This is a genomic window from Streptomyces albireticuli, assembly GCF_002192455.1.
Taxonomy (GTDB): Bacteria; Actinomycetota; Actinomycetes; order Streptomycetales; family Streptomycetaceae; genus Streptomyces; species Streptomyces albireticuli_B.
In genome coordinates this window covers 6757426-6871559 of record NZ_CP021744.1, presented here as the reverse complement: position 1 = coordinate 6871559, position 114134 = coordinate 6757426, and the positions used below count along the sequence as shown (strand labels likewise).

94 protein-coding genes, 3 pseudogenes and 1 riboswitch (2 of these 98 only partly in view) are annotated in these 114134 nt (G+C 74.4%); of the genes and pseudogenes, 57 read left to right on the top strand and 40 right to left on the bottom strand.

What is annotated here, in order from left to right:
- From SMD11_RS29735 to SMD11_RS29730, 3 genes are all read left to right on the top strand, one after another.
- Positions 1–632, top strand: the final stretch of a protein-coding gene (locus SMD11_RS29735; protein ID WP_087929382.1) for a sensor histidine kinase. It extends 1426 nt beyond the left edge of the window; the window shows 632 of its 2058 coding nt (coding positions 1427–2058); its start codon lies off the left edge, out of view; the stop codon is at positions 630–632.
- Positions 633–734: 102 nt separating this feature from the next.
- A complete protein-coding gene (locus tag SMD11_RS35575) occupies positions 735–887 on the top strand; it encodes a hypothetical protein (protein ID WP_159395380.1) in 153 nt (50 codons plus the stop codon).
- A gap of 211 nt (positions 888–1098) precedes the next feature.
- Entirely contained in the window at positions 1099–2520 is a 1422-nt protein-coding gene (locus SMD11_RS29730; protein WP_087929381.1) for a Gfo/Idh/MocA family protein, read from the top strand.
- A 144-nt stretch (positions 2521–2664) separates the two neighbouring features.
- On the opposite strand, the gene SMD11_RS29725 is transcribed toward SMD11_RS29730, so the two are convergent.
- Positions 2665–3459 (bottom strand): SDR family NAD(P)-dependent oxidoreductase, encoded by a 795-nt coding sequence (locus SMD11_RS29725; RefSeq protein ID WP_087929380.1) that lies wholly within the window; start codon positions 3457–3459, stop codon positions 2665–2667.
- 310 nt (positions 3460–3769) lie between these two features.
- On the opposite strand from SMD11_RS29725, the gene SMD11_RS29720 reads away from it, so the two are divergent.
- Both SMD11_RS29720 and SMD11_RS29715 read left to right on the top strand, forming a co-directional pair.
- Positions 3770–4303 (top strand): hypothetical protein, encoded by a 534-nt coding sequence (locus tag SMD11_RS29720; RefSeq protein WP_087929379.1) that lies wholly within the window; start codon positions 3770–3772, stop codon positions 4301–4303.
- Positions 4288–5436 (top strand): MAB_1171c family putative transporter, encoded by a 1149-nt coding sequence (locus tag SMD11_RS29715; protein WP_087929378.1) that lies wholly within the window; start codon positions 4288–4290, stop codon positions 5434–5436. The genes SMD11_RS29720 and SMD11_RS29715 overlap by 16 nt, the downstream gene beginning before the upstream one ends.
- 27 nt (positions 5437–5463) lie before the next feature.
- Here the strand turns inward: SMD11_RS29715 and SMD11_RS29710 are convergent, their stop codons facing one another.
- Both SMD11_RS29710 and SMD11_RS29705 read right to left on the bottom strand, forming a co-directional pair.
- On the bottom strand, positions 5464–6981 hold the full coding sequence (locus tag SMD11_RS29710) for an MFS transporter (RefSeq protein ID WP_087930805.1): 1518 nt from the start codon (positions 6979–6981) through the stop codon (positions 5464–5466).
- A gap of 5 nt (positions 6982–6986) precedes the next feature.
- A complete protein-coding gene (locus SMD11_RS29705) occupies positions 6987–14816 on the bottom strand; it encodes a type I polyketide synthase (protein WP_087929377.1) in 7830 nt (2609 codons plus the stop codon).
- 264 nt (positions 14817–15080) lie between these two features.
- Here SMD11_RS29705 and SMD11_RS29700 point away from each other — a divergent pair, with 264 nt between their 5' ends.
- From SMD11_RS29700 to SMD11_RS29670, 7 genes are all read left to right on the top strand, one after another.
- The gene (locus SMD11_RS29700) at positions 15081–15842 is read left to right on the top strand and encodes a thioesterase II family protein (protein WP_087929376.1); all 762 of its coding nucleotides are present in this window, start codon (positions 15081–15083) and stop codon (positions 15840–15842) included.
- A 99-nt stretch (positions 15843–15941) separates the two neighbouring features.
- Positions 15942–16388 (top strand): CBS domain-containing protein, encoded by a 447-nt coding sequence (locus SMD11_RS29695; RefSeq protein ID WP_087929375.1) that lies wholly within the window; start codon positions 15942–15944, stop codon positions 16386–16388.
- Between the two features lie 278 nt (positions 16389–16666).
- On the top strand, positions 16667–17968 hold the full coding sequence (locus SMD11_RS29690; RefSeq protein ID WP_087929374.1) for an ABC transporter substrate-binding protein: 1302 nt from the start codon (positions 16667–16669) through the stop codon (positions 17966–17968).
- 197 nt (positions 17969–18165) lie between these two features.
- Positions 18166–18447 (top strand): hypothetical protein, encoded by a 282-nt coding sequence (locus SMD11_RS29685; RefSeq protein ID WP_087929373.1) that lies wholly within the window; start codon positions 18166–18168, stop codon positions 18445–18447.
- 206 nt (positions 18448–18653) lie between these two features.
- Positions 18654–20060, top strand: coding sequence for a glutamine synthetase family protein (locus SMD11_RS29680; protein ID WP_234366218.1), 1407 nt, complete (start codon positions 18654–18656; stop codon positions 20058–20060).
- A gap of 50 nt (positions 20061–20110) precedes the next feature.
- Entirely contained in the window at positions 20111–21238 is a 1128-nt protein-coding gene (locus SMD11_RS29675) for an amidohydrolase family protein (protein ID WP_087929372.1), read from the top strand.
- A 66-nt stretch (positions 21239–21304) separates the two neighbouring features.
- A complete protein-coding gene (locus SMD11_RS29670; RefSeq protein WP_087929371.1) occupies positions 21305–21733 on the top strand; it encodes a RidA family protein in 429 nt (142 codons plus the stop codon).
- Between the two features lie 12 nt (positions 21734–21745).
- Here the strand turns inward: SMD11_RS29670 and SMD11_RS29665 are convergent, their stop codons facing one another.
- From SMD11_RS29665 to SMD11_RS29655, 3 genes are all read right to left on the bottom strand, one after another.
- Entirely contained in the window at positions 21746–23158 is a 1413-nt protein-coding gene (locus tag SMD11_RS29665) for a hypothetical protein (RefSeq protein ID WP_159395379.1), read from the bottom strand.
- A 213-nt stretch (positions 23159–23371) separates the two neighbouring features.
- Positions 23372–24388, bottom strand: coding sequence for a methyltransferase (locus SMD11_RS29660; protein WP_087929369.1), 1017 nt, complete (start codon positions 24386–24388; stop codon positions 23372–23374).
- 211 nt (positions 24389–24599) lie between these two features.
- Positions 24600–25613 carry a trypsin-like serine peptidase gene (locus SMD11_RS29655; protein WP_087929368.1) on the bottom strand — a complete coding sequence of 338 codons (1014 nt, stop codon included), beginning with the start codon at positions 25611–25613 and terminating at the stop codon, positions 24600–24602.
- 520 nt (positions 25614–26133) lie between these two features.
- On the opposite strand from SMD11_RS29655, the gene SMD11_RS29650 reads away from it, so the two are divergent.
- Entirely contained in the window at positions 26134–27312 is a 1179-nt protein-coding gene (locus SMD11_RS29650) for a glycoside hydrolase family 6 protein (RefSeq protein WP_234366217.1), read from the top strand.
- A gap of 226 nt (positions 27313–27538) precedes the next feature.
- Here SMD11_RS29650 and SMD11_RS29645 read toward each other — a convergent pair whose 3' ends face one another.
- Complete coding sequence (locus SMD11_RS29645) at positions 27539–29446, bottom strand: glycosyltransferase family 2 protein (RefSeq protein WP_418952492.1); 1908 nt, start codon at positions 29444–29446, stop codon at positions 27539–27541.
- A gap of 369 nt (positions 29447–29815) precedes the next feature.
- Here SMD11_RS29645 and SMD11_RS29640 point away from each other — a divergent pair, with 369 nt between their 5' ends.
- The 6 genes from SMD11_RS29640 to SMD11_RS29615 all read left to right on the top strand — a co-directional run bounded on the left by SMD11_RS29640 (position 29816) and on the right by SMD11_RS29615 (position 35935).
- Complete coding sequence (locus SMD11_RS29640; protein WP_087929365.1) at positions 29816–30646, top strand: ATP nucleotide 3'-pyrophosphokinase; 831 nt, start codon at positions 29816–29818, stop codon at positions 30644–30646.
- A 211-nt stretch (positions 30647–30857) separates the two neighbouring features.
- Positions 30858–31190 carry a putative quinol monooxygenase gene (locus SMD11_RS29635; RefSeq protein WP_087929364.1) on the top strand — a complete coding sequence of 111 codons (333 nt, stop codon included), beginning with the start codon at positions 30858–30860 and terminating at the stop codon, positions 31188–31190.
- Positions 31191–31293: 103 nt separating this feature from the next.
- A complete protein-coding gene (locus SMD11_RS29630) occupies positions 31294–32004 on the top strand; it encodes a L,D-transpeptidase (RefSeq protein ID WP_087929363.1) in 711 nt (236 codons plus the stop codon).
- Positions 32005–32271: 267 nt separating this feature from the next.
- A complete protein-coding gene (locus tag SMD11_RS29625; protein ID WP_087929362.1) occupies positions 32272–32772 on the top strand; it encodes a hypothetical protein in 501 nt (166 codons plus the stop codon).
- Complete coding sequence (locus SMD11_RS29620) at positions 32769–34775, top strand: GMC family oxidoreductase (protein ID WP_087929361.1); 2007 nt, start codon at positions 32769–32771, stop codon at positions 34773–34775. Before SMD11_RS29625 ends, SMD11_RS29620 begins: the two co-directional genes overlap by 4 nt.
- Complete coding sequence (locus tag SMD11_RS29615; RefSeq protein ID WP_087929360.1) at positions 34772–35935, top strand: ferritin-like domain-containing protein; 1164 nt, start codon at positions 34772–34774, stop codon at positions 35933–35935. The genes SMD11_RS29620 and SMD11_RS29615 overlap by 4 nt, the downstream gene beginning before the upstream one ends.
- A gap of 62 nt (positions 35936–35997) precedes the next feature.
- On the opposite strand, the gene SMD11_RS29610 is transcribed toward SMD11_RS29615, so the two are convergent.
- The 5 genes from SMD11_RS29610 to SMD11_RS29590 all read right to left on the bottom strand — a co-directional run bounded on the left by SMD11_RS29610 (position 35998) and on the right by SMD11_RS29590 (position 40546).
- Positions 35998–37692 (bottom strand): FAD-dependent oxidoreductase, encoded by a 1695-nt coding sequence (locus tag SMD11_RS29610; RefSeq protein ID WP_087929359.1) that lies wholly within the window; start codon positions 37690–37692, stop codon positions 35998–36000.
- 99 nt (positions 37693–37791) lie between these two features.
- The gene (locus SMD11_RS29605; RefSeq protein ID WP_234366216.1) at positions 37792–38457 is read right to left on the bottom strand and encodes an SMI1/KNR4 family protein; all 666 of its coding nucleotides are present in this window, start codon (positions 38455–38457) and stop codon (positions 37792–37794) included.
- Positions 38458–38583: 126 nt separating this feature from the next.
- Entirely contained in the window at positions 38584–39006 is a 423-nt protein-coding gene (locus tag SMD11_RS29600; RefSeq protein ID WP_087929357.1) for a hypothetical protein, read from the bottom strand.
- A gap of 244 nt (positions 39007–39250) precedes the next feature.
- Positions 39251–39745, bottom strand: coding sequence for a hypothetical protein (locus SMD11_RS29595; protein WP_159395378.1), 495 nt, complete (start codon positions 39743–39745; stop codon positions 39251–39253).
- Positions 39746–39964: 219 nt separating this feature from the next.
- Positions 39965–40546, bottom strand: coding sequence for a nuclear transport factor 2 family protein (locus tag SMD11_RS29590; protein WP_087929355.1), 582 nt, complete (start codon positions 40544–40546; stop codon positions 39965–39967).
- A gap of 160 nt (positions 40547–40706) precedes the next feature.
- On the opposite strand from SMD11_RS29590, the gene SMD11_RS29585 reads away from it, so the two are divergent.
- A complete protein-coding gene (locus SMD11_RS29585) occupies positions 40707–41618 on the top strand; it encodes an aminoglycoside phosphotransferase family protein (RefSeq protein ID WP_087929354.1) in 912 nt (303 codons plus the stop codon).
- Between the two features lie 22 nt (positions 41619–41640).
- Here SMD11_RS29585 and SMD11_RS29580 read toward each other — a convergent pair whose 3' ends face one another.
- The gene (locus SMD11_RS29580; RefSeq protein WP_087929353.1) at positions 41641–42318 is read right to left on the bottom strand and encodes a hypothetical protein; all 678 of its coding nucleotides are present in this window, start codon (positions 42316–42318) and stop codon (positions 41641–41643) included.
- A 56-nt stretch (positions 42319–42374) separates the two neighbouring features.
- Between SMD11_RS29580 and SMD11_RS29575 the strand changes: the two genes are divergently transcribed.
- Entirely contained in the window at positions 42375–42929 is a 555-nt protein-coding gene (locus SMD11_RS29575) for a GNAT family N-acetyltransferase (protein ID WP_087929352.1), read from the top strand.
- A gap of 13 nt (positions 42930–42942) precedes the next feature.
- On the opposite strand, the gene SMD11_RS29570 is transcribed toward SMD11_RS29575, so the two are convergent.
- Positions 42943–43509, bottom strand: coding sequence for a GNAT family N-acetyltransferase (locus SMD11_RS29570; RefSeq protein ID WP_087929351.1), 567 nt, complete (start codon positions 43507–43509; stop codon positions 42943–42945).
- 395 nt (positions 43510–43904) lie between these two features.
- Between SMD11_RS29570 and SMD11_RS29565 the strand changes: the two genes are divergently transcribed.
- Positions 43905–44330: a carboxymuconolactone decarboxylase family protein gene (locus SMD11_RS29565; RefSeq protein WP_087929350.1), complete on the top strand. Its 426-nt coding sequence runs from the start codon at positions 43905–43907 to the stop codon at positions 44328–44330.
- A gap of 80 nt (positions 44331–44410) precedes the next feature.
- On the opposite strand, the gene SMD11_RS29560 is transcribed toward SMD11_RS29565, so the two are convergent.
- The gene (locus SMD11_RS29560; protein ID WP_087929349.1) at positions 44411–45343 is read right to left on the bottom strand and encodes an NAD(P)-dependent oxidoreductase; all 933 of its coding nucleotides are present in this window, start codon (positions 45341–45343) and stop codon (positions 44411–44413) included.
- A 72-nt stretch (positions 45344–45415) separates the two neighbouring features.
- On the opposite strand from SMD11_RS29560, the gene SMD11_RS29555 reads away from it, so the two are divergent.
- The 4 genes from SMD11_RS29555 to SMD11_RS29535 all read left to right on the top strand — a co-directional run bounded on the left by SMD11_RS29555 (position 45416) and on the right by SMD11_RS29535 (position 49270).
- Positions 45416–45805 carry a MerR family transcriptional regulator gene (locus SMD11_RS29555; protein WP_087930803.1) on the top strand — a complete coding sequence of 130 codons (390 nt, stop codon included), beginning with the start codon at positions 45416–45418 and terminating at the stop codon, positions 45803–45805.
- A gap of 107 nt (positions 45806–45912) precedes the next feature.
- Positions 45913–46578 carry an HAD-IA family hydrolase gene (locus tag SMD11_RS29550; protein WP_324614782.1) on the top strand — a complete coding sequence of 222 codons (666 nt, stop codon included), beginning with the start codon at positions 45913–45915 and terminating at the stop codon, positions 46576–46578.
- A 279-nt stretch (positions 46579–46857) separates the two neighbouring features.
- A complete protein-coding gene (locus SMD11_RS29540; RefSeq protein WP_087929346.1) occupies positions 46858–48018 on the top strand; it encodes a hypothetical protein in 1161 nt (386 codons plus the stop codon).
- A 430-nt stretch (positions 48019–48448) separates the two neighbouring features.
- On the top strand, positions 48449–49270 hold the full coding sequence (locus tag SMD11_RS29535) for an AAA family ATPase (RefSeq protein ID WP_234366213.1): 822 nt from the start codon (positions 48449–48451) through the stop codon (positions 49268–49270).
- Positions 49271–49613: 343 nt separating this feature from the next.
- On the opposite strand, the gene SMD11_RS29530 is transcribed toward SMD11_RS29535, so the two are convergent.
- Positions 49614–50774: an NADH:flavin oxidoreductase gene (locus SMD11_RS29530; RefSeq protein ID WP_087929345.1), complete on the bottom strand. Its 1161-nt coding sequence runs from the start codon at positions 50772–50774 to the stop codon at positions 49614–49616.
- Positions 50775–50870: 96 nt separating this feature from the next.
- Positions 50871–52517, bottom strand: a complete 1647-nt coding sequence (locus SMD11_RS29525) for an MFS transporter (RefSeq protein ID WP_324614781.1) — start codon at positions 52515–52517, stop codon at positions 50871–50873.
- A gap of 133 nt (positions 52518–52650) precedes the next feature.
- Here SMD11_RS29525 and SMD11_RS29520 point away from each other — a divergent pair, with 133 nt between their 5' ends.
- Positions 52651–53394 (top strand): TetR/AcrR family transcriptional regulator, encoded by a 744-nt coding sequence (locus SMD11_RS29520; RefSeq protein ID WP_087929344.1) that lies wholly within the window; start codon positions 52651–52653, stop codon positions 53392–53394.
- A 48-nt stretch (positions 53395–53442) separates the two neighbouring features.
- Here SMD11_RS29520 and SMD11_RS29515 read toward each other — a convergent pair whose 3' ends face one another.
- Complete coding sequence (locus SMD11_RS29515; protein WP_234366212.1) at positions 53443–54111, bottom strand: hypothetical protein; 669 nt, start codon at positions 54109–54111, stop codon at positions 53443–53445.
- 320 nt (positions 54112–54431) lie between these two features.
- Between SMD11_RS29515 and SMD11_RS29510 the strand changes: the two genes are divergently transcribed.
- From SMD11_RS29510 to SMD11_RS29495, 4 genes are all read left to right on the top strand, one after another.
- On the top strand, positions 54432–54932 hold the full coding sequence (locus SMD11_RS29510) for a 2Fe-2S iron-sulfur cluster-binding protein (RefSeq protein ID WP_234366488.1): 501 nt from the start codon (positions 54432–54434) through the stop codon (positions 54930–54932).
- Positions 54929–55945, top strand: coding sequence for an FAD binding domain-containing protein (locus SMD11_RS29505; RefSeq protein ID WP_087929342.1), 1017 nt, complete (start codon positions 54929–54931; stop codon positions 55943–55945). The genes SMD11_RS29510 and SMD11_RS29505 overlap by 4 nt, the downstream gene beginning before the upstream one ends.
- Positions 55942–58074, top strand: a complete 2133-nt coding sequence (locus SMD11_RS29500) for a xanthine dehydrogenase family protein molybdopterin-binding subunit (protein WP_087929341.1) — start codon at positions 55942–55944, stop codon at positions 58072–58074. Before SMD11_RS29505 ends, SMD11_RS29500 begins: the two co-directional genes overlap by 4 nt.
- Positions 58075–58176: 102 nt before the next feature.
- Positions 58177–58698 carry a GNAT family N-acetyltransferase gene (locus SMD11_RS29495; RefSeq protein WP_087929340.1) on the top strand — a complete coding sequence of 174 codons (522 nt, stop codon included), beginning with the start codon at positions 58177–58179 and terminating at the stop codon, positions 58696–58698.
- A 24-nt stretch (positions 58699–58722) separates the two neighbouring features.
- On the opposite strand, the gene SMD11_RS29490 is transcribed toward SMD11_RS29495, so the two are convergent.
- Entirely contained in the window at positions 58723–60132 is a 1410-nt protein-coding gene (locus SMD11_RS29490) for a selenium-binding protein SBP56-related protein (RefSeq protein WP_087929339.1), read from the bottom strand.
- Positions 60133–60208: 76 nt separating this feature from the next.
- On the bottom strand, positions 60209–61378 hold the full coding sequence (locus SMD11_RS29485; protein ID WP_418952491.1) for a MalY/PatB family protein: 1170 nt from the start codon (positions 61376–61378) through the stop codon (positions 60209–60211).
- A gap of 124 nt (positions 61379–61502) precedes the next feature.
- Between SMD11_RS29485 and SMD11_RS29480 the strand changes: the two genes are divergently transcribed.
- Positions 61503–61907, top strand: coding sequence for a cupin domain-containing protein (locus SMD11_RS29480; RefSeq protein WP_159395377.1), 405 nt, complete (start codon positions 61503–61505; stop codon positions 61905–61907).
- Here the strand turns inward: SMD11_RS29480 and SMD11_RS29475 are convergent, their stop codons facing one another.
- Positions 61908–64289: a glycoside hydrolase family 65 protein gene (locus SMD11_RS29475; protein ID WP_087929336.1), complete on the bottom strand. Its 2382-nt coding sequence runs from the start codon at positions 64287–64289 to the stop codon at positions 61908–61910.
- On the bottom strand, positions 64286–65029 hold the full coding sequence (locus SMD11_RS29470) for an HAD family hydrolase (RefSeq protein WP_087929335.1): 744 nt from the start codon (positions 65027–65029) through the stop codon (positions 64286–64288). Before SMD11_RS29470 ends, SMD11_RS29475 begins: the two co-directional genes overlap by 4 nt.
- 133 nt (positions 65030–65162) lie before the next feature.
- Here SMD11_RS29470 and SMD11_RS29465 point away from each other — a divergent pair, with 133 nt between their 5' ends.
- Entirely contained in the window at positions 65163–65666 is a 504-nt protein-coding gene (locus SMD11_RS29465) for a hypothetical protein (RefSeq protein WP_087929334.1), read from the top strand.
- A gap of 145 nt (positions 65667–65811) precedes the next feature.
- Positions 65812–66123, top strand: a pseudogene (locus SMD11_RS37390) (hemerythrin domain-containing protein); the annotation flags it as partial.
- A 268-nt stretch (positions 66124–66391) separates the two neighbouring features.
- Here the strand turns inward: SMD11_RS37390 and SMD11_RS36615 are convergent.
- Positions 66392–66892 carry a hypothetical protein gene (locus tag SMD11_RS36615; protein ID WP_234366209.1) on the bottom strand — a complete coding sequence of 167 codons (501 nt, stop codon included), beginning with the start codon at positions 66890–66892 and terminating at the stop codon, positions 66392–66394.
- A 245-nt stretch (positions 66893–67137) separates the two neighbouring features.
- On the opposite strand from SMD11_RS36615, the gene SMD11_RS29455 reads away from it, so the two are divergent.
- Both SMD11_RS29455 and SMD11_RS29450 read left to right on the top strand, forming a co-directional pair.
- Complete coding sequence (locus SMD11_RS29455; protein WP_159395376.1) at positions 67138–67596, top strand: hypothetical protein; 459 nt, start codon at positions 67138–67140, stop codon at positions 67594–67596.
- Positions 67589–68953, top strand: coding sequence for an LCP family protein (locus SMD11_RS29450; protein WP_087929331.1), 1365 nt, complete (start codon positions 67589–67591; stop codon positions 68951–68953). Before SMD11_RS29455 ends, SMD11_RS29450 begins: the two co-directional genes overlap by 8 nt.
- Before the next feature lie 295 nt (positions 68954–69248).
- On the opposite strand, the gene SMD11_RS29445 is transcribed toward SMD11_RS29450, so the two are convergent.
- Positions 69249–69455 (bottom strand): cold-shock protein, encoded by a 207-nt coding sequence (locus tag SMD11_RS29445; protein ID WP_087929330.1) that lies wholly within the window; start codon positions 69453–69455, stop codon positions 69249–69251.
- Positions 69456–69639: 184 nt separating this feature from the next.
- On the opposite strand from SMD11_RS29445, the gene SMD11_RS29440 reads away from it, so the two are divergent.
- The gene (locus SMD11_RS29440) at positions 69640–69888 is read left to right on the top strand and encodes a DUF6372 family protein (RefSeq protein WP_087929329.1); all 249 of its coding nucleotides are present in this window, start codon (positions 69640–69642) and stop codon (positions 69886–69888) included.
- A 146-nt stretch (positions 69889–70034) separates the two neighbouring features.
- On the opposite strand, the gene SMD11_RS29435 is transcribed toward SMD11_RS29440, so the two are convergent.
- Positions 70035–70577 (bottom strand): hypothetical protein, encoded by a 543-nt coding sequence (locus SMD11_RS29435; RefSeq protein WP_087929328.1) that lies wholly within the window; start codon positions 70575–70577, stop codon positions 70035–70037.
- 360 nt (positions 70578–70937) lie between these two features.
- Here SMD11_RS29435 and SMD11_RS29430 point away from each other — a divergent pair, with 360 nt between their 5' ends.
- The 3 genes from SMD11_RS29430 to SMD11_RS29420 all read left to right on the top strand — a co-directional run bounded on the left by SMD11_RS29430 (position 70938) and on the right by SMD11_RS29420 (position 73793).
- Positions 70938–71837 (top strand): LysR family transcriptional regulator, encoded by a 900-nt coding sequence (locus tag SMD11_RS29430; protein WP_087929327.1) that lies wholly within the window; start codon positions 70938–70940, stop codon positions 71835–71837.
- 241 nt (positions 71838–72078) lie between these two features.
- Positions 72079–73164 (top strand): S-(hydroxymethyl)mycothiol dehydrogenase, encoded by a 1086-nt coding sequence (locus tag SMD11_RS29425; RefSeq protein ID WP_087929326.1) that lies wholly within the window; start codon positions 72079–72081, stop codon positions 73162–73164.
- Positions 73161–73793, top strand: a complete 633-nt coding sequence (locus tag SMD11_RS29420) for an MBL fold metallo-hydrolase (RefSeq protein WP_087929325.1) — start codon at positions 73161–73163, stop codon at positions 73791–73793. The genes SMD11_RS29425 and SMD11_RS29420 overlap by 4 nt, the downstream gene beginning before the upstream one ends.
- A 61-nt stretch (positions 73794–73854) precedes the next feature.
- Here the strand turns inward: SMD11_RS29420 and SMD11_RS29415 are convergent, their stop codons facing one another.
- A complete protein-coding gene (locus SMD11_RS29415; protein WP_087929324.1) occupies positions 73855–74607 on the bottom strand; it encodes an SDR family oxidoreductase in 753 nt (250 codons plus the stop codon).
- 186 nt (positions 74608–74793) lie between these two features.
- On the opposite strand from SMD11_RS29415, the gene SMD11_RS29410 reads away from it, so the two are divergent.
- A complete protein-coding gene (locus SMD11_RS29410; protein WP_199843976.1) occupies positions 74794–75630 on the top strand; it encodes a hypothetical protein in 837 nt (278 codons plus the stop codon).
- Between the two features lie 60 nt (positions 75631–75690).
- On the opposite strand, the gene SMD11_RS29405 is transcribed toward SMD11_RS29410, so the two are convergent.
- From SMD11_RS29405 to SMD11_RS29385, 5 genes are all read right to left on the bottom strand, one after another.
- Positions 75691–76125, bottom strand: coding sequence for a hypothetical protein (locus tag SMD11_RS29405; protein ID WP_087929323.1), 435 nt, complete (start codon positions 76123–76125; stop codon positions 75691–75693).
- A gap of 236 nt (positions 76126–76361) precedes the next feature.
- Positions 76362–78215 carry an asparagine synthase (glutamine-hydrolyzing) gene (asnB, locus tag SMD11_RS29400; RefSeq protein ID WP_087929322.1) on the bottom strand — a complete coding sequence of 618 codons (1854 nt, stop codon included), beginning with the start codon at positions 78213–78215 and terminating at the stop codon, positions 76362–76364.
- Positions 78216–78330: 115 nt separating this feature from the next.
- Entirely contained in the window at positions 78331–79815 is a 1485-nt protein-coding gene (locus SMD11_RS29395) for an MFS transporter (protein ID WP_087929321.1), read from the bottom strand.
- A gap of 148 nt (positions 79816–79963) precedes the next feature.
- Complete coding sequence (locus SMD11_RS29390) at positions 79964–80356, bottom strand: hotdog fold thioesterase (protein WP_234366487.1); 393 nt, start codon at positions 80354–80356, stop codon at positions 79964–79966.
- 62 nt (positions 80357–80418) lie between these two features.
- Positions 80419–82161, bottom strand: coding sequence for a class I adenylate-forming enzyme family protein (locus SMD11_RS29385; protein WP_234366208.1), 1743 nt, complete (start codon positions 82159–82161; stop codon positions 80419–80421).
- A 472-nt stretch (positions 82162–82633) separates the two neighbouring features.
- Here SMD11_RS29385 and SMD11_RS29380 point away from each other — a divergent pair, with 472 nt between their 5' ends.
- The 5 genes from SMD11_RS29380 to fabG all read left to right on the top strand — a co-directional run bounded on the left by SMD11_RS29380 (position 82634) and on the right by fabG (position 87742).
- Positions 82634–84469 (top strand): AMP-binding protein, encoded by a 1836-nt coding sequence (locus tag SMD11_RS29380; RefSeq protein ID WP_234366207.1) that lies wholly within the window; start codon positions 82634–82636, stop codon positions 84467–84469.
- Complete coding sequence (locus SMD11_RS29375) at positions 84466–85599, top strand: beta-ketoacyl synthase N-terminal-like domain-containing protein (protein WP_087929318.1); 1134 nt, start codon at positions 84466–84468, stop codon at positions 85597–85599. The genes SMD11_RS29380 and SMD11_RS29375 overlap by 4 nt, the downstream gene beginning before the upstream one ends.
- Positions 85596–86630 carry a beta-ketoacyl synthase N-terminal-like domain-containing protein gene (locus tag SMD11_RS29370; protein ID WP_087929317.1) on the top strand — a complete coding sequence of 345 codons (1035 nt, stop codon included), beginning with the start codon at positions 85596–85598 and terminating at the stop codon, positions 86628–86630. The genes SMD11_RS29375 and SMD11_RS29370 overlap by 4 nt, the downstream gene beginning before the upstream one ends.
- A gap of 81 nt (positions 86631–86711) precedes the next feature.
- Entirely contained in the window at positions 86712–86984 is a 273-nt protein-coding gene (locus SMD11_RS29365) for an acyl carrier protein (protein ID WP_087929316.1), read from the top strand.
- Positions 86981–87742 carry a 3-oxoacyl-ACP reductase FabG gene (fabG, locus tag SMD11_RS29360; protein WP_087929315.1) on the top strand — a complete coding sequence of 254 codons (762 nt, stop codon included), beginning with the start codon at positions 86981–86983 and terminating at the stop codon, positions 87740–87742. Before SMD11_RS29365 ends, fabG begins: the two co-directional genes overlap by 4 nt.
- 62 nt (positions 87743–87804) lie before the next feature.
- Here fabG and SMD11_RS29355 read toward each other — a convergent pair whose 3' ends face one another.
- From SMD11_RS29355 to SMD11_RS29345, 3 genes are all read right to left on the bottom strand, one after another.
- Complete coding sequence (locus SMD11_RS29355; protein ID WP_087929314.1) at positions 87805–88959, bottom strand: aromatic ring-hydroxylating oxygenase subunit alpha; 1155 nt, start codon at positions 88957–88959, stop codon at positions 87805–87807.
- 18 nt (positions 88960–88977) lie between these two features.
- Positions 88978–89730, bottom strand: a complete 753-nt coding sequence (locus SMD11_RS29350) for a VC0807 family protein (RefSeq protein WP_234366206.1) — start codon at positions 89728–89730, stop codon at positions 88978–88980.
- Positions 89731–89843: 113 nt separating this feature from the next.
- On the bottom strand, positions 89844–90815 hold the full coding sequence (locus SMD11_RS29345; RefSeq protein ID WP_159395375.1) for a hypothetical protein: 972 nt from the start codon (positions 90813–90815) through the stop codon (positions 89844–89846).
- 353 nt (positions 90816–91168) lie between these two features.
- Here SMD11_RS29345 and SMD11_RS29340 point away from each other — a divergent pair, with 353 nt between their 5' ends.
- The gene (locus tag SMD11_RS29340; protein ID WP_087929312.1) at positions 91169–93220 is read left to right on the top strand and encodes a hypothetical protein; all 2052 of its coding nucleotides are present in this window, start codon (positions 91169–91171) and stop codon (positions 93218–93220) included.
- Positions 93221–93443: 223 nt separating this feature from the next.
- Here the strand turns inward: SMD11_RS29340 and SMD11_RS29335 are convergent, their stop codons facing one another.
- Positions 93444–94577, bottom strand: coding sequence for a uroporphyrinogen-III synthase (locus SMD11_RS29335; RefSeq protein ID WP_087929311.1), 1134 nt, complete (start codon positions 94575–94577; stop codon positions 93444–93446).
- 192 nt (positions 94578–94769) lie between these two features.
- On the opposite strand from SMD11_RS29335, the gene SMD11_RS29330 reads away from it, so the two are divergent.
- The 5 genes and pseudogenes from SMD11_RS29330 to SMD11_RS29315 all read left to right on the top strand — a co-directional run bounded on the left by SMD11_RS29330 (position 94770) and on the right by SMD11_RS29315 (position 102430).
- On the top strand, positions 94770–96866 hold the full coding sequence (locus SMD11_RS29330) for a molybdopterin oxidoreductase family protein (protein WP_199843975.1): 2097 nt from the start codon (positions 94770–94772) through the stop codon (positions 96864–96866).
- Between the two features lie 50 nt (positions 96867–96916).
- Positions 96917–98112: pseudogene (locus tag SMD11_RS37385) on the top strand (NAD(P)/FAD-dependent oxidoreductase).
- Positions 98109–100700: a nitrite reductase large subunit NirB gene (nirB, locus tag SMD11_RS29320; RefSeq protein WP_087929310.1), complete on the top strand. Its 2592-nt coding sequence runs from the start codon at positions 98109–98111 to the stop codon at positions 100698–100700. The pseudogene SMD11_RS37385 and the gene nirB overlap by 4 nt, the downstream one beginning before the upstream one ends.
- Positions 100697–101023: pseudogene (gene nirD / locus SMD11_RS36610) on the top strand (nitrite reductase small subunit NirD); the annotation flags it as partial. The gene nirB and the pseudogene nirD, both read left to right, overlap by 4 nt.
- Before the next feature lie 66 nt (positions 101024–101089).
- Positions 101090–102430 carry a nitrate/nitrite transporter gene (locus SMD11_RS29315; protein ID WP_234366486.1) on the top strand — a complete coding sequence of 447 codons (1341 nt, stop codon included), beginning with the start codon at positions 101090–101092 and terminating at the stop codon, positions 102428–102430.
- Positions 102431–102457: 27 nt separating this feature from the next.
- Here SMD11_RS29315 and SMD11_RS29310 read toward each other — a convergent pair whose 3' ends face one another.
- Positions 102458–103456, bottom strand: coding sequence for a hypothetical protein (locus SMD11_RS29310; RefSeq protein ID WP_087929309.1), 999 nt, complete (start codon positions 103454–103456; stop codon positions 102458–102460).
- Positions 103457–103958: 502 nt separating this feature from the next.
- Between SMD11_RS29310 and SMD11_RS29305 the strand changes: the two genes are divergently transcribed.
- Positions 103959–105029, top strand: coding sequence for a S1 family peptidase (locus tag SMD11_RS29305; protein WP_418952490.1), 1071 nt, complete (start codon positions 103959–103961; stop codon positions 105027–105029).
- Positions 105030–105128: 99 nt separating this feature from the next.
- Here the strand turns inward: SMD11_RS29305 and SMD11_RS29300 are convergent, their stop codons facing one another.
- A complete protein-coding gene (locus SMD11_RS29300; protein ID WP_087929307.1) occupies positions 105129–105602 on the bottom strand; it encodes a C40 family peptidase in 474 nt (157 codons plus the stop codon).
- 3 nt (positions 105603–105605) lie between these two features.
- Positions 105606–105784: riboswitch (cyclic di-AMP (ydaO/yuaA leader) on the bottom strand.
- Between the two features lie 332 nt (positions 105785–106116).
- On the opposite strand from SMD11_RS29300, the gene SMD11_RS29295 reads away from it, so the two are divergent.
- Positions 106117–107199, top strand: coding sequence for a carboxylate-amine ligase (locus tag SMD11_RS29295; RefSeq protein WP_087929306.1), 1083 nt, complete (start codon positions 106117–106119; stop codon positions 107197–107199).
- Between the two features lie 31 nt (positions 107200–107230).
- Here the strand turns inward: SMD11_RS29295 and SMD11_RS29290 are convergent, their stop codons facing one another.
- On the bottom strand, positions 107231–108472 hold the full coding sequence (locus SMD11_RS29290) for a sodium:proton exchanger (RefSeq protein WP_087929305.1): 1242 nt from the start codon (positions 108470–108472) through the stop codon (positions 107231–107233).
- A 373-nt stretch (positions 108473–108845) separates the two neighbouring features.
- On the opposite strand from SMD11_RS29290, the gene SMD11_RS29285 reads away from it, so the two are divergent.
- Positions 108846–109670 (top strand): helix-turn-helix domain-containing protein, encoded by an 825-nt coding sequence (locus SMD11_RS29285; protein WP_087929304.1) that lies wholly within the window; start codon positions 108846–108848, stop codon positions 109668–109670.
- A 37-nt stretch (positions 109671–109707) separates the two neighbouring features.
- Here SMD11_RS29285 and SMD11_RS29280 read toward each other — a convergent pair whose 3' ends face one another.
- Positions 109708–111222, bottom strand: a complete 1515-nt coding sequence (locus SMD11_RS29280) for an MFS transporter (protein ID WP_234366205.1) — start codon at positions 111220–111222, stop codon at positions 109708–109710.
- Between the two features lie 186 nt (positions 111223–111408).
- Here SMD11_RS29280 and SMD11_RS29275 point away from each other — a divergent pair, with 186 nt between their 5' ends.
- A complete protein-coding gene (locus SMD11_RS29275; protein WP_087929302.1) occupies positions 111409–112968 on the top strand; it encodes an FAD/NAD(P)-binding protein in 1560 nt (519 codons plus the stop codon).
- A gap of 31 nt (positions 112969–112999) precedes the next feature.
- Here the strand turns inward: SMD11_RS29275 and SMD11_RS29270 are convergent, their stop codons facing one another.
- On the bottom strand, positions 113000–113647 hold the full coding sequence (locus tag SMD11_RS29270) for a response regulator transcription factor (RefSeq protein ID WP_087929301.1): 648 nt from the start codon (positions 113645–113647) through the stop codon (positions 113000–113002).
- 234 nt (positions 113648–113881) lie between these two features.
- On the opposite strand from SMD11_RS29270, the gene SMD11_RS29265 reads away from it, so the two are divergent.
- On the top strand, positions 113882–114134 hold the 5' portion of the coding sequence (locus SMD11_RS29265) for a universal stress protein (protein ID WP_087929300.1). Its footprint extends 206 nt past the window's final position; 253 of the gene's 459 nt are visible here — the first part of the coding sequence; the start codon lies at positions 113882–113884; its stop codon lies beyond the right edge, outside the window.

Sequence of the window (114134 nt, the reverse complement as noted above, 5' to 3'; positions counted from 1 at the left end):
TCCTCGCCCGGGAGGAGGAGCGCCGCAGGCTGCGCCACGACCTCCACGACGGCCTCGGCCCCGCCCTGTCCGGGCTGCGCCTCCAGGTCGACGCGGTCCGCGCGGCCGTACCGCCGGGCGCGCCCGCCGCGCGGCCCCTGCGGACCGTCTCCGAGGGCATCGGCCAGGCCATCACGGAGCTGCGGCACATCACCGACGGGCTCGCCCCCGCCGCCCTCGCCGGGGGCGATCTCACCCAGGCCCTCCAGCACCTCGCGTCGCTGCTCGGCACCCGGGACCTGCGCATCGCCGTCGACCTCAGCCCCTGCCCGCTGCCGCCGCTGCCCGCGGCCATGGAGGTCGCCGTCTACCGCATCACCGCCGAGGCGCTGAACAACGCCGTCCGCCACTCCCACGCGGGTCACGCCCGCGCGCGCGTGGCGGTGACGTCCGACGAGGTCACGGTGAGCGTCACCGACGACGGCGGCGGCTTCCCCGCCCATGAGCACGGGCCGGGGCTCGGGCTCCGGTCCATGGCCGACCGCTCCGAGGAGCTCGGCGGCCGGTTCGCCCTCACCAGCACCACCGACGGCACCACCGTCGAGGCGTCCTTCCCCACCTGCTCGCCGCCGCCCGCGCCGCCGCGCCGCTGATCCCGGGGAAACGGGAGGCGGAGGGGACCGGGGACCCATGCGCCCGGGACACGGGCGGCGGGAGGCTTGGGGCCATGGACCACGAACGGAAGGAGCCCCCAGATGTCCCGCATACGTGAGCGTCTGACCGCGACGGCCGCGAGCGCCAAGGCCGTGGCCGCCTCGGCCAGGGCGGCGCTCCGGCGCGACCGCGCCGAGGCCCGCAGGTGCCCCCCGAAGTGCGTGCTGCCACCGCCCTCACGGGACCGCCGGTAGGCCGCCCTCCGAACCGGACGTCCGCGCCCCCTCCTCCAGGGGCGCGGACGTTCCCGTGTCCGCACGCCCGCACGCGCGGCACCCGGGGTTTCGCGTCCGCCCGAACCCGGAAGTCTTCTCCCTGCCTCTTGCGTTCCGTGTGCCCCACCCGTAAAGGTCCTTGCCGAGGTTCACGCACGCGTAGCTCACCATCAGCTCCCTTGGAGGATTGATGCACGAGTCAGCTCCGCAGGACCAGCGTGAGGATTCCGGGATCAGCCGCCGCTCCGTACTGAGGACGGCGGGGGTCGCCGGAGCCGGGCTGGGGCTGGGGCTCGGCGGGCCGGCGGCGGCGAGCGCCGCGACCGGTGGCGCGGCACGGCCGGAGGAGGCGGCCGCCTGGCCGGCGCGGCAGGGCAGGACCATGATCGGTGTGCCGTTCGAGCGGCGGGACACGCTCCGGGTCGGGATCGTCGGCCTGGGCAACCGGGGCGACTACATGACCGAGCTCTTCCTCTCCCTCCCCGGCGTCCGGATCGTCGCGCTGTGCGACACGGTCCGGGAGAAGGCGGCGAAGAACGCCGCCAAGGTCAAGGCCGCGGGACAGCCCGCGCCCGCGCTCTACACCAACGGCGAGGACGACTACGAGCAGTTGTGCGGGCGCGGCGACGTGGACCTCGTCTATGTCGCGACGCCCTGGGAGTGGCACTTCCCGATGGCCGAGGCGGCGCTGACGAACGGCAAGCACGTCGGCGTCGAGTGCCCGGTCGCCATGGAACTGGACCAGCTGTGGCGGCTGGTGGACCTCTCCGAGCGCCACCGGCGGCACTGCGTCCAGCTGGAGAACTGCTGTTACGGCAAGAACGAGATGCGGGTGCTGCGCATGGCCCACGAGGGCCTGTTCGGGGACCTGCTGCACGCGGCGGGGGCCTACATCCACGACCTGCGCGGCCTGATGTTCTCCCCCACCTACTACACGGGCCCGTGGCGGCGGCTCTGGCACACCCGGCTCAAGGGGGACCTCTACCCCAACCACGGCTTCGGCCCGGCCGCCAACTACCTGGACGTCAACCGCGGTGACCGCGCCGTACGGATCACCACCTTCGGCTCCCCCTCCCTCGGGCTGGCCGCGTACCGCGCGGAGCACATGCCGGCGGGCGACCCGAGCTGGAAGGAGACGTACGTCGAGAGCGACATGTCGATCAGTCTGGTCCAGACGGCGAAGGGCCGGGTGATCCGGCTGGAGCACGCGGTGTCCAACCCCCACCCCTACAGCAGGGTGAACATCCTGGGCGGCACGAAGGGCGTCTTCGAGGACTATCCGGCCCGGATCTATCTGGAGCCGGACATGTCGAACGACGAGTGGGGCGACTTCCAGAAGTACGCGAAGTGGGACCACTGGCTGTGGAAGGAGCACGCGAACCCGCCCGGCGGGCACGGCGGGATGGACTACATCATGCTGTTCCGGCTGGTGCAGTGCATGCGGCTGGGCCTGGTGCCCGACTTCGACGTGTACGACGCGGCCACCTGGACCGCGCCGGTCCCGCTGAGCACCGCCTCCATCAAGGCGAAGGGGGTGCCGCAGGAGATCCCGGACTTCACCCGCGGGCTGTGGCGGAAGGCGCGGCCGGGGATGGACTCGGTGCGGCCGTAAGGGATCCCGGCAAGGGCCGCCGGGCGCCGTTCCCCAGAAGCGGAATGATTCGCTCCAGGGGAACGGCGATTCCCGGCACGGCCGATCGGCTCAGGCGGTGCCGGATCCCGGCCGGACCGGCGACGGGCCTCTGCGAACGCGGGCTCAGACGGTCGTGTACCCGCCGTCCACCGGCAGCGTCACCCCCGTCACGAAGGACGACCGGTCACTGCACAGCCACGCCGCGGCCTCCGCTATCTCCTCCGGCTCGGCCGTACGCCCCTGCGGCGTCGCCCGGTGCAGCTCCTTCTCCAGGTGCGGGTTCCGCTCGAACCACCCCTCGATGATCTCGCTGCGCGTCGTCCCCGGCGCCACGGCGTTGACCCGGACGCCCTTCGACGCGTACTCGGCGGCGGCGGCCTTGGTCAGGCCCAGCACGGCGTGCTTCGACGCCACGTAGGGCGCGGCGGCCGGGATCGCCTGGAAGCCCCCGACGCTGCTGTTGTTGACGATGGATCCCCCGCCGTTCTCCAGCATGGCGGCGAGTTCGTACCGCATCAGGTTCCATACGCCGCGCACGTTCGTGTCCATGATCGCGTCATAGGCGGAGTCCTCCATCAGGTGCAGCGGCGACTGGTCCCAGCCGATGCCCGCGTTGTTGAAGGCGGCGTCCAGGCGGCCGAAACGGTCCACCGCGAAGTCGACCGCGCGCCGGGCGTCGTCACCGCGCGACACGTCCGTCACCACGTACTCCGCCTCGCCGCCTGCCTCGCGCAGCTCGGTGACGAGCGCGGCCAGCCGCTCCTCCCGGCGCGCGGCCAGGACCACACGGGCGCCCTCCCGCGCGAAGACCCTCGCCGACGCGGCGCCGATGCCGCTCGACGCCCCCGACACCAGCACCGTCCTCCCCGCGAGCAGACCCGCGCCCGAACCCGTCCCCGCACCCACGCCCGCGCCCATGCCGGCACCCACACGTGACATAGAAAACCCTCCCAATCACAGACAGAACACGAATCCTCGCACCCACTCGCCCACCACCGTCACCAACCCCTCATAGGGGGTGATAGGCCTTCAGGAGCGGTGGTCGCGCGGGGTGTCGGGCACCCTAGCCGGACCAGGCGGAACGATCTACGATCACATCCGGCTCAGGACTGTGTACGAGGGGGCACGCGATGCTGCCGGTCGACGTATCCGGGGTGGTCCGATGACCGCGCGCGGCTTCCTTGTGAGGTGCCCGCCGGTATCCGCGCCCCGTGCGGGGACGACCGAGATGCGCTGGCGGAACCTGCGCCGCCGGTGCCGGAAGGTCATCGGCTCGATCCCCGTGCCGGATCCTTTCTCCGCCCCCGCCCTCTGCGCCCGCCTCGCGGAGCGCCGCGACCGGCCGTTACGGCTGCTCGCGCTGCCCACGCCGACCGTCCCCGGTACTCCGTCGGGGCTGCTGCTGTCGGTGGAGCGGGAGGACTTCATCCTCTACGACGCGCGGACCAGCCCCCTGCATCAGGAGCACATCATCGTCCACGAAATCGGACATCTGGTCTGCGGCCACCGCTCGGTGGCCGAGGACGTCCAGCTGGAGCGGCACCTCGACCTCGCCGACCCCCGGTCGGTCCGGACCGTCCTGCCCCGCATCCGCTACGGCGACGAACAGGAGCGGGAGGCCGAGATGATCGCGACCCTGATCCTGGAGGCCGCCGGGCGGGTGCCGGGGCCGACGCCGCTGTCGGGGATGCTCGGCGGCCTGGAGTCCGCTATGGGACTGCGGCAGGCCCGGACGGCGGGGAGACCATGTTCACGTGGCTAGAGGACGTGGGGATCGCCGCGCTGTGGACGGCGGCCGTCGTCCGCGCGCCCCAGGGGATACGCCACCGCGAGCAACGGCCGCTGTGGTTCGCGGTGGTGATGATCGCGCTCGCGATGTCGCTGCACCTGGAACCGGTCACCGCCGCCCTGGGACGGATCGTGCCGGGACCGCACTGGGTCGACCTGACCAAGCACCTGTTCAGCATCGTCGACGCCGCGGCGGTGCTGTGGTTCATCTTCGGGGCGGCGGGCCGGCGGCGGCACGGGGGCGTGGTCTTCGGCGCGGCCGCGGCGGTGATGGTGGCCCTCGTCCTGCTGGACCTCGGCGCGCCCGCCCACTCCCGCAACCGGATCGCCCCGTCGCCCGACGTCCCCGGCGTGCCGGACACCTACTGGTGGGTCTTCTTCGCCTTCCACCTCGCCGCCGACACGACCTGCGGGTTCGTGTGCTGGAGCTACGGCAGGACGGGGACACCGCGGCTGCTGCGCTACGGACTGCGGCTGTTCGGGACGGGCATACTCCTGGCGTCGCTGCTCTGGGTGCTCAAGCTCTTCTATCTGCACACCCGTTCCTCGGTGTTCGCCCCGCTGTTCTCCCCGGTGACGGGCGTGGAGGCGGCGTTCATGGCGGTCGGCGTCGCCCTGCCGGCGGCGGCGCGCCTGCGGGCCCACCTCGCCGACCGCAGGTCGTACCACGGCCTGGACCCGCTCTGGCAGGACCTGACGGCGGCGACGCCCGACGTCGTCCTCCGGCCGGGCCACCGGCTGGGCGCGGTGGCCGTGCCGCTGCAACTGCTGCTGTACCGGCGGGTGATCGAGATCCGGGACGCGATGATCGTGCTCCGCAACTACGTCCCGCCCGCCACGCTCGGCGTCGTACGCCGCCACGTCCGCGACCGGGCGGTGCCCGAGCCGCTCGTCGAGGCGCATGTGACGGCCTGCTGGCTGATGGCCGCGATCCACGCCCGGCGCTCGGGCGAGGAACCCCGGGCCCAGACGGCGGACCTGGCGGGCGCCGGGGCGGACGACCTGGCGGAGGAGATCAACGGACTGCTGCGGGTGGCGGCGGCGTACCGCTCACCGACGGCACGGGCGTACCGGGATTCGCTGGTGGAGCGGCGGGCCGTGTCGTAGCCGCCCCGGCGAGGCGGTGGCCGTCCCTCAGTCCGCGCCGTCCGCGACGGCCGGCGCCCCCGCCGGGAGCCAGTACCAGGCCGCCGTGGTCGCGACCAGGGTGACCACCGCGGCGGTCACCGCCGTCGTCGCCACGGCTGCCACGAACGCCTCGCGGGCGACGGCCGGCAGGCCTCCTCCCCCTCGCGCGGACGCCGCCGCGACGGGCAACGGCACCGCGCCGCCGGCCCCCTCCCCCAGCCGCGACGTGTAGACCGTGGACAGCACCGACCCCTGCACCGCGACGCCCAGCGCCGCGCCCAGCTGACGCGTGGCGTCGTTGACGGCCGAGCCGAGGCCGGCCCGCTCGCGGGGGACCGCGCCCATGACCGCCTCGGTGGCCGCGCAGGCGACCAGGCCCGCGCCGAGGCCCGCCACGATCTCGAAGACGACGACCCGGCCGTAGCCCGATCCGGCGCGGGTGCCGGCCTGGACGGCGAAAGCACACGTGACGAGGGTGAGGCCGAGGACCACGGGGAGGCGTTCGCCGAACCGGGCGAGGAGCGGCAGCGCGGCGCCCGCTCCCACGGCCAGGGCGGCGGGCAGGGGCAGCACGCGCACCCCCGCCTGCCAGGGCGAGCAGCCCTGCACCCCTTGCAGATAGAGGGTCAGGACGAACAGCGCGCCGAACAGGGCCAGGGACATCAGGGCCAGGCACGCCGCGCCCGTGCTCACCCGGGCGTCCCGCAGCAGGGACAGCGGGAGCATGGGGTGCCGGCTCCGCCGCTCCCACCCGACGAAGCAGGTCAGCAGGACGGCCGCGGCGCCGTAACCGGTCAGGACCACCGGGTCGGTCCACCCCCGGGAGGGGCTCTCGATGACCGACCAGATGAGGGCGAGGAACCCGGCCGCGGACAGGACGAGTCCGGCGGCGTCCGTGCGCGCCGCGCCGGGGGCCGTACGGGATTCGGGGACGAGGACGGGCGCGAGGGCGATGATGACGGCCGTCAGCGGAACATTGACCCAGAAGCCGGCGCGCCAGGAGAACTCCTCGACCAGGAAGCCCCCGACGACCGGGCCGGTCAGGCCGCCGACGGCGCCGGCCGCGGCCCAGGCGGCGATGGCCCGGCGCCGGGACGCGGCGGCGGGGTGGAGGTTGCTGATGAGCGAGAGCGTCGCGGGCATCAGCAGGGCGGCGCCGAGGCCCATGCCGCAGCGGGCGGCGACGAGTTGGCCGGCGCTCCCGGCGAGGGCGCCGAGGGCGGAGACGGCTCCGCAGACGGCGAGGCCGGCGACGAAGGACCGCCGCCGGCCGATCCGGTCGGTCACGCCCCCGGCCGCGAGGACGGCCGCGCCGAGGGTGAGGGCGTAGCCGTCGACGATCCACTGGATCTGGGCGAGGTCGGCGCCCAGGTCGCGCTGGAGGGCGGGGACGGCGACGTTGAGCACGGTCACGTCCATGCCGAGGACGAAGAATCCCAGGCAGAGGACGGCGGTGGCCGCGCGTGGCCACCGGTGTCCGCCGCCGGGCGGGGCGTCGCGGGGCGCCGGGCGCTCTGGGTCCATGGAGGTCACGGACCGCCGGTGCGCGCGTCGAGCAGGGTCAGGACGCGGCCGGCGAGATCGTCGATGCTGTCGGCGTTGACGACGTCCATGGCGGGGACCTCGCAGCCGAGTTCGCGCTGGAGGGCGACGACCAGCTCGGTGGCCATGAGGGAGTCGAGGCCGAGCGCGTCCAGCCGCCTGTCCCGGTCGACCTTCTCGGGGGCGCGGTGGGTGACGCGGGCGACGAGCCGGACGAGGAGGCCGGCGAGCTCGGCGCGGCCGGGGGGCGGTCCGCCTTCGGCGCGGGACGGGTGGGCGCCGGGGCCCAGGTCGGCGGCGTCCTCGGGTGGCAGCACGGCGGCGAACCGGGGCGCCCGGAGCGTGGGCAGCAGCGTCGCCATGCGGGCGAAGTCGAAGTGCCCCACCTGTACGACCGCCGCATCGCCGGTACCGCCGGCGCCGGGGCGCGTCATGAGCTCTTCGAGTGCCGTGAGGACGTGGTCGGTGCGCATCGGGGCGAGGCCCATGCGCTCCAGGGCCTGGCCGATCTCCTCCCCGGCCCCGGATCCGACCTCGCCGAGCAGCCCCCACCCGACCGCCAGACCCGGCAGACCGGCCGCCCGGCGGGCCCGGACGAGCGCTTCCATGGAGAGGTTGGCGGCGGCGTACGCGGCCTGGGCGCGATGGCCCACGGAGGCGGAGATGGAGGAGTGCGTGACGAAGAAGTCGAGCTCGGTGCCCCGGGTGAGGGCGTCCAGGACGGCGGCGCCGCGGAGCTTCGGTGCGAGGACCGCCTCGATGTCCTCGTCGCTCGCCTCCACGAGCAGCGCGTCCGCCAGGGCCATGGCGGAATGGAGGACTCCGCGCAGGGGCCTGCCGGTTCCGGCGATCGCGTCGAGGACGGCGCTCAGCTCCCCGGGCTCGGCCGCGTCGGCCGCGTGGGCGGTGGCCGTGACGCCCTTGCGGGCCAAGGCGGCGATCAGCTCCGGGGCGCCCGGGGTTGCGGGGCCGCGGCGCGACACGAGGGCCAGATGGCGGGCACCCCGGTCGGCGAGGAGGTGCGCGGTGCTCGCGCCGAGGCCGGTGAGGCCCCCGGTGATCAGGTAGGTGGCGGCGGGATCGCAGACGAGGCGGGCGGGGGGCGGGGTCAGGCGCGGGGCGGTCTCGAAGCCGACGACCACCTTGCCGACGTGGTGGGAGCGGCGCAGCAGGGCGAAGGCGTCCCCGACCCGGTCGGTGGGGAGGACCTGGTGCGGCAGCGGACGGTAGACGCCTTGGTGGACGCGGCGGGTGAGCTCCGCGAAGTGCGTGGCCGACAGCTTCGGCTGACGGGTGTGCATCCGGTGGGCGTCGACGGCGTGGAAGGAGAGGTTGTCGCGGAACGCCCGCAGCGGGATCCGGCCGCCCGTGTGGATGTCCCGCTTGCCCAGTTCGACGAAGCGGCCGCCGGGCCGCAGCACGTCGAGGCCGCGCGTGAGGGCCTCGCCCGCGAGGGAGTTGAGGACGACGTCGACACCGGCACCCCCGGTCAGCTCCATGATCCGGTCCGCGAAGGCGAGCGTGCGGGAGTCCAGGACGTGGTCGGCGCCCAGCAGGGCCAGCAGATCGCGCTTGGCGGGGCCGCCGGCGGTGGCGACGACCCGGGCGCCGACGTGGCGCGCGTACTGGAGGGCCGCGAGGCCCACCCCGCCGGCGGCGCCGTGGACGAGGACGGTCTCCCCTTCGGCGAGCCGGGCCAGGTGTTCCAGGGCGTGCTGGACGGTGAAGAAGGCGACGGGCAGGGTCGCGGCCTCGGCGAAGTCCAGATGGGCGGGGATCCGGCCGGTGGCCGGCTCGGGGACGACGACGTGCGAGGCCAGCGCCCCGGGCGCGTAGGCGAAGACCCGCTCCCCCACGGTGCGGGACGTGCCCTCGCCGACGGCGGTGACGACGCCCGCGCACTCCAGGCCGAGGCTGTGCTCCCCGGGGACGGGGCTCTCCGCGCCGGGCGGCAGCGAGCCGGCGGCCAGCATGACGTCGCGGTAGTTGAGACCGGCCGCTCGCACCTCGACGGTCACCTGCCCGGGTCCGGGGGCGGGCGGGGCGGCGGGCACCCAGTCCAGGGTGAACCCGCTTCCCGGGCGGCGCAGGCGCAGCCGGTAGGGGCGGTCACCGGCCGGGGCGGTGACGGCGGGGAGCTCCCGCAGCCGGGGGACGAACCGCCCGGCGGACGTGAGGACGGTCTCGTCGTCCTCCGTCGGGGCGAGCAGTTCGCGGACCAGCCTGCGGGCATCGTGCGCGGGCGTCGGGCCCGGCTCGTAGGAGAGCCGTCGGACGGTGAGCCGGGGCTGCTCGTTGGCGAGCGTACGGGCCACGGCCCAGGGGACGGCGCCGTGCGGCCTCAGGGGCGCGCCGGGCTCCGGTGCCGGCAGGGCGCCCGAGGGATGGGTGAGCAGCCACAGCTCGGGGGCGGAGCCCCGGGGCAGCCCCGCGCAGGCCTGTGCGAGGGCGCGCAGCACGGCGGTGCGGGTGACGGCCCGCGTCAGGGCGGCCCGGCCGTCACCGGGGTCGTCGCCCCGGCCGTGAACGGGGCCGGGGGCGGGGTCGGGGTCGTCCTCGGTCGCCAGCAGGACGACGGCGGGCCGGTCCTCGTCGGAGCGGAGCCGGGACGTCCACACGGCGGGGTCGGTGGTGGCGCCCACGACGGTGACGGGGCTGCCGGCGGCGGCCGCGCGCAGGGCATCCGCCAGGGTACGGGCGAACGGGTCGGCCGGGCCGGGGTGTTCGGTGACGAGGATCCAGGACGTGGCGTGGCCCGGGGCGACGCGCTCGGCCGGTGCGCCGGGCGCGGACCGCCCGTCGAGGGCGGCCGGGGCGCCCGGGGCGTCGAGGCCTTCCGGGGTGTCCCGCGTTTGGGGGACGGCCGGGGTATCCAGGACGTCAGGGGCGCCCAAGGCTTCCGGGGCTTCCTGCTTTTCGGGGACGGCCGGGGTCTCCAGGGCATCCGGAACGGCCGGAGCGGTCAGATCCTTCAGGGCGACCGGAACTGCCGGCACCTCCCGCGCGGCCCGGCCGTCCGGAACAGCCGTTCCCGCCCCTCGTACGGCCGTGTCCGCGCCCGGTCCCCGCCGGGCCAGGAGGACGGAGTAGTCGCCGCCCGCCTGGTCCGCGCCGAGCTGTGCCGTCTCGTCGAAGCCGTGGGCGGTGAGCAGCTCCGGCCACCGGTCGTGTCCCAGGAGCGGTGAGTCCGGGCGCAGATCGAGGTCGCCGTCGTTCCAGAAGCTCCGCAGCAGGCCGAAGTACGGCATGAGCCGGTCGGGGTTGTGCGTCTCGACGGCCAGGAGCTGACCGCCGTCGTCGAGCAGGCCCGCGACCCGGGTGAGGGTCGCGCGGAGGTCCGTGGTGGCGTGCAGGACGTTTCCGGCGACGACGAGGTCGAACGCCCGGGCGGTGAAGCCCTGCCGCTGGAGGTCCCTGTCGAGGTCGAGGGTGCGGTAGGCGAGGTGGTCGTGGCCGGTGAAGCGGTGCCGGGCGCGCGGGAAGAACGCCTCGGAGACGTCGGTGAAGGTGTAGTGGGCGCGGTCGGCCGGCAGGACGTCGAGAAGGGCCGCGGTCAGGGCCCCGGTGCCGCCGCCGGCCTCCAGGACGCGTAAGGGGCGGCCGGCCGGCCAGTGCCGCACGGTCTCGCGGACGAGGGCGACGGCCAGGGCGTTGCAGTAGCGGGTGACGCCGGTGACGGAGAACAGGTTCTCCACCCAGTGGCGTTCGGCGTCGGCGAAGAGCAGGGCCATGGGGTCGGTCCGGCCGAGGAGCACCTCGGCCAGCCGGGTGCCGCACCGGCTGTGCAGGACCGTCTCCGTGGCGTAGCCCGGCGCGGCGCGGAACAAGTGGGACAGGACCTGGGCGGGGTCGGCGGGCCCGGTCGGTGCCCATGCCCCGTCGGCGGTGCGGCGGGCGAGGCCCGCGCGCTCGGCCTGGCCGAGGAGTGCGCGCAGCAGGCGCCGGTGGCCGGGGAGGGCTCCGGCGGCGACCAGGCTGTCGGGGGTGTACGCGGCGGCGTCCGGGGCGAGGGTGTGGGCGGCCCGGAGGGTGAAGTGGGCGCTCAGCTCCTCGCTGAGCCGGGCCGCGTGCGCGTACCGCCCGGCGTCCCAGGCGGGCAGGGGTGCCCGGACGGCCGCGCGGGCGAGCTCGCGGGGAGCGGGCAGGCGGGGTGCGGGCAGGCGGGGTGCGGGGAGGAGGTCCGGGCCGGGGTCCCGGGGTGCGGCGCGCAGGGTCATGGCGAGGCGCGCCGGAGCCGCCCGGCCGGTGTCGAAGCGGCGCAGGCGGCAGCCGTCGGCCTCGGCTACGACCCGGCCCCGGTCGTCGAGGAGGCGGACGTCCCAGCGGACTTCGTGCCGGGTGGCCTCGCGCTCCCGTACGTGCGCCCAGCCTTCGGCAGGGGCCTCGTCCCATACGCGCAGGGCCTCGATCGCCACGGGCAGGTACGGCGTGCCGGCGGCGCTGTCACCGGCACGGGCGAGCAGCGGGAGTCCGGCCTGGAGGAGGCCGTCGAGGACGGCGGGGTGGAGGAGGTGGCCCCCGGTGCCGTCCCCGGGCCCGGTGCGGCCTGTTTCGTCCGTGTCCGACGTGGCGGGCCGCCCCGCCGGAGCGGGCAGGGCGTAGCGGGCCAGGACCTCGCCGTCCCCGGTGTGCAGGTGGGTGAGGACGGTGAAGGCGGGCCCGTAGGCGAGGCCGGCGCGGGCCGCCGCCGCGTAGCAGTCGGGGCCCGCCCAGGTCTCCGTGAGGCGGGCGCGCAGGGCTTGGACGTCCTCGGCGCCGGGGCGTTCGCGCAGCAGGCGGCGCACGGCCCCGCGGGCGTGCGGGCGCCAGGGTCCGGTGCCGTCGCGGCTGGAGAGGCGTACGGTGCCGTCGGCCGGGTCGAGGGCGGTCTGGAGGCGGACGTCCATGGCGGGGTCGTCGAAGGGCAGGACGAGCGCGCGCTCGACGGCCAGGTCCTCCAGTTGGACGGGGGCGTTGTGGTGGAGGGCCCCCGCGGCGAGGGCCGTCTCGGCGAAGGCCGCGGCGGGCAGGACGACGGCTCCGCCGACGACGTGGTCGGCGAGCCAGCCGTGCCGGGACGGGTCGAGGCGGAGCTGCCACAAGGGGTCGGTGTGGCCTGTGCGTTCGCCGAGGAGCGGGTGGTGGTGCAGGCCGTCGCCGCAGCCGCGCCGGAACCACCGCGGGGAGCCGTGCCAGTGGCGTTCGCGCTGCCACGGGTAGGCGGGCAGGTCCCGCACCCGGCCCGGGACCGGGAGAAGGGGGCCGGTGTCCGTACGGGCGCCCGCCGTCAGCAGTGCGGCGACGGTCTGTTCGAGGGCGCCGGGGCCGTCCGCGTCCCGGGCGAGGGTGGGCACCACGGCGGCGGGCGCGTCCGGGCGCGCGGTGGCGAGGGTGCGGCGCAGGTAGGAGGCGAGGACGGGGTGGGGGCCGATCTCGACGAAGGCGTCACAGCCCGCTTCCGCCAGCGCCAGGACGGCGTCCGGCAGCAGCACGGGCCGCCGGACGTTGCGCCACCAGTAGTCCGCCGTCAGCTCCTCCCCCTTGTGGAGGGTGCCGGTGACGGTGGACGCGAAGGGCAGCCGGCCGGGCTCGGGGCACAGGCCGGCGAGGGCGGCGCGCAGGTCGTCCTCCACGGGGTCCATGCGGGAGGTGTGGAAGGCGTGGTCGAGCTCCAGCACCCGGAAGAAGGTCCCGCGCCCGGCCAGGGTGTGGGCGAGGTCGTCGAGGGCGTCCTCGTCCCCGGCGATCGTGACGTCCGCCGGGCTGTTGACGGCGGCCAGCTCCAGCAGTCCCTCGTAACGGACCAGTTCGTCACGCGCCCGGTCGGGGGCGAGCCCCACGGCCGCCATCCGGCCCGAGCCGGCCGTACGGGCCTGGGCGCTGCTGCGGTGGGCGACGACCCGCGCCGCGGCGGCGAGGCCGAGGGCGCCGCAGGCGTGGGCGGCGGCGATCTCGCCGACGCTGTGGCCCGCCACCGCCTCCGGGTGTACGCCGAGTGCGGCGAGGGCGGCGGTCAGGGCCGTCTGGACGGTGAACAGCAGGGGCTGGGCGACCTGGGTGAGCGCCTGGCGCGCCGGGTCGGGCGTCCCGGCGGCCAGTTCGTCGCGCACGGACCAGCCGAGCAGGGGCGTCAGGGCGGCGTCGGCCTCCTCGACGGCTTCCCGGAAGGCGGGTGAGGAGGCGAGCAGGCGGCGTCCCATGCCGGTCCACTGGGCGCCGTTGCCGCTGTAGACGAACGCGATGTCGCCGCGGGCGAGGGCGGGGGCGGGCGGGGTGCCGGCGCGGGCGCGGAGCCGGGCGGCGGCGGTGGGCGCGTCGGGGGCCAGGACGGCGAGGCGGTAGGGGTGGGTGCCACGGCGGGTGAGGGTGGTGTGGGCGGTGTCGTAGAAGTCCCACGCATCCCCGGGGCCGGTCCCGTTCGGGGGGTCGAGCCGGTCGGCCAGGGCCGTGGCCGCCCGGGTGAGGGCGGCGGGGGTGCGGGCGGACACGAGGACCGGGCGCGGCCCGGCCGGCGGGGCGGGCCGTGCGGCGGGCTGGGGAGCGGGCGCGAGGACGGCGTGGGCGTTGGCGCCGCCGAAGCCGAAGGAGTTGACGCCGGCCAGTCCGCCGGAGGCCGTGGCCAGGGGGGTGGCGGCGAGTACCGGGGTCAGCCGGAGGCGGGTGAAGTCGATGGCGGGGCTGGCCGGGTGGCCGTGGAGGGACGCGGGGACGACCCGGTGGCGCAGGACGAGGAGGGCCTTGAGGAGGCCGGCGAGGCCGGAGGCGGACTCCAGGTGGCCGAGGTTGGTCTTGACCGAGCCGATCGGCAGCGGCTGCCCGGGGGACCGCCGCCCCGCCAGCGCCGCGGAGACGGCCTCGCACTCCAGCGGATCGCCCACGGGCGTCCCGGTGCCGTGGGCCTCCATGTAGAGCAGCTCGCGGGGGTCGAGACCGGCCCGGTCGTAGACCTGGCGCAGCAGCGCGGCCTGGGCCCGGGCGCTGGGCTGGGCGAGGCCGGGGGTGCGGCCGTCGCTGTTGGTGCCGGTGGCGGTGATCACGGCGTGGACGCGGTCGCCGTCGGCGAGGGCACGGGCGAGCGGTCTGAGGACGAGGACGACGCCGCCCTCGGCCCGCACGAAGCCGTCGGCGGCCGCGGAGAAGGCGCGGCAGCGGCCGGTGGGCGAGAGCATGGACGCCTTGGCGAAGCCGATGAACTCATGGGGTCCGACGAGGATGTTGACGCCGGCGGCGAGCGCCGCCTCGCCGCCCGCTTCCAGGTGGGCGCACGCCTGGTGGAGGGCGACCAGGCTGGAGGAGCAGGCGGTGTCCACGGCCACGCCGGGGCCGCGCAGGTCGAGGGCGTGGGCCAGCCGGCCCGCGGTGTTGCCGCTCGCGATGCCGGTCATGGTGTGCCGGTTGACGGTCTCCAGCCGGCTGAACTGGAGGTTCCCGTAGGAGTTGTTGGACACCCCGACGAATACGCCCGTGTCGGTGCCGGCCAGGGCGGCGGGGTCGAGGCCGGCGTCGTCGACGGCCTCCACCGCCAGCTCCAGCAGCAGCCGCTGCTGCGGGTCCATGCGGGCGGCTTCGCGCGGGGAGAGGGAGAAGTACTCGGCGTCGAAGGCGGCGATGTCGTCGAGCACACCGGCCGCCGTGGTGTAGGTCCGGCCGGGCCGGCGCGGGTCGGCGTCGGTGAAGGCGTCGGGGTCGAAGCGCTCCGCGGGCATGCGCGTGACCAGGTCCCGGCCCTGGAGGAGCGCGGACCACAGGGCGTCCAGGCTGTCGAGGCCGCCGGGGAGGCGGCAGCCGATGCCCGTGATCGCGATCTCGCGTCTGCTCCCGACCGCCGAACGGCCCATGCACGCCCCCCGCGTTGTCACCGACTGACACGAGAAGCCTTCCCTGCCCGCCGCGAGAAATCGGCGCCCCTCGTCGGTAGCCACGAAAGAGTGACAGCCGCTCGGGTAAGGCCGATTGTCCGCTCATACGACGCGAAAGGATTCCTCGGACAGCGGGAGGAGTTCCCGGTAATCAGCCGCCCGCCGGGGGTTCGGGAGGCGAGGACAAGGAAGAACGAGGAAGGACGGGACGGCGGCCGGTCCCGTGGTGAGGAGGGCGGGGTCATGAGAGCGCTGGGCGACGGCCTGCTGTGGGACCTTTCCCCGGAGGGTGCGGGCGCGGGTGCCGATCTGGCGGTGCTCCTGCTGCCGGGTCTGGGCGGCGGCGCCCGCGACTTCGCGCTGTGGCCGCGTCACCTCGCGCCCCCGATCCGGGTGCTGGCCGCGCGGTACCCGGGCCGTGACCCGGCCTCGCCCGCCGCCGGAGCAGCTGCGAGCCGCGACCTGCTCGGCACGGCGCTCGCGGAGCGGCTCGCCCACCACGTCCAGGAACCGCTCGTGGTCTTCGGGCACAGCCTGGGGGCCGCGGTCGGCTACGAGACCGCCTGGCAGCTCGCCCGGCGCCGCCGCCCGGCCCTCGCCCTCCACGTCTCCGCCGCGCTTCCGCCTCCCGACTACGCGAGCCTCGACCTGGGTGCCCGGGCCATGGACGACGCCGCTCTCGCCGGCCTGGCCCGCGCGCTGGCCGTCCCCCTCCCCCGCGAGGACCGCCCCGGGGACCGGCGGGCCGCCCTCCGCGCGCTGCGCCACGACCTCGCCCTCGTCGACGCGTACGACTACGGGCCCTCGCCCCGCCCGCTGGACTACCCCGTCACGGTATGGAGCGCGCGCGACGACGCCATCATCCCGGCGGCCGCCGCCGGGCGCTGGCAGGCCATGGCGCGCCACCCCCTCACCCACCGCGCCCTCCCCGTGGAGCACCACCACCTCAGCCATCCGGCCGCCGTCACGGCGATCACCGAGGCGCTCCGCGGCCTCCTGGCCTGACCGGGACACCCGGCCCCGGGGCGCGCGTGGCGGGGCTGCTCCATCCGTGTTGCGATGGAAGGAGGACCGGGAGCCCATGCACGGAAGACTGGAGCGATCATGGCTACGCGGAAGAAGCTCATGGCCCGCGACATCATGTCCACCAAGGGCGTGCAGTGCGTCGGCGAGCACGAGTCGCTGCTCGACGCGTCGCGGATGATGCGCGACCTCAAGGTCGGCTGCCTGCCCATCTGCGGGGACGACCAGCGCCTCAAAGGCGTCGTCACCGACCGCGACATCGTCGTACAGTGCGTGGCGGAGGGCCGCGACGCGTCCGGGGTGCAGGCGGGCGAGCTGGCCGGCGCGCTGCACTGGGTGGACGCCGAGGCCGACGCGAACGAGGCCCTGGAGACCATGGAACGGCACCAGATCAAGCGCCTGCCGGTGATCGACGTCCGGAACGGGCACCGCTTGTGCGGCATGATCACGGAAGCGGACCTCGCGAAGAACCTCACCGACGAGCAGATCGCCGAGTTCGCGTCCCGGGTGTACGCGACCGCCGGCTGAACCGGCGGACCCCTTCTCGGGCGGACGGGCGTCCTGGGCCGCGGCGGCCCGGGGCGCCCGCGTCCGTCCCCGCGCCTCCTCCAGGCCGCCGCCGACGGCCGGTCGGGCCGTCGCGCCGGTGGAATCGGCCCGCCGGAGCGGCCCTCGGTGACCACGCGTCCCACGGCTCCCGGCGCCCGTCACTCGTACGAGCAAGGTCTCGCCCGGCGCCCGCGCGACGGCCTCCGCATGGTGGACCCTGACCGCAAAAAGGTTACGGCACCGGGAGGTTGACGCCCATGGGTGGACCGCGCGACAAGGACGGACTGTGCGTCGGGGCGGGTGGACCGCACGGCGGGAAGGAACTGTGCATCGGGGCGGTGGTGCCGCTCACCGGGCGGCTCGGCAGCCTGGGACACCCCCTCGCCTTCGCCCTGGAACACCTCGCTCCACGCCTGACCCGACTCACCCACGACGGCCGCCGGTACCCCCTGCGGCTCGCCGTGCGCGACAGCCGCTCCGAGCCCGGCCGGGCCCGCCGGGCGGTCGCCGAACTCGTCGCGCGGGAGGGGGCCCGCATCGTGGTGACCATGGCCGGCACCCAGGTGCTGCCGGCCGTGGCCGACGCCTGCCAGGACCTCGAAGTGCCCTGCCTGTCCACCACCTTCCCCTGGCAGGCCTACGTCCTCACCCAGGGCGGCGGCCGGGGCCGGGCGCCGGGCTGGACGTACCACTTCGCGTGGGGGCTGGACGACATCGCGGACGTCTTCGCCGACATGTGGGAGCACGCCGGGGCCGCGCGGACGGTCGGCTGCCTGTGGAACGACGGGCGGCAGGGGCGGCTCCTGCGCCACCCCCGGCACGGCTTCGCGCCCGCCGCGACCGCCCGCGGCCACACGCTGGTCGACCCCGGCGGCTACGCCGAGCCGGGCGGCGGCTTCGCGGAGCACGTCCGGCGGTTCAAGGACGCGGGGACGGACGTCGTCACCAGCGCCGCGACCGGCGCCGATCTCACCCTCTTCCTCCGCCGGGCGCACGCCGCGGGGCTGCGGCCCCGGCTGGTGACCTGTTCCCGCTGGCTCGCCTACCCACCCGATACGCGCCGGGCGGCCCCGGCACCCCGCGCCGTGCCCCCGGAACCTCCCTCGGGCCACCCGGCACCCTCGGTCCCTCCAGTCCCTCCGGCTCCCTCCGATCAAGTGGCCACACTCGTCTACTGGACGCCCCGCCACCCCTACCGCTCCTCCCTGGACGGCAGCACCGCCGCCCAGCTCGCCGACGCCTACCGGTCGGCGACCGGCCGCCCCTGGCTCCAGCCGCTCGGCCTGGCCCACGCCCTGCTGGAGGTCGCCGCGCACGCCCTGGGCACCGCGGCGGACCCCACCGACCGGCGCGCGGTGGCCGAGGCCCTCGGCCGCACCAAGCTCTCCACCGTCGCCGGGGACCTGGACTTCACCACCGGCCCCGCCCCCGGCATCGCCCTGCTGCCGCTCGCCGGCGGCCAGTGGCAGCCCACCGGGGACGGCCACCGGCTCGCGGTGGTGAGCAACAACCGCCTCCCGCAGGTCCCCCTCGACGGCGACCTCGTCCTCGCCGACTGAACAGATGACCTCTCGTCAGTTCAGGTCGCTGGAAGGCGATATGGCCAACCAAACCGTCCGTACCCCCCGTACCGCACGCACCGGGACGAATGGGGCTACCCGTCCGGCACCCCGCTCACACCTCGCATCACCGGTGCGGGGGAGAGTTTCCCCGATCACCCCCCTGCCGCCCGGGAAGTGCCCCGAGAGTTGACCGCATGAGCTTGACCACCGCAGGGAAAACCCCCGGGCCCGTCCGGTTCTACCTGGCTTGCGACCACCGCGGCTGCGATGCCCGGACCACCTTCGACCTCGTGATCCCCGACCCAGGTCCCTCCCGCGACGACGATCTGTGGGGCTATCTCCTCCACCACGCCCACACCGCCACTCCCCACATCAAGGAGCTCGGCTGGGCCTACATCCACGGCGACGGCTACTGGTGCCCCGACTGCTGCACCACGGCACACCACCAACCCCACCCGCTCCCCGGACACACCTGACGGCACCCCGCCCCGCCCGCCGCCCGGCCGCGCCCGCGCCCCGTACGCCCCGGCTTCCCCGCCGGCCGTACGGATCCCTGATCAGGAAGGTGATCAGGAAGCCGGGAATGCGGGAAGGGTGAGAGAGCAGGAGTGACGGCCGCCGGGCGGACGGTGCCGGACAGCACCGTCCGCCCGGCCGGGAACGCGGGCACCGAGGAGCAGTCGTGCACGGACCGGACCGGGTGGACAGCCAGGACCAGGGCGAGGAGCAGCGCCGGGAGAGGGAGCGGGCGGGCTCGGCGGCCCGCCAGGAAGCGGCGCGCCTGACCGCGCGGAACATCCACGGCGTCGCCCTCACCTGGGTCGACAATTCCGGGATCACCCGCGTCAAGACCATCCCCACCGCCCGGCTGCCGCACACCGCGCGCTGGGGCGCCGGGGCCTCGCCGGTCCTCGACGTCTTCCTCTCCGACGACTCCGCCGTCACCAGCCCCCATCTCGGCGGCCCCGACGGCGATCTGCGGATCTTCCCCGACCTCTCCCTGCTCACGCCGCTCGCGGCGCAGCCCGGCTGGGCCTGGGCCCCCACGGACCGCTACGAACAGGACGGCACCCCCTACGTCGCGTGCCAGCGCCAGTTCGCCCGGCGCATGACCGCCCGCGCGGCCCGCCACGGCCTGCACCTGCGGATGGGCGTCGAGACCGAATGGACCGTCACCACCCGTACGGGCACGGCCGCCGGCGCCGAGGAGCCCTTCGCGGGGCCCGGCCCCGCCTACGGCATGACGCGGCTGGTGGAGCTCTCGGACTACCTCGACGACATCCTCCAGGCACTGGCCGCGCAGGACGTCGAGGTGCTCCAGCTCCACCCCGAGTACGCGCCCGGCCAGTTCGAGGTCTCCACCGCCCCCACCGACCCCGTCACGGCCGCCGACCACGCCGTCCTCGTCCGCGAGACCGTCCGCGCCGTCTCCGCCCGGCACGCGCTGACGGCCTCCTTCGCGCCCGTCACCCGGGCGGGCGCCGTCGGCAACGGCGCCCATCTGCACCTGAGCCTGTGGCGGGACGGCGTGAACCTGTGCCGGGGCGGCGAGGGCCCCCAGGCGATGACCCTCGTGTGCGAGGCCTTCCTCGCCGGGGTCCTGCGGGAACTGCCCGCGCTGCTCGCCCTGGGCGCGCCCCTGCCCGCCAGCTATCTGCGGCTCACCCCTTCGCGGTGGGCCGGCGCCTACCACTGCTGGGGCGTGGAGAACCGCGAGGCGGCCCTGCGGTTCATCCCCGGCCCGCCGCACGACCCCGACGCGGCCAACGCCGAGATCAAGTGCTTCGACCCGGCCGCCAACCCCTATCTGGTCGTCGGGGCCGTCATCGCCGCCGGTCTCGCCGGGCTCGACGACGGCCTCACCCTCCCGGCCCCGGTCGCCGGGAACCCCGTCACCACCGGCTCCGCGCCGCGCCTGCCCGCCTCCCTGCCCGAGGCGCTCGGCCACTTCACCCGCTCCGCCCTCCTGCGCGACGCGCTCGGCGATCCCCTCTTCGAGGCGCTCCTCGCCGTCCGCCGGGGCGAGCACGCACTGGCCGAGGGCAAGGATCCGCAGGCCCTCGCGGACGCCCTGCGCGGCCGCTACTGAGGCGCACCACCGGGAACGGGGAACCGGCACGACGCGAAAGGACGGCACCGATGGATCCGGTCGAAGCACCCGCCCGCCTGGTGGACCACCACTGCCACGGGGTCGCGCGACACGCCCTCACGGAGGCGCGGTTCACCTCCTACCTCACCGAGTCCGACGCTCCCGCGGCCCCCGGCACCACCTTCTTCGACACCCAGCTGGGCTTCGCGCTGCGCCGCTGGTGCCCGCCCGCGCTCGGGCTCCCCGCCCACTGCCCGCCCGCCGAGTACCTGGCCCGGCGCACCGAGCTGGGCACGGACGAGACCACCCGGCGGCTGCTCCGCGCCACCGGCATCACGGACCTCCTCGTCGACACGGGCCTGGCCGGCGGGCTGACCACACCGGCCCGGCTCGCCACCGTCTCCGGGGCCCGCGCCCACGAGATCGTACGGCTGGAGACCGTCGCGGAGGCCGCCGCCGACGCGGCCGGGAGCACCCAGGACCTCGTCACCCGGCTGACCGACGGCGTCCACGAGGCGGCGCGCCGCGCCGTCGCCTTCAAGTCGGTCATCGCCTACCGGCACGGCCTGGACTTCGCGCCCGGGCCGCCCGCCGTCCCCGAGGTCCGCCAGGCCGCGGGCCGCTGGCTCGCCGGCAGACGGCCGGGCGACCGGCTGACCGATCCGGTGCTCCTGCGCCACCTGCTCTGGACCGCCGTCGCCACGGGCCGCCCGCTCCAGTTCCACACCGGGTTCGGCGACCCCGACCTACGGCTGCACCGCTGCGACCCTCTGCTCCTCACCGACTTCCTGCGTGCCGTGCGCCCCACGGGCTGCCCGGTGATCCTGCTGCACACCTACCCCTACCACCGCAACGCCGCCTACCTCAGCCATGCCTACGCGCACGTCCACACCGACATCGGCCTCGCCGTCCCGCACATCGGGGCGCGGGCCGGCGCCGTCCTGGCCGAGACCCTCGAACTGGCGCCGTTCGGAAAGCTGCTGTTCTCCACCGACGCCTACGGCCTGCCCGAGCTGTACCTCACGGCGACCCGTCTTTTCGGCCACGCCCTCGGCCGTCTGCTGTCGGGCTGGGTGAGCGACGGCGCCTGGACGGCCGGGGACGCCCGGCGCGTGGCGGACCTGATCGCCGAGGGCAACGCACGCCGTGTCTACGGCCTCGGACCGGCCGAGGCGTAGCGGCCGGCCGCAGGTGGGAGGCGGTTCCCCCTGGTGCCGGGAGCGGTGGCGGACGAGGATGGCGCCATGTCCTCATCCATGTCATCAGCCCCGCATCTCACGCACATCCCGGCTCCCCAGGGGGTCGCCCCGGCCACCGGGTACACCCATGTCGTCGGCGGAAGCGGCCGCTTCATGGCCGTTTCCGGCCAGGTCGCCCTCGACGAGAACGGTGCCCTCGTCGGCGCCGGCGACCCGGCCGCGCAGGCCCGGCAGGTCTTCGAGAACCTTCGGCGGTGCCTCGCCGCGGCCGGGGCGACCTTCGACGACGTCGTCAAACTCACCTACTTCCTCACCGACATCGCCGACCTGCCCGTCGTCCGCACCGCCCGTGACGAGTTCCTGGGCGGGCGCCCGCTGCCGGCGAGCTCGGCGGTGCAGGTGGCCGCCCTGTTCCGCCCCGAACTCGTGCTGGAGGTCGAGGCGTTCGCGGTCGTCCGCGACCCGGCGGAGTAGGGGCCGGGCCGGTCAGCGGGCGGCGGCGGGCGGCGCGTCACCCAGGGCCCGCAGGCGGGCGCGGACGTCCTCGGCGGCGTCCCGGCCACCGGGGACCTGCTCCCAGAGCGCGAGCAGGTCGGTGGCCAGGCCGGGCGCCTGCCCGCCGCTGTGCTGCCAGCAGTAGTGCGCCCGCTTCACGGCGGCGAGCACCTCACCGTCCGCCGGGCCGCTGCGCGCCAGGCGGGCCCGCGCGGCGGACATCCACAGCCCCGCGGCCCGGCCGTGGTCGCCCGCGAGCCGGGCGAGGTCGGCGCGGACCTCGGTCCACAATCCGGCCTCGGGGCTGTCCGGGCCGTACAGGCGCAGGGTCTGCTGCTCCCAGGCCGCGGCCATCGCCGCGGCCTCGTTGTGCCGGCCGGCGTGGGCCGCGGCCAGGATCCCGGGCAGCAGGTCGTCCCGGGCCGGCACGGAGGCCGGCTGCCCGCCCACCGGCGCGGCGGTGGGCACGGGGTTCGCCGCGGGGGCCCGTACGTGCTCGGCGGCCCGTCCGGAGTCGGGTGTGTGCACGGGCTCCGCGTCGCGTACGGGCTCGGGGGCCCGCACCCTGCCCGTGTCCCACACCGGTTCCTGGGCCCGCGCGGGCTCCCTGACCCGCGCCGGCCCGGGACCGCGCGCCGGCTCCGGGGCGGGTTCCCGTGCCGGTACGGGCGCGGGCACCGGTGCCGGTACGGGCGCGGGCGCGGCCACCGGGGCCGGCCTGGCGGCCGGGTTGGCCAGCAAGGGGCCCACGGGGCCGTACTGGAGGGTCAGCGTCCCGTCGCCCGGCGCCGCCACGTCGAGCGCCTGCCGGTGCACCGCCGCCACGTCGAGCACGGGTCCCCCGGCGGGGTCCCCGGCACGCAGGGCGTCGAGGAACGCGGAGGTGTACGGGCCGGCTTCGCGGAAGGGTGTGGCCGGGGCGGGCGTCACGACGCCGAACAGGGGCACCCCGTCGGCCAGCTGACCACCGCTCGCCGCGGCGGTCACCTCCGGCCACGCCGCGGCGTCCGCCTCCACGTCCAGCAGCACCACCAGGGGCCCCTGATGGGCACCGAGCGTCCGGGTGAGCCACGCCCAGGGCAGGCCCGTGTAGCGGACCGAGCCCGGAGTGCTGCCGGACAGCCCCAGGTGCAGCTCCTTGGCCCGGCGCGAGGGCACCATCAGCCGGCCGGTCACCCAGACCAGCAGGGGGCCGGGACTCGCGGCGGCGTGCTGGAGGTAGGCGAGCACGCTCTGCGGGCCGGCGACGCCGGGCAGCTGCACCACGTCGACGGACGGGGCCGCGAGGAAGCGGCGGGGATCCGCGCCGGCCAGGGCGTGCGCCGTGGGGTTCGGCACCGCTCCCCGGGACCGGTCGGGTGTGCCGTCCAACAGCAGCACGCAACCCCGAACAGGCTCACTCACAGCGCACATCCTTCCGGCCGGTGCCACAACCCATCCCCGGGAACTGTAGAGGCCACGGCCTCGGTCCGGGCCCAGACCTCGTGTCTTCCCCCTTTCCCCCCGCGGCCATACCAGCAGATATGTACGCACGGCCGGGTCTCCCCCGAATCGCCCGCTTCACCGCGCCATATGTCGTACGGGCGAGGGGGCCCGGTGTCGCGGTCCGGCGTCGCGTCAGACCGCCGTGGCCACCACGACCGAGAGCGACGAGTCCGTCGGGCGGATGCCGGCCAGTTCCAGCCTGGACTCGGCGAACAGCCGCCGGAAGTCCTCCTCGCCGCGCTCGCGGCCGTTGAGCGAGGCCATCATGAGGAGGTCGAGGACCTTGGCGTAGGAGGGTTCGTTGCCGGGTGCGACGACGGTGTCGACGACCAGGAGCCTGCCGCCTTCCTTCATGGCGGCGCGGCAGCCGCGCAGGATGGTCAGGCACTCCGCGTCGGTCCAGTCGTGCAGGATGCGCTTCAGCAGGTAGATGTCGGCACCGGCCGGCACGGAGGAGAAGAAGTCGCCGGGTTCGGTGCGCCAGCGCCCGGCCAGCTCCGGTATGCCGAGGCTGTGGTCGCGCAGGACGTCCGCGCGGTCGTAGAGGATGCCGGAGAGGCCGGGGTTGTCCAGGAGGACGCGGCGCAGCAGGCCGCCGCGGCCGCCGCCGACGTCGACGACCGTGCCGGTCCCGGGGAAGTCGTAGGCGGCGCAGGTGGCCGCGTCGTCGCCGTCGGACACGCTGGCCATGCCCGTGTGGAAGGACTCGGCCGCCTCGGGGCTGCGGGCGAGGTGGTCGAAGTAGGGGGCTCCGTAGAGGTCCTCGAAGGTGGTGCGCCCCGCGCGCACGGTGTCCTCCAGGCGCCCGGCAGGCGTCCAGAAGAGCTCGTCCGTGAGCATGATGACGCCTCGTCTCATCGAGGAGGGGACGTCGGAGCGCAGGAGGTCGGCCGCGGGGGTCAGGTGGAAGGCGCCTTCGGCGTCCTCGCGGAAGATCTGGCGGGTGGCCAGGAGGCGGAGGACACGGCGCAGGTAGGGGCCGCTGACGCCGAGCGGGCCGGCGAGCTGTTCGGGGGTGCGCGGCCCCTCGGCGAGGTGGTCGGCGACGCCGATGCGGGCCGCCGTGCGCAGCGCGGCGGAGTGGAGGTAGGCCAGGGCGTGCTCGCTGAGCTGTGCGACGAGGGAGCTGTCAGGCCGCGGGGTGTCCATTCAGGTGCCTCCTGTTGCCCGTGTGTTCGCTGTCGATGTCAACCTTGACGCGAAGGGCCGTAATGCCGCCAGAGTGTGTCGACCCGTCAGGTGACATCGCGACCGGGCGGCGGAAGGGCTTCAGGGACCTCAAGGGACCGTGGGAGGACGTGATCGACCGGCCGGCCCGGGTCGGTCCCGGGCGTCCGGCCGGTCGCTTTCGCGCGGGGGCTCAGACCTTCTGCGCCGCCGACTGCTCGTAGAGGCTCTTGACCTCGTTGCCGAAGAACGGGCCGAACATCCGGTTCGGCAGGAAGGTGTAGCCGAAGCTGTTCACCGAGGCCTGGAGGCCGGAGCCGGTGGCCTCGTCGAACGAGGCGAACCACGGGCCGCCGCTCGAACCGCCGGTCATGTTGCAGGCCATGCCGTGGTCCTTGCTGAAGAGGAAGTCCTTGGCGGTCTTCCCGCTGCAATAGATGAGCCGCTTGCCGTCGTACGGCGCGGCGGCGGGGAAGCCGAAGGCGTACATCTCCTGGTTGTAGGCGCCGTTGAACTGGAGGCCCTGGGCGCCGACGACGTCGGCGAGCCGCTTGCCGTCGAGCGGGGCGACGACGGCGGTGCCGACGTCGTAGTTGATGTCCTCACTGGCCACCCACTGGGGTGTGGAGGCCGTCTTGGCGGCGCTCCACGTCCCGTACGGGGCCTGCCCGTCCTGGTAGGCGGGGACGAAGGTCCAGTTGGTGTGCCAGGCGCCCTGGTACTTGACGCAGTGCCCGGCGGTGATCACGGTGCTGCCGTTCCGGCTGGTGACGGCGTCACCGGAGCAGGAGGCGGTGCGGTCCCCCAGGGTGAAGAACACCCTGCCGGAGGTCTTGACGACGGCACCGCCGCCGGTCCACGCCCCGCCCGGCTGGGGGTTCGCCTTGGTGTCCGGCCCCGGCGCCGCGGCCGGGGCGGTGGGCGCGACCGTGGAGACGAGGGACAGGGGGCCCGGGGGCCGGGGCGCCGTGCGGGCACCCGGCGCGGCGGCCGGGGGGTCGAGCGGCGTGGCGGAGCGCATCCGTTCCGGTGTCCAGAAGTCACGGACCTTCTGGTGGTCGGCGGCCGAGGCCGCGGCGGTGTGGACGACGGCCGGGGCGGCCCGGCCGGCCGGGGCGGCGATGGCGGTGATCGGCTGGATCCCTGCGGCGAGCGTGGCGCCGGCGGCCAGGAGGATGCCGGCGGCGGTACGGCGGGGACGTCTCACGCGTACTCCTTCTGCCCAGGCCGCGCGGGAGTCGCGCGGCGATGTGGGGGGCCGGACCGCGGTGGGCGCGGTCCGGGCAGACGAGCGGTGCGGACACGAGCGGCTGCGAGCGGATTCGAGGGTGCGTGAGGGAGGGTCCCACGGGACGGATGAATTGTCAGGAGCGCATCAAAAGCATGGCTGGATGGCGTCCTCCGCGGGCGGGGTGTTCGCGGAGGACGCGGCGTCGGGTCCGCACGCGTCGGATCCGTACGCACGAGATCCGTACGCACGGGATCCGTACGCAAGGGATCCGTACGCACGGGGTCCGCACCCCTCTCGTCCGCACGCGTCCCGATCGGTGGGTGCGCGGTCGGCGCGTTCGACCTCGCCGAGGGAGTCGGCGCGGGCGGGCCGACGGCGGCGGCCACCGTTTCCCGATCGGCGTAGCACAACAGGTTCTGACGGTCCGACACCTGACACCCTGAAAGCAACAGGGCCGGAGCCCGAGCGAACTCCGGGGCGAGGACAGGAGGATCACGTGAGGAAGAGACCCGGTATCCGACGGACCGCCACGGGACGGGCCCGCACGGCACTTGGACGCGGGGCCGTCCCGCTGGTGTGCGCCGGGGTGGTGTGCCTGCCCGGCCCGGCCGCCGGGGCCCTCACCTCCCCGGACGACGACCACGACGCCACGACCCCGTTCTGGGTGGAGCCGACGGGGCCCGCCGTCTGGCAGGAGCGGATCTGGCAGGAGCGGGGGCGGGAGGAGGACGCCGCCGCGCTCCAGCGCATCTCCGACCGGTCGACGGCCGTGTGGCTCACCGACCGCGACCCGAAGGCACAGGCCGAGCAGATCACCCGCAGGGCGGAGCGCGCGGGCCGCATCCCCGTCCTCGTCGCCTACAACATCCCGCAGCGCGACTGCGGGCAGTACTCCTCCGGCGGCGCCCCCGACGCGGCGCACTACCGCCGGTGGATCTCCCGCGCGGCCGCGGGCATCGGCTCGCGCCAGGCCTGGGTGGTCCTCGAACCCGACGCGCTCGCCCAGTGGGCCTCCGGCTGCGTTCCCGAGGCCGCGGCCAAGCAGCGGCTGGCGCTGCTGGCCGAGGCCGTGCGGATCTTCAAGGAACGACCGGGTACCGCGGTCTACCTCGACGCGGGCAACCCCGGCTGGATCCCGGACCGGAAGCGCCTCGCCGACGCGCTGAACAGGGCGGGCGTCGCGCGGGCCGACGGGTTCGCGCTCAACGTCTCCAACTTCCACACCAACTCCGTCACCAGCGCCTACGGTGACGAGCTGTCCGCGCTGCTGGGCGGCGCCCATTACGTCGTCGACACCAGCCGGAACGGGAACGGTCCGCTGCTGAGCGGCGGCGCGCCGCCGGACGCGGCGAAGCCGGCCGAGCCGGGGGACGGGCCGCCCGCCGCCCCGGCCGGCCTGAACGGACCGGCGGCCGGTGACGACGACGGGAAGGGACCGGGCCCGAGCGACGGGGAACCCTGGTGCAACCCTCCCGGGCGCGCGCTGGGCACACCGCCCACGACGGCGACGGGGAACCCGCTCATCGACGCGTTCCTCTGGATCAAACGGCCAGGAGAGTCCGACGGCACGTGCCGGGGCGCCCCACCGGCCGGCCGCTGGTGGGCCGACTACGCGCTTCGGCTGGCCAACACGACACCGTCGGCGAAGCCTGTGCCTGGGCCGGCGGCGAAATAGCTCTGGGCGGGGTGGGATTTTCCCCGCCCCGCCCCTTCCCGAACCGGGGCTCCGCCCCGGACCCCGGTCCTCAAACTCCCCCAGCTACCGCTGGGAGGTGCCCCAGCGGTAGCTGGGGGAGTTTGAGGACACCGCGCGTCAGCGCGGAAAGGGGGCCCGGGGGCGGAGCCCCCGGTTACGGGAAGGGGCGGGTAGGGGAAAAAGCCCCGCGCAGCGGCACCCCTCCCTACGCCCCTTCGCCCGCCGACACCGCCGCCAACTCCCCCACAGACACCGGAACTCCCACCCCCGCACCGGCCTCCACCCGTTCAGACCCCCGCCGCCGCATCATCCCCGCCCACCAAACCCCCACCGGCCCCACCGCCGTCACCAACGCCAGCACCGCCCACACCCGCATCGCCGGATACGCATGCCCCCACACCACCGACGCCACCAAACACAACCCGAACACACCCGCCCACCCCAAATGCGTCCGAAAAGTCCCCACACAATCCGGCGACGCCGAATCCCCCTTCGGCGTCACCACAAAACCCGACCGCCGCCGCAACAACGCCTGCCCCAACGCCCGCGCATACAACGGCGCCGACACCGCCGACATCACCATCCCCGCCACCCCCGACGAACCCACCGGCTCATGCGGACTCACATTATGACGACGATTCACCACATACAACGCCACCTGCAACGCCGCCGCATCCCCATACAACATCAACCACACCTCCGACGGCACACTCACCCCCGCCGCACCACACCCCAAAAACAACACACACGACATCCCACCCAACACCCACGTCAAACCCGCAATCGGATAAAACGCCACCAACAACAAATAATTCCACAACCTCCCCGGCGACAACGACCACACCACCCGACCAAACTGACACAACAACGTCTCAAACGTCCCCCGCGACCACCGCAACTGCTGCGAAAAGAAATCCGTCCACGACGACGGCCCCTCCCCCACCGCCAACACATCCGGCGTATACACCGACCGCCACCGCCCACCCGTCACCGGATTCCGCCGCCGATGCACCTCCAACCCCGTCGCCATATCCTCCGTAATCGAATCAAAAAACCCACCGATCTGCCGCAACACCCCCACCCGCACACAATTCGACGTCCCCACAAACATCGGCGCACCGTACCGATTCCCCGCCCGCTGCACCAACGCATGAAACAAAAACTGCTGACTCTCCGCCCCCTTCGTCACCCGCGACACATAATTCCCATACACCTGCGGCCCCACCACAAACGCCACATCCGGATCCCGAAAATACCCCAGCATCCGCTCCAAAAAATTCGGCAACGGCACATGATCCGTATCCACACACGCCAAAAAATCATAACCATCACCATGCGCATCCAACCACGCATTGTAATTACCATGCTTCGTCCGCGCCCGAAAACGACCCGACGGACGATTCCACCGCGCCACCCCCTTCCGCGAAAAATGCCGCACCCCCAACCGCGCACACAACGCCCGCGCCCCCGGATCATCACCCTCATCCAGCAACCACACATCCACCACCCCCTCATACCGCACCCCCACCGCCCCCTCCAACGTCGCCGCCACCATCCCCAACGGCTCCTTCCCCGGCACAAAACTCGTACAAAAAGCCACCCGACCCCCCGGCTGCGCCACCACCGGCACCGGATCACACGCCACCCACGACGCATGCGCCACCGACACCACATTCACCACCCGAAAAACCTCAACCAACCCCACCGACACCAACATCAACCCATCCACACACCCCCACCACCCACCCCGCACCACCCAATGCACCGGCCACAACAACCACACCAACAAACCCACCGACACCAACGGCGCCAACCCCACCAACAACCCCACACGCAGCACGGCAAGGCGGCCGAGCTTCCCTTCGGGGCCGCCTCCGTGCACCCCCTGACGCCCCCTCAGGCGCCGGTAGCTCACCCGGTACTCACCCTCCGGCGGCTCCTCCACCGGCCCCGTCAGACGACTGAACCGCTCGTAGTCGTAGCCACCGGAAGCCTTCGCCGCATCGGCGTCCCCGGCTCCGCCGGAGACCGACGCCTCGGCCGCCGGACCCGGCACACCGGCCGCACCCGAGACCCGGCACTCCGACACCCGCGCACCGCCCACCACAGCCACCACCCGCTCCCCCACACCCACACTGGACATAACGTCAGATCAGTCAGAAAAACCTAACAATCCACCCATGAGTTGCCGGACCCTCACACTCGATGCGTCCGCTCAACCACCCGCACAGCCCATACGGCGATACGAAAGGCATATGGATCGGCCGAGTGGCCCCACTCCACACCCCCGCCGCCCCTCGCACGGGGAAACCGGAGGCAGGCACACCGGATCGGATGAACCACGGGTCGGCGCGTCGACCCGGAACGACGTGGGCAAGTCAAAACAACCGGCCCCATCGGCGTTTCAGTGCCCGGTCCACACGCCCACCTGCGATATCTCTCGCCGTACACGGCAACCTCGAGAGAAGGTCGAAGGGCAGGGATGATCACCAACCGCACCGCCACCCCCCTCGCAGCAGCCGTCGCACTGGCCGTCCTCGGCGTCGGCCCGGTGCCCGGCGCGGCGGCCGAGGGCGCCGACGACCCGGTGCTCGACGCCACGGACGCCAAGAAGGTCGACGAATTCCTCGAGCGGGCCAAGGAGACCGAGCAGGCCGTCAGCCCCGAGCTGAAGGCCGTCGCCCTGATCAGCCGCGCCACCCTGGTCGGCTTCGACGACCGGCTGAGTTCCGCCGGCTCGGTCAGGCGCAAGGTGGCCGCGCTGATGAAGCGGACGCCCGGGCAGACCGTGGAAGCGGCCCTGGCCAAGATCGAGGACTCGGTCCACTACACCTTGCAGTGGCCGGACGGCAGGTACACCGACGGCGTCAAAGCCGCCTCCGCCGCGCTCGTGGGCTGGGACAACGACAGTGTCCGCTGGTCCAACACCTGGGGCCGCAAGAACAGCCGCAAGGCGATCGACTCTGCATGGCGCGACCGGCGCTCCGGGCACACCTTCGCGGTCCGGTTCCACACACCGTCCAGCAGGTGGGCCCAGGAGGCGGCGCGCAAGCTCCAGGGGGAGCGGCGCCGGCCCGGCACCCAGCCGGACCGTGTCAAGGAGCTGCGCCGGCAGCAGGAGGCGATCTTCACCTCGGTGCCCGTCCCCGAGGGCGCGGAACGGCTGGCCGCACCCGCGTCACCCCCGCCGGCAGCCACGCCCGCGCCCGCGGCCCCTCCGGCGCCCGAGCCGGCACCCGTACCCGCGCCGGTGCCCGTCCCCGCACCCACGCCGTCCGAGCCCGCCGCGGGGCCGGCGCCCGGCTCCGCCTGACCGCGGAAGCGGTCCGGGGTGGCGGGGCCCGGAAGCGCTCCAGGAACGCGCCGGTTTTCCGGCAGGGCCGGAATCGGACCGTCCGCGTTTCACCCGGGTGCTCCGCCCCCGGCCACCGTAGGAACCGCCCCGGGCGCACCGCCCACCACGACCGGCGCCGTGCACACGGTCCTGCCGTACCCCAGACCACACCCGAGACCAGGAGACATCGATGATCTTCATTGTCGTCAAGATGACCGTCCGCCCCGAGCACACCAAGGAATGGCTCACGCTCGTCGGCGACTTCACCCGGGCCACGCGCGAGGAGCCGGGCAACCTCTTCTTCGAGTGGTCGACCAGCGTCGACAACCCGAACCAGTTCGTGCTGGTGGAGGGCTTCGCCTCCCGCGAGGCGGGCGACGCCCACGTCAACTCGGCCCACTTCAAGAAGGCCATGGACACGATGGCCGACGCCATCGCGACCACGCCGCAGATCATCAGCACCGAGGCGCCGGGCAGCGGCTGGTCCGCCATGGCCGAGCTCACCCCGCGCCACACGTCGTAGGCCGGACCGGTCGCCGTCCTCGCCCGGGCCCCGCGGTCCGGCCGAGGGCGGCACCGGCACGTGCGGCTGCAACCCTCGGGCGGTCACCGTAGTCCTACTTACTATGACCATACGAGCGAAGAAGAGAACGACCTCGTCGGCGGTACGCCGACTGTCCGTACTCCTCGGCGCGGTGGGGCTCGCGGCCCCGCTCACCGTAGCGATCGGCGGCACCGCGCAGGCCGCCCCCGCCTGCACGACGAAGGCCGGCCCGCATCAGAGAGACGTGGAGAAGTTCCTGGGCCTGCGGGTGGACGGCCGGCAGTCCACGGCGGACTGCCGGGCGATCCAGAACTACCAGACCAAGCGCGGCATCCGCCCGAACATCGGCTACGCGGGCCCGGTCACCTGGGGCGTCATGCAGGAGGAGCTCACCGCGCGCGACCCCAACGCGGCGGGCAGGTGCCCGGTGAACAAAGGCCGCATCGCCTGTGTCGACCTCACCCGCCAGATCAGCTGGATCCAGGACGGCAAATCCCTGAAGTTCGGTCCGGTGCCGGTCCGTACGGGACGCGACGGCCACGAGACCCGGACCGGCGCGAAGAGGGTCTACTGGCGTTCGATCAACCACTGGTCGACGCTCTACGACGTCCGCATGCCGTACGCCCAGTTCTTCGACGGCGGACAGGCCTTCCATTCCATCGAGGGCAGCGTCCGGTCCCAGCCCGGATCGCACGGCTGCGTCAATATGCGCCCCGGCGACGCCAAGGCGTACTGGTCCCTGCTCCGCAACGGCGACGACGTCTTCGTCTACGGCCGGAAACCCGGCACCTGAACCGCTTCCAGGGCGGGGAGCCGCCCCGGCGACCCGCCCCGGAAACCGGAGGAATTACCTCCCCCATGGATAATCGATTCTGCGAACACTCTTACGAGTGAAGCGAGTTCATTCCCCCTTCTCCGGCCCCGGAAGTCTCCGATAGAAAAGGCGCCTGGTCCCACAGACGGGTGGTCACGGATGGCGCCGCACGGAACAGCACCTCTCTCCTCGCACCCCACTCCCCCTTCGCCCTCTTCTTCCTCTTCTCTCCCCTCTCCCTCGGCGGTGGACGGATTCGTCGACGTCTCCGTCGGGCTGACCGGCTTCGACTCCTTCGACCTGCACGCCACGGGAGTGGCGGCGCTGTACCTGGAGACGGCGCTCGACCAGGTCGGCACCGAGGCGTTCGAGCGCTTCCTCGACGAGCTCGACGCGGCGGGCGGCGATCCCGGCCGGCTCGAAGGCGAGACCTCGCGCGACATCGCCCGCGCGATCACCCACCTCTGGTATCTGGGCGTCTGGCCGCAGCTCGCCAGGTCCGTCCACACGGCCCTCGGCCGGGAGAAGGCCAACGTCCCGTTCACCGTCTCGCCCGAGGCCTACACCGAGGGCCTGGTGTGGCGGACCTTCCACGGCCACCCGGCCGGTGCCAAGGCTCCGGGCTTCGGCACCTGGTCCGATCCACCGCCCGGCGCCCCGCCGGTCCCCCGCGTCACCGCAGCGGGGCGGCCCGTGGGGAAGCCGGAGGAAGACCGCGAGGAGGAGTTCCAGGGGGACATCTCATGAGCGCCTCCCCACGCGCCGACGGACAGCCCGCCGGCGGCGGGCGTGGCACCCCGCCCCACCACCGGCGGCGGTACGACGTGATCGTGGTCGGCGCCGGACTCTCCGGCACGCTGGTCGCCAAGCGGCTGGGCGACCAGGGCTGGCGCGTGCTCGTCCTGGAAGCCGGCACCGGCACCCTCGACACCTGGCCCGGCCATCTCGACGCCATGAACACCTACTACGCGGCCGCCGCCAAGGTGCCCAATTCCCCCTACCGCCCCAATGCCGCGGCGCCTTCCCCCGATGTCCTCGACCTCGCGGGCCTCCCGGACGGCGGATTCCGCGCGAGCGGCTACTTCGTGCAGAACGGAGCCCTTCCCTACGGCTCCGACTATCTCCGCGCCAACGGCGGCACGGTCATGCACTGGCTCGGCCTGACACCCCGTATGCATCCCGAGGACTTCGCCGTCCGCCGGACATTCGGATACGGCCGCGACTGGCCCCTCGGCTACGCCGACCTGGAGAGTCACTACCGCGCGGCCGAGCGGCAACTGGGCGTCGCGGGGGACGCCCAGGAACAGTCCGAGGCCATCGGCCTGCCCTTCCCGGAGGGCTACGTCTATCCGATGCACAGGATCCCGCGCAGCTATCTCGACGACGTCGTCGCCGCGAAGATCGACGGCGTCCCCGTCCAGGAGTCGGCGGACTCCCCCGGCACCACCCTGCGGGTCGTCACCACCCCGCACGCCCGCAACAGCGTCCCCGACGCGCGGTACGACGGCGGGCGCGGCTACCGCCCGGCCGGAGCGGCGGGCCTGCCCAACTACGGTGAGCGCTGCGTCGGCAACGCCTCCTGCGTCCCCATCTGTCCCGTGCAGGCCAAATACAACCCCCTCAAGACCCAGGCCACCTGGGACAGCCGGGTCACGCTCGTCACCCGGGCCGTCGTCAGCCGGGTCCTGGCCGACGGGAACGGCCGCGCCATCGGCGTCGAGTACCAGGCCTACGACGACCCCGCCGCCCCCGTGCACACCACGCACACCGCCGAGGCCGACATCGTCGTCCTCGCCGCCCACGCGATCGAGAACGCCAAGCTGCTCCTGGTGTCAGGGCTCGCCGGGCACAGCGGCCAGGTGGGGCGCAATCTCATGGACCACCCGGTGCTGCTGACCTGGGGGCTGATGAAGCACCCGGTGGGCCCCTTCCGCGGACCCGCCTCGACGTCGGGGGTGGAGAGCTTCCGCACCGGGCCCGCCCGGAAGCGGCGCGCCCCGTTCCGTATCGAGATCGCCAACTGGGGCTGGGGCTGGCCCGCGGCCTCCCCAGGGAGCGATGTCGCCCGGCTGCTCGGCATCACGGGAGACTCCGGACAGCCGCGCGGGCGAGGCGTGTTCGGCGAGGAGCTGCGCCGCAGGCTGGGGGGCGGCATCGGCCGCCAGTTCAGCTTGCAGTTCGAGCTGGAGCAGGAGGCGGAGGGCCGGAACCGGGTCACGATCGACCCCCGTCACCGCGACCGGCTCGGCAACCCCCGGCCGGTCATCACCTACGACCTCTCCGACCGGGTGAAGCGCGGCATGGCCGCGGCCAAGGCCGTCTCCGACCGCGTCTTCGGCCTGCTGGAGGCCGAGGACCGCACGGTGTACGGACCCGGGCCCTTCTCCCCCGGCCACTTCCGCTTCGAAGGACAGGACTTCGCCTTCAACGGCGCCGGCCACGGGGCGGGAACACACCTCATGGGCGACTCCCGGGACTCCTCCGTGGTCGACCACTGGCAGCGCTGCTGGGACCACCCCAACCTCTACGCCGTCGGATGCGGCAGCATGCCCTCGGTCGGCACCTCCAACCCCTCGCTGACCATGGCCGCGCTCGCCCTGCGCAGCAGTGAGCGGATCCACCGCGATCTGACCGAGCTGCACCGGCCGGTGACCGTCCGGACCGGCGGCGGGGACCGCACCGCCGCGTCCCGCGTCCCGGGCCCCGCGCCGTCCCCGCACAGCCACCCGCAGCAGGAGGTACGACCGTGACGACCGCCCGGGTACCGGCCACCGCGCCGTCGCCGTCCGGCCTCTCCACGGAGCTGGCGGTCGTCGTGGAGCCGCCGTTCCACGTGCCGCGCAACCCCGAGGAGCTGCGCCTGTTCCTCCAGGCCGCGCTGACCCTGGAGCACCTCACCATCCCGCCCTACCTCACGGCGATGTACACCTTGCGCCCCGGCACCAACCGCCCCGCCTTCTACGCCATCCGGGCCGTGGTGCTGGAAGAGATGCTCCATATGACGCTCGTCGCCAATCTGCTGAACGCGGTCGGCGGCACCCCCTTGGTCGCCCACTCCCGGTTCGTCACCGGCTACCCCGCCCGGCTGCCCTACAGCCGGGACAAGATCCCCATCGCCCTGCGGCACTTCGGCACCGAGGCACTCCGCACCTTCCTCCACATCGAGCGCCCGGAGTACGTCGCCGAGCCGCCCGGTCACCCCTCCGTGGCGGACGACGAGGGCTGGACGTCCATCGGGCAGTTCTACGCCACCATCCGGGCGGGGCTGGTCCGGCTGACGGAGAAGCTGGGTGAGAAGGCGCTCTTCACCGGCGACCCGAGGAGGCAGATCGGCCCGGAGCACTTCTACAACTCGGGCGGCGAGGTGTTCAGGGTCTCGGACCTGTCCTCGGCGCTCACCGCCTTCAGGGTCGTCACCGAGCAGGGCGAAGGGGTCAGCCGGACCATCTACAACACGGACGACCTGCTCTTCGGGGAGGCCCGGGAGCCCGCCCACTACTTCCGGTTCGACGAGCTCCTCCAGGAGCGGCGCTACGGCCCGCACGACACCCCGGCCTCCGGCCCGACCGGCCCCGCGCTCGACATCGACCGGGCCGCCGTCCACCCCATCGACCCCGAGGCCAAGGCCGCGCACTATCCGCCGGGCGGCGCCGTGCGGCGGGCCGCCGACCGTTTCAACGAGGTGTACGCCCGCCTGCTGTGCGTCCTGGAGGACGCCTTCACCAAGGACCCGGCCGTCCTGCGGGCCGCCGTCCCCACGATGCTGGAGCTGCGCGACCTCGCCGAGCGGCTCTACCGCAATCCGCACCCCGACCCGGTGAAGCGGGCCCAGGGGCTGCACGCGAGTGCGACGTACGAGATCACGGACGAGTTGTTCGCCCGTGTCCGCGGGGGGCTGGGGGCGGGGTAAGGCGGTCTCTTCCCCAGCCCCGCCCCTTCCCGATACCGGGGCTCCGCCCCGGACCCCGGTCCTCAGACGCCGGACGGGCTGAAAAGGGGCCGGGGCAGCCCTATCGACTGGGAGTGCCGGAAGACGTTCCGGGGGTCGTACGCGGCCTTGACCTTCTGGAGGCGCGGATAGTTGTCCTTGTAGTAGAGCGTGTACCAGGGCACCCCCGACGTGTTGTACCGCGGGTCGGTGATGTCGCTGTCCGGATAGTTGATGTAGCAGCCGTCCGTGGCCGGACCCGGTACGGGGTAGCCGCCCGTCGCGGAGAAGACGTCGGTGTACGCCTCGCGGGTCCAGGCCAGGTTCGGGGCGTCGTCGCCCTCATCGGACCAGAAGCTCTGGAAGAGGGCCTTGAAGACGGAGTCGCGCTGGGCGGCGGCGGTGTCGGCCGGCCGGACGGTGTTGATCCGGCCGCCGTAGGACAGCAGCACCACCATGGAGTCGGGGTTCCGCCGGTCGGTGCGGGTCAGGTGCCGGTACAGCGCCACGGTCTGCGCCTCGTCGAAACCCTTGCGCATATAGGCCGACTTATGGGCGGCGCGGAGCGTCGGATTGGTGAGGGTGGGGTTGTTGGTGCCGAGGAGTTTCACGGAGGTGAGCCATGGGAGCCTTCTCGGGGTGAAGAAGGCGGGCAGCGGGCCCTGTTCGCCCACCGGCCGGGTCAGCGGCAGGGGCTCCACGCCGAGGCCGGAGGTGATCGCCCCGACGTGGTCGTCGAGGAGCTGCCGGGCGCCGGGCACGGAGGCGTCCATCTGGGTGAGCATGCCCACGCTGTCGTGGGAACGGTGGTTGAGCATCAGGAAGCTGCACAGCGAGGCGTAGGGCGAGCCGGGGTCGCTGTGCCGCTCGTGCCAGCCGCCGAAGTTCTTGACGAGGGTGGTGAAACCGGCCTTGTCGAGCTTGTTCCACGGCAGCGAGAGCGCGCTCACATAGACCTCGCCGGGCGGCCGCATCAGCTGGCGCGCGGGGTCGTCCCCGGTGGCGCCCGGCGTGCGGAACCAGTAGCGGGTGATCACGCCGAAGTTGCCCCCGCCGCCTCCGGTGTGCGCCCACCAGAGGTCGCGGTGGGGGTCGTCCGGTTCCCGGGTGGCGATCACGGGGCGGACGGTGCCGTCCGCGCCCACCACGACGACCTCGACGGCGTAGAGGTGGTCGACGGTGAGGCCGTGGCGGCGGGAGAGCATCCCGTAGCCCCCGCCGCTGATGTGTCCGCCGACCCCGACCGAATAGCAGGAGCCGCCGGGCAGGCCCACGCCCCAGCCCCGGTGGAGGGATTCGTAGACGTGCAGGAGGGAGGCACCGGCCTCGACGGCGAAGGCCTTGCGCGAGGCGTCGTAGGAGACCTGGTCCATGGCGGACATGTCGAGGACGATCCGGACATCGGGGTGGAAGACGAAGTCCGCGTAGCAGTGGCCGCCGCCGCGCACGGACAGCCGCTTGCCGCCGCGCACGGCCTCCTGGACCACCTGGACGACCTGTTCGGTGGTGCGCGCGAGGCGTACGGATTCGGGCCGTGCGGTCCACCGGGTGTTGTTGCCGACGGTCAGGGCGGCGTAGCGCGGGTCGTCGGGAAGGACGGCGACGGCTGGGCCGGTGGGGCCCGCTCCGGCGGCGGGCGCGGCGACGGCGGTGGCCGCCGGGCCCGCTCCCAGGGCGGACGCGCCGGCGGCTCCGGCCGCCGCTGCCGTGCCGGTCAGGATGGTTCGTCTGTTCAGCATGCCCCTGGGCCTCTCTCCGACGCGCCGCTCCGGTCACTCGCCGCCGCCCGAGGATGCCTCCGGGGCGGGAGGGACGGCCATGCGCCGGGGCCCAGTCCGTCAGGTGCCGGGCCGTGGGGGCGCGGGGTCCGGTGCCGTGGTCCACGGGTCGATGCCCGCGTCCCAGATCCGCTGTTCCTCGCGGCAGTGGAGGAACTTGGGGGCGGTCTCGCCCCAGAGCCGGGTGCCGCTCAGCGGGCACTTGTCGAAGGCGGCGAGGAAGAGGCGGCGGAGGAATTCCGTCATGCCGCAGTCGTGCACCGTCACCCGCGCCGGGGTGTGCCGGCCGAGGACGGCGACGGGCCAGCGGTCCGGGTCGGGGTCCGAGGTGAGCCAGCACAGGAGGTCGGGGCCGGAGGTGACCCCCCAGGCGATGACCCGGTCCGGGGCCGGGGCGGGGCCGGGCGGGCGGGGCAGCGCCGTGAGGAGCTCTCTGGCGGTGCCGGTCTCGGCGCGCATGCCGCTGTCGGGGTCGGTCCAGTACGGGGACGGCAGGGGCTGGAGCACGTAGAGGAAGTCGCTGATGGTGCCTTCGCCGTACTCGGCCATGAAGGTGACGTAGTCGTGGGGGAACGCGGTGCCCCAGGTGCGCTCCGCGGCCGCCCAGTCGACGCTCTCCCCCGCGTTCGCGTGCGGTGGCATCAGGCGGCGGACGCCGGCGAACCCGGACGGCTCCGCCCCGCCCGCACGTCCCTCACGCCCCTCGCGCGCGGTCCCAGCACTCATGTCGTCCCCTCCCGCCGGTGCCGGCGGGAGGCCGGACGCCGTTCCCCTTCACCATGTCACACATGTCCGCCCGAAACCCCCCAAAGGGCGGTCAAGGGCGGCGGGTCCGGGCAAGGGCCGCGGGGGTCAGGGGCAGCTCGCGGACCGCCCCTCCGGGGCCCCTTCCTGGGCGGGCAGCGACGGGTCGTCACCCTCCGCGCCGCGCGGGCCGTCCGCGGGGTGGAGCACATGGCCGATCGAGTGCGGCTCGGCGTAGACACCGATCAGCCGGCAGACGGTGGCGGGGTCGGCGGTGACGGTCACGGGCGCCTGGTACAGCTCGTGGTCGCCGTTCTCCTCCCCGTCGTCCGGCTCGGAGAGGGTGGACCACATGTCCTCGGCGGCGCTGATGAGCTGGTCGAGTTCGTCGCGGACGGCGTTCCAGGCACCGTCGCGGACGGCCCGGTCGATGCGGGAGACGGTGCCGAGGACGCTGGCGTAGTCCTCGGCCAGCTGGTCTTCCTGGGGGGACGGTCGAAGAGTCAGGGCGACTGGCTCGGTGGTGTACACGGCGCCTCCACGCAAGGAGAAACGGTATGGGCTGGGGCCGATGCGGACGAACCCCCACCCGGGCATCGTCGCGCGCCGGGGCGCGGCGGCCGCTGTTCGCCGTCACCGGTCGGCCATATATCACTCGCACGGGCGAGCACCCGCTCTGATGACGGATGCGTGAGGGGTGACCGGAGGTGCCCCCGCGCGCCTCCCGGCCGTCGCCGGGAGGCTTGCCCGAGGGGCACCGGGCCCCGGCCGTGGGTCACATCCAGATGGTCGCCGTGGCCACGGTGAAGGCCCGCTTCGGGCGGTCGGGGTTGCCGTAGCGGACCTCCACGCGCGGGTGGGAGCGCATGAATCCGCTGTCGGCGATGACGACCCGGTGGGGGTCGCGGACGGTGCGCACCGCGATGTCCGTGTCGAGGAAGCTGCCGAACTCGCCGGTGGCGGGCGCGTAGACGAAGAACTGGCCGCCCCTGTAGTGCCGCGCGGCGGTCTCCTCGTCGAGGACGAGCGCCCAGAAGGCCACGGGGTGGCCCGCCGGGTACATCATCCGCCGCTCGGCCTTCAGGCCCTGGAGTTCGATCCCCAGGAAGGGGTTCTCCTCCCCGGGCTTCACCGCGGCCGAGGGGGCGGGCTCCGGCGCGGCGGTGCCCTGACCGGGGGTGGCGGCCTGCGCGCCCGTGATCAGCGCGGCGCCGAGGGTCGCGGTCGCGGCGGCCACGGTGAGGGTGCGGAAGAGAGTGCGAGCTGACACCTAGACTCCAATGTCGGGCGGTAGGAAGGTGGGGCGCTTGCGTGGGACGGCAGGCCGTGCGGGCATGCCGCGGCGGCCACGGGGATCCGCATGCGTGTTCCCGTCGCTACGTCCGGTGATCATCCAGCCCACCGCACTCCCCTGGCAACGGCGTCCCATGGGATCCGGCCAGTGCGGCGGGGCCGGGGTGGCCCCGCCGCCGCGTGGCGCGCGAACTCCCTACGCCTCGCCGCCACCGCCCTTGAGCCCCCGCATGGTCTCGGCCGCCTTCGGCGTGAGCACCAGCGGCCCCTCGCCCGTCGACCACGCCATCCGCACCTCCAGCCGCCGGAACCGCCACCCGTCGTCCGTGCGGACCACCTCACCGGTGAACGTGCCGCCGACGTCGAAGTGGCCACCGGCGGCCTCACCCCGGGCGCGCTGGGTCTCGTCGAGGTGGACGTGTGTCATGAGGGCGTTCCAGCGCACCGCCGCGCGGTCCCCGTCGAGGTCGATCATGTAGTTGGCGCCGATGTGCTGTGTGCGCCGGAACTTCACCATGGTCTCCTGCTGAGACTCGCCCAGCCCCGCGATGCCCACGTGGTCACCGACGGGTGTCGTGATCCGCACGTCCTCGGTGAACAGGCGCCGCGCCCACGCGTCGTCGAACCGGGCGCCGGTGGCGGGCACCGTGTCCAGGCTCATGAGGTAGCCGTCGATGAGTCCCGTGATGTCCGCCCGGTCGGAGAGGAGGCGGACCCGCGTCTCCAGTGCGGCGAAGTCGGCGGCGGAGACGGTGGCGGGGGTGGTGGAGACGGTCATGGCTGCCCTCCAGGAGATTCGGCGGCCCGTCGGCGGGGCCGGCCCTTCCTTCAAGGAAAACACTAGAACCTCTACATAACTTGAGGTAAAGCCGGGGCGTATCGCGTCACCAGGAAACGCGTTTGACGCCCGGAGGCCTTCGGAGGTCGGATGACGGCCCATGAGCACAGGACAGACGCGCCCCAGCCACCCGCCTCTCCGTGAAGAACTCGGTGAGGACCTCGTACGGCGGCTGATCGCCGGCCGGTTCCCGCGGTGGGCGGGGCTCCCGGTCGAGCGGTTCCCGTCCGGCGGCACGGTCAACGCCATGTACCGGCTGGGTGACGACATGGTCGTACGGCTGCCGCTGCGGGAGGGCGGGGCCGGGGACGTGGCACTGGAGCGGGAGTGGCTGTCCCGCCTCGCTCCCCTGCTGCCCACGGCCGTTCCCGAGGCGCTCGGGGCCGGCGAGCCGGCCGAGGGCTGTCCGTGGCCGTGGTCGGTGTACCGGTGGCTGCCGGGGGAGAACCCCGAGGCGGGGGCGTTGGAGGAGCCCGTGGCGCTGGCCGGGGACCTGGCCGGGTTCGTGGCGGCCATGCGGCGCGTCACCCTGCCGGGGGCGCCGCCGGCCCACCGCGGCGGGCCGCTCGGCTCGCTCGACGCGGAGACCCGGGCGGCGATCGAGCAGCTGCGCGGGATCCCGCGGGAGGGCGTCGACTGCGACGCGGCGGAGGCCGTCTGGGAGGACGCGCTGCGGACTCCGGACTGGGACGGGCCGCCGGTGTGGCTGCACGCCGACCTGATACCGGGCAACATCCTGGTGGAGGACGGAAGGCTGACCTCGGTCATCGACTTCGGCTGCATGGGCATGGGCGATCCGGCCTGCGACCTGTTCCCGGCGTGGAATCTGCTGCCCGCCGACGCGCGGGAGGTCTTCCGCGAGGCGCTCGGCGTGGACGACGCGACCTGGAAGCGCGGCCGGGGGCGGACGCTCTCGCAGGCGCTGATCGCGCTGCCGTACTACCGGGAGACGAACCCGGCGATGGCGGGCAACGCCAGGCATGTGATCCGGGAGGTGCTGGGAGAGAGCTGAGCATCCACCCGGACCCCGATGCTCAGGCTCCGGACACGACGCCCTGACGGCGACCGGGGTACGGGCCGGCCACCGCGCGGAGGAAGCGGTCGGCGTCGTCGCTGTCCGCGAGGTTGCCGAGGCTCAGCCAGGAGCCGTCGGTGAAACGCAGGCGGAATTCGGCGAATCCGCGCGGCTGGCCCGCTTCCGCTTCGATACGGACCTCGTCGGACCGGAATTCGGTCACCAGGCGGACGTCGCCCGCGCTGCGCGGGAGAACGCGCCGGCGCGGGGAGGCCGCGAAGCAGACGCGGTCGCGGGTCGCGAGGAAGAGCCGGGCGCGGTTCGGGGAGGTTCCGTACCAGCGCAGCAGCAGTTGGCCCGCCGTCAGGTCCCAGTCGCCGTCGAACACTCCGTTGTGCGGAGCGGGGGCGGTAGGCCGGTCGGGAGTCCGTGCGTCCGGCCGCGTGTCCCGGTCGAGATTGCCGTTCAGTTTCTGCGAGAGCAGGTCCATCAGCAAGTACGGCACGACGACCACGCAGAACAGCACGGCGCCGAGGTAGAACGTCCAGTGCCTGCCGGGCTTCAGCCGGCCCTTGCCCGCGGCGCGGTGAATCTCCTTCGGGGGCCGGGGAATGCCGCGTATTCCGCACCACACCAGGAGGGTGGGTTCTTCCCCCAGGATTTTCCTCGCCCGCCGGAGGACCTTGCGTTTCGCCATGGCAGGGATTCTATTTCGGTGGCGCGGCGGGCCGGTGACCGGAGAGACTCCCTCCCATGCGGGAACACATCGAGGCGTCCGCCGGGCTGTCGTTGCGCCCTTGGGCCGCCGGAGACGTCGCGGCCGTGACGGAGGCGTTCGCCGAGCCCCTCATGCGGTGGCAGCTGCCGTGGCCCGTCGAATCCGCCGCGGACGCGCGGCGCTGGCTGGCGGACCGGGCGGAGCGGTGGGCCACCGGTTCGGACTTCTCCTTCGCGGTCGTCGACCGCCGCGACACCGTGCTGGGCAGCGTCACGGTGGGCTCGGTCGACGTCCGGCACGGCGTCGGCTGGGTCTCCTACTGGACGACGGCCCCGGCCCGGGGCCGCGGGGTGGCGACCCACGGCTGCCGGGCGCTGGCGGACTGGGCGTTCGCGGACCTGGGGCTGTTCCGGCTGGAGCTCGGGCACCGCGTCGGCAACCGCGCCTCCTGCCGGGTCGCCGGAGCCGCCGGCTTCGCCGTCGAAGGGCTACAGCGCCAGAAGCTCCGCTACGACGGTGTCCGCTACGACGTCGAGACCCACGCCCGGCTGGCGTGCGACCCGGCTCCGCCGGGTGGGGCGTCCGGGTGAGCGGTGTGCCGCCTCAGCTCCCCAGGGCGGTGCACATCGCCGACGGCCCGGGGAAGTCCTCGGGAAGGGCGTCCATCAGCAGCATGTCGACGCGCTGGCCGAGCCAGAAGCCGGACTTCCGCAGGCGCCCGGCGGGCCGGAAGCCCGCGCTCGCGAACGCGGCGATCGCCGCCCGGTTGGGTTCGAGCACCTTCAGCCAGGCCGTGCGGAGCGCGCCCAGGTGGAACGCCCAGTCCAGGGTGAGCCGGGTGGCCTCCTCGGCGTAGCGCTTGCCCCGCTGCGCGGGCGCGAGGACGATCGTGAACTCGGCGGTCTGCGCGTCGGGGTCGAGGTGCAGCACGGTCAGGCCGACCGGCAGTTTGTCCTTCACCCGCACGATCTCGAACGGGGCGTGCCGCCGGCTCGCGCGCCGGCGTTCCCATTCGTCGGTGCGGTCCTCCTCCTGGCGGGGGAACTGATCGCCCCGGCCGAGGATGGTCGCCGGGTCGTTCTCCCACTTGTGGAACTCGGTCAGCGTGTCCTCGCGGGGCACCCCCAGGGCGAGCCGGTCGCCGGTCAGGAGGATGTGCGGGCTGCTCATGTGTGGCTTCCTTCCACGTCGCGGTGCGGCACGGGCGCCTGGCCAAGCTTGGTGCCGTGCGCGCGCGGGGCCGTGGCGTCCGCCGGACGATCACTCGCATGTGTGGTGATCGGACCAACCGCACTGCCCACGCGGCATGTTCGAGCCGCTTGGGAGGGATGCGTTCCGGTTGGTGGACGACCCCGGCCGGGCGGCGGGAGCGGCCGGGCGGCACCTCCGCCGAGCGGCTCGCGGGACACCCCCGGAAGACGCCCGGGGCCGGGGGCCGGAGCGGCGGGACACCGCGGCGGTGTCAGTGGAATTGACCCATCATCTCGGCCCGGGAATGCACCATACCCCGGACCTTTTCAGCTCCTAGAGTTTCTGTCATGACAGCGATCGAGATTCCCCAGCGCATGAACTTCACCACCGTTGCTCCCAAGGTCTTCAAGGCCGTTCTCGCCCTCGACGCCGCCGCGCGCGACGGCCTCGACCCGGTCCTTCTCGAACTGGTCCAGATCCGCGCCTCGCAGGTCAACCGTTGCGCGTACTGCATCGATTACCACACGGGTGACGCCCGTAAGGCGGGCGAGACCGAGGAGCGGATCTACCAGCTCAGCGCTTGGGAGGAGTCCAGCCTCTACACCGCGAAGGAGCGGGCGGCGCTCGCGCTGACCGAGGCGGTCACGCTGCTTCCCGCCGGCGTGCCGGACAGCGTCTACGACGAGGCCGCGCGGCACTTCGAGGAGAAGGAGCTGGCCCAGCTCATCGCGCTGATCTTCACGGTGAACGCCTGGAACCGGATGAACGTCACCACCCGCAAGGTCCCCGGCACCGAGTAGAGCCGGGGACGGGACCCCGTTCGGGGCGGTGACCGGAAATCCCCCGGCCGGTCACCGCCCTTCGTACGGACCCGGCGGATTCACCGGGGCGGCGCGGGCTTCTTGAGGAGTTCGACGAGGGCGAAGTAACTGTCGGCGCCGAAGCCCGCCCCGACGGCCCGTTCCGCGAGGGACTTCATCAGACCCGGGAGTTCCGTGTCGACGCCCCGTTCCGCGCTGGTGCGATGAATGTGGTCGAGGGCGGTCAGATTCATTTCCATGGTGGCCTGCTCACCCGGGTACCGGCCTTCGTCGAGTGCCGGGGCCTGGGCACCCAGCATCCCGGTCACGACGTCCGGCAGGAACCAGTCGGCCGCGATCCGGGAGAACTCCGTCGCGGTGACACCGGCGGTTCCCACGAGGGCGGCCGCGTGCAGGAAACCGTTGATCGTCGCGTACATCAGGCCGAGCAGCGCCGTGTTGTGGAGGACGGCGAGGCTCGGGTCGGCACCCAGATAGGTGGTGCCGCCCATGGCGGCGAGGGCCGGCCGGTGGGCGTCGAACACCTCCCGCGAACCGCTGTAGAGGAAGACCGCACCGGGGCGGCCCACCCCCGCCGTCGGCACCATGATCGCCCCGTCGAGGTAGCCGGCCCCGCGCGCGGCCGCCCAGGCGACCGCCTCGTGGGCCTGTTCCGGGGTGCCGGAGGCGAGATTGACCAGCGCCCGGCCGGCCAGGGCGTCCCCCGCCGGTTCGAGGATTCCGTAAAGGGCTTCGTAATCCTTCACACAGACGACCACGACGGAACTCGCCGAAACCGCCTCCGTGATGCCGGCGGCGCGCCGCGCGCCTCGGGCGACAAGGCCGTCGGCCTTTTCGGGTGAGCGATTCCAGACGGTCGTCGGGTGCCCCGTGCGCAGAAACGCCTCGGCGAGTGCGACACCCATGGGACCGAGGCCGACAACGGTAACCGGTGCGTAATCGTGCTCTGTTGAGAGATCGGCCGGGATACCGGCCGAGAGGTGATTCGTCATGCGGCTCAAGCTAGACTCTCACATCGATGTGAGAGTCAAGGTGACGGTCAACTCGACATGGCGGTCGGTGCTTTGCGAATCGGTGAACTGTCCCGGCGGACCGGGGTGAGCGAGCGGCTCCTGCGTTACTACGAGGAGCAGGGCCTGCTGACGCCCCGGCGACGGGCGAGCGGCTACCGCGAGTACGACGCGGATGACGTGGACACCGTCCGGGGCATCCGCACCCTGCTCTCGGCCGGCCTCGGCACCGCCACCATCGCCGAGCTCCTGCCCTGCATGGCCGACGTCGGCGAGCTGCCCGCGCCGGCCTGTCCGGACATGCTTCCCGAGCTGTACCGGGAGCGTGAGCGGATCAGCGACGCCGTCGCCGGCCTCCTGGCCGCGCGTGCGGTGCTGGACCGGGTCATCGCGGCCACGGCACCGGCCGTGGACGGGGCTCCGGAGGCCTGCCGGGTGTCCTGACCGGCCGCGCCCACCCCGCCGGACGGGCCTCCGCCCGGACCGGGAGCGCACGTGAGCCCCGCCACTCCCACCGCCGTTTCCCGCCGTTACGGCGCGACACTGTGGCCATGCCGACGATGACCACCACCCCGGCCCACCACGACGACCGGCCCTTCGACGCCGTTCTCTGCGACCTCGACGGTGTGATCCGCCGTTACGACACCTCCAGGGTCACGGAGCTGGAGCGCGCCGCGGGGCTCCCGGAAGGGGCCACCGCCGAGAGCGCGTCCGCCGCCGGTCACACCCTTCCGCCGCTGCTCGGGGAGAGCGCCAAGGAGCGGTGGGCGGAAGCGATAGCCCGCGACCTCTCGGCCCGCGTGCCACCGGAGCGGGCCCGCGCGCTGGGCGCGGCGTTCGCCGGGGCCGGCTCGTGGATCGACGAGTGTGTCGTGGACCAGCTGCGGCGCGTCCGGGCGTCCGTCCCCGTCGTGATCGTCAGCGACGCGGCACCGTGGCCGGACGACGACCTCGCCGCGCTCGGCCTGCCCGACCTCGCGGACCACGTGGTGAGCTGCGCCCGCCTCGGGGTCGCCAAGCCGGACCGCGGGATCTACGAGACGGCCGCGGCGCGGGCCGGGGTGTCCCCGGACCGCTGCCTGTTCGTGGACGACGTGCGGGAGAACGTGGACGCGGCCGTCGCCCTCGGCATGACGGGCGTCCACTACCGCGAGCCCGCGGACCTCCGCCGGGCGCTGGCGGTCCTCACCCCGCCGAAGCCGGGGCCCGGCCGCTGAGCCGGGCGTGGAGGACGCTGAGCCGGGCGTAGAGGGCCCGGGCGCTGAGCCGGGCGTGGAGGACGCTGAGCCGGGCGTAGAGGGCCCGGGCGCTGAGCCCTGTGTGGAGGACACCCCCGCTGAGCCGGGCGTGGAGGACCCGCCCCGCGAAAGGGTGATGTCCCTGCGCGAACGGCCGCACATCCCGTCGCTCCCCGCCCCGGGGTCGCGGGCGCTCGTTGGCCCGTCGTGACGATGTCCTTCCGCCCATGGCGCCGTCGCCGGTCCGCAGGCCCGCGCGTGCCGCCGGCCGTCGTCGTCTGCCTCGCGGCGGTCTGCGCGTTCCTGCCGCCCTCGCCACCCCGGCCGGAGCCGGCGTCGCCGCCCCGCGTCCTCGGTGTCCACCCCGACAGGAAGCTGGACGAGGCGTTCGCCCGGTACGCCGGACGCCCCGGTTCCGGCCCGGCCGGGGCGGGCCACTGGACGGGCGGCGACAGCACGTACTCCGTGCCGACCCCCGCCGGCGAGCTGTGGATCTTCTCCGACACCTTCCTCGGCACGCTCCGGCCGGACGGCTCCCGCTCCCCCGCCGAGGCGGACGGCGGCACGACGCCGTTCGTCAACAACAGCTTCGTGCTCTGGAACCGGCACGGCCCGCGCACCGTGACGGGGCGCGACCGCGCCGGGCGCCCCGCCTCCGTCGTCGCCGGGCCCGGCCGCGACGAGTGGTACTGGGCACGGGCCGGCGTCCCGGACGGCAAGGGCTTCTCCGTCGTCTACGCGCGCTACGCCCGCACCGGGCCGGGCCCGCTGGACGTGGCCTGGCGCGGCAACGCCCTCGCCCGGTTCGGGCCCGGCCTCCCCGGCCGGCCCCGCTCGCTCACGCCGCTGCCCTCCTCGGCGGGCATCGTCTGGGGCGCCTGGCTGGAGCGGCAGGGCGGGCGCACCTACGTCTACGGCACCGAGCGGCTCGCCTCGGGCGGCAACCGGCTGCACCTGGCCCGTGTCGAGGGCTCCGACCTCCGGCGGCCCTGGCGGTACCGGACCTCCGGCGGCGGCTGGTCGGCCCGCGAGGCGCGGTCCGCGCCGCTCTGCGGGCCGGGCGGGGCGGCGTTGCTCACCTCGGACGAGCTCAGCGTCGTCCGGCACGGGCACTGGTACGCGCTGGTGACGCAACGGGCGGACGTGCCGTTCAGCGCGGAGACGCGGCTCGCGTGGTCCCGCTCGCCGGCGGGGCCGTTCGGGGCGGCGCGGACGGTGTACACGGCGCCGGAGTCGGGTGCCGCCGGGACGTACCGGAACGGGAACGTCATCGCGTACAACCCGCATGAGCACGTGGAGTTGGGGCGGCGGGGGGAGCTGGTCGTGTCGTACAACGTGAACAGTCTGGAGCCGGGGGATGTGGTGCGGTGGGCCGGTATTTACCGGCCCAGGTTCTTTCGGGTGGTGCTCGGGGGGTAGTGGTGGTGCGGGGTGCCCTGCGGGCGGCTTTTTCCCCAGCCCCGCCCCTTCCCGCCGCATCCGATGTGCGACTCCGCCGCGTGCGGGGCTCCGCCCCGGACCCCGGTCCTCGAACTCCCCCGGCTACCGCCGGGAGGTGCCCCCGGACGGGCTGTTTTGTTGCCCGGAACCGGGCGGGAAGGTCGCCGACGGCACAGAGGAGCGGCTTCCGGCGCAGGGAAACCGACCTCGGACAGGGGCGAATCCAGCCCGTCCGGCGTTTGCGGGGGCCCGGGCAAAGCCACCCGCCTGCCACCGCCCGGCCGAGCCGTACATGGGTCAACCGAACGCCCCGCCCTCGCGTCTCCCACTCCGTCCCCGGCTCCGGCCCCGGCGGGGGCCCTCGACCGTGCGAGGCTGTGGGGCACGCAGGTTCGGACAAGGGGCGGTAGTGGGCGAGACGGGCAGGCCCGGCGCGAAGGACATGGCGGGGCAGGGCGCGGGAGCCGCGACGGCGGAACCGGCGGCCGACTCCGCGGGAGGCATACCGGCGGCCGCGGCGGCCGTCGTGGGCGAGGGCCCGCACGGGCCGTCCCTGCGCCCGCGCGGGCTGGTGGATCTGCGCGGCCGGGCGGAGGTCCCGGCCGGCCTGTCCCTCTCCTATCCGGCGGGCGCCGTGGTCGTCGTCTCCGGGCTGCCCGGCAGCGGCAAGAGCACCCTGCTGCGCCGCTGGTCCGAGGCGGCGCCCGCCGTCGACCCGCGCGACGTCCACGTCGCCTGCGAGGCCGTGATGCCGGCCCGGCTGCCGTACGCGGTGTACCGGCCCTGGGCGCGGCTGGAGCACTTCCGGTGGCTGCGCTCGGCGGTGCGCGGGGGCGGGCCGTTCCTGGTGCACGACTGCGGGAGCCGGGCGTGGATGCGGCGGTGGCTGGCCCGTACGGCCGGGCGGCAGGGGCGGGAGCTGCACCTGGTGCTGCTGGACGTCGGGGCCGCCGAGGCCCTGGCCGGCCAGAAGGCGCGTGGCCGGTGGGCGCCGGAGCGGGTCTTCGCCCGGCACCGGCGGGGCCTCGACCGGCTGTTGCGCGCGCTGACCGCGGAGGCCGGAAGGACCGGCGGGACGGCGGCGCGGGTGACCACGGTCCCGGAGGCGGCCTCGGTGGTGCTGCTGGACCGGACGTCGCGGGAGCGGGTGGCGGCGGTGGAGTTCGACGGGAAGCGGCTCCGCCGGGCGGCACCGTACGCGGCGTCGGGGGTGGCGTCGGACGCGGCCTGAGGCCACCGGCCCGGCCCTCCCCGGAGGGGCGGTGTGACGCGCCCCCGGCCTGGCCCTGCGGACCTCCCCGAAGGCGCGACGCAAGGCCGCCGGTTTCCGGCCCTGCCCTCCTTGGAGCGCGGTATGACACCTCCGGCCTGGTCCTGCGGTGCGGACCTCCCCCATGGCGCGACGCAAGACCGCCGGTCCGGCCCTGCCCTCCTTGGAGGCGTGATGTGACGCCCCCGCACCCCCCGAAGGCGCGTCACGAGGGCCCGTGCCTCAGGAGGCGCGACGCGGGCCACCCGCCCGGGGCCCGCTCTCCCCGGCGGGTGCGCGCGGGTCGTCCCTCGCCGAAAGCCCCTCAGTACAGGCTCCCCAGGACACCCGTGTCGAAGGCCCTGAGTTCGTCCGTGCGGCCGCTCAGGACCTTCGCGGCCCAGTCCGGGTCGCCCAGCAGGGCCCGGCCGACCGCGACGGCGTCGAACTCGTCCCGCTCCATCCGTTCCAGGAGGGCGTCGATGCCCGCGACGCCGCTCCGTTCGCCCTGGAACGCCCGGAGGAACTCGTTGTCGAGGCCGACCGAGCCGACGCTGATCGTGGCCTTGCCGGAGAGCTTCTTCGCCCAGCCCGCGAGGTTGAGGTCCGAACCGTCGAACTCCGGTTGCCAGTAGCGGCGCGTGGAGCAGTGGAAGGCGTCGGCGCCCGCCTCGGCCAGCGGGGTGAGGAGCGCTTCGAGCTCCCGCGGCGTCCCGGCGAGCCGCGCCCCGTAGTCACCCGTCTTCCACTGGGACATCCGGAAGACGATCGGGAAGTCCGGTGCCACGGCGCGCCGGCAGGCGGCCACGACCTCCGCGGCGAAGCGGGTGCGGGAGACGGGGTCGCCCCCGTAGGCGTCGTCGCGGCGGTTCGTACGGGCCCAGAGGAACTGGTCGACGAGGTAGCCGTGGGCCCCGTGGATCTCGATGCCGTCGAAGCCGCGCTCCTCGGCGGCCGCGGCCCCGGCGGCGAAGGCGGCGATCACGTCGTCGAGGTCCTCCGGCGTCATCGCCCGGCCGGGCTCCGACCCGTCCAGGGGGATGCCCGAGGGACCGATCCTGGGGGCGCCGGGCACCGGTCCGGCGCCGGCGGTGCGCGCCATTCCCACGTGCCACAGCTGCGGGACGATCTTTCCGCCCGCCCGGTGCACGGCGTCCGCGACCGCGCCCCATCCGGCGAGGGCGTCCGCGCCGTGGAAGCGGGGGACGCGGTCGCTGGTCCCCGCGGAGGCGTGGTCGACGTAGGTCCCCTCGGTGATGATCAGGCCCACCCCGCCCGCCGCCCGCCGGGCGTAGTACGCCGCCACGTCGGCGCCGGGCACACCGCCGGGCGAGAACTCGCGGGTCATGGGCGCCATCACGACGCGGTTGCGGGCGGTGAGGCTCCCTAGGGAGAAGGGGCGGACGAGCACGTCCGTGGCGCGCGCGGCCGATGTGGTGCGGTCGGTGCTGGAGTTGGTGCTGGTGTTGGCGCTGATGCCGGGCATCGGGTCATCGTCCTTCGGTCGACGGGTGGGGTGTGGTTCTCGTTCCCGGGGGTGGCGCTGCCGGGGTGGGCGTTCCCGGGGGGGCGGCGAGTGCGGTCACTCGGCGGCGCGGTTACGGGCAGGCCCACCGTCGGTGCCCTCCGTCCGGTCGCCCCCGCCCCGCCGCTCCCCCGTCCCCCTCGCCCGTACGGCCGCCGTGACGCCCAGCGCCACCGCCGACAGCAGCACCGCCCCGACGAGGACGCCGTGCAGGCCGCTGGTGACGGCCTCGCGCACGGTGTCCCGGACGGCGGCCGGCATGTCCCCGAGCAGGGCCGGGGTCAGCGTTCCCCCGGCGGTGAGCCGGTCCGCGGCGGGGGTGCCCAGCCGTTCGGCCAGGACGCCGTCCATGCGGTGCGCGTACACGGCACCGAGCACGGCGACCCCCAGCGAGCCGCCGAGCATACGCACGAGCGTGACGGTCCCCGTGGCGGCGCCCATGTCGCGGGGGGCCGCGCTGCTCATCGTGGTGAGGAGGGTGTTCTGCATGAGGAGACCGATGCCGACGCCGATGACGAGGGTGAGGGCCGAGGCGACGGCGACCGGGGTGTCCGTGCCGAGCAGGAGGAGCAGAAGTGCGCCGAGTGCCGTGCCGGTGCCGCCGAGGACGGCGGAGGCGCTGCCCCGCCGGCCCGCGGCCAGCTGCGCCGTGAGCATGCCGAGCATCAGCGGGAGCAGCAGCAGGCCGCTGGCGGTGGAGGAGGCCCCCTGGACGAACTGCATGTACTGCGGCAGGTAGTTCACCACGGCGAGCATGACGGCGCCGACGAGGAAGCTGAGGATCTGGGCGAGGGTGAAGGCGCGGCTGCGGAACAGCCGGGGCGGGATGACGGGTTCGGCCGCGCGCCGCTCCACGCGGACGAACCAGGCGAGGGCCAGGACGGCGGTCAGGCCGAGGGCGCCGGTCCAGGGCGACGTCCAGGCGTAGCGGGTGCCTCCCCAGCTGCCCAGCAGGGTGAGGGCGAGGATGCCGGTGGTCAGCAGGGCGGCGCCGAGGTAGTCGACGCGGCCGCCGGTCCGCTCGGTGCGCAGCCGGACGCCCTTGCCGACGGCCAGCAGCGCGAGCGCGCCGACGGGCACGTTCACGTAGAACGCCCAGCGCCAGCTGAGCGTGTCGGTCAGGAAGCCACCGAGCAGGGGCCCGCCGACGAAGGCGACCGGCAGCAGCACGCCGATCATCCCCTGGCTGCGGGCCCTGTCCCGCTCGGGCACCAGCACGCCGAGGACGGAGAGCGCGCCGACCATCAGGCCGCCGGCCCCCAGGCCCTGGAGGGCGCGGAAGGCGATGAGCTGGTTCATGTCCTGTGCCGTGCCGGAGAGGACGGAGCCGGCCAGGAAGAGGACGACCGAGGACATGTAGGCGCCCTTGCGGCCGTAGAGGTCGCCGAGCTTGCCCCAGATCGGGGTGGCGGCCGCGGCGGCGAGCAGGTAGGCCGTCACCACCCAGGAGAGGTGGCCGAGTCCGCCGAGGTCGCCGACGACCGTGGGCAGCGCGGTGCTGACGATCTGCCCGTCGAGCGTGGCGAGGAAGATGCCGAGCATGAGCCCGAGGACGCCCAGGCGGGGAGGGCCCTGGGGGCCGGGCCCGGGGGCTTCGTCACCGGCGGGCGCCCCACCGGCCGCCACCTCACCGGCCCGCGCCTGCCGGGCCGGCACCTTGACGGCTCGCGCTTCACCGGCTCGTACCGCACTGTCTCCCGGCATGGGAACCCCCTCGCTGTGTACAACGTATCGATGGAGATACAACGTACACATCGCCGCGTACAGCGTCCACTCTTGATACGCTGTACACACTTCGGGGACGTGCCCCGCCACCGCCGGAAGGAGAGCGGATCCCATGGCCGGTCAGCAGACGTCAGGGAAGGCCGGGTCGGCCGAGAAGGCCCAGCTCCCCCTCTGGGAGCGCCTCGCGCGCCCGGCACCCGCGCCCCGGTCGGCCCTGACCGCCGAGCGGATCGCCTCGGTCGCCGTCGGGATCGCCGACGCGGAGGGGCTCGACGCCGTCACCATGCGGCGGCTCGCCACCGAGCTGGGCGTCGCCCCCATGGCCGCGTACCGCTATGTGACGGGGAAGGACGAGCTCCTGGAGCTGATGGTCGACTTCGTCCACGGCGAGCTGCCGCCGCCCGACGAGGCCGCCGGCTGGCGCGAGGCCATGCGGACGCTCGCCACGCGGATCCGGGACCTGACCCTGGCCCACCCGTGGCTGGCCCGTACGTCGGGGCCCGTGCTGACCCCGAATCTGCTGGCCGTGCCGGAGCGCGCGCTGACCGCCCTCGACGGCCTGGGCCTGGACGCCGACTCGGCGATGGCCGTCTTCCACACCGTCATCGCCTACGTGCGCGGCTCCGTCGGCTCCGAGATCCGGCTGGCCCGGCTGCGGGAGGAGCGGGGCTGGTCCGACGGCGAGGAGACCAGGGAGGGGCTGGCGCCGCAGATGGGCTGGCTCCTGGGCACCGGCCGGTACCCCGCGTACCTGCGCTACGCCCGTGAGTCCACCCGCAAGGACGATCCCCTCTGGCAGTTCGAGACGGGGCTGGACTGCGTCCTCGACGGGATCGCCGCCCGGATGGGCATCTGACCCCGGCCGGCTTCGGCCCCCTGGCATCAGCCCCGCCTCGCCCCGGCCTCAGCCGCCCGCGCCGGGCGGCCTGTTGTCCGGCGCGCCGTCGCCGTGCGGGGGCAGGTCGCCGCGCCGGGGCATGTCGGGGCGTTCCCGCAGCGGCGGCAGGACGCGGTCCAGCTCCTCGTCGTCTGCGCGGTGGACGGACCGGACGGCCTCCCGCAGGATCGCGCGGTCCGCGTCGCCCGGCCGGGCGCTCACGGTGACCGTGCGGCCGTCGTCGGCCAGTTCGTACTCCTGCCCCTCACCCGACGTGCGGAACACCAGGTCGCCCTCGCGCTCGCACGTCTCCTTCGCGGCCCCGGCCGCGTCCGGGGTACGCGGGCAGTCCTGCCGCGGCCGGCGCTCGGCCCGGACCGTGAGCGGGCCGCCCTTGCCCGGGCCCGCCCCCACGGCGACGTACGAGCCGGAGAAACCGTCGTCCCCCGAGACGCCGACGGACTGCTCGGCGAGCGCGAAGCCCCGCACCTCGATCACGTACACCATGTCGGCCGTGGTGCCGATGGCCCGCGCGCGGGCCTCCAGCCCGGCCCGGTCGGCCCGGCCGGCCCGCTCGGACCGCCGGTCGGCCGCGGTGTGCGACCGCGCGGCGCTCCGTTCCGTGCCACAGGCCGTCAGGGTCAGGGGGAGCAGCAGCGCTCCCACGGCCAGGGCGGCCGACAAGGATCGATTCATACGAACATTCTGTCGATCCGGCGGTGCGGCGCGGGCGCCGCTCCCGCCGTACGGCCGGAAAGAGGCGGAGAAGCGCGGAAAGGCGCAGGTGACGGCCGGCACCCGGCGGTCCGGGGCCGAACGGGTGCCGTGCGCGCCCGTGGCGTTTGCGCGGGGCGGGAGGGGGGACCTCGTCACGGTGCCGATGGGACCCGAGTGAAAGGCGTGGCACCGTGGCAGCGCATTCCGCCCAGGACGGGCCCCCTCCCCCGAGGCCCGTCCCCTCGTCCTCCGCCGCCCCCGGCTCCCCGGCGGCCGCGGCCTCCTCGACGTCCTCGGCCGTGACGCTCCATGTCAACGGCACCGCCCACCGGCTGACCCTCGACAACCGCACCACCGTCCTCGACGCCCTGCGCGAGCACCTGGACCTGACGGGCACGAAGAAGGGGTGCGACCACGCCCAGTGCGGCGCGTGCACGGTGCTGGCCGACGGGAGGCGCGTGAACAGCTGCCTGCTGCCGGCGGTCGCCCAGGACGGCGTGGAGATCACCACCGTGGAGGGCCTGGCCGGCGGCGGCACACCGCACCCGCTCCAGCGGGCGTTCCTCGACCGCGACGGCTTCCAGTGCGGCTACTGCACGCCCGGCCAGCTCTGTTCGGCGGTCGGCGCGATCGCCGAGGCCGCCGCGGGCCAGCCGTCCCATGTCACGCCCCTGTCGGCGCCTCCCGGCGCGCCCGTGCCCCTCTCTCCCGACGAGATCCGCGAGCGGATGAGCGGCAACCTGTGCCGGTGCGGCGCGTACGTCAACATCGTCGCCGCGATCGAGGACGTGACGCGGTGAAGGAGTTCGCCTACACCCGACCCGCCGACGTCGGCGCGGCGATCGCCGCCCTGTCCGGCCGCCCGGACGGCGCGTTCCTCGGCGGCGGCACCAACCTCGTCGACCTGATGAAGCTGGGCGTCACCACGCCCGCCCTTCTCGTCGACATCAGCCGGCTGCCGCTCACGGAGATCGAGGAGCGGCCCGACGGAGGCCTGACGATCGGCGCGAACGTCCGCAACGGCGACCTGGCCGCCCACCCGGCCGTACGGACCCGCTATCCCGCCCTGTCGCAGGCCGTGCTGGCCGGCGCGTCCGGGCAGATCCGCAACGCGGCCACCACGGGCGGGAACCTCCTCCAGCGCACCCGCTGCCTCTACTTCCAGGACGTGGGCAAGCCGTGCAACAAGCGCCTCCCGGGCAGCGGCTGCCCGGCCCGGGACGGCGTGCACCGCGACCTGGCCGTGCTCGGCCACTCCCCGCACTGTGTGGCGACCCACCCCTCCGACATGGCCGTCGCCCTCGCGGCCCTGGACGCGGTCGTCCACCTGCGCGGCCCGGACGGCGAACGGGCGGTGCCGCTCACCGACTTCCACCGGCTGCCCGGCGAGGAGCCCCACCGCGACACGGTCATCGGCCCGGCCGAGCTCGTCACCGCCGTCGGCCTGCCGCCCGCGCCGGCCGGCCCGTCCGCCTACCGCAAGGCCCGCGACCGTGCCTCGTACGCCTTCGCGCTCGCCTCCGTCGCCGCCGCGCTGGAGGTGCGGGACGGCGTGGTGCGCGAGGCGCGCCTGGCCTTCGGCGGCCTGGCCCACAAGCCGTGGCGGGCCCGCGCGGCGGAGGACGTTCTGCGCGGCGCCCCCGCCGGCGAGGAGGCTTTCGCTCGGGCCGTCGACACCGAGCTGGCCGCGGCGGAACCGCTGCGCGACAACGGCTTCAAGGTGCCGCTCGCCCGTGCCCTCGCCGTGCGCGTCCTCGCCGGGCTCGCCGGCCTGCCGGAACAGGACGCGGCGACAGGAGGAACCGGCCGATGAGCCCTGCCAGCCCCGCCGGCACACCGGGCGGCGCCGACGGCGCCCCCGTCCGTCTGGAAGGCCTGCTGAAGGTCACCGGAGCCGCCCGCTACGCCGCCGAGCACACCCCGCCCGGCACCGTCTACGCCTGGCCCGTCCCGGCCCGCGTCGCCCGCGGCCGGGTCGTCGCGGTCGACGACGGCCCGGCGATGGCGGAGCCCGGGGCCCTCGCCGTGCTCACCCACGAGAACGCGCCGCGCCTGAAGGAGACCGACGACGCCACCCTCCTCGTCCTCCAGGACGACCGGGTGCCGCACCGCGGCTGGTACGTCGCCCTGACCGTCGCCCGCACCCTGGAGGCGGCCCGCGCGATGGCCGAGGCGGTGGTGGTCTCCTACGAACCCGAGGGCCACGACGCCGTCCTGACCCCGGACCACCCCGGTCTGTACATCCCCGAAGAGGTCAACGCGGGCTTCCCGGGCAGCCGCGAGCGCGGCGACTTCGACGCGGCGTACGCGGCCGCCGCCGTGCGCGTCGACGCCACGTACACCCTGAGGGCCCTGCACAACCACCCCATGGAGCCGCACGCCACGACCGCCCGCTGGGAGGACGGGCGGCTGTTCGCCCACGACTCCAGCCAGGGCGCCACGACCGTGCGGGAGACGCTGGCCGGGCTGTTCGGCATGGACAAGCGGCTGATCACCGTCGTCTCCGAGCACGTGGGCGGCGGCTTCGGCTCGAAGGGCACCCCGCGCCCGCAGGTGGTCCTGGCCGCGATGGCGGCCCGGCACACCGGGCTGCCCGTCAAGCTCGCGCTGCCCCGCGCGCAGCTCGCGGCCGTCGTCGGCCACCGGCCGCCGGTGCTCCAGCGGGTCCGGCTCGGCGCCGGCGAGGACGGGGTGATCCGGGCGCTCGCGCACGAGATCGTCACCCAGACCTCCACCGTCCGGGAGTTCGTGGAGCAGGCCGCCGTCCCCGCGCGCACCATGTATGTCTCGCCGCACAGCCGGACCGTGCACCGGGCCGTCGCGCTCGACGTGCCGAGCCCGTCGTGGATGCGGGCGCCGGGCGAGGCCTCGGGGATGTACGCGCTGGAGTGCGCGATGGACGAGCTGGCCTGTGCCGCCGGGCTGGACCCGGTCGAGCTGCGGATCCGCAACGACACCGCGACCGAGCCGGACAGCGGGAAGCCCTACAGCAGCCGGCACCTCGTGGAGTGCCTGCGCGAGGGCGCGCGGCGCTTCGGCTGGGACGCCCGGGACCCGCGCCCCCGGTCCCGGGCCGAGGGCCGGCTGCTGATCGGCACCGGGGTGGCCTCCGCCAGCTACCCGGTCTTCCTGGCGCCCTCGCGGGCGCAGGCGCGGGCGGAGCGGGCCGCGGACGGGGTCCGCTTCCTGGTGCGGACCGACGCCACGGACATCGGTACGGGCGCCCGTACCGTCCTCGCCCAGATCGCGGCGGAGGCGCTCGGCGTGCCCCTGGAGCGGGTCGGCGTCGAGATCGGCAGCACCGACCTGCCGGCCGCGCCGCTCGCCGGGGGCTCCGCCGGCACCGCGTCGTGGGGCTGGGCCGTGCACAAGGCCTGCCGCGCGCTGGGCGGGCTGCTCGCCGAGCACGGCGGCACGGTGCCGCCGGAGGGCCTCGCCACCACCGCCGACACCGCGGACGACGTCCCCGCCGAGCCGCGCCACGCGAAGGCGGCGTTCGGCGCGCACTTCGCGGAGGTGGCGGTCGACGCCGACACCGGGGAGACCAGGGTCCGCCGGCTGCTGGGCGTCTACGCCGCGGGCCGGATCCTCAACGCCCGCACCGCGCGGAGCCAGTTCATCGGCGGGATGGTGATGGGCCTGGGCATGGCGCTGCTGGAGGGCAGCACCCTGGACCCCCGGTTCGGCGACTTCGCCGAGCGCGACCTCGCCTCGTACCACGTGCCGGCCTGCGCGGACGTCCGGGACGTGGAGGCACACTGGATCACGGAGGAGGATCCGCACCTCAACCCGCTGGGCGGCAAGGGCATCGGGGAGATCGGCATCGTCGGGACCGCCGCGGCGATCGCCAGCGCGGTGCACCACGCGACGGGCGTCCGCGTCCGCGGCCTGCCGGTCACGCCGGACAAGCTGATCGGCGCGGCGGGCGGGCCCGGCCGGTGATCCGGTACGGCTGCCGGGTCCGCCGCGCGCACCCCCCGAAATAGCTGGAAATATGCTTGTAACACTCACTGGGTAAGGTCCCGCCGCCAGGAGGGATTACCCATGCGAGACAGCGGTGCGGGGATACGGACCCGCCCGGGGACGTCCGGCCATCTCGGCCGGCTCACCGAGATCTACAACCACTACGTGGCGCACACCCCGATCACGTTCGACATCGAGCCCGTCTCCGTCGAGGAGCGCGCGGAGTGGCTGGCGGACCACCCGGACGGGGGCCGGCACCGGCTCCTGGTCGCGGAGGACACGCCGACGGGCGAGGTGCTCGGCTATGCCTCCAGCAGCGCGCTGCGCCCGAAGCGGGCCTACGAGACCTCGGTGGAGACCAGTGTCTACCTCGCCCCCGAGCACACCGGGCGCGGTGTCGGCGGCCTGCTCTACGAGGCCCTGTTCGCGGCGCTCGCGGACGAGGACGTGCACCGGGCGTACGCGGGGGTGACGCAGCCGAACGAGGCGTCGATGCGGCTGCACGAGCGGTTCGGTTTCGGGGCGGCGGGCGTGCACCGGGAAGTGGGGCGGAAGTTCGGGCGGTTCTGGGACGTGGCGTGGCTGGAGAAGCCGCTGCGGTAGCCGCGCCGGGGACCCGCGGGCGGGCTACGAGCGGTGGCAGTACGAGTCCGAGGACGCGTCGCCGCCCTGGAGCCGGGTCTGGTGCACCCGCAGGCCCTCGAAGTCCGCTCCGTGCGGGAAGAAGTCCGGGTCGGCCGTGAGCCCGCCCCGGACCGGGTCGGCGTCGAGCTTGATCAGCCAGGGGTCGACGCCCTCCGGGTAGATCTGGTCGTCCCACGAGCCGTACAGCGAATTGGTCAGGTACACGCGGCGCCCGTCCCGGCTCACCTCGACCATCTGCGGGCCGCCGGTGAGCGGGGTGCGCGGCCGGCCGGGGTGCGGGGCGCGGTCGACGACCCCGCCCAGCCGGACCGAGGCCGTCCGGCGCGGCCGGAAGGGGTCGGTGACGTCGTACTGGAACAGCTCGCCGGTGCCCCACGCCGAGACGTAGAGCAGGCGGTCGTCCACCGACAGATTGATGTCGGTCACCAGCGGCGGGACCGCGCCGAACGGCCGGAGCGCCGGAGGCAGATCCTCCGCCTTGGCGGGCTCGGCCGGGATGGTGATCACCTTGCGCACCGCGAACGCACCGCTGTCCTCCCGGTACCACAGCCAGACGGACGCCGACAGGTCCGTCACGTCCACGACGACCCCGGCGAAGCCCCAGGCCGCCTCGGGGTCGTGCGCGGGCCGCAGCTCCAGCACCATCTGGTGGTGGTCACCGAGGTCCACCCGCTGGAGGTGGCGGCCGGTGTCCAGCTCCCAGAAGTGCAGGGCGTGGCCGTACGCGCGGCCCAGCAGCAGCTCCGGGTCGATCCCGTCCTCGATCATCGAGGGGGTGCCCCACTCGCTGGTGACCGCGGTGTTGTGGCGCAGGTGCCACCACACGTCGTAGGCCAGCCGCTGCGGGCCGCGGTCGGTCTCCCAGGCGCGCAGCACCTCCGTGCCGTCGTGGGAGAGCAGCGCCACGCCGCCGGGGCCGTCCCGGCCGTCCGCGCCGCCCAGGCAGGACAGGAAGACGCCGTCGGGGCCGCAGTGCAGGGTGTGCGGGCGCGAATAGCCCGCCCGCGCGGCCAGTTCGCCGGGCTCGACCGTGCGCACCAGGCGCGGCCGGGCCGGGTCGGGGTGGGTGTCGAAGACGTACAGCCGGGACGAGCGCAGTCCCGGTACGAGCAGATAGCGCCGCTCGGCGTGGTGGTGGCCCGCGTGCGCGAGCGCGCTGGAGCAGGCGTTCCAGCCGAAGTGGTGCAGCTCGTCGCCCAGGTGCGGGACGTCGGCGCGGCTCAGCACCCGCCCGTACGACGCCGAGCCGGGGTCCGTGTCGACGGTGAACAGGGCGTCGGGCCGGCGTGCGCTCCGGTCGAAGCCCACGAGGTAGGCGAGCCTCTCCGGCGGCGCCGCGATGGCCTCCGCCGGAGAGCGGTACAGCGTCGGGTCGTTCGCTCGGGAAGGCACGGCGCCGAGCCTGACACACCTGTCACCCTCTGCCAAGTGCGCCTGAGATCACGGTGGTTGGATCATTCCGGCAGGCTTATCCGAGCGCTTTCGCCATCCGGTGCACGGCCTCCGTGACGATCTCCGGCGACGTGCCGAAGTTCAGCCGCACGTGCCCCGCCCCGCCCGAGCCGAAGGGCAGCCCGCCGGTCAGCGCGACGCGGCCCCGCGCCAGGAACACCGCGGCCGGGTCGTCGCCGAGGCCCAGCGCCCGGCAGTCCAGCCACGCCAGGCACGTCGCCTCCGGCGGCGCGTACCGCACGCCGGGCAGGTGGTGCGCCAGCAGGTCGGCGAGCAGCCGGCGGTTCTCGTCCAGACCGCGCAGCACGCCGTCCAGCCAGTCGCCGCCGTGCCGCAGGGCCGCGGCGTGACCGACGACGCCCAGGTGGCTCGGGCCGTGACTCACGATGTAGGGGATCCGCTCCAGGTCCGCGGCGGCCTCCGGGCCCGCGACGGCCAACGCCGCCTTCACGCCCGCCAGGTGCCACCCCTTGGAGGCCGACATCACCGAGAAGGCGCTCCCGGTGCCGGGCACCGACAGATACGGCACGAACTCCGCGCCCGGCAGCACCAGCGGCGCGTGGATCTCGTCCGCCACGACCCGCAGGCCGTGGGCCGCCGCCAACTCGGCGACGGTGGCCAGCTCCTGGGCCGTGTGCACGGTGCCGGTGGGGTTGTGGGGGCTACAGAGCAGGTACGCGGCCCGCCGCCCGCCGGCTGTGGCCCGTGCGAAGGCCTCCTCCAGCGCGGCCGGGTCGATGCGGTGTCCGTCGTCCAGCGGGGCCTCCACCACCCGTCGGTCCATATGTTCCATGAATCCGTAGAACGGTGGATACACAGGGGAGTTCACGACGACGGTGTCCCCCGGACCGGTGATCAGACGCAGGACTTCCACGACGCCCTGCATCACGTCCGGCACGATCGCGGTATGCGCCGCCACCACGCCGTCCCAGCCCCACCGCTCCCGGGCGAACGCGTCGAGCGCCTCCGCGTACGCCGTCCCGGAGGCATACCCGGTGTCGCCCCGCGCGACCGCCTCCGTGAGGGCGCGCGCCACCGGTTCGGCGAGCGGCGCGTCCATCTCGGCAACCCACAGCGGCAGCACGTCCGGCGGATGGGTGCGCCACTTCGCGCTCGTACGCAGCCGCAGCTCGTCCAGGGAGAGCCGGCGCAGCGGTTCGGTCATGTCAACAGGCATAGGAACCATTGTGCTCGCCGGCGTCAACCGCAGAGGGGACCGCTCGGAGCATCCTCCGTGGGTCCCGTACCCAGAAGCCTGGAGTGAGCCCGGCGAACCCGGGCAGCACACCGGAACGAGAGGGAAACTCATCGTGTTCAGGGAGCAGCCGGTCAGCGAGACCATGGCCGAAGGCGGGATCGTCCTTCCCTTGCCTCCCGGAATGACCGACGCCGCGCACGTCGTGGTCCACCGGACCACGATGCCGCCCGGCGCGCGGACCGGATGGCACTACCACCCCGGCACCCTCGTCGGTGTCGTCACCGGTGGCACGCTCACCCACTACTGGGCGGACGGCCACATCAGCCGGCACCCCGCGGGGACGAGCTTCATCACCGGCGGGCCCGGCCACATACACGATGGCCGCAACGAAGGGGACGACCCCCTGGTCATGCTGCTCACCTACATCAACTCCGCGGACGCGCGCCTGGCGGTGGACGTCCCGCCCCTCTTCCCCGATCCCCTGTTCCCCGATCCGGTCCTGCACGTCGGCCGGTGATCACGCCGGGCCGTCCGGCTCCGGCCGGGTGGCGGCCCAGCCCCGGTGGGCCGGTCGCCGGCCCGCCGGCTGGGCCGGCTCCGGCGGCTCCTGGAGGCCCGGCACCTTCCGGCTCTCCGAGCGCCCCGGCGTCACCGTCAGCGGCTCGCAGAAGTGCTCGATCTCCAGCTCCGGCCCCTCGACCAGGGTGTACGTCGCCACCGAGTCGGTGATCTCCACCCGCAGCCTGCGCTGCCGCACCTGCACGGTGAACGCGACGCGGCGCAGCTGCTCGGGGAGCCGGGGGGCGAAGGAGACGACGCCGTCGCACTGCCGCATCCCGCCGAACCCCGAGACCAGGGCGATCCAGGTGCCCGCGAGGGAGGCGATGTGCACCCCGTCGCGGGTGTTGCTCTCCAGGTCGGAGAGGTCCATCATCGCGGCCTCGCCGAGGTAGTCGTACGCCAGCCGCAGATGGCCCACCTCGGCGGCCATCACGGCCTGGACACAGGCCGAGAGGGAGGAGTCCCGGACCGTCAGCGGCTCGTAGTAGGCGAAGTTGCGGGCCTTCTGCTCGTCGGTGAAGGCGTCGCCGCGCAGCACCATGGCCAGCACCAGGTCCGCCTGCTTGACCACCTGCTTGCGGTAGATGTCGAAGTAGGGGAAGTGCAGCAGCAGCGGGTAGCGGTCGGTGTCCGTGCCGGCGAAGTCCCAGTGCTGGTGCCCGGTGAAGCCGCGGGACTGCTCGTGGACGCCGAGCACCGGGTCGAAGGGCAGCGCCATCCGGGCGGCCGCGTCGCGCCACGCCGCGGTCTCCTCGTCGTCCACCCCGAACTCGGCCGCGAGGTCGGGGTGGCGCTCGGCGACGTCCGCCGCCGCCCGCAGGTTCCGCTGCGCCATCAGGTTGGTGTAGACGTTGTCGTCCGCGACCGCGCTGTACTCGTCGGGGCCCGTCACCCCGTCGATGTGGAACTCGCCCTGGTGGTCGTGGTGGCCCAGCGAGCGCCACAGCCTGGCGGTCTGGATCAGCAGCTCCATGCCCACCTCGCGCTCGAAGACCTCGTCGCCCGTGGCGGTCATGTAGCGCACCACGGCGTCCGCGATGTCCGCGTTGACATGGAACGCGGCCGTGCCGGCCGGCCAGTACGCCGAGCACTCGTCGCCGTTGAGGGTCCGCCAGGGGAACGCCGCCCCCTGGAGGCCGAGCAGCCGTGCCCGTTTGAGCGCGGCGGGCAGGGTCGCGTGCCGCCAGCGCAGCGGCTGCGCCGCCGCCAGCGGTGCCGTGCACGTCAGCACCTGGAGGACGAACGTCTCGCTGTCCCAGAAGCTGTGCCCGTCGTACCCCGGGCCGGTCAGCCCCTTGGCGGCGATCGCCCGGCACTCCGCCCGCGCGCCCGCCTGGAGCACGTGGAACAGCGCGAACCGCACGGCCTGCTGGATCTCCGCGTCGCCGTCGACCTCGACGTCGGCCCGGTCCCAGAACTCGTCGAGATAGGCCCGCTGCTCGGCGCAGAGCCCGTCCCAGCCGGTGCTCTTGGCGCCCGCCAGCGCCGCGTCGACCTGGTCGTGCATCGCGGACAGCGAGCGGACCCCCGACCAGCCGTAGGCGACCGTCTTCTCCAGCCGCAGCCGCTCGCCGGGGCGCAGCACCGTGGTCACCGTGAACCGGCTGAGGTTCTCGCTGCACTTGGAGTACGTCTTCGTCTCCTGCGGGCCGTCCACCCGGTGTTCCGCGGCCGCGGCCACCCGCAGCCCGCTGCGCTGGGTGCGGTGCACCAGGCGCAGCCGGCCCTCCTCGGCCGCGTGCTCCTCCGGGACCAGCGGGGACTCCAGCACCGCGGCCACCCGGGGGTCGCCGCCCGCCGCCGGCAGCTGCTCGTTGGCCACCAGCTCCGACTGGAGGACGATCCGCGTCTCGGAGTCGACCGCCTCCACCTCGTAGGCGATGGCCCCGACGGACCGCTGGGTGAAGGAGACCAGCCGGGTCGAGCGCACCCGCACCGTGCGGCCCGACGGCGACGTCCACTCGGCCTGGCGGGTCAGCAGCCCCGAGCGGAAGTCCAGTACCCGCTCGTGCGCCACCAGCCGGCCGTAGCGCAGGTCGAACGGCTCGTCGTCGACGAGCAGCCGGATCAGCTTGCCGTTGGTGACGTCGATGACGGTCTGGCCCGACTCCGGGTAGCCGTAGCCCGCCTCGGCGTACGGCAGGGGCCGCAGCTCGTACACCCCGTTGAGGTACGAGCCGGGCAGGCCGTGCGGCTCGCCCTCGTCGAGGTTGCCGCGCCAGCCGATGTGCCCGTTGGCGAGCGCGAAGACCGACTCGCTCTGCGGCAGCACGTCGAGGTTGAGCGCCGTCTCGCGCAGGCACCAGGGTTCGACCGCGTAGGCCGGATGGGTGATCACGGTGCGTCTCCCAGGAGTTCGTCGAGGTCCCCCACCACCAGGTCCGCGCCGTGCTCGCGCAGCGCCCCGGCCTGGCCCACCCGGTCCACGCCGACGACGAGGCCGAACGCCCCGGCGCGGCCGGCCTCCATGCCCGCCAGGGCGTCCTCGTAGACCGCGGCCTGCCGGGGCTCGACGCCGAGGTCGTGGGCCGCGGCGAGGAAGGTGTCGGGGTGGGGCTTGCCCGGCAGGCTCCGCTCGGCGGCGACCACGCCGTCGATCCGGACCTCGAAGAGGTCCTCGATGCCCGCCGCGACGAGGACGTCGCGGCAGTTGGCGCTGGAGGAGACCACGGCGCGGCGCAGCCCGGCGTCCCGCGCCGCCCGCACGTAGCGGACCGAGCCCTCGTACGGCTGCACGCCCAGCTCCTCGATCTTCTCCAGCACGATCGCGTTCTTCCGGGTGCCGAGGCCGTGCACGGTGTCCGCCTCCGGCGGGTCGTCCGGCCGGCCCTCGGGGAGGCTGATGCCCCGGGAGGCGAGGAAGGACCGCACGCCGTCGGCCCTGGGCATGCCGTCCACGTAGGCGTCGTAGTCCTCGACCTCGTCGAAGGGCCGGAAGCCCGCCCCGTCGCGCGACCGCAGGAAGGCGTCGAACATCTCCTTCCACGCCGCCGCGTGCACGGTCGCGGTGCGGGTCAGGACGCCGTCGAGGTCGAAGAGACAGGCACGGATGTCAGGGGGAAGCCCGAGGCTCGTCACCCGGCCATGATGCCCCGGGCCGGGCGCGGGCGCGCGCCTGCGGGCGCCGCTCCGGCCCGGGGCGGGCCGAGGCGGGCTACAGGCTCGGGTAGGGCGGTGCGGGGTGCGGCGAAGGGCCCCGTAAAGTGATCAAATGACCCACGCCGTTGATGCCGTCGATGCCGCAGCGATCGCCCTGGGCGAGCGCACCTGGATCCCGCACGACGAGGAACGCGCCCTCGGCCAAGCGTTCCTCGGCCACCGCGACGCGGTGGAGCCGCGCCTCCTGCCGGGCATGCCCCCGCACAGCGACCCGCAGGGGTGGGTGACCCAGCACGTGCTGTGGCTGGAGGACGTGTCGGCGCTGGCCGCGGGCGTCCGCGACCAGTGGTACGGCTATCTGCCCACGAGCCATATGACGGCGCTGGTCTCCGCCTACGCCGAACAGGCCGCCGCCGTGCTCCCGCTCGCCGACCACCTGCGCGAGCGGTGGCACGCCGAGCCGCCGGAGCTGCTCACCGAGGAGCAGGTCACCTGGTGGGAGGAGTGGCACCTGCCGCCCGCGCAGCGCCAGCAGCTCGACGCGGTGACGCACCGTCTGGTGGTCATCGGCTCGGTCGTGGTCGCGGCGGTCACCGGGGCCTGGCACAACGACTGAGCGGCCGGTCCGCACCGCGCGGAGGGTCACCCGGACGGCGCAGCGCGGGTGGCCCGGCCGCCGGGTGCCCGGCCGGAGCGGATCCCGGCCGGGCGTGGCAGCGTGGTTCCCGACGCAGTCACGCACGAGGCGAAGGGACGGTCCCATGACCCGCACGGACATCATCACCGAGCTGGAGACCGACCACCGGGTGATCGAGGCGCTGTTCACGTGGATCCACCGGACCCCCATCGAGGACACCGGGCGCGAACGCCTCCTCCAGGAGGCGGCCGGCGAGCTGGCGCGGCACGCGGCGGCCCAGGAGCGGTACCTCTACCCGGCCGTCCGCTCCTGTCTGCCCGGCGGTGACGCGTTCGTCGAGAAGGAGAACGCGGGGCAGGAGCGGCTGACGGCCATGCTGCGCGGGCTGGAGTCCTGCACGGTGCTCGAACCCGGCTTCGACGGCCGCGTCCGCGCGCTGGAGCGCGAGGTCTCCCAGCACATCCGGCACGAGGAGCACGACCTCTTCCCGACGCTGCGGCAGGGCTGCCCGCTGGAGACCCTCCAGCGCCTGGGGACGCAGGTGCGCGAGGACCGCGCCCGGGACCGCGCGGCGGCGGGGGGTTCGGCGGCGACGGTGCGGAGTGTGCTGGCGGGGGCGGGGCGGTGTGAGGGGCGGGGGCTCGGCGGGCGGGCCTTCACCCACGGGGCTTCGTGGCCGGGCTTCCGGGCACGGCCCTCGCGGGTCACCGGACGCGGAGGGTGCGGACGGGTGAGCCGCCGAGCCGGTCGGGGCGCGGGTCCCGGGCGGCGTCCAGGCCGTAGAGCACCCCGCGGAGCTGGAGGGTGCCCGAGCGCCGGGCGCGCACCCGCGCCTCGACCCGCGCGGCCGCCTCGGACGCCACCGGCGCACCGCAGGTCACGGTCTGCCAGGTGCCCCGGGCGCCGGTGCGCTGCTCGACGCAGGCGCGCAGATAGCGCGCCGCGTCGTCACCGGCGCGGCCGTCGCCGCTGACCCGTACGGTCTGGCCGGTCCGGACGGGGTGGGCGGGCGCGGCGATCCTCATCACCCCCTCGGTGTTCCTCACCCCTTCGGCCGTCGCGGGGGACGCGGTCAGGGCGAGCGCGGCGAGGCCGAGCGCCCCGGCGGCGGCCGCCCGCAGGGCCGTGACCAGTGGCGTCCGGAACAGAGGGGTCCGTGAGCGGCGCCTTACGCGGAGCTTCACGGTCCTTTTCGTGGAATTCATACTTTCCATGGCAACTCCACACCAATGAGCCGTCATTGGCACTGATTCGAGGAATGAGACGGTACGTTCCCCGGGTGCGTTGTCTCCTCGCGTGTCACTGTCCCGTAACGGCCGGGTGGTCCGGCGGCGGACCGGGCCGGGGGGCGTGGGCGGCGGGACGGCCCGCGATCACCTCCCCGACACTTGCTATATTGCGCAAATATGCAAGGCGAGCCGGGCTCGCACCCGACCGATGGGGAGCACGCATGGGTGGCAGGCCGACCGCGAAACCGCGGCGGAGAACGGGCGGACGGGGCCGGCGGGCCGTGGTGCCGCTGCTCGTCCCGGCGGCGCTGATCGCCTCGGGTGCCGCCGTGGACGCGGCCCGCGGCCCCGGGCTCGGCCGGCTCTTCACCGCGGCCGCCGCGACGGCCGCGGCCCTGGCCGCCCTGACGGCCCCGCGCGGCCGCGCCTGGTGCGCGGCGGCGCTGCCGCCCCTGGTGATAGCCGCCGTCGCCGCCGTCGCCCAGCTCCTGACGGACGCTTCCGTCCCGCACACCGGCGCGACGGCCATGACCGCCGGGGTCCGCTGGGCGATGGACACCTTCCCGGCGATCGCCGCCGCCGAGACCGCCGCCGCCGTGGTGCTCACACTGCGCGCCGTACGCCCCGGCCGGTCCGGACGCCCCGGCCGGCGACGGCGCGGGAGGGCCGCGCATGCCTGAGTACCCCCGGACCGCTCCCAGGAGGACCACGGGAGCGCCCGCGCCCCGGCGCACCTCGGTGCCCGCGCCCAGGAGGACGGGCGGCGCCCCGCGGCGGCCCGCACCGCGCCGCCGCGGGGCGCGGCGGGCCAGGGCCGCCGGCCTCGCCCGCCTGGCGGTGTGCCTCACCTCGGCGGCCGTGATGCTCACCAGCGGCGTCGGCTGGTTCGCCTACCACTGGCTGAACAACGGCCTCATCACCTCGCACGCGCTCGACGCGCTGCGCGACGGCGCGCCCCGGGGCCGCGACGGCGCGGTGAACGTCCTGCTGATCGGCCTGGACAGCCGGAGGGACATGAACGGCAACGCCCTCCCCAAGGAGTTCGTCGAGCGGGAACTGCACGCCGGGTCCAGCGAGATCGGCGGCTACAACACCAACACGCTGATCCTGATGCACATCCCGGCGGACGGCGGGAAGGTCACCGCCTTCTCCATCCCGCGCGACGACTACGTCGAGATCGCCGGCGGCCGTGGCGAGCACAAGATCAAGGAGGCGTACGGCCTGGCCAAGGCGGAGGCGGAGGAGAAGCTGATCGCCGAGGGCGTCCGGGGCGCGGACCTGGAGCACCGGGGCAGGGAGGCGGGCCGCGAGGCCACGCTGGCGACGGTCCAGAAGTTCCTCGGCGTGCCGATCGACCACTTCGCCGAGGTCAACCTCCTCGGCTTCTACGACATCGCCAAGGTCGTCCAGCCGGTCCAGGTGTGCCTGAAGAAGCCCGTGCGCGACCGCTACTCCGGCGCGGACTTCCCCGCCGGGGTGCAGGACCTCGACGCCCGGCAGGCCCTGTCGTTCGTCCGGCAGCGCCACGGCCTGGACGGCGGCGACCTCGACCGTACGCGCCGTCAGCAGGCCTTCCTGTCCTCCGTCACGCACAAGCTCAAGTCCCAGGGCGTATGGGGCGACGTCGGCAAGCTCCAGGGGCTCTTCGACGTCGTCAAGAAGGACGTCGTCATCGACGACCGCTGGAACATCCTGGACTTCGCCCGGCAGGCGCCCAACCTCACCGGGGGCAACGCGGAGTTCCACACCCTGCCGATCGAGGGGTTCGCGACGCGGAAGGGGGAGGCGGTGAACCTCGTCGACGCGGACCGGGTGCGGGCGCTGGTGGGGAAGATGATCGGGGCGGGGGCGACGCCGTCGGCGGGGGGCGGTGACGCGAAGCCGGGCGGTCCGGCGAGTGGTTCGCCGACCGGGTCGGCGGGCGGGTCGGCGGGCGGGTCGGGCGGTGGCGGTGCCGCGTCCAGGCATGCGCCGGTGCCGTCGGATGCGTTTCAGGGGCCGGCGGTGGAGATGGGTGGGGTGCCGTGCGTCGACTGAGGCGGGTGGGGGGGCGGGCCGCTGCGCGGGGCTTGTTCCCCAGCCCCGCCCCTTCCCGTAACCGGGGGCTTCGCCCCGGGCCCCCGGCCGCGCTGACGCGCGGTGGCCTCAAACGCCGGCCGGGCTGGATCGTGCCCCTGTCCGAGGCCGGCTTTCCCTTGTGCCGGGGGCGGCTTTCCAGCCCGGTTCCGGGCAACAAATCAGCCCGTCCGGCGATTGAGGACCGGGGCCCGGGGCGGAGCCCCGGTTCGGGAAGGGGCGGGGCTGGGGAACAAGCCCCGCGCAGCGGGCCCCCTCAGCGCTGCGGAACGACGTTTTCCGCCTGCGGCCCCTTGGGGCCCCGCGTCACGTCGTACGTGACCCTCATGTTCTCTTCCAACGACTTGTAACCCGTCGTCGCGATCGAGGAGAAGTGGACGAACACGTCCGGGCCCCCGTCATCCTGCGTGATGAAACCGAAGCCTTTGTCGGCGTTGAACCACTTCACCGTGCCTGCTGCCATCCGTCGTCCCGTTCCCTCGAACACGTGCCACGGCGCCGCGTGGGCGCGCGCCGACCGGGGTCCGCGCGTCGGATCCCGGCGCACCGACCTTTCCCGCCGACGACCGGACGTATGTGCCCCTTCACCCGGCCGGACCAGCACCGCTTGCCGTGCCGATGACGGGCGGAGGGTCCACAATGGCGGCATGGCCCCCTTCGGAAGCCTGACGCACGGCCGCGCCCCGTCCCCGCGGATCGCCTCGACGGAGCAGACGGAGCCGTGTCACTGCATGTGCGCGGTCACCCACCGGGGCCGGCACGTCTGTTCCGAGGAGGCCTATCCCGACCTGCTCCTGACCGTGCGGCTGCCCGCCGTGGGCGAGGTGTCCTTCCCCGTCTGCGAGGGCTGCTACGAGGCGGCGTCCGCGCGCTGGCACGCACGGCCCGCGGCCTGAGGGAACCCGGCCCCTGACGCGCCCAGGCCCGGCCAGGGCGCTCCTGGCCGGGCCGGACCTCAAGGCTGTGTGCTGTGGTACGCGACCGCCGACGCGCTCAGCAACGCGGCGCGGTCCGGTGCCTGATCAGCTCCGGGGTGGGGTGTTCAGTGGGCCGCCGCCGGGGTGTCGGGGGTCGCGCAGGTGATGTCGGTGCCGCCGACGGGGAAGAGGCCCGACTTGTTGAGCTGGCCGCCCTGGTACTCGTAGTAGAGGTACGTGTAGAACTCGATCCGCCGGCTCGGGCCGCAGGCCGAGTCCGCGCCGACCTTGTAGGTCAGGGTGACGGTGCGGCTGGCGCCCGGCAGGACCGGCACGTTGTAGCTCACGGCGCCGCTCTGCTTCGTCGCGACGGTGCAGGAGGACGTGTCGCCGGTGCACGCGTCGAAGGCGTACTTCAGGCCGGGGTCCGAGGTGGTCGCGTACGTCGGCTGGATCGACTGGTACACGAACTGGGAGTTCGTGGTCTGGTCGTTGGTGAAGGTGAGCTTGATGGTGACGGTGGAGCCCGGCGTCGCGGACTGCTTGTCGACGGTGATGGTCATCGGCGGGGTGTCGGCGGCGTGGGCCGGTCCGGCCAGGCCCAGGAGGGCGACGACGAAGGCGAGGATCGCGGACAGGCTCAGCCGTCCCAGTGTTGTTCTGCGCATGGCGAGGGACTGTAGACACGAACGGCCACTTCTGGCTGCACCCACCGAACAGGACCGGCCAAGACCACTGGGCGCCATGGGGCCTACGGAGCTGGTGTGAGCCAGGTGACACTGTTGCCGCCATGTTGCGAGTTGGCCGGGAAGCGCTCCTGAACCCCCTTGGGGAGAGGGCGCGGAGAGGGCATGAAGGGGACGCGGAGGGGGCGTGGAGGTGTCGTGGAGAGGCCCGGCGGCCCCCTCGGCGGGGCAGGGCGGGCGACACGGCCCGCCCGCGCGGACGGCCCCGCGTGCCCACCGGTGGTGGAGAGGCACCCGCCCGGCGTGGGGCGCGGCGGAATCCAGCACCTACCATGCTGAATCATGGAACTCAGACACCTTGAGCACTTTGTGGCCGTCGCCGAGGAGCAGCACTTCACGCACGCCGCCGAGCGGCTGCGCGTGGCCCAGTCCGGGGTGTCGGCGTCGGTGCGGGCGCTGGAGCGGGAGCTGGGCGCGGAGCTGTTCCTGCGCACCACCCGGCGGGTGGGGCTGACCGACGCCGGGCGGGCGCTGCTGGTGGAGGCGCGGCGCACGCTGGCCTGCGCGGCGGCCGCCCGGGAGGCGGTCGCCGCCGTGCAGGGCCTGATGGGCGGGAAGCTCTCGGTGGGCACCGAGCAGTGCATGGGCACGGTCGACGCGGCGGCGCTGCTGGCCGCCTTCCACGCGCGGCACCCGCAGGTGGAGATCCATATGGAGCAGGCGGGCTCCGGGCGGCTGCTGGAGCAGGTGCGGCGCGGCGAGCTCGATGTGGCCTTCGTGGTGCACGACGGCTCCCACGAGGGCGTACGCCTGCGCGGGGTCGCGGCGGAGCCGCTGATGCTGCTGTGCCGCGCCGACCATCCGCTGGCCGGGGTCGGCGGGCCGGTGCCGCCCGCGCAGCTGGGCGGCGAGGTCTTCGTGGACCTGCACCCGGACTGGGGTGCGCGGCGCGCGGCGGACCTGGCGTTCGCGGACGCCGGGGTGGCCCGGAAGGTGGCGCTCCAGGTCAATGACGTCTATACGCTGCTCGACCTGGTGTCGCGGGGCCTGGGGGCCGCGGTGGTGCCCCGGCCCGTGACGTTCAAGGAGCAGGCGCGCGGGCTGAGCTCCGTGCCGCTGGACAGTCCGACGTCCTGGCAGGTGGCGGTCGCGGTGCCGGCGGCCGGTCAGCCGACCGCGGCGGCCAGGGCCCTGCTGGCGATGCTGGAGGAGCGCGGGCCGACGGCGGTGCCCGCGGACTGAGAACAGCCCGGACGCGGCCCCGACGTGGCCCCGACGCGACCCCGACGTGGCCCGGTCAAGGAAACGATCAAGGAGCGGGCCGGGGGGACCTCAAGAGAACGATCAAGGAACCGTTCCCCCGCATTCATCATCGATCCTGCTGAATGTGATCGGGTTGGGATGTTGGACAGCGACCCCCCGGCGGCGCAGAGTGGAGGGCGGCTCCACCGGAGCGACCGGAGAGAAAGGCAGGCTGTCCCCCATGGCGCAAGAAGTACGCGGTGTCATCGCCCGAGGCAAGGGCGAACCCGTCCGGGTCGAGACGATCGTGGTGCCGGACCCCGGCCCCGGCGAGGCCGTGGTGAAGATCCAGGCCTGCGGGGTGTGCCACACCGACCTGCACTACCGCGAGGGCGGCATCAACGACGAGTTCCCCTTCCTCCTCGGCCATGAGGCCGCGGGCGTGGTGGAGTCGGTCGGCGCCGGGGTGACCGAGGTGGCCCCGGGCGACTTCGTCGTCCTCAACTGGCGCGCGGTCTGCGGGCAGTGCCGGGCCTGTCTGCGCGGCCGCCCGTGGTACTGCTTCGACACCCACAACGCCAAGCAGCGGATGACGCTCACGGACGGCACCGAGCTCTCCCCCGCCCTGGGCATCGGCGCCTTCGCGGAGAAGACCCTGGTGGCCGCCGGGCAGTGCACCAAGGTCGACCCCGCCGCCTCGCCGGCCGCCGCCGGTCTGCTCGGCTGCGGAGTGATGGCCGGTCTGGGCGCGGCGATCAACACCGGCGCGGTCGGGCGCGGCGACACGGTCGCGGTGATCGGCTGCGGCGGCGTGGGCAGCGCGGCGATCGCGGGCGCGCGGCTGGCCGGCGCCTCGAAGATCATCGCCGTGGACATCTCCGACGGCAAGCTGGAGACGGCCAGGTCGATGGGTGCCACGCACACCGTCAACTCCCGCTCCACCGACGGCGTCGAGGCGATCCGCTCGCTCACCGGCGGCTTCGGCGCGGATGTGGTCATCGACGCGGTGGGCCGCCCGGAGACGTACGAGCAGGCCTTCTACGCCCGTGACCTGGCGGGCACCGTGGTCCTGGTCGGTGTGCCCACGCCGGAGATGAAGCTGGAGCTGCCGCTGCTGGACGTCTTCGGGCGCGGCGGCTCGCTGAAGTCCTCCTGGTACGGCGACTGCCTGCCGTCCCGCGACTTCCCGATGCTGATCGACCTCTACCTCCAGGGGCGGCTCGACCTCGACGCGTTCGTCAGTGAGACGATCGCCCTGGACGAGGTCGAGGAGGCCTTCCACCGCATGGAGAAGGGCGAGGTCCTGCGTTCGGTGGTGCGGCTGTGACGACCGCTCGTATCGAACACCTGGTGACGTCCGGCACCTTCGCCCTGGACGGCGGGGTGTGGGACGTCGACAACAACGTCTGGCTCGTGGGCGACGACCACGAGGTCGTCGTGATCGACGCGGCCCATGACGCCGCCGCGATCGAGAAGGCGGTGGGCGGCCGCCGGCTGGTGGCGATCGTGTGCACGCACGCGCACAACGACCACATCGGCGCCGCGCCCGAGCTCGCGGCGCGTACGGGCGCGCCCGTCCTGCTGCACCCCGCCGAGCGCGAGCTGTGGGACCGGACGCACCCCGGCACGGCCCCCGGCGGCGAGCTCGCGGACGGCGGGACGCTCACCGTCGCCGGTACGGAGCTGACCATGCTGCACACCCCGGGCCACTCCCCCGGCGGCGTCTGCCTGTACGCGCCCGCGCTGGGCACGGTCTTCACCGGTGACACCCTCTTCCAGGGCGGGCCGGGCGCGACGGGGCGGTCCTTCTCGGACTTCCCCACCATCATCGACTCGATCCGGGACCGGCTGCTGACGCTGCCGCCGGAGACCGTCGTGCGCACCGGCCACGGCGACACCACCACGATCGGCGCCGAGGCGCCGGCCCTGGCGGAGTGGATCGCCCGGGGGCACTGAGCCCCACGGACGCCGGGGACGCGCGCGGCGGCGCTCGCGCGCGTCCCCGGCCCGGGCGGGCTCAGCGCAGCGCGTAACCCCCGTCGGGGTAGAGCGTCGAGCCCGTCATGAAGGTGTTGGTGAAGAGGAAGAGCACCGCGTCGGCGACCTCGCCCTCGGTGCCCGTCCTGCGGAGCAGCGCGTCGCGCCCGTACTGCGCGAAGCTCGCCTCCCGCGCCTCGTCCGGTCGGCCCGCCCAGAGGTTCCCGTCGATCGTCCCGGGCGAGACGACGTTGACGCGTACGGGCGCGAGTTCCACGGCGAGCCCCCGGCCGAGTCCCTCGACGGCCGCGTTGCAGGCCACGTAGGCGGGGGCCGCGGCCGGCGGCCGGACGCTCGCCGCGCCGGCCATCAGGACCACCGAGCCGTCGGGCGCCAGCTTGGGTGCCGCGTGCTTCACCGCGTGGTACTGCCCCCAGAACTTCGACACGAAGGGGCTCTCGGCCTCGGCGTCGGTCAACTCCCGCATGGGACCCACCTGGTAGGAGGCGCCGGGCGTGAAGAGGTGGTCGATCCGCTCGACCCCGGCGAAGAAGGCGGCCAGCGACTCCTTGTCGGTGTTGTCGACCACCGCCCAGCGCGCGGCGCCGCCCAGCGACTCCGCCGCCCCGGCCAGCCTCTCCTCGTTCCGGCCGCCGAGCGTCACCCGGGCGCCGGCGGCGACGGCGCGGCGCGCGACCTCCAGGCCGATGCCGGAGCTCCCGCCGACGATGACGACGTCGCGGCCCTGGAGCGGCGCGGCGCCGGACCCGCCGCGGGTACGGGGAGAGGTCATGCGCGAAGTCCCTTCGGTACGTGGGGGCGCGGCGGGGCATGCCGCGGCCGTCCGGAGAACCCCGGTTCCGGTCTTCTGATTCCCGGCTGCCGGATCCGCCCCGCCCGGCCGGTGGCGACGGTGCACGCGAATCACTAGCGTGAGGAGTGACGGGAGCAGCTCTCAGGGGCGAGAGGACGCGCACGCATGACGCAGACGCCGGGTGCCGGGATGACCTCCTTCGACGAGATCTACGACCGGCCCGACCCCCGGGGTTACTTCCAGGCGCTCGGGCCCTGGGAATACCAGACGCCGCACCACGCCCAGGACGTCTTCCGGCGCCTGGCCGCCGCCTGCGGGGGCGCCTCGGCCAGGGTGGTGGACCTCTGCTGCTCGTACGGCACCAACGCCGCGCTGCTCGGCCACGACGTGACCCTGACCGACCTGTACGCCCGCTACACCTCGGCGGAGACCGCCGGGCTCACCACCGCCGAACTGATCGAGGCGGACCGGGCGTTCTACGCGGCGCGGCGCCGGTCCGGGGCGCCCCGGACGGTCGGCCTGGACATCGCCGCGAACGCCGTGGACTACGCCCGCGCCGTGGGCCTGCTGGACGCGGGGTTCGCGGTGAACCTGGAGACCATGCCGCCCGGTCCGGAGCTGCGGCGGGAGCTGCGCGGCACCCGGCTGCTCACGATCACCGGCGGGGCGAGCTTCCTGACCGGCCGCAGCCTCGGTGCCGTGCTCGACCACGCGGAGGGGCCGGTGTGGGTGGCCGCCTTCGTGCTGCGGACGTACCCCTACCGGCCGATCGCGAGCGCCCTGGCCGCGCGCGGGATGCGCACGGAGAAGCTCACCACCCGCACCTTCCCGCAGCGCCGGTTCACCGGCCCCGACGAACAGCGGTACGCCGTGGAGGCGGTGGCGGCGGCCCGTGAGGATCCCCGCGGCCGGGAGACCGAGGGCTGGTTCCACACCGCGCTGTACGTGTCCCGGCCGACGGCGGAGGCGGAGGCGGAGCCGCTGGCCAAGCTTCTGGCGTGACACGGCGGTTCGCCCCGCCGGGAAAGGAACCGGCGGGGCGAGAAACGCGTCCTGGAGCGCTCAGCTCAGGTCGACGGCACCGCCGCGTACGGCACGGTACGGGGACGGGCAGGTGATCCTGACGATGAAGCGTCCGGAGAAGACCGGGGAGAAATACCGGAAGTCGTCCGTGCAGTCGACGAAGACGCGCCAGCGGGGCCCGTCGCATTCGATCTGGAACGAGGAAAGCGTCGGGAAGTGACCGTTCCGGCACGCCAGCCGGTCCTTGTCGCCCGGGGGGACCTCGTCGCTCGCTCTGCCGCCGGCCGGGACGCTTCCGGTGCTGGTCCGGCCCGTCTCCACGTCCGTGGCCCAGTAGTCCGCGTAGTCGGCCGCGGCGGCCGGGTGTGCGGCGGGGGCCGCGGCGGCGGACGCGGCCGGGGCCATACCCCCGGCGGCGCCCAGAACGAGCAGGGCGCTCGCCCCGAGCACACCCAGAGAATTCAGGACCTTCATCGTGACCCCTTTCCCGACTCGGCTCGGCCGATTACCCGTCGGCCCGTGTTCCGAGCCTGGCGCGAGCTTCGCGCGAGGAACGACAAGGGGTCAATATCGTGGACTCACGGCCCATCATCACACTTTCGGGAACACTGTCTTCAAAGCTGTTGTCCAGCTTTAGGAGAATCGCTTCTCCATATCACCCCCGGAAATCTTCGGCCTTCGGAGATTCACCCGTACGGCCCCGCCCCGCCTCAGATCTCCAGCGCGACGTCGTGCCGGCGGAGCCAGAAGTCCAGCGCCAGCACCAGCTCCGTACCGGTGCGGAACCCCGGCTCCGGCTCGTCCGCCGTGGCCGCCGCGAGGGACGGGCCGTCGAGCAGGGCGCGGACCGGCGCGTCGGGCCCCGCGGTGGCGCGCTTGAGGGCGGTGCGCAGGCCCTCCAGGTAGTGCGGGTCTCGGGTCGTCGGGTAGGGGGCCTTGACGCGGTCGGCGATCTCGGGCGGGAGGAGGTCGCGGGTCGCGGCGCGCAGCAGGGACTTCTCGCGGCCGTCGAAGGTCTTCATGGCCCAGGGGGTGTTGAAGACGTACTCGACCAGCCGGTGGTCGCAGAAGGGCACCCGGACCTCCAGGCCGACGGCCATGCTCGCCCGGTCCTTGCGGTCGAGCATCCACTGCACGAAGCGGGTGAGGTGCAGATACCCGATCTCACGCATGCGCCGTTCGACGGGCGGCGCCCCGTCGAGGTGCGGCACCTCGGCGAGGGCCTCGCGGTAGCGGTCGGCGCGGTAGCCCGCGAGGTCGATCTTCTCCAGGAGGCCGCGGTCGAGGAGGGACTCGCCGGGGCCGCTGCCGGGACCGGAGATGCCGGTGCCGAAGGGCGGGGCGAGCCAGGGGAAGGTGTCGGCGGCGACGGAGCCGGGGTGGTGGAACCAGCGGTAGCCGCCGAAGACCTCGTCCGCCGACTCCCCGGAGAGGGCGACGGTGCACTGCTCGCGCACCGCCTTGAAGAGGAGGTAGAGCGAGGTGTCGCCGTCGCCCAGGTCGAAGGGCAGGTCGCGGGCGCGCATCACGGCCTCGCGGGCGGCGGTGTCGAGGAGGGCGCTCGGCTGGAGGGTGACGACACCGTGGTCGGAGCCCACGTGGCGGGCGAGGGCGTCGGCGAAGGGGGTGTCGGGGGTGCCCCGCCAGTCGTCGGCGCGGAAGTCCTGGGCGTGCCGGGCGAAATCGAGGGCGAAGGACCGCACGGGCCCGCCGCCGGTGGCGGTGCGGTGGCGGGCGGCGAGCGCCGTGATGACGCTGGAGTCCAGGCCGCCGGAGAGGAGCGTGCCGAGGGGCACGTCGGCGACCATCTGCCGGCCGATGATGTCCTCCAGCAGGTCCCGTACGTGGGTGACGGTGGTGTCGAGGTCGTCGGTGTGCTCGCGGGCCTCCAGGGCCCAGTAGCGGCGCAGCCGGCTGCCGGTGTGCCCGACGCGCAGGGTGTGGCCGGGCGGCAGCTCGTACATCCCCTTGTAGATCGCGTGCCCGGGGGTCTTGGTGAAGGCGACGAGCTCGGCGAGCCCTTCGGCGTCGACGGCCGCGCGGGCCGCGGGGTGGGCGAGGATCGCCTTCGGCTCGGAGCCGAAGAGGACGCCGTCGGCGAGCGGGTAGTAGTAGAGCGGCTTGATACCCATCCGGTCGCGGACCAGGAGGAGTTCCTCGGTGCGGGTGTCCCAGACGGCGAAGGCGTACATGCCGTTGAGGCGCTCGGTGAGGCCCTCGCCCCATTCGAGGTAGGAGTGGAGGACGACCTCGGTGTCGCTGCTCGTGCGGAAGGTGTGGCCGCGGCCCTCCAGTTCGGCCCGCAGCTCCCGGAAGTTGAAGACCTCGCCGCTGTAGGTGAGGGAGACGAGGGTGCGCCCGTCGTGGGCGAAGGTCATGGGCTGGGCGCCGCCGTCGGGGTCGATGACGGCGAGCCTGCGGTGGCCGAGGGCGACGCGGTCGTCCCGCCACAGGCCGTGGGCGTCCGGGCCGCGGCACGCCATGGTGCCGGTCATCGCGTCGGCCGTGGCGGCCGTGACGGGTCGCGCCGGGTCGTACGAGACCCATCCTGCTATTCCACACATGGCGTGCTGTCTCCTGTCGCTCGGCCTCTTGGGGTGGGGGACGTGGGGTGCGGGACGGGGTGCGGTCCCCGCTCGGCGAGGAGCCGCACCCCGCGGGGGCCCGGAGGGCGGTGGGTCAGACGTGCGCGGCCGGGACGTCCGCGCCCGGTGCGGCGCCCGGGCCGGTGAAGCGCTTGAACGTCCAGGTCATCCACATCACGACGAGGACCATGGCGACGCTGATCGCGGTGGCCCAGCCCATGGCCGTGGCCCAGTCCGCCGAGGTGGCCGCGTGGCCGGCGACGGCGAAGAACACCGCACCGATGACGGCCACGCCGGCGGCGCCGGCGAACTGCTGGGTGGTGGTGAGGATGCCGGAGGCGATGCCCGCGTCCTGGGGCCGTACGCGCATCAGCGCGGCCCCGAACAGGGCGGGGAGCACCACGCCGTTGCCCGCGCCGATCAGGCACAGGCAGGCCACGATCCAGGGCAGCCCGGTGTCGGGGCCGGCGGTGAACAGCCGGGCGGCCAGGGCGATCAGGCCGAGGGCGATGACCCCGCTGCTGACGACGAGGGCGCTCATGCCCCACCGGTCGGTGAGCCGGCCGCCGACCATGGAGGTGGCCGTGAAGAGGATGCCCATCGGGGAGAAGACCAGGCCCGCCTCGAACGGGCCGAGGTCCAGCCCGGACTGGAGGAGCAGGGTCAGGGTGAACATGAAGCTGCCGAAGTAGACCATGAACGCGACGCTCGCGACCACGCCGCCGCGGAAGGAGGGGCTGCGGAACAGCGGGAAGACGAGCACGGGGTCGCCGCCCCGGGCCCCGAGCCGCCGCTCCCAGCGCAGGGTCACCAGGGCGACGGGGACGGCCAGCGCCATGCTGATCCACGTCCACACGGGCCAGTCGGAGCTGTGGCCCATGGTCAGCGGGACCAGGAGCAGGGCGAGGGCGAGGGAGACGCCGAAGGCGCCGGCGGGGTCGAGGCCGACGCGCCGGGTGTGGGTGCGGGCGGGCAGCACGCGCATCGCGGCGGCGGCGATGACCACGCAGAAGGGCACGTTGATCAGGAAGATGGTGCGCCAGCCCAGGCCGGCGAAGTCGGCGGCGATCAGGGCGCCGCCGAGCACCTGCCCGGCGATGGAGCCGAGGCCGGCCGCGGCGCCGTACCAGGCCATCGCGCGGGGCTTCTTCTCGTCGGGGAAGTCGGCCGTCACGACGGCGAGCACCTGCGGGACCATCACCGCGCCGGCGAGGCCCTGGGCCAGCCGGGCGACGATGAGCTGTTCGGGGTTGACGGCGATGCCGCACAGCAGGGAGGTGACCCCGAAGGCGATCGTGCCGATGACGAAGAGCCGGCGGTAGCCGTACTTGTCCCCCAGCCGGCCTCCGGTGATCATGCCCGCCGCGTAGGCGAAGGCGTAGCCTCCGACGACGAGTTCGAGGGCCGCGGGTCCGGCGTGGATGCTCGTCTCCAGCGACGGCGCGGCGACGTTCACCACGAAGAAGTCGAACTGGGCGAAGAACATGGCCGACAGCAGTACGAGGAGGACGGGGCCGGTGCGCAGGGACGGGGGCGTGGTCTTGCCCGCCACGGTGGGCGGGGCGAGTTGGTCGGTCATGGGACTCCTCGGCGCCGGCGCGGGGCGTGCGGCGCGGTTCGCGGACCTGTGGTCGGTCGGTGCGGGGTGGACGGAGGGGGTGGGTCACGGTGTGCCCCCGGCGGGGGCCGGGGCGTGTCCCGCGGCGGGGGTGCGCGCCCGCGGGGTGTCACGGGCGTCGTCTCCTCCCGTGGATGGCGCAGGTGATGCGGGAGGTGCACAGGCGGCGTCCGCCGTCGTCGGAGATGACGACCTCGTAACTGGCCGCCGTGTCGCCGAGGTGGAGCGCGGTCGCGACGCCGGTGACGGTGCCGCCGCGTACGGCCCGGTGGTGGGTGGCGTTGATGTCGATGCCGACGGCGATGTGCCCGTCGCCGGCGTGCAGCACCGCGCCGATGGAGCCGAGCGACTCGGCGAGGACGACCGAGGCGCCGCCGTGCAGCATGCGGTAGAGCTGGGTGTTCCCGGCGACGGGCATGGTGGCCACCAGCCGCTGCGGCGAGGCTTCGAGGAAGGTGATGCCCATCCGGCCGGCGAGGGTGTCGGCGCCCGCGGCGTTGATCCAGGCGACGGGGTCCTCGGCCGGGGCGGGGCGGAGGCCGGTGGTGCCGGCGGGCGCGGCGGTCACCGGGGCACCGCCGGTGCGGGCGCCTCGGCGGCTGTGGCGACGGCCTTGGGGTCGGCGGGGCGGTAGGTCTGGAGGGAGACGTACTTCTCGCGCAGCTGCCGCTTGAGGACCTTGCCGGTCGGCCCGAGCGGGAGGTCGGCCGGTGAGGCGGCGATCTCCAGCAGGGCGAGGCGGGGCTGGCCTATCCGGTCGAGGACGGCGTTGGCCCGGTGCAGCAGGTCCACGGCGTCCCGGGCCGGCGGCGCGCCACCGGTCCCGCCGTCCGCGCCGTCGTAGAGGCGGACGAGGGCGACGGGCACGGTCCGGTCGCCCTCGTGGCCCGCGACGACGGCGCAGTCGGCGACCTCCTCCAGGCCGAGCAGGAGCTCCTCCTCCATCAGCGCGGAGTAGCCGTCCCCGGCCTCGGTGCGGATCCGGTCGACGGCGCGGTCGACGTGGAAGAAGTCGCCTTCCTCGGTGCGGTGGACGAGGTCGCCGGAGAGCCAGTAGCCGGCGAGGGTCGAGCGGTAGGTGGTGTCGGAGTCGTTCCAGTAGCCGCGGGCGATGGAGTCGCCGCGCACGCCGAGCAGGCCGACCTCGCCCGGGTCCGCGTGGCTGCCGTCCTCGCGCAGCACGGCGACCTCGGAGATCGGTACGCGCCGGCCGAGGTGGCGGGCGCGGGGCGGGCTGTCCGGGGTGATCACGCGGCGCAGCGCCGCCCAGCCGAGCTCGGAGGAGCCGAGGCCGTCGTCGATGACCGAGCCGGGCACGGTGGTGCCGCCGGTGCGGGTGCGGCCGAGCCGCATGAGCTTGCGCATGTGGGCGTCGTGGCCGCAGTCGCCGAGGTTCAGCCACACCTCGACGGAGCTGAAGGCGGCCGGGTCGGGGTTGCGGGTCGCCAGGTCGGTGAGGGCCTCGTTGAAGGCGAGGACGACGGTGGGCCGGTGGGTGGCGCAGCCGCGGGCGAGGCCGGGTCCGGTGGGGTCGGACCAGCCGACGGTGGGCAGGCCGGCGAGGAGGGAGTAGAAGGTGAAGGCGATGGCGCTGGAGTGGGACTGGGGGAAGGCCGCCAGGGCGAGGGAGTCGGCGGGCTCGGGCTGGTGGGCCAGCCGGTAGAGGGCGCCGGCGACGCTCTGCCGGTGGGTCCAGACCACGGGCTTGGGGTTGCCGGTGGTGCCGGAGGAGTGGCAGATGACGACCGGGTCCTCGGCGCCGTGCCGGTACTCGGCGCCGGCGGGGAGGGTGCGGTTGCCGAGGATGCCGACGTCCTGGCGGGTGCGGGTCCAGCGGACGACGGGGAGTTCGCGCTCACGGCCCGCGAAGAGAGCCAGCCGGGGGGCGTCGGTGTAGATGCCGACGGGGGCGGTGCGGCGGATGAGGCCGAGGGCGAGTTCGGGCTTCATCCGGCCGTTGATGAGCACCGCGATGGCGCCGATCCGGGCGAGCGCCGCGAGCTGGAGGTGGTCCTCGAAGGAGTCCTCCAGATAGACGGCGACGCGGTCACGGGGGCGGACCCCCTGGTCGTGGTACCAGGCCGCCCAGGCGTCGGCCAGCGCGTCGAGCTGGTGGAGGCTGAACTCCGACTGCTGCCAGCCCTCGGTGTTGAGCAGCGGGATGTCGGCGGCGATCAGCGGCAGGTCGGCGGCCGGGTTGAGCGCGGCGGCCACCCGCCACGCGTTGCCGCCGCCGAGGCCCGGGTGGTCCACGAGGCTCAGGCGGGCCTCCGGGGTCAGCAGGGTGCGGGAAGTGAGGGGCATCATTCACCTGGCTTCTGTCGGGAAGTCCGGTACGGAACGGGAAGTCCCGCACGGAACCGCGGAATCGCGGAGCGCGCGGCTACGGGAACTCCTCGGCACGTCTTTCGCGGGGCTCCGGAATCTCGGGTGACGAAGGCTTCGCCGTCGCTTTCCCGACCGCTCCGGAACCCGACAGTCCGCCGGTGGTGCCCGCCGACAAGTGAAGTTATCCGCGCCGGGCCCCGTGGGGCCATCGGCGGCCCCATAGCCCGTCAAGTCCGCTCGTCCGACGGCGTTTTCGCCCCCTCCCACCTGGTGCGATGCCCCTGGGCGAGGGATCCGCCCCGGCTCCTGGCCGCGGGAGCCCGAGGACCTGACGTACTGCCCCGCCGTCCCTTCGGTACCGGAATTCCGTCTGGCTAGTGTCGGGAAAGTCCTCCGGAGAGCTCCGGAATGCTGTGACCGGTAGCCGTACCACCCGATAAGGAGTACACCCGTGCGGAAATCCGACGCCGGTGACCGGCTTCGCGAAATAGTGGCGTTCGTCCTTGAGTTGGATGTGCGGGACGTACCGGCCGACGCCTCGTTCCACCAGGAGCTCAAGGTGGATTCCCTGGAGAAGGTCGAGATCGCCGCGCGTATCGAGCAGAGCTTCGGCGTCGCGCTCACCGACGAGGAGACGGCGGCCGTCGACAGCGTGCGGGACGCGGCCGACCTGCTGGCGGCGAAGGCCGCCGGCGCCCCGGCGGGCTCCGCGACCCGCCGGGGCGCCGCGGACCCGCCGGCCGCCCCGACGGAACATCTTTCGCTGGTGGACCGCCTGTTGGGGGCCACACTTACGGCGGGCCACGGCGACCGGACCGCCTATGTGGACCCCGACGCCGGCGAGGTGTCGTACGCGCGGCTCCACGAGGCGGCGCGGGGCTACGCCGAGGCGCTGCGGGCGCGCGGCGTGCCGCCCGGCGGCCGCGGTCTGATCGTCGCCGAGGACTCGGTGGCCACCGCCGTGGCCGTGCTGGGCCTGTGGTGGCACGGCTGTGTGCCGGTGCCGGTGAGCCCGCTGCACGCCGACGCCGACCTGGAGTTCATCACCGGGAACTGCGCGGCGGTCCTGGTGCACCTGGACGTCGGCGCGGCCCGGGAACGCTCCCTGGAGGAGGCCTTCGCCGGCCTGCCCCGGTTCACGGGCGAGGGCGTGCGGGAGGGGCTGCGCACCGGGCGGGCGACCGACGCCTACCGGCCCGGCGGCACGGCCACCGCCGCCGCGCGGCCCGCCGGCCGGGAGGCACTGGTCCAGTACACCTCGGGCAGCACCGGCCGGCCCAAGGGCGTGCGCCACTCCGCCGCCGGGATCACCGCCATGCTCGACGGGTTCGGCGAGGTGATGGGTCTGCGCCCGGACGACGTGGTGCTGTCCACCGCCCGGATGTCCTTCGGCTACGGCTTCGGCAGCTCCCTGCTGTGCACCCTGGACGCCGGGGCGGGCGCCGTCCTCCTGCGCGGTGCCCTCGACCCGCGCGCGGTCGCCGCCGCCCTGCGCCGGCACCGCCCGACCGTCCTGTGCTCGGTGCCCCGCCTGTACGCGGGGCTCCTCGACACGCTCACGCCCTCCGACGCCGAGGTGTCCGGAGCGCTGCGGCTGTGCCTGACCGCCGGCGAGAACTGCCCGGCCGAGCTCAGCCTGCGGATACAGGAGGCCTTCGGCGCGCGGGTGATGAACTGCCTCGGCGCCACCGAGGTCATGCACGTCGCCATCGCCACCCCGGCCGCGCCGCCCATGCACGGCCTCGCGGGCCTGCCCGTCCCCGGGGTGACCGTGACCGTCCGCGACGACCGGGGCGTACCGGTCCCCGACGGCACGGACGGCCGGCTGCACATCAGCGGGCCCACGGTCTCCCTCGGCTACCTCGACCGCGCCGAGGCCGACGGCACCACGTTCGCCGACGGCGGCGCGTACACCGGCGACGTCGTCCGGCGGAACCCCGGCGGCGGCATCGTCTACCTCTGCCGCGCCGACGACATCCTCAACCTCGGCGGCTACAAGGTGGTGCCCGCCGAGATCGAGGACGTGGTCCGCGCGGTCGACGGCGTCACGGACTGCGTGGTGGTCGGCACCCCCGACCGGCACGGGCTCCAGCACTCCGTGGCCTTCACCGTGACCGCGCCGGGCGCCGACCAGGAGGCCGTGCGGCGGGCCATCCGCGCCTCGGTCCGCTCCCGGCTCGCGCCCTACAAGCGCCCCGGCCGCTTCGAGTTCGTCGACGTGCTGCCCGCGACGGCCACCGGCAAGCTGGCCGCCTACCGGCTCCGGGAGCGGGTGGGACGGTCATGAGCTGGGACATCGTCGGCATGGGGGCGGTCGCGAGCATCGGCGCCACGCCCGGGGAGATCTTCGGCTCGCTCTGCGCGGGCCGGAGCGGACTGGCCGGCCTCCGCGCCTTCGACACCGCGAAGTACCGGGCGAAGCGGGCGTACGAGATCGACGACCGGGCCCGGCCCGGGACCGACGAGCCCGGCCGCGCGACCAGGTGGCTGAAGGAGGCCGTCGGCCAGGCCCTGTCCGACGCGGGCCGCTCCGGCGACCTCGCGGACGTGCCCGTCCTCGTCGGCACCACGCTCCAGGAGCAGCGCAGCGCCGAGCTGTGGTGGCGGCGGGGCACCCCGCCGGACACCGCCGGCCTGCACTTCGGCACGGCGCTGCGGGAGACCTTCGGCGCCACCCGCACCTACACCTTCGCCAACGCCTGCGCGGCCTCCCTGTACGCGCTGGCCATGGCCACGGACCTGATCGAGGCGGGCGAGGCCGACACCGTCGTGGTCGCGGGCACGGACGCCATCGGCGAGAGCGCCTTCGGCACCCTGGACCGGGTGCAGAACGACGTCCCCGAGGCGCTGCGCCCCTTCGACCGGTCGCACAAGGGCATGCTGATGGGCGAGGGCGCCGTGGCCGTGGTCGTCCGGCGGGCCGCCGGCCCCGGGCAGCGGGCGCACGCCCGGCTGCGGGCCGTCGGCGTGAACTGCGACGCCCACCACCCGACGGCCCCCGACCCGGCGGGCATCACCCGCGTGCTGCGGGACGCCTACCGGCGCGCCGGGGTGAGGCCGGAGGACATCGACCTGGTCATGCTGCACGGCAGCGGCACCCCGAAGAACGACACGACCGAGGCCGGGGTGCTCGCGGAGATCTTCGAGCCGTGCACCGGCCCCCTGATGACCGCCATCAAGTCGATGACGGGCCACACGCTGGGCGGTTCGGGGCTGCTGAGCCTGGTCATGGCGGTGCTCGCCACCCGGCACGGCACGGTGCCACCGGTGCTCGGGCTCACCGACCCCGTGCCGGAGGCCGCCGGGCTCCGGCTCGTCCGGCACGAAGCGGCGTCCGCCGGGATCGGCATCGCCCAGGTCGACGCGTTCGGCTTCGGCGGGATCAACGCGGCGGCGATCCTGGAGGCGACACGATGAGGCGCGACGGACACGGCGGCGGGACGGTCACGGGACGGACGGACGAGCGGCCGCGTGCGGCCCGCGAGGTCGTCGTCACCGGTGTGGGGCTCGCCGTCCCGGGGCTGACGCTGCCGGACGAACTGCTCGGCGCCGCGCGCGAGGGCGGCTTCGACCCGCGCACCGGGCTGACCGGCCGCGAGATGCGCCACAAGGACCGCGGCTCGCGGCTCGCCCTGCGCGCCACCGAGCCCGCGCTGCGCGACGCCGGCCTGTACGGCGAGGACGGCTTCCGCGGCGACGGGGACGCGACCGCCGTCCTGGTGTCCTCCAACTTCGGCATCCTGGACAGCGTCTGCGCGTTCACCGACATCATCGCGCGGGACACCGTCACCGGGCTGAGCCCGCTCGGGCTGCCACAGACGTCGAGCAACGTGACGGCCGGCGCGGTCGCCATGCGGCACGGGCTGCGCGGGCCGAACATCACCCTGTGCAACGGCCCTACGAGCGGGCTCGACGCGGTGTACTGGGCGCGTGGCGCGATCGCCGCCGGGCGCGCGGAGACCGCCGTGGTCATCGGCGTGGAGCCCGCGGGCGACGCCGTCACCAAGCTGCTGGGCGCCCCCGTCCTCGACGGTGCCGTCGCCCTCGTACTGGAGTCGCGTACGGGCGCGGAGGCACGCGGCGCGCGCCCGCGGGCCACGATCGGCGGCTACGCCCGCGCGGCGGACAGGGCGACGGCGGTGGCGGCCGTGACGTCCGGGTGCGCCGCCGGGTCGCCGGGGCTGTGGCTCACGGAGGGGGAGGCGGACGGCGCCGGCGCGCCGCCCTCCGCCGAGGGTCCCGCCTCCGGGGCGAAGCCCTTCGACCTCCAGGCCCGCCTGGGGCTCTGCGCCGGCGCCCTGGGCGTCCTCCAGTGCGCCGCCGCGGTCGCCCACTTCGACGGCGGCCGTGACGGCGCGGTGCTCGCCACCGCCGGGCGTACGGGGGACGACGCGGTCGCGGCGCTCCTCCTGACGGACGCGCGGGACCGGCCGCGGAGCCACGGCTGAGGCCTCCCGGCCCGGAGACCGTGCGCGTAGACCTCTTCCGACAGCACCGACCGAACACCTGACGATGTATGAGGAGTCCCCATGTCCGTACAGCCCCAGTCCCCCGTCCTCGACGTCGAGGAGCTCCGGACCGTCGTGGCCGGCGCGCTGGAACTGCCCGTCGAGGAGGTCACCGACGACGCCCGTTTCAAGGAGGACCTCGACGTCGACTCGCTGATCTCGCTGGAGATAGCGGTCCGCGTGGAGGAGCGCTTCGGCATCCGGATCGACGACGCGGAGCTCGCCGGACTCGGTTCGTTCCGCAGGGTGAGCGAGCTGGTACGGGACCGGGTCGCCGGGCGGTCCGCCGCATGAGCGCGCGGGCCGGCGAGGCGCCCGGACGGCCGGTCGCCCTGGTGACGGGCGGCTCCCGGGGCATCGGCGGCGCCGTCGTCCTGCGGCTGGCCGAGGACGGGTTCGACGTCGCCTTCTGCTACCGCGCGCACTCCGACGCGGCCGACGCCACCGCCAAGGCGGCCGAGGCCGCCGGGGCCCGGGTCCTCGCCCGGCGGGCCGACGTCGCGGACGCCGGCCAGGCCCGCGGCTTCGTCGCCGAGGCGGCGCGGGAGCTGGGGCCGCTGTCGGCCGTCGTCACCTCGGCGGGCATCACCCGGGACCGGCCGCTGCCCCTGATGACCGATCAGGAGTGGCACGAGGTGATCGACACCAACCTCCACGGCACGTACCACGTCTGCCGCGCGGCCGTTTTCCCGATGATGCGGCGGCGCGCGGGGGCGATCGTCACCCTGTCGTCCGTCGCGGGGCTCCACGGCAACGCGGCGCAGGCCAACTACGCCGCGTCGAAGGCCGGGATCATCGGCTTCACCCGCTCCCTCGCGAAGGAGGGCGGCAGGTACGGGGTGCGGGCGAACGTCGTCGCCCCCGGCCTGATCAGCACCGACATGACGGCGGCGCTGCCGGAGGCGGTGACGCGGCGCCACCTCGGGCAGATCCCGCTGGGGCGGGCGGGCCGGGCGGAGGAGGTCGCGGACGTGGTGGCCTTCCTGGTGTCGGCGCGGGCGGGGTACGTGACGGGGCAGGTGGTGGAGGTGAACGGCGGGCTGGGAGGGTAGCGGTGCGCGGGGTCGTGGGCGGGCGGGGCCTCCCCCCTTCCCGCCGCGTGGCAGAGCCCCGGTCACAGCATCCGCTCCGCCAGGTACCGCTGGAACTGCCACAACGGACGTTCCAGGTGGGAGAAGCGCCCGTTCGACGGCGCCGGACGCGAGTTCAGCCCGCGCTGGACGCCACGGATCGCGACCAGGTCCTCCTCCTGGATCAGCGTGAGCTGCCGGCCGACCTCCTCCAGGGAGTCGGCGAAGCCCGGCGCCCGTGCGGCGCCGGGCGGCACCAGCGCGGTCAGCCGGGCGTCATGGCTCGTCGGCCCGGTCGGCAGCCAGCTGATCCAGACCGCGCTGTCGCGCAGGACCGCGAGGACGAACTGCGGGAAGACACCGGCGATCAGCATCCCCGGCTCCTCCTCGCCCTCCGCCGGGGCGGCCTGCCCGGGCGCGGCGGCGAAGGGCGTGAACATCGTGAACCAGCGGCCGTCGCACTCGTCGACCCGCGTGTCCTTCCCCGGCAGGACGGGCTCCAGCGTGGCCGCGTGGGTGCCCATGTGGTGGTAGTTCTCGGAGCCGTTCTCCACCGCCACCTTCCAGTTGGCCGGTACGTCCTCCCAGACGCGGCTGACGACGCTCTCCCAGTCCGCGAGGCCGTAGCCGGCCAGGACCGCGTCCAGGCCGGTGAGCCCGGCGCCTGGAGGGGGCGCCTCGGGATCGAGGCTGAGCAGGACGAAACCGTTCCAGACGGCGAGGCGGTACGCCGGCAGCCGGCAGGAAGCGCGCGCGAACTCGACGCCGTGCATCAGCGGCGCTCCGGCCAGCTGTCCCGCGTACTGCCCGTTCAGCCGGTACGTCCAGGTGTGGTACGGGCAGACGAGCCGCTTCAGGCTGCCCTTCCCGGGGGTGTTCTCGGGCGGCAGGAGGTCCATGAACCGGTGGCGGCACACCCGGGAGAGGGCGTGCGGCTCGCCGTCCTCGTCCCGGGTGATCACCAGGGGCGCGCCGAGCACGTCCAGCCGGAGGTAGTCGCCGGGCTCCGGGATCTCGTCGGCCCGGGCCACGCACAGCCACTCCCGCCGGAAGATCCGCTCGACCTCGCGGCCGTACCACTCGGGTGAGGTGTACGCCTCGGGCGGCAGGGTCTCGCCGCGTTCGAGGGGCAGCGCGGCGAGCCGTCGCAGCTCCGCCAGCAGTGCGGGCAGCGGGGTGCCGGGGTGATGGTCCGTCATGGTGGGGGCCTCGCTCTCTCATCGTGGGGCGGCAGCTGGCGCGGGCGGCCGCGTGCCGAACAGGGGCACGCCGTACCGGCGGGCGCGGAAGCGGCTGTAGAGCAGGGTGACGACGACGACCAGGCCGAGCAGGGCGAGCCCCTTGCCGCGGTTGAGTACGGGAACGGCCTCCACCGGGCAGGTCAGGGCCACGAGCACGCCGATCGCGCAGTCGAGCACCTGGGCACCGCCCCACAGCGCCGTCAGGGCCGTGAGCCCGCGGCGCAGCGCCGGGGAGGTGTGCCAGGCGGCCTCGCGGCCCTCGGCCGCGGCCGGGGTGGACCAGTACTGCGCGAGCTGGAAGGCGAAGGGCCGGGCGGCGAGGAGCGAGCCCAGGATCCAGATCCCGGCGGCCACCGACAGGCTCGCGTCCTTGACCAGGAGCACCCGTGGGGTTCCGCTGAGCAGCGAGGTGACCACGCGGACCGTGAGCATGCCGATCACGAAGAGGTCGAAGCCGTCGGCCTCGCGCCGCCGGGCGAGCGTCCAGAGCACCCGCCCGGCGGGGACCGCGCCGCTGAGGGTGAGGGCCGGCAGCTGGCCGACCCCCTGGGCCCGCAGGCCGTAGAACACGGCGAGCGGGAGGACCACGTTGACGCCGAGGGGGACGGCCAGCGCCCTCCAGACCGGTGGTCCGTCCGCGTGGCCGGTCCGGCCCCCGCGAGCGGGGCTGTGCCGGTGACCGGGGTGGATACGACCTCCCCGGCCCTCACGGCCGTTCGGTGTCGTCATACCCAAAACGGTAGATCTGTCCGGCGAGGGATAAATCGGCGCGCCGGGCGAGATTCCCGCCCGGCGCGCCGCGTCCCACTACATCCTTCGGATGAGCCGGCCCACTCCCCGGATCAGCGGATCACGACGGAGTTGTGCGTCTGGAAGAGCCCGCACCACTCGCTGTACGGCCTGCGGTCACAGGTGTACGGGTCGGTGATGACGCGGCCGGAGTTGTCGGTGTTACGGGCCGGGGTGCCGCCCGGCTTGTGGGCCCAGATGCCACCGGGGTGCAGGCGGTACCAGTGGTAGTCGCGGAAGCCGCCCGGGAAGGTGCCGGTGACCAGCGCGAGGACGTAGCGCAGGGAGCCGGGCGGCTGGCAGTTGCCCCAGACCCGCAGGCCGTCGCGCAGGGCGCCGGTGGCCACCTCGTTGCAGCGCACGGTGCCGGGGATGGTGTAGCCGTGGGCGCGGCCGGGCTGGGCGAAGGTGTTCGTCCGCCGGTTGACCGCGAAGTTGTAGCAGTTGTTGTGCGGCTGGGTGTCGGGGCTGTTCCAGAAGGCCGGGTTGAACGGGGTCACGTCGTAGGCACAGGCGAGCGCCGCCCCGTCGCCCAGCGAGGCTATCTGGCCCTCGGCCTCGACCGGGCCGTTCCCGTCGTCCTCGTCGTGCGGCTCGACGGTGGTCGCGCCGCCCGCGCCCTGCCGCGCGGTGCGCCGGATCTCCTCGCAGACGGACTCCAGGAACTCCTCCGGGTAGCCGGCCGCTCCACCGGCGTCCCCGGTGTCCCCCGGCTCCGAGGGCCCCGCGGCGGTCGGCATGGTGCGCACCAGCCGTTCGGCGATCTCCGCGCCCGCGTAGGGGTCCCGGCCACCGCCGCCGGCGAGCTCGAACCTCGGCGGCAGCCCCGCGGTGTCCAGGTCGTCGGTGAGCTCCACCTGGACGCCCCGGAAGCCCAGCCCGGTGTAGCCGCTGGCCACCTCGGCGACGGCGGCCCGGTTGCGCGCGACGAGCTCCAGCAGCTCGCGCACCTCGTCGGCGTCGTGGATCTCCCACGACGGATTGGGGCGGCCGGAGAAGATATCGACGACCACACGGATTCCCATGGATTTCCCCCTCGCGCAATTCACCGGTCGGGCGGAAAAGCGGAACAGCGGCTGCCGACCGGCGTGGCGGCCGCCGCGAAACACCTCGCTTTCTACTCCCGGCCAACCTGCCGGTCAAGCAGGGTCCGAGGGGAAAATTATTTCTACTCGGGGGCCGAAAAAATCAACAGAAGCATGCATTGACACATGGTGGGCGCCGCTGGGAATGTCCCTTGCACAAGGGCGCGCCGCGAGGCGTATTCGAGGCGATCGGGGGGTTCGTCAGGATGCCGTCAGCCACGGGAGACCCCACCGCCGGCCCGGCGGTACCGAAAGCGTCCGGGATATCCGGAACAGAATTCTCCGATTCACCGGTGGCGGCCGCGGAAACCCCGGAATCCGGCGCGCTCCCCGGGGCGCCGGCGGTCGCCCCGCACCCCGTGCACGGCCGCTACCGCGGCGGCTCCGGCACCCGGCGGCTGGAACTGCGGGTGGACGTCGACGGCGCCCGGCCGCTCGGAAAGGTGAGCGGCGACTTCTTCGGCACCAGCGGCGCCACCACCGCCTACGCGGGCTCCTTCGTCGTCCACGCCCCGGCCGTCACCTGGTCGCCGTCCGAGGTGGTGATCGAGGGCGAGGGGACCTTCACCGCGCCGGTGGCCTTCCCGGTCGTGCGCGTGACCGTCCCCCGGCAGCCGTCCGACCGGCCGCCGGCCGCCGCGGAGGTGCGGTTCGCCCGGGCCACGGGAGCGCCGGGCACCGTCTACAGCTGCGCGTACGAGTCGCCGTTCTTCCGCACCGTCGAGTGGGAGCAGGACTCGGTGGCGGGCAAGGCCCCCTTCGTGTCGTACGACACCGGGTCCCTGCCGCGGCCCGCGGGCAGCCCGCCGCGCCTGCTGACGGTGCCGGGGGCGTACGCCGAGGCGGGCGTCGAACTGCGGGTGTCCGGCGGCGCGAACGTCGTGGCCGACAGCCCCGACGGCTGGACCGACCGCGAACTCCACGCCGCGATGCAGAGCCGCTTCAGCATGTGGCGGAATGCTCCGCAGTGGAAGGTATGGCTGCTGGTGGCCGGGAGTTACGCGGAAATGGCGGGTGTGCGCGGCATCATGTTCGACGCCCGGGACGCTTTCCAGCGGCAGGGCTGCGCGGTGTTCCACGACCAGATCCAGGGTGCCGACGCCGCCTCCCGGCGCGCACAGCTGCGCACATATGTCCACGAGCTCGGCCATTCCTTCAACCTGCTGCACTCCTGGCAGAAGAACCTCGCCCGCCCCCCGGCACCGCTCGGCCCGAACGGCGGTCTGGGAGACCTCTCCTGGATGAACTATCCGCAGAACTACGACCCCGGCTCCGGTGACCCCTCGGGCACCGCCGCCTATTGGGCGGCTTTCCCCTTCCAGTTCACCCCGGAGGAAATCCTGCACCTGCGGCACGGCTTCTACCGGAATGTGGTCATGGGGGCGAGCCCCTTCACCACGGGCTCCGCCGACGCCGAACTCTTCGCACCGCCCCTGGCCGACGAGTCGGGGCTCCGGCTGACCCTGCGGGCCAGGAGCGCCTTCGCCTACGGCGAGCCGGTCGTCGTGGAACTGGAGCTCGCCACGACCGACCCGCGCGGCCGCTCCACCCACGCCTTCCTCCACCCGGACGACGACATGACGGACGTCCTCATCCGGCAGCCCTCCGGGCGGACCGTGCTCCACCGGCCGCTGCTGCGCCGCTGCGTCGACGAGCGCCGTACGGTGCGCCTCGACGCGGACCGGCCCTCGGTCCGCACCAGCGCGTACATCGGCTACGGCCAGGACGGGCACCACTTCGCGCAGCCGGGCACCTACCTGCTGCGCGCCCGTCACGTCGCGTCGGACGGCTCCCGGGTCGTCTCGCCCGCCCTGCGGATCGTCGTCAGGCACCCGCTGTCCGAGGCCGACGAACACGTCGCCGAGCTGATGACGGGAGAGGAGCAGGGCGCGCTCCTCGCGCTGCGCGGCTCCGACGCGCCCTCGCTGCGGGCCGGCAACGACGCGTTCGACGAGGTCGTCGAGCGCTATCCGCGGCACCGGCTGGCCGTCCACGCCCGGCTGGTGAAAGGGCTCAACGCGGAGAGCGAGTTCAAGAGCATCGCCCCCGGCGGTACGGGGGTGAGCGTGCGTCCGGCCGACGCCGCGGAGGGCGTCCGGCAGTTGTCACCGGTGGTGGAGGCCTCCCTGCGGGGGCGGGGCGTCGACGACATCACCCTGGACCTCGCGATGCGGCGCCTCGCCCGCGCCCACGCCCGCCTCGGCGAACTCGACCGGTCCGGCGCCGTGCTCGACCGGGCCGTGCGGCACTTCTCCCCGGCGGCGTACCGGCCGCACGTGGTGGACGCCGTCCACGGCCGGCTGGAGGCCACCCGGGCGGAACTGACCGCGGAGTTCGGCACATGAGCCACGAGAGACGCCGAGTCGGGCGCCCCGGCGCGCCCGGCCCAACCGGCACGCCCGGCACGCCTCGCGCGTGACGGGCATTCCGGAACGGCGGGCCGGTCCGCACCCCCGGCGGCCGGCCCGCCGCCTCCGGACGGGCGTCCCCACGAACGGGCCGGCCGTCCGCGCGCCGTGAGCGCGCGGGCGGCCGGCCTCAGCCCTGTCCCCGCTCCCCCGGCCCGGCTCAGCCGTCCACCGCCAGCCGGTACCCCCGCTTCGGGACGGTGCGCACCAGGCCCGCGTACGCGCCGAGCCCGTGCCGCAGCCTGGCCACGGCGGCCTCGACGGCGTGCTCGTCCGGCGGCGAGTCCGCCCATACCCGGCGCAGCAGATCGGGGCGGCTGAGCACCCGGCCCGGCCGCTCGGCCAGGGCGTGCAGGAGCGCGGCCGGCACCGGCGGCAGCCAGATGCTCTCGCCCCCGACCAGGAGCGCGCTGCCCTGGAGGGCCATGTCCCGGCCGCCGGCCCGCAGTTCCCGCCGGCCCCGGGCGGGCAGGGTCTCGGTGAGCGTACGGACCAGGGCGCCGAGCCTGCCGCGCTCCGGCCGGACGGCCGGCACCCCGAGGTCCTCCAGCGGCCGGGCGCACAGCGGTCCGACACACACCGGCACCACAGCCCCGCGCAGCGCGGTGAGCACCTCCTCGCGCAGGCCCGCCACGCGCGCGGCCTCCAGGAAGTATCCGATCGCCGGGGCGCTGGTGAAGGTCAGGGCGTGCACCTCGCGGCGGGCCGTCTGCTCGGCCAGGCGGCGCACCGCCTCGGGGTCGGGCGGCGGCGCCCACCGGTAGACCCGCACCTCTATCACCTGGGCGCCGTGGTCGCGGAGCGCGGCGGCGAAGCCGTCGGCGGGCGCGCCGTGCTCCTGCACGGCTATCCGGCGGCCGCGCACGCCCCGGGCGAGCATCCAGGACAGCAGTTCGTCGCAGCCCTCGGTGCGGGGCGACCAGGTCTCCGCCAGTCCGCTGGCCCGTACGGCGCCGGTGGCCTTGGGGCCCCGGCTGAGCACCGTCGCGGCCCGGCACAGCTCGGCCAGGCGGGCCCCGTGCCCCCAGCCCTCGGCGGCGCTCATCCAGCCGCGCCAGCCGACGCCGGTCGTCGCCACCACGTAGTCGAGCGGCCGGGTGAGGCACGCCTCGGTGGCGCGGCGCAGGGCCACGTCGTCCTCCGTGGGGACGATCCGCATGGCGGGTGCCCCAGTGACCCGGGCGCCCCGGCGTTCGAGCAGTGCTGTCAGTTCGTCGCGGCGCCGGTCGGCGGTCACCCCGATCACGAAGCCCGTCAGTGGACCGGCCTCTGCGGTGGTGGCGCCTGTTCCCATGCACCGCATCGTCCGCCCGTACGGTTTCGGCCTCGTTGCGCCCCCGTCACACGAGGGTTAGCGAAACCCCGGCCGGCGTTACGAAGGATGTCGTACCGCCCACGCCCGTCCGGCCGGTGTGTGAGCGGTGTGTTCCGTGCCGGCAACACCGCCGAATCGGCCATGACACGGACGGCGGCGACGCTCTTGGGCATGACGACCACCGACACCCACTGCCCGTACTGCTCGCTCCAGTGCGGGATGCGGCTGCGCACCACGGACGCCGGCGCGGCCCCGGTCGAGGTCCTGGAGCGGCCGGAGTTCCCGGTGAACCTGGGGGCGCTGTGCGGCAAGGGGCGGACGGCCGCGGCGGTGCTGCGGCCGGGCGTCCGGCTGGTGGAGCCGCTGGTGCGCGACGTACGGGGCGGTGAGCCGCGGCCCGCGTCCTGGGACGAGGCGCTGGACCGGGTCGCCGCGGGCCTGGCCGCCGCGCGGGACCGGTACGGGCGGGACGCCGTGGGGGTGTTCGGCGGGGGCGGGCTGACGAACGAGAAGGCGTATCTGCTGGGCAAGTTCGCCCGGGTGGCGCTGCGGACGGCGAACATCGACTACAACGGCCGGTTCTGCATGTCGTCCGCGGCGGCCGCGCACCGGCGGGCGTTCGGCCTCGACCGGGGCCTGCCCTTCCCGATGGCGGACATCGCCCGCACGGGCTGTGTGATCCTGGTCGGTTCGAACCCGGCCGAGACGATGCCGCCGGCGCTGCGCTACTTCCGCGAGCTGCGGGAGAACGGCGGCAGGCTGATCGTCGTCGACCCGCGCCGGACCCGGACGGCCGAGCTGGCCGATCTGCACCTCCAGCCGCTGCCGGGCGGCGATCTGGCGCTCGCCCTGGGGCTGCTGCACCTGGTCGTCGCGGACGGGCACCTGGACGAGGAGTTCATCGCCCGGCGCACGACGGGTTTCGCGGCGGCCCGGGCCGCGGCGATGGCGCACTGGCCGGAGCGGGTGGAACGGCTGACGGGGGTGCCGGCGGCGGCGCTGTCCGCCGCCGTGGAGATGTTCACGGCCGCCCCGGACGGCATGGTGCTGACCGCCCGGGGCCCCGAGCAGCACAGCAAGGGCACGGACACCGTCGGCGCGTGGATCAACCTGTGCCTGGCGACCGGCAGGTCGGGGCGGCCGCTGTCCGGATACGGCTGCCTCACCGGGCAGGGCAACGGCCAGGGCGGGCGGGAGCACGGCCAGAAGGCCGACCAGCTGCCCGGGTACCGCTCGATCGAGGACCCGGCGGCCCGCTCCCACGTCGCCTCGGTGTGGGGCGTGGACCCCGGTGACCTGCCGGGTCCCGGCCGGTCGGCCTACGAGCTGCTGGACCGCCTCGGCCGGGCGGACGGGGTGCGGGCCCTGCTGGTGATGGGCTCCAACCCGGTGGTGTCCGCGCCCCGCGCGGCGCATGTGACCGAGCGGCTGGGGGCGCTGGACCTCCTCGTCGTCGCCGACCCGGTGCTCTCCGAGACCGCCCGGCTGGCCGACGTCGTCCTGCCGTCCACCCAGTGGGCGGAGGAGACCGGCACCCTCACCAACCTGGAGGGCCGGGTGATCCTGCGCCGGCGGGCCGTCGACGCGCCGCCGGGCGTCCGCGACGACCTCGCGGTGCTGGGCGCGCTGGCCGGGAGGCTGGGGGTGCCGGAGGGCTTCCCGGCGGACCCGGAGGAGGTGTTCGAGGAGCTGCGGCGGGCCTCGGCGGGCGGCCCGGCGGACTACGCGGGCATCAGCTACGGCCGGATCGGCGCCGAGGACGGGGTGTTCTGGCCCTGCCCGGACGAGGCGCACCCGGGCACGCCCCGGATGTTCCTGGACCGCTTCGCCACCCCGGACGGCCGGGCGCGGTTCGCCGCCGTGTCGCACCGCCCGGCGGCGGAGGAGCCGGACGCGGACTTCCCGCTGTTCCTGACGACGGGCCGGGTGGTGGGGCAGTACCAGAGCGGGGCGCAGACCCGCCGCGTCGAGGAGCTCGACAAGGCCGCGCCCGGCCCGTTCGTGGAGCTGCACCCCGCCCTCGCCGGGCGGCTCGGGGTGGCGGAGGGTCAGTTGCTGACCGTCAGCAGCCGGCGCGGGCGGGCGGTGGCCCCGGCCCGGGTGACCGACGCCATCCGGCCGGACACGGTCTTCATGCCGTTCCACTGGGGCGGCGAGGGGCGGGCCAACTCGGTCACCAACCCGGCCCTCGACCCGGTGTCGGGGATGCCCGAGTTCAAGGTGTGCGCGGTGCGCGTGGAGCCGGCCGCCGCGGAGGCGGACCGGTGAGGCGCGACCGCGACCCCGCTGCGGGCGCCGTCGCCGTGGTGGGCACGGGCATGGCCGCCGCCCGCTTCGCCGAGCGGTTCCACGCCCTGGGCGGCCGGGGCGAGGTGACCCTCTACGGCGCCGAACCGGCCGCCCCGTACAACAGGGTGCTGCTCACGGACGTGCTCACCGGGCGGTACGGCGCGGAGGCGCTGACCCTGCCGTACGGGGCGGCGGTCGCCCGGACCGGTTGCGAGGTCACCGCCGTGGACCCGGGCGCCCGCGTCCTGCGCCTGGCGGACGGCACGCGCGCGGCGTACGACGCGCTGGTGCTGGCCACCGGGGCCGAGCCGGTCCTGCCGCCGGTGCGCGGCCTGCGCGGCCCGGACGGTTCCCTGCGGGAGGGCGTGCACGTCTTCCGCACCCTCGACGACTGCCGGCGGCTGGCCGGGGCCGCGGCGTCCGCGGAGCGCGCGGTCGTCATCGGCGGCGGGGTGCTCGGGGTGAGCGCGGCCCGCGCGCTGACGGTGCCGGGCCGCGGGCGACGGCTCCCCGGCGGGCTGCCCGTGGAGATCGTCCAGTTGGCACCGCACCTGGCCGAAAGGCACCTCGACGCGCAGGCCGCCGCGCTGCTGCGGCACGGGCTCGCCGCGCTGGGCGTCGCGGTCAGCGCCGGCAGCCGGGCCCGCGCCCTGCGCGGCACCGGCCGGGTCACCGGCGTGGAACTGGCCTGCGGCCGCGTGCTGGACGCGGACCTGGTGGTGCTGGCCTGCGGGGTGCGGCCGCGCACCGGCCCGGCCCGCGCGGCCGGCCTGCCGGTCCGCACCGGGGTCGTGGTCGACGACGCCCTGGCCTGCGCGCCGGGCGTGTACGCGATCGGCGACTGCGCCGAGCACCGGGGCGTCGCGCACGGCACGGCCCTGGCCGCCTGGGACCAGGCCGACGTGCTGGCGGCGCGGCTCTCGGGCGCCGATCCGGGCGCGGTGTACCGCGGTTCGCGCCCGCTGGCCCGGCTGACGGCCGGCCCCTGGAGTACGCGGCGTTCGGCGAGACCGGGGGTGAGGGCCCGGGGCTCGACGTGCTCCGGCTGGCCGACGCCACCCGCGGCGCGTACCGGAAGCTCGTGCTGCGCGGCGACCGGCTCGTCGGCGGCATCCTCCTGGGCGACCCGGCCGCGGCCTGCGCCCTCTCCCGGGTCTACGAGCGGGACGACCCGCTGCCCGTGGACCCCCTTTCCCTGCTGATCACCCGAGGAGCGTCCCGATGACGACGAAGGAGCTGGTCCTGGTCGGCCACGGCATGGTCGGCCAGCGCTTCCTGGAAGCCCTGGCCGAACGGACCGGACGGACCGGACGGACCGACGGGGCCGACGGGGCCGACGGGGCCGACGGGGCCGGGCGCACCGCCGGATGGCGGGTGACCGTGCTCGCCGAGGAACCCCGGCCCGCCTACGACCGCGTCCAGCTGACCTCGTGGTTCTCGGGGACCTCCGCCGAGGAGCTCGCCCTGTGCCCCGAGGGGTTCATGGCGGACCACGGCATCGAGCTGCGGCTGGCCGAGCCCGCCGCCGCCGTCGACCGGGCCGCCCGGACGGTCACCACCGCCGCCGGGCACCGGCTGCCCTACGACGCGCTGGTGCTGGCCACCGGCTCGTACGCCTTCGTGCCGCCGGTGCCGGGGCACGACGCCCCCGGCACCCACGTCTACCGGACCCTGGAGGACCTGGAGGCGATCCGGGCCGACGCCACCGGCGCCCGGGTGGGCGTCGTCATCGGCGGCGGGCTGCTCGGCCTGGAGGCGGCCGGCGCGCTGCGGGCCATGGGGCTGGAGACCCATGTGGTGGAGTTCGCCCCACGGCTGATGGCCCTCCAGGTGGACGAGGGCGGCGGCGCGGTCCTGCGCCGCAAGATCGAGGAACTGGGCGTCGTCGTGCACACCGGTGCCGGCGCCGGGCGGATCGACACCGGGGACGACGGCCGGGTGCGCGGCCTGACGCTGTCCGACGGCACGGAGCTGGCCGCCGGTCTGGTGGTCTTCTCCGCGGGGGTGCGCCCGCGCGACGAACTGGCCCGCGCCTGCGGGCTGCCCGTGGGCGAGCGCGGCGGGATCGTCGTCGACGAGCGGTGCCGCACCGCCGACCCCGCCGTCCTGGCCATCGGCGAGTGCGCGCTGGCCGCCGACGGCCGCGTGTACGGGCTCGTCGCCCCGGGTTACGCGATGGCCGAGGCCGCCGCCCGCGAACTCACGGGCGCCGAGGGCTCCTTCACCGGGGCCGACACCTCCACCAAGCTCAAGCTGCTGGGCGTGGACGTGGCCAGCTTCGGCGACGCGCACGGCACCACCGAGGGCGCGCTCGACGTCCTGTACTCCAGCAGCCGCGAGGGCGTGTACAAGAAGCTGGTGATCGGCGCCGACGGCGCCCTGCTCGGCGGGGTGCTGGTCGGGGACACCGAGGCGTACGGGACGCTGCGCCCGCTGGCCGTCAGCGGCACCCCGCTGACCACACCGCCCGAGCGGCTGGTGCTGCCCGCCGCGAGCGCCCCGGCCGGGCCGGTGACGCTGCCCGACGAGGCGGTCGTGTGCTCCTGCCACCACGTGAGCAAGGGCGAGGTCAGGGCGGCCGTGCGGGACCGGGGCCGCGCGTCCGTCCCGGAGGTCAAGAAGTGCACCAGGGCGGGCACGGGCTGCGGCAGTTGCGTGCGGCTGCTGGAGACCGTGGTCGCCGAGGAGCTGGCGGCGGGCGGCATGGAGACCTCCCGGGGGCTGTGCGAGCACTTCGCGCTCACCCGCGCCGAGCTGTACGAGATCGTCCGGGTGAAGGGCATCACCGGCTTCTCCCGGCTGGTCGACGAGCACGGCACCGGCGAGGGCTGCGACGTCTGCAAGCCCGTCGTCGCCTCGATCCTCGCGAGCCTCGGCAACGGCCACATCCTGGACGGCGAGCAGGCCGCCCTCCAGGACACCAACGACCACTTCCTGGCCAACCTCCAGCGCAACGGCTCGTACTCGGTCGTGCCCCGGGTGCCGGGCGGTGAGATCAGCCCCGAGGGTCTGATCGTCATCGGGGAGATCGCCCGTGACTTCCGGCTCTACACGAAGATCACCGGCGGTCAGCGGATCGACCTCTTCGGCGCCCGGGTGGACGAGCTGCCGCTGATCTGGAGGCGCCTGGTGGACGCCGGCTTCGAGTCCGGGCACGCCTACGGCAAGGCCCTGCGCACCGTGAAGTCCTGCGTCGGCGAGACCTGGTGCCGCTACGGGGTGCAGGACTCGGTGTCCCTCGCCATCGAGCTGGAGCTGCGCTACCGGGGCCTGCGCGCCCCGCACAAGCTGAAGTCCGCGGTGTCCGGCTGCGCCCGGGAGTGCGCCGAGGCGCGGAGCAAGGACTTCGGGGTGATCGCCACCTCGGCGGGGTGGAACCTCTACGTCGGCGGCAACGGCGGCACGGCGCCGCGCCACGCCGATCTGCTCGCCGCCGACCTCGACCGGGAGACCCTGATCCGCACGATCGACCGGTTCCTGATGTTCTACATCCGCACCGCCGACCGGCTGGAGCGCACCGCCCCCTGGCTGGAGCGCCTGGAGGGCGGCCTGGACCATCTGCGGGCGGTCGTCATGGACGACGCGCTGGGCATCTGCGCCGACCTGGACGAGCTGATGGCCCGCCACATCGAGACGTACGAGGACGAGTGGGCGGCCACGCTGGCCGACCCCGACCGGCTGCGCCGCTTCGCCTCCTTCGCCAACGCCCCCGGCACCCCCGACCCGACCGTCCGCTTCGTCCCCGAGCGGGACCAGATCCGCCCCGCCCCGCCGGTGGTCGCCGGCGCCACCCTGGAGGTACGTACGCGATGACCGTGGAGATCCACGACGGGACGGGCTGGCGGCCCGTCTGCGACTGGGAGGCGCTCGTCCCCGGGCGGGGCGTGGCGGTGCTGGTCGGCGAGGAGCAGGTGGCCGTCTTCCGGGACCGCGGCGGCGCGGTGTACGCCGTCGGCAACCGCGATCCGTTCAGCGGGGCGTTCGTCCTCTCGCGCGGCATCCTCGGCAGCCGGGAGGGCGTGCCGGTGGTGTGCTCCCCCATGTACAAGCAGGCCTTCGACCTGCGGACGGGCAGCTGCCTGGACGAGCCGACCGCCCCGGACGGGAGCGCGGCGGAGGTGCCGGTCTGGCCGGTGCGCAGGAAGGCGGAGGGCGACGGGAAGGGGACCGGCGACCAGACGGGGGACGGCTCCGCGCGCGCGGTGCCCGGCGGGCGCCGGCGGCACGACATCGACGACTGGCGGCCGGAGGACCCGGGCTTCTGGCGGGAGACCGGTGCCCGCGTGGCCCGCCGCAACCTCGCCCTCTCCGTGCTCTCCGAGCACATCGGCTTCTCGGTGTGGAGCCTGTGGTCGGTGCTGGTCCTCTTCCTGGGGCCGGAGTACGGGATCGACGCGGCCGGGAAGTTCCTGCTCACCGCCCTGCCGACGGCGCTGGGCGCGGTCCTGCGGCTGCCGTACACCTTCGCGGTGGCCGTGTTCGGCGGCCGGAACTGGACGGTCGTCAGCGCGCTCCTGCTGCTGGTCCCCACCGTCCTGGCCGGGGTCGTGCTCGAACCGGGCGTCTCCTACGGCACGCTCCTGGCGGTGGCGTGCGTCGCGGGGGTGGGCGGCGGCAACTTCGCCTCCTCGATGGCGAACATCAACGCGTTCTACCCGCAGCGCCTGAAGGGCTGGGCGCTCGGCCTCAACGCCGGCGGCGGCAATCTCGGGGTCCCGGCGGTGCAGCTCGCCGGCCTGCTGCTGATGGCCGTGGCGGGCACGGGCAGCCCGCGGCTGCTGCCGCTCGTCTACATCCCGCTGATCGCCCTCGCGGCCCTGGCCGCGGCGCTGCGGATGGACAACCTCACCGCGCTGCGCAGCGACCGGCGGGCCATGCGCGACGTCTGCCGCGAGCCGCACACCTGGATCATGTCGGTGCTCTACATCGGCACGTTCGGCTCGTTCATCGGCTTCGGCTTCGCCTTCGGGCAGGTGCTCCAGGTGCAGTTCCACGACCACTTCGACACCCCGGTGAAGGCCGCGGGCGTCACCTTCCTCGGACCGCTGCTCGGCTCGCTGGTGCGCCCGGTGGGCGGGCTGATGGCCGACCGCTGGGGCGGGGCGAGGGTGACGGTGTGGATCTACGCGGCGATGGCGGCGGGCGCGGCGGCGGTGCTGGCCGCGTCACGGCGGGGCTCGCTGCCGCTGTTCGTCACCGGGTTCGTGGCGCTGTTCGTGCTCAGCGGGATCGGCAACGGCTCGACGTACAAGATGATTCCGGCGATCTTCCGGGCCAAGGCCGGGGCGGAGGTGGCGTCCGGCGCGGATCCGGAGGCGGCCGAGCAGCGGTCGCGGCGCCGCGCCTCGGCGCTGATCGGCATCGCGGGTGCGGTCGGCGCCTTCGGCGGCGTCCTCGTCAACATCGCCTTCCGCCAGTCCTTCCTGGCCTCGGGCAACGGCGAGGCGGCCTACCTGGCCTTCCTCGCCGCGTACGCGGTCTGCCTGGTGCTGACGTGGGCGGTCTATCTGCGGCCGTCGGACCGGCGGCTGCCGGGGGTCTGACGGAGGGTGCCGCCGGGGCCCCGGGCGTCAGAGCAGCGGGCGGCGCCCGTCGTGCCGCTGGAAGTAGTCCCGCAGGGCCGCGAGCTGGGGCGGTGCGACACCCGGGGCGAGGACGCCGAGGCGGATCTGCGGGTGCGCGAGGCGGGCGAGCTCGAAGGCGCGGACGAGGGCGCCGGGGTCCTCGGGGGCGGGTGCCGCGGCGGCGAAGTCGGTCCACCAGACGGGCTTGTCGCCGTCGCGGTACGCGCGCATCGCCTCGGCCACGGCCGGGAAGTTGGCCACCTGCCCGATGCCGGGGGGCGCCCCGGGGTCCTGGCGGGGGCGGAGGGCCAGCACGTCGAAGTGGTCGCGGGCGCCCGCGGCGTAGACGTCACGGACGAAGCGGTGGTCGGTGTGGCGGGGGCCGCCGAGCACCACCACGGCCCCGGGGTGTCCCGCCTTCAGGCCGGCCGAGCAGGCGCGCAGGAGGGCGGCGTAGCGCGCGGCCCGCTCGCCGGGATCGGTGACGCCGGTGGTGCCGGGGAGGTTGGGCTCGTGCCACACCTCCCAGGCGCGGACGCGGTCGCCGTAGGTGGAGCCCAGCCATTCCGCCCAGGGGCGGACGGCCTCGGGGTCCTCGGGGAAGCGCGCGGCGGGGTCGCGGGAGGCGGCGCCGGGGCGTGCCCAGGCCGGTGAGTCGTGGAGAGTGACGAGGACGCCGAAGCCGCGCTCCGCCGCCGCGTCGAGCACGGCGCCGAGGCGTCTGTTGTAGGGGTGGCCGGCGCGCGCCCGGCCGCGCCTGCGCTCGCTCTTGGGCCAGGACACGTCCACGCGGACGAGGCCGACCCCGTAGGCGCGCAGGGTGTCGAGGTGACGGTGGAAGGCGGACCGCGGCCGGCCGCCGCGCCAGTAGCCCCTGCCGGTCCCGGGGAAGCGTGCCCCGAGCGCGGGCGGCAGGGGATCGGCCGCGAGAGCCGGTGCGCCCGTGGGGGTGGTCGTGGCGAGAGCCGCTCCGGCGGCCGAGACGACGAAGGTACGGCGACGCATGCGGAGCAGCCTGGCACCGGCGGCCGCCGGTTCCGGCGCTCCGGAGCGGGTGTCACCCGTACAGGTGGAACGGGCGGGAGCGTGAAGCCCGTCGCGGGCGCGCGGAGCGCGGGCGCGGGGGCCCGGCCCGCCGGGCGCCGGTCGCCGTGACGGCCGCGCCGGCCCCCAAGAGCGGGCAAAGAGAGCGTCTCGCCGACGCCAAGGGGAGCGACTACCGGACAGGAGCGGTCCGGCCCGTCCGCTCACCGGTGGGCGAACCTCTTTACGCGTCCCTCCTGTTGACAGGGGTCACTCGCCCTTCCGTCCGTGGGGACGGAAGGGCGAGTGAGCCGTCCGGGCGCGCGACCGGATGTCGCCCTTGAACGCCGCCCGGCCCTCTGGTGACACTGAGGTCAATTGACATGGACGCGACCATTTCATCGGCCGTCGCGCCGTGCCCCCACCTCACGCACGACCTCCACGCCCGACATCGATGTCGGGCACTCCCCCACAGGAGGCACGAGTGAACCGTTCCCGCACCCCTGCCCGCCGCGCGGCCCTGGCCGCCGCTGCCGCCACCGTCCTGACCGCGACCGCGCTCACCCTGCCGAGCGCCCACGCCTCCCCCGGCCCGGCCACGCTCTCCGCCGGGAGCGCGGGCCGGCTCGCGCGGGACCTCACCGCGAGCCTGCCGGCGGCGGACACGGCCGGCGCGTACTACGACGCCGCGGCCCGCACCCTGGTCGTCGGCGTCCTCGACCGGGCGACCGCCGCGAAGGTCCGCGCCGCCGGGGCCGAGGCCCGGCTCGTCCGGCACTCGGCCACCGAGCTCGCGGCGGCCCGGAGCACCCTGAAGGAGCGCGCCGCGATACCCGGCACCGCCTGGTCGGTCGACCCGCGCCGCAACAAGGTCGTGGTCACCGCCGACAGCACGGTCGGGGGCGCCCGGCTGGCCCGGCTGGAGAAGGTCGTCGCGGGCCTGGGCGACAGGGCCGCGCTCAGAAGGACGTCCGGGACCTTCCGCCCGTACCTCATGGGCGGCGACGCCATCTGGGGCAGCGGGGTGCGCTGCTCGCTCGGCTTCAACATCACCAAGGGCGGGAAGCCGTACTTCCTCACCGCCGGACACTGCGGCAACGCCTCGGCGCAGTGGTCCGCCACCCAGGGCGGCCCCGTGATCGGGGTGACCGAGCAGTCGTCCTTCCCCGGCCACGACTACGCCCTCGTGCGCTACACCGCCTCCGTCGCCCACCCCAGCGCCGTCAATCTGTACAACGGCGGGAGCCAGCAGATCACCCGGGCCGCGGAGGCGACGGTCGGCGAGCCGGTGCGGCGCAGCGGCAGCACCACCGGCGTCAGCGGCGGCGAGGTGACCGGCCTCGACGCGACCGTCAACTACGAGGAGGGCCAGGTCGACGGTCTGATCGACACCACGGTCTGCGCCGAGCCGGGCGACAGCGGCGGCGCGCTCTTCGACGGCGGGACCGCGCTCGGGCTCACCTCGGGCGGCAGCGGTGACTGCTCGTCCGGCGGCGAGACGTTCTTCCAGCCGGTGACGGACGCCCTCCGGGCCTTCGGGGCACAGCTCCCGTGACCCCTCGGGGCTCCGTGCCGCCCCGGGGAACGGGCGCGGCCCCCGGCGCTCCTCACGGAGAGCCGGGGGCCGCGCCGTGGCGTGGCACCGTACGGGCCGTCAGTTGACGCGGCCGTACCAGACGCCGCTGCTCCAGATCTTCTCCATGCGGACGGACGCGCCCGGCTTGGGCGAGTGCCAGATCTTGTTGTCGCCGGCGTAGATGCCCACGTGGTAGACGTTGCTGCCGGAGTGGAAGAAGACGAGGTCGCCGACCTGGCGGGAGCCCGCCGAGAGGTGACGGGTCTTGTTGTACTGCTGGGCGGCGGTGCGCGGGAGCGTCTTGCCGGCCTTCTTGAAGGAGTAGAGCGTCAGGCCCGAGCAGTCGAACCGGTTGGGGCCGGCCGCGCCGTACTGGTAGGGCGAGCCCTTCTTGGAGGCCGCGACCTTCACGGCGGTCTGACCGGGCGTCGCGGCCTGGGCCTCGGATCCCACACCGGGCAGGAGCATCGACGCGGTCACGGTGGCCGCGGTGAGGACGGACGCGGCCACGGCCCGGGACTTGAGCGCCGGTATGCCAGGAATCGCAGACATGACAAAACCCTTCGTCATCCGCCTGCGAAAGATGACCTGTCGGGTTCGGGCTGTCGAAGTTGCCCGGTCACCTGAGTGACTTCACCCCAAGGACCACCGCCATCGTGGTCCGCCGTGCTTGGGTCTCCCGCTCCTGCCGATCCTTTTCGATCTGTCCGCACCCGGTACGGCGGCAGGACTCGGCGTCCGCCCGGGTCGCCCGCCTCGGTGACGGGATCTTGTGTTCGATCCAAGATCCTGCATCACGGAATGCCGGAATCCGGCGCCGGGAGGGGTTTCTGTGAACTTCTTCACTTCACGGCCATTCAGGGAACCGGGGTATGTTTTCGCACCACACGGACCTCGTAAATCCTTTTCTCGCAAGGAAGTTGCCGAGATGCCCGGAGACCGAAATCGCGTCACCCGACGCACCCCGGAGCCGGTATCCGCAGAAGGGTCCGGCGTCTTTGCGACAGAAACCCGGGACGGCCCCCGTGCGCGGTTCGCCGGGAGGGCGCGGGGGTAGCGATACGGCATGCTCACCCTAGGGATCGAGGAGGAGTATCTTCTGCTCGACCCGGCCACCGCGCTGCCCGTACCGATGGCAGAACAGGTCTGTGCGGCGGTGGACCTGGAGCCGGTCGTCCACGAGCGGGAGATTCAGCCGGAACTGTTGCAGGCCCAAGTGGAAGTTGCCACTCCGGTCTGCTCGGATCTGGCGGAGGCGAGCAGGCATCTGCTGCGGCTGCGTCACGCGGTGAGTTCCGCCGCGAAGCGCACCGGGTGCCGCATCGCCGCGAGCGGGACCGCGCCGCGAGCCGGGCTGGCCCCCGTGCCCGTGACGCGCAGTCCCCGCTATCTGGCCATGCACTCCGTGGCACCGCAGCTCGTCGACGAGCAGCTGGTCAACGGGATGCATGTGCATGTCGCCATCCCCGACCGGGAGGTGGGCGTAGGCGTACTCAACCGCGTCCGGCCCTGGCTGCCCGTCCTGGTGGCCATGGCCGCGAACTCCCCCATGTGGCACGGCCAGGACACCGGCTTCGCCAGCTGGCGCACGGTGGTCTACAGCCGCTGGCCGGTCAGCGGCCCGCCCCCGCACTTCACCGATCTCGCCGACTACGAAGAGCGAATCCAGGCGCTGTTCGTCGCCGGCGCGATCACCGACCGGGGGCAGCTCTACTGGCAGGCGAGGCTGTCCGACCGCTACCCCACGATCGAGGTCCGCTGTCTGGACGTCCAGCTGCGGGTCGACGACGCCGTCATGTTCGCCGGGATCGTCCGGGCCCTGGTGGCCACGGCCATCCGGGACGAGAAGACGGGCCCGCTGCTCACCCCCTGCACCCCCGAGCTGCTCAACGCCTCGAACTGGCACGCGGCGCGGTACGGGCTGGACGGCGTGCTGGTGGACCCCGAGGGCAGGCGCCGGGGCGCCGACGCCGTGGTCCTCACCCTTCTCACCCACATAGGACAGGCCCTGGAGGAGTCGGGCGACACCCGGCAGGTGAGCTCCCTGGTCCACCGGCTGCTGCGCCGAGGCACCCCGGCGGACCGGCAACGGCGCGTCCTGGCGTCGGACGGCATCAGGGCGCTCACGGATCTGATCACCGAGCCGTGAGCCGGGCCCGGCGGGCCCGCGCGCACGGGGCTCAGTAGTGCGGATCCTCCTCGATCCGCCCGCCCAGCGCGCGGGCGGTGGCCGGGAGCTCGCGCAGCCGGGTGGTCAGCAGCAGGGCCGCGAGGCCCAGATAGACATAGGTCAGGACGAGGCGCGCGGACTCACCGGGCAGCGCGAACTGCACGGCGAAGAGCACGAAGAGGCAGCCGGCCTGCCACCGCGCGAACCGCAGGTCCAGCAGGACCACGACGGCCAGGACCGTCTGGGCCGCCGTCAGCGCGACCTCGTCCACCTGCCTCGTCACCAGCGGGAGCGCGGCCCCGCCGCCACCGGCGGCGTGGGCCAGGGGCAGGCAGCCCACCAGCAGCGTCCACTGGTTGACCTTGCTGGACAGCAGAGCGCCGAGGCCGTCGCCGGCCCGCAGCCGCCAGGCGAAGACGACGGCGACGAGCAGCTCCGGCGCCTCCGAGGCCAGCGGGGCGAGCCACTGCACCAGCACGAAGCGGTCGATGCCCAGCGAGGCCCCCGCCTCGACCAGGCCGTCGGCGAACGGCTCGGCGCAGGCGAAGACGACGGCCGCCGCGCCGGCGAAGAGCGTCGCCGTGGTCACCCGGCGGGTGGTCCGCGGCAGCGCGGCCAGCCGGGCCGGCACCCCGATCAGCTCCTCCATCTCCCCCGAGGAGCACTTGCCGATGCGGTACAGGTAGTAGCCGTACCAGGGGATCAGCACGAGCGGCACGTACCAGGCGATCTCCCGGGTGAGCGGCATCACGAAGGCGAGCACGGCGGCCACCGCGAGGAAGGCCACGTCGATCCGGCGGTGCGGTTCGAGGGTGATGCCGACCGGCGGCGCGCCCCGGCGGCGCAGGGCGAGCGCCGCGGCGAGGGCGACGAGCGGCCAGCCGACGCCCACGAGGAGCCGGTTGGCGCCGGTCATGTTGGCCGCGGCGTAGGCGGCGTAGGACGGGTCCGACCCCGCGGCGTAGGCGAAGTAGAGGTCCACGGCGTATTCCGGCAGGACCGCGATGAAGGCCAGCAGGGCGAGGGCGAGCGCTCCGGCCATGTCGGCGCGGGCGGTCTCGGCGGCCCACATCAGCAGGAGCGCCGCGGAGAGCACGCCCAGCCCGAAGACGGCCACCGCCCAGCCGGGCGCGAGTCCGGTCCCGCTCAGCCGCACGGCGACGGCGGGCAGCGCGCCGGCACAGGCGGCGCCGATCCGTACGGCGGCCGCCGCGGCCGACGGCACCGCGGTCCGCCGCTCCTCGTCGCCCATACCGCGGATCTATCAGCAGACGGTGCGGGAGGGACGGGGACAGCCCGGCGCGGGTTCCCGCGCCGCCCGTTCGGCCGAGACCGGCACCCCTCGCGCCCCGTGGTCCATAACGTCGCGCGGGGCAGCTGGCGGCGGATGTTCCCCGTCCGCTGCCGGCCCGGACGGTCGGTCAGCGAACGAATGCGGTGCTCCCTTCGCCGCCGTCCCGGCCGGGTCGACGCTGATCAGGTCAGCGGCACCCCCGTGACTGCTGACCCGTACGTAGATCATGCAGCAAGGATGCGATCATTTCTGTCGAGAACTTTTCATTGGAAAAATTCTCCTATGAAATCGGCTTCCTCTGCGGTGCCGGTCGTGATATTAGGGGTGCACCGTGGACAAGGAAGCACTACAGGATCTGCTGCGGGGCCGGCGGGCCCGGATAGCCCCGGAGGACCACGGCCTGGCCCGGCCCTCGCGGCAGGGGCGGCGCGCGCCGGGGCTGACGCAGAGCCAGATCGACCAGCTGCTCCACCGCACCTACGGCACGTTCAACCGGCTGGAGACGGGCGCGTACCCCAACCCGCCCGAGGAGCTGCTGCGCGACGTGGCCCGGCTGCTGGAGTTCACCGAGCAGGAGTGGACGTCGCTGTGGCTGTACGCCGTGCACCGCGACCCGCCGTACCCGCTGCACCAGCGCTCCGGGACGGAGGTGTCGCGGGCGTGGCAGGACGTGGTCGACGGGCTGTCCCACATGGCCTATCTCAACGACCAGTCCTGGCGGGTCCTCGCGCACAACCAGGCGTTCGCCGAGCTGTTCCCCCGGGGCGAGGTGCCGGAGAACACCATGCGCTGGATGGCGCTGCACCCCGAGGCCCGGACGGTCCTCACGGGCTGGCGGGAGCGCTGGGCGCCGATGATCCTGCCGCAGCTGCGGGCCGCCGTGGCCGCGCTGCCGCACGACGAGACCCTCGCCGAGCTGGAGGCGGACATCCTCGCCGACCCGGTGGCCGGCCCGCTGTACGAGGCGGGCGGGCGCGCGTACATCCATCCGGACGGCGACGAACGGCCCCTGCTGCACGCGACGAAGGGGCCCGGCTGGGTGTCGCTGTGCGGCGCGCAGCCCCTGGCCTCGCCCCGGGCCCGCCTGATGGTGCTGGTCTTCCACCCCGGTGAGCGGCCCAGCCCGGCGCCCAGGCCGACGCTCCACGCCGGCTGACGGACCGGCGGCGGTACGGGCGGGAGGGCGCGCCGTCTCAGTGGGCGGAGTCGGCCCGGAAGCCGCGCGGCACCAGGGCGGCCGCCAGGACGACGGCCACCGCCACGATGCCGACGGACACCCACGAGGTGGCGGTCAGGGCGTCATCGAACGCCGACCGCGCCGTCAGCAGGAGCGCCCTTCCCTCCTCGGTGTCGTGGCCGAGCGTCCGGGCCACCTGCTCGGCGCCGCCCACCGACTCACGGGCGCTCTCCAGCTCTCCGCCGCGCACGGCCTCCGGCAGGCCGGTCATCCCGGAGCGGTAGAGGGTGTTGTGGACGCTGCCGAGCAGCGCCACGCCGAAGCCGATGCCCAGTTCGTACGCGCTCTCCGACACCGCGCCCGCCTGCCCGGCCCGCTCGGGCCGGACCGCGGCCACCATCACGGCGGCGGAGGCGGTGATGGCCAGGCCGTCGCCGAGGCCGAAGGTGACGAGCGCGATCACCACGGTGCCGTAGCCCAGCGGCTGGGGCGCGGCGGCCAGCAGGACGAAGCCGCAGAGCAGGGCGGCCAGACCCGCCGTCAGCACCGGCCGGACGCCGGTGTGCCGCAGGAGCCACGGGGTCAGCAGGGCGGCGGCGAGCGCGGCGAGGGCCACCGGCAGCGTCCGCAGCCCGGCCTGGAGCGCGTCGTGGCCCTGGACGTACTGGAGCCAGAGCGAGAGCAGGAAGAGGGCGGCGCCGATGGCCATCATGGCGATCAGGGTGGCCAGCGCGGCGGCCAGGAAGGGGCGGTTGGCGAACAGCCGGACGTCCAGCAGGGGATCCGCGGCGACCAGCTGGCGGCGGACGAACCAGGTGAGCGCGGCCAGTCCGACCAGCAGGACGGCCAGGTCGGCCGGGCGGAATCCGCCGGCCAGGTGCTTGATGCCCCAGGCGGTGGCGATGACCCCGGCCACGGACAGCACGGCGGACGGCAGGTCGAGGTCGTGGTGCGACGGGCTGCGGTACTCGGGCAGCAGCAGGACGGCCGCGACGAGGGTGACGGCCACCACCGGCACGTTCACCCAGAAGGCCGCCGACCAGGAGAACGCGTCCACCAGGACGCCGCCCACCAGCGGGCCGATCGCCGCGCCGGCCCCGGCGACGGCGGCCCAGATGCCGATCGCCAGGGTGCGCTCGTGCGGGTCCGTGAAGATCGTGCGGATCAGGGACAGCGTGGAGGGCATCACCATCGCGCCGCCGATGGCGAGCAGGACCCGGCCGGCGATCAGCTGGAGGACGCTGTCGGCGAACCCCGCGGTGGCGGCGAGCACGGAGGCGGCGCCGAACAGCGCGAAGCCGGTGACGAAGAGGAGCTTCCGGCCCAGCCGGTCGCCCACCGCACCGGCGGTGACGAGCAGGCCGCCCAGCACCAGACCGTAGATGTCGATGATCCACAGCTGTTCGAGGGCGTCCGGCCGCATCTCCGTGATCAGCGACGGCAGGGCGACGTTGAGGATCGTGGCGTCCATGGCGACCAGCAGGAGGCTGGCGCAGAGGACGGCGAGCATCCCCCAGCGAGCGGAACCCACGGGTTTCGGGCCGGGAGGGCCCGCGGAGGAGACAGGGTCCACGTGGGGGAACCTAACCCGGGCCCCGGCGGCCCGCATCCCGTGGCCCGTACGGCGGCGAGCGGGACTTTTGCGCCGCTGTGGACGGCGGGGGTTCCGGTGTACGGCCGACTGGGCAGGTTGCCCCGGGGAAAGAGGAAATAGGGGGTGCCTGTGGGACGTACGGCCGAATCCGACGGCGGGGGGTGTGCCGGCGAGCTCCGGGAGCGGCCGGGCCCCGGGCGGGACGTGGTGGTCATCGGCGGCGGTGTCGCCGGGACGAGCTTCGTGGTGCAGCTGGTGCGGGAGTTACTGGGCGCACGGGACCGGGCAGGGGGCGGACGGCCTCCCTCCGGTGGCCGGATCCGGTCGGTCCGCCTGGTGGACCCCAACCCGCCGGGCTGGGGCCTGGCGTTCGGGGACCGCGACCCGCTGCTGCTGTGCAACACCGCCGCCGAGATCAACTCCCTGCTGGCGGACCGGCCGGGTGACTTCATCGACCACCTGCGCGAACAGGGCCTGGAGGCGGGCCCGCTGGACTGTGTGCCCCGGGCGCGGATGGCCGCGTACTGCCACGACCGCTTCGACCGGGCCCGCGCGCGGGCCCGGGAGCTGGGCGTCGAGGTGCGGCACGTCCGGGGGACGGCCGGGTCCGTGACCACCGGGGCCGCCGGCCACCGGGTGCGGCTCGGCGACGGCCAAGAGCTGCGGGCCGACGAGGTCGTCGTCGCCACCGGCGTCCACCGGCCGCGGGTCCCGGACGGCTTCGCCGCCTTCCAGGACCATCCCCGGTACCTGGACAGCCCGTACCCCGCCGCCCGGATCCGGCAGCGGCTGCCCGCCGGGTCGACGGTGCTGGTGCTCGGCAGCCACCAGTCGGCGATCGACGCGGCGCTGCTGCTGTGCCGCGACGGCCACCGGGTGACGCTCACCTCGCCGTCGGGCCTGCTGCCCGCGGTCCGGGTGTCGCTGGCCGCGCCGGTACGGGCGTTCCCGCCGCTGGAGCGGCTCGCCCGGCTCGACCCGGCCGACCCGCTCCTGGAGGAGCGGGTGCTGCGCTGCGCGGTGGAGTCGGTGCGGCTGCTGAGCCGGGTGCCGCTGCGCCGTCAGACGTCCCGGGCGGCCGACCCGCTCCAGCGGCTGCGGGAGGAGACCGCGCTGGTGGAGCGGGACGCCCTGTGGTGGCCGGGGATCATGGTGGCGCTGATGGAGGCCCTCATCGCCCTCGGGCCGTCGCTCCCGCCCGGCCGCACGGAGGCGCTGCTGTCCCGTTTCGCCCGGCTGACCGGCCGCTACGTCACGGCGATGACCTCCCGCAACGCCCGGCGGCTGCTGGCGCACGCCGAGTCGGGCGCGCTGCGGCTGGCCGGCTCGTACCCCGGCTTGGTGGCCTTCGAGGACGGCGCCTGGCGGGTGGAGCGCCCGGGTGCCGCGCCGGAGCGCTTCGACTACGCCGTGAACGCGACGGGCTTCCTGCCGCCGGCGCTGTGCTGGAACCACGACGGCACGGGCCTGTACCTGGACGCGCCGCCCGGCGCGCGCGCGGCCGTCGACCACCTGGAGGCGGATCTGCGGGTGCGGCGCGGGCCGGGGGCGCCGCCGGAGCGGATCTGGGTGGTGGGCGTCGGCACGCACGTCCGCGTGCCGTTCTCGAACCTGCTGGGCAATGTGGTGCGGCAGGCCGGTCAGGTGGCGCGGGAGCTGGCCGGGGCGGAGGTCCCGGTGTAGCCCCGGTACGGGCGGGCGGGCGCCGGGGGCGTCACTCCAGCAGCCCGCGCCGCATCGCCTCCGCGACGGCGGCGGCGCGGTCGGAGACGCCGAGCTTCTCGTACAGCCGCTGGGTGTGGGTCTTCACGGTGCTGGCGCCCAGATACAGCTCGGAGGCCAGCTGGGGGATGCTCTTGCCCTCGGCGAAGCCGCGCAGGACCTGCCGCTCGCGTTCGGAGAGGACGGCCGGGTCCCGGTCGGCGCGCATCCGGATCTCGTCGACGAGCCCGCCGGCCAGTTCCTCGGAGACCACCTGTTTGCCGTTCGCGACCTTCAGCACCGCGTCGACGATCTCGGACCGCTTGGCGTCCTTGGCCAGGTATCCGGCGGCGCCCTCCTGCACCGCGCGGTAGACCACGGCGGCGTCGGTGGTGGCCGACAGCAGCAGGGCGCGGGTCGGCAGGTGGTCCCGGGCGAGGGCGTGGACGACGGCGATGCCGTCCATCGTCGGGATGCGGTAGTCGATCAGGGCGACCTGGGGCGTGAGCTCACGGATCAGCTCCAGGGCCTCGGCGCCGTCCCCGACCTCGGCGAGCACCTCGATCCGCCCGCTGAGCTGGAGCCCGCGGGCGATGCCCTCGCGGTAGACCGGGTGGTCGTCCGCCACCACGACCGTCACCCGCGCTCCGGAATCCGTCACAGGAATCGTCCTCCCGTACTGGTCCTGGCATCCACGATAGGCCGGGCGGGGCACGCCGACCGCCCGGCGGCCTCCGGCGGCCTCCCCCGATCGGCGGAGGCGGGGTCGCCCGTCGGGTCGGCCGAAGGCGGGATCCCCGAGGCACGCACCGGCACCTAACCTCGAAGGCGAAAGGTAGCAAAAGCGGACGAAACGCAGCTCTCTGAAGAGCGCGCCCGGAGAAAGGCGGAGGTCATGTCGGAGGTCGTACAGCGCGTGGTGGTCGGTGTGGACGGCTCGAAGGAGAGCGTCTCCGCCCTGCGGCAGGCCGCCCAGGAAGCCGAGCGGCACGACGCGGCCCTGTGCCCGGTGATCGCCTGGGTGCCGCCGGGCGGCGAGGCCGCCGACGCCATGTACCCGGCGCCCGCGGACGTCCGCGCGCAATGGGAGCGGACCGCCCGCGACCGCCTGATGACCGCGTGCGACCAGGCCCTCGGCGCGGACGCCC

Coding starts and splice junctions, on each gene's coding strand:
- SMD11_RS29525 (WP_324614781.1), bottom strand. CDS start 52,517: ATGCCGGGAGACAGTGCGGTACGAGCCGGTGAAGCGCGAGCCGTCAAG.
- SMD11_RS29530 (WP_087929345.1), bottom strand. CDS start 50,774: ATGCCCGGCATCAGCGCCAACACCAGCACCAACTCCAGCACCGACCGC.
- SMD11_RS35575 (WP_159395380.1), top strand. CDS start 735: ATGTCCCGCATACGTGAGCGTCTGACCGCGACGGCCGCGAGCGCCAAG.
- SMD11_RS29385 (WP_234366208.1), bottom strand. CDS start 82,161: ATGATGCCCCTCACTTCCCGCACCCTGCTGACCCCGGAGGCCCGCCTG.
- SMD11_RS36615 (WP_234366209.1), bottom strand. CDS start 66,892: ATGAATTCCACGAAAAGGACCGTGAAGCTCCGCGTAAGGCGCCGCTCA.
- SMD11_RS29705 (WP_087929377.1), bottom strand. CDS start 14,816: ATGGGCCGTTCGGCGGTCGGGAGCAGACGCGAGATCGCGATCACGGGC.
- SMD11_RS29370 (WP_087929317.1), top strand. CDS start 85,596: ATGAGGCGCGACGGACACGGCGGCGGGACGGTCACGGGACGGACGGAC.
- SMD11_RS29685 (WP_087929373.1), top strand. CDS start 18,166: ATGAGCTTGACCACCGCAGGGAAAACCCCCGGGCCCGTCCGGTTCTAC.
- SMD11_RS29675 (WP_087929372.1), top strand. CDS start 20,111: ATGGATCCGGTCGAAGCACCCGCCCGCCTGGTGGACCACCACTGCCAC.
- SMD11_RS29350 (WP_234366206.1), bottom strand. CDS start 89,730: ATGACGACACCGAACGGCCGTGAGGGCCGGGGAGGTCGTATCCACCCC.
- SMD11_RS29295 (WP_087929306.1), top strand. CDS start 106,117: ATGCTCACCCTAGGGATCGAGGAGGAGTATCTTCTGCTCGACCCGGCC.
- SMD11_RS29395 (WP_087929321.1), bottom strand. CDS start 79,815: ATGACCGACCAACTCGCCCCGCCCACCGTGGCGGGCAAGACCACGCCC.
- SMD11_RS29575 (WP_087929352.1), top strand. CDS start 42,375: ATGCGGGAACACATCGAGGCGTCCGCCGGGCTGTCGTTGCGCCCTTGG.
- fabG (WP_087929315.1), top strand. CDS start 86,981: ATGAGCGCGCGGGCCGGCGAGGCGCCCGGACGGCCGGTCGCCCTGGTG.
- SMD11_RS29445 (WP_087929330.1), bottom strand. CDS start 69,455: ATGGCAGCAGGCACGGTGAAGTGGTTCAACGCCGACAAAGGCTTCGGT.
- SMD11_RS29670 (WP_087929371.1), top strand. CDS start 21,305: ATGTCCTCATCCATGTCATCAGCCCCGCATCTCACGCACATCCCGGCT.
- SMD11_RS29620 (WP_087929361.1), top strand. CDS start 32,769: ATGAGCGCCTCCCCACGCGCCGACGGACAGCCCGCCGGCGGCGGGCGT.
- SMD11_RS29410 (WP_199843976.1), top strand. CDS start 74,794: ATGACGCAGACGCCGGGTGCCGGGATGACCTCCTTCGACGAGATCTAC.
- SMD11_RS29520 (WP_087929344.1), top strand. CDS start 52,651: ATGGCCGGTCAGCAGACGTCAGGGAAGGCCGGGTCGGCCGAGAAGGCC.
- SMD11_RS29585 (WP_087929354.1), top strand. CDS start 40,707: ATGAGCACAGGACAGACGCGCCCCAGCCACCCGCCTCTCCGTGAAGAA.
- SMD11_RS29630 (WP_087929363.1), top strand. CDS start 31,294: ATGACCATACGAGCGAAGAAGAGAACGACCTCGTCGGCGGTACGCCGA.
- nirB (WP_087929310.1), top strand. CDS start 98,109: ATGACGACGAAGGAGCTGGTCCTGGTCGGCCACGGCATGGTCGGCCAG.
- SMD11_RS29365 (WP_087929316.1), top strand. CDS start 86,712: ATGTCCGTACAGCCCCAGTCCCCCGTCCTCGACGTCGAGGAGCTCCGG.
- SMD11_RS29580 (WP_087929353.1), bottom strand. CDS start 42,318: ATGGCGAAACGCAAGGTCCTCCGGCGGGCGAGGAAAATCCTGGGGGAA.
- SMD11_RS29565 (WP_087929350.1), top strand. CDS start 43,905: ATGAACTTCACCACCGTTGCTCCCAAGGTCTTCAAGGCCGTTCTCGCC.
- SMD11_RS29695 (WP_087929375.1), top strand. CDS start 15,942: ATGGCTACGCGGAAGAAGCTCATGGCCCGCGACATCATGTCCACCAAG.
- SMD11_RS29430 (WP_087929327.1), top strand. CDS start 70,938: ATGGAACTCAGACACCTTGAGCACTTTGTGGCCGTCGCCGAGGAGCAG.
- SMD11_RS29425 (WP_087929326.1), top strand. CDS start 72,079: ATGGCGCAAGAAGTACGCGGTGTCATCGCCCGAGGCAAGGGCGAACCC.
- SMD11_RS29550 (WP_324614782.1), top strand. CDS start 45,913: ATGCCGACGATGACCACCACCCCGGCCCACCACGACGACCGGCCCTTC.
- SMD11_RS29660 (WP_087929369.1), bottom strand. CDS start 24,388: ATGGACACCCCGCGGCCTGACAGCTCCCTCGTCGCACAGCTCAGCGAG.
- SMD11_RS29485 (WP_418952491.1), bottom strand. CDS start 61,378: ATGGTTCCTATGCCTGTTGACATGACCGAACCGCTGCGCCGGCTCTCC.
- SMD11_RS29640 (WP_087929365.1), top strand. CDS start 29,816: ATGATCACCAACCGCACCGCCACCCCCCTCGCAGCAGCCGTCGCACTG.
- SMD11_RS29495 (WP_087929340.1), top strand. CDS start 58,177: ATGCGAGACAGCGGTGCGGGGATACGGACCCGCCCGGGGACGTCCGGC.
- SMD11_RS29465 (WP_087929334.1), top strand. CDS start 65,163: ATGACCCACGCCGTTGATGCCGTCGATGCCGCAGCGATCGCCCTGGGC.
- SMD11_RS29435 (WP_087929328.1), bottom strand. CDS start 70,577: ATGCGCAGAACAACACTGGGACGGCTGAGCCTGTCCGCGATCCTCGCC.
- SMD11_RS29720 (WP_087929379.1), top strand. CDS start 3,770: ATGCGCTGGCGGAACCTGCGCCGCCGGTGCCGGAAGGTCATCGGCTCG.
- SMD11_RS29300 (WP_087929307.1), bottom strand. CDS start 105,602: ATGTCTGCGATTCCTGGCATACCGGCGCTCAAGTCCCGGGCCGTGGCC.
- SMD11_RS29455 (WP_159395376.1), top strand. CDS start 67,138: ATGGGTGGCAGGCCGACCGCGAAACCGCGGCGGAGAACGGGCGGACGG.
- SMD11_RS29700 (WP_087929376.1), top strand. CDS start 15,081: ATGAGAGCGCTGGGCGACGGCCTGCTGTGGGACCTTTCCCCGGAGGGT.
- SMD11_RS29440 (WP_087929329.1), top strand. CDS start 69,640: ATGGCCCCCTTCGGAAGCCTGACGCACGGCCGCGCCCCGTCCCCGCGG.
- SMD11_RS29405 (WP_087929323.1), bottom strand. CDS start 76,125: ATGAAGGTCCTGAATTCTCTGGGTGTGCTCGGGGCGAGCGCCCTGCTC.
- SMD11_RS29515 (WP_234366212.1), bottom strand. CDS start 54,111: ATGAATCGATCCTTGTCGGCCGCCCTGGCCGTGGGAGCGCTGCTGCTC.
- SMD11_RS29290 (WP_087929305.1), bottom strand. CDS start 108,472: ATGGGCGACGAGGAGCGGCGGACCGCGGTGCCGTCGGCCGCGGCGGCC.
- SMD11_RS29605 (WP_234366216.1), bottom strand. CDS start 38,457: ATGAGTGCTGGGACCGCGCGCGAGGGGCGTGAGGGACGTGCGGGCGGG.
- SMD11_RS29415 (WP_087929324.1), bottom strand. CDS start 74,607: ATGACCTCTCCCCGTACCCGCGGCGGGTCCGGCGCCGCGCCGCTCCAG.
- SMD11_RS29345 (WP_159395375.1), bottom strand. CDS start 90,815: ATGGGAATCCGTGTGGTCGTCGATATCTTCTCCGGCCGCCCCAATCCG.
- SMD11_RS29310 (WP_087929309.1), bottom strand. CDS start 103,456: ATGCGTCGCCGTACCTTCGTCGTCTCGGCCGCCGGAGCGGCTCTCGCC.
- SMD11_RS29570 (WP_087929351.1), bottom strand. CDS start 43,509: ATGAGCAGCCCGCACATCCTCCTGACCGGCGACCGGCTCGCCCTGGGG.
- SMD11_RS29635 (WP_087929364.1), top strand. CDS start 30,858: ATGATCTTCATTGTCGTCAAGATGACCGTCCGCCCCGAGCACACCAAG.
- SMD11_RS29560 (WP_087929349.1), bottom strand. CDS start 45,343: ATGACGAATCACCTCTCGGCCGGTATCCCGGCCGATCTCTCAACAGAG.
- SMD11_RS29590 (WP_087929355.1), bottom strand. CDS start 40,546: ATGACCGTCTCCACCACCCCCGCCACCGTCTCCGCCGCCGACTTCGCC.
- SMD11_RS29500 (WP_087929341.1), top strand. CDS start 55,942: ATGAGCCCTGCCAGCCCCGCCGGCACACCGGGCGGCGCCGACGGCGCC.
- asnB (WP_087929322.1), bottom strand. CDS start 78,215: ATGTGTGGAATAGCAGGATGGGTCTCGTACGACCCGGCGCGACCCGTC.
- SMD11_RS29375 (WP_087929318.1), top strand. CDS start 84,466: ATGAGCTGGGACATCGTCGGCATGGGGGCGGTCGCGAGCATCGGCGCC.
- SMD11_RS29330 (WP_199843975.1), top strand. CDS start 94,770: ATGACGACCACCGACACCCACTGCCCGTACTGCTCGCTCCAGTGCGGG.
- SMD11_RS29725 (WP_087929380.1), bottom strand. CDS start 3,459: ATGGGCGCGGGCGTGGGTGCGGGGACGGGTTCGGGCGCGGGTCTGCTC.
- SMD11_RS29610 (WP_087929359.1), bottom strand. CDS start 37,692: ATGCTGAACAGACGAACCATCCTGACCGGCACGGCAGCGGCGGCCGGA.
- SMD11_RS29355 (WP_087929314.1), bottom strand. CDS start 88,959: ATGACGGACCATCACCCCGGCACCCCGCTGCCCGCACTGCTGGCGGAG.
- SMD11_RS29710 (WP_087930805.1), bottom strand. CDS start 6,981: ATGGACCCAGAGCGCCCGGCGCCCCGCGACGCCCCGCCCGGCGGCGGA.
- SMD11_RS29730 (WP_087929381.1), top strand. CDS start 1,099: ATGCACGAGTCAGCTCCGCAGGACCAGCGTGAGGATTCCGGGATCAGC.
- SMD11_RS29335 (WP_087929311.1), bottom strand. CDS start 94,577: ATGGGAACAGGCGCCACCACCGCAGAGGCCGGTCCACTGACGGGCTTC.
- SMD11_RS29450 (WP_087929331.1), top strand. CDS start 67,589: ATGCCTGAGTACCCCCGGACCGCTCCCAGGAGGACCACGGGAGCGCCC.
- SMD11_RS29715 (WP_087929378.1), top strand. CDS start 4,288: ATGTTCACGTGGCTAGAGGACGTGGGGATCGCCGCGCTGTGGACGGCG.
- SMD11_RS29690 (WP_087929374.1), top strand. CDS start 16,667: ATGGGTGGACCGCGCGACAAGGACGGACTGTGCGTCGGGGCGGGTGGA.